At 68.4% G+C, this 110,956-nt stretch carries 108 protein-coding genes (2 of these 108 cut by a window edge); 49 read left to right on the top strand and 59 right to left on the bottom strand.

The annotated features are described in order from the left end of the window. From I8J34_RS02705 to I8J34_RS02685, 5 genes are all read right to left on the bottom strand, one after another. Nucleotides 1–179, bottom strand: the start of a protein-coding gene (locus tag I8J34_RS02705) for an Lrp/AsnC family transcriptional regulator (protein WP_214359830.1). 280 nt of this gene lie to the left of the window's left edge; only the first 179 of its 459 coding nucleotides appear in the window; the start codon lies at nt 177–179; its stop codon lies off the left edge, out of view. A 137-nt stretch (nt 180–316) separates the two neighbouring features. Further along, entirely contained in the window at nt 317–1,504 is a 1,188-nt protein-coding gene (locus tag I8J34_RS02700; protein WP_214359829.1) for a multidrug effflux MFS transporter, read from the bottom strand. 66 nt (nt 1,505–1,570) lie between these two features. Further along, nucleotides 1,571–3,076, bottom strand: coding sequence for a YifB family Mg chelatase-like AAA ATPase (locus I8J34_RS02695; RefSeq protein WP_214359828.1), 1,506 nt, complete (start codon nt 3,074–3,076; stop codon nt 1,571–1,573). A 56-nt stretch (nt 3,077–3,132) separates the two neighbouring features. After that, a complete protein-coding gene (gene dusA / locus I8J34_RS02690) occupies nt 3,133–4,167 on the bottom strand; it encodes a tRNA dihydrouridine(20/20a) synthase DusA (RefSeq protein ID WP_230411678.1) in 1,035 nt (344 codons plus the stop codon). 5 nt (nt 4,168–4,172) lie between these two features. Continuing rightward, nucleotides 4,173–5,105, bottom strand: a complete 933-nt coding sequence (locus tag I8J34_RS02685; RefSeq protein WP_214359827.1) for a LysR family transcriptional regulator — start codon at nt 5,103–5,105, stop codon at nt 4,173–4,175. Between the two features lie 121 nt (nt 5,106–5,226). Between I8J34_RS02685 and I8J34_RS02680 the strand changes: the two genes are divergently transcribed. The 4 genes from I8J34_RS02680 to I8J34_RS02665 are packed head-to-tail and all read left to right on the top strand — an operon-like array spanning nt 5,227 to nt 7,803. Next, a complete protein-coding gene (locus tag I8J34_RS02680; RefSeq protein ID WP_214359826.1) occupies nt 5,227–6,030 on the top strand; it encodes a DODA-type extradiol aromatic ring-opening family dioxygenase in 804 nt (267 codons plus the stop codon). A gap of 16 nt (nt 6,031–6,046) precedes the next feature. Further along, complete coding sequence (locus I8J34_RS02675) at nt 6,047–6,586, top strand: cytochrome b (protein WP_214359825.1); 540 nt, start codon at nt 6,047–6,049, stop codon at nt 6,584–6,586. A 26-nt stretch (nt 6,587–6,612) separates the two neighbouring features. Then, a complete protein-coding gene (locus I8J34_RS02670) occupies nt 6,613–7,191 on the top strand; it encodes a YceI family protein (protein ID WP_214359824.1) in 579 nt (192 codons plus the stop codon). A gap of 42 nt (nt 7,192–7,233) precedes the next feature. Further along, nucleotides 7,234–7,803 carry a YceI family protein gene (locus I8J34_RS02665; RefSeq protein WP_214359823.1) on the top strand — a complete coding sequence of 190 codons (570 nt, stop codon included), beginning with the start codon at nt 7,234–7,236 and terminating at the stop codon, nt 7,801–7,803. A gap of 68 nt (nt 7,804–7,871) precedes the next feature. Here the strand turns inward: I8J34_RS02665 and I8J34_RS02660 are convergent, their stop codons facing one another. Beyond that, nucleotides 7,872–8,135, bottom strand: coding sequence for an accessory factor UbiK family protein (locus tag I8J34_RS02660; RefSeq protein WP_214359822.1), 264 nt, complete (start codon nt 8,133–8,135; stop codon nt 7,872–7,874). A 272-nt stretch (nt 8,136–8,407) separates the two neighbouring features. On the opposite strand from I8J34_RS02660, the gene I8J34_RS02655 reads away from it, so the two are divergent. From I8J34_RS02655 to I8J34_RS02645, 3 genes are read left to right on the top strand one after another with little or no spacing between them, the layout of a single operon-like run. Further along, nucleotides 8,408–9,082, top strand: a complete 675-nt coding sequence (locus I8J34_RS02655) for a TorF family putative porin (protein WP_214359821.1) — start codon at nt 8,408–8,410, stop codon at nt 9,080–9,082. A gap of 57 nt (nt 9,083–9,139) precedes the next feature. Then, nucleotides 9,140–9,478: a P-II family nitrogen regulator gene (locus tag I8J34_RS02650; protein ID WP_214359820.1), complete on the top strand. Its 339-nt coding sequence runs from the start codon at nt 9,140–9,142 to the stop codon at nt 9,476–9,478. A gap of 33 nt (nt 9,479–9,511) precedes the next feature. Beyond that, nucleotides 9,512–10,798 carry an ammonium transporter gene (locus I8J34_RS02645; protein ID WP_370661876.1) on the top strand — a complete coding sequence of 429 codons (1,287 nt, stop codon included), beginning with the start codon at nt 9,512–9,514 and terminating at the stop codon, nt 10,796–10,798. A gap of 95 nt (nt 10,799–10,893) precedes the next feature. Here I8J34_RS02645 and purU read toward each other — a convergent pair whose 3' ends face one another. Together purU and thrH are read right to left on the bottom strand one after the other, a co-directional pair. Next, nucleotides 10,894–11,769 carry a formyltetrahydrofolate deformylase gene (gene purU / locus I8J34_RS02640; protein ID WP_214359818.1) on the bottom strand — a complete coding sequence of 292 codons (876 nt, stop codon included), beginning with the start codon at nt 11,767–11,769 and terminating at the stop codon, nt 10,894–10,896. An 8-nt stretch (nt 11,770–11,777) separates the two neighbouring features. After that, nucleotides 11,778–12,392, bottom strand: a complete 615-nt coding sequence (thrH, locus tag I8J34_RS02635) for a bifunctional phosphoserine phosphatase/homoserine phosphotransferase ThrH (RefSeq protein WP_214359881.1) — start codon at nt 12,390–12,392, stop codon at nt 11,778–11,780. A gap of 185 nt (nt 12,393–12,577) precedes the next feature. Here thrH and I8J34_RS02630 point away from each other — a divergent pair, with 185 nt between their 5' ends. Beyond that, nucleotides 12,578–12,895 carry a hypothetical protein gene (locus I8J34_RS02630; RefSeq protein WP_214359817.1) on the top strand — a complete coding sequence of 106 codons (318 nt, stop codon included), beginning with the start codon at nt 12,578–12,580 and terminating at the stop codon, nt 12,893–12,895. 228 nt (nt 12,896–13,123) lie between these two features. Here the strand turns inward: I8J34_RS02630 and metW are convergent, their stop codons facing one another. The 11 genes from metW to gshA all read right to left on the bottom strand — a co-directional run bounded on the left by metW (nt 13,124) and on the right by gshA (nt 23,347). Further along, a complete protein-coding gene (metW, locus tag I8J34_RS02625) occupies nt 13,124–13,714 on the bottom strand; it encodes a methionine biosynthesis protein MetW (protein ID WP_214359816.1) in 591 nt (196 codons plus the stop codon). Next, nucleotides 13,707–14,846 carry a homoserine O-succinyltransferase MetX gene (gene metX, locus I8J34_RS02620; RefSeq protein WP_214359815.1) on the bottom strand — a complete coding sequence of 380 codons (1,140 nt, stop codon included), beginning with the start codon at nt 14,844–14,846 and terminating at the stop codon, nt 13,707–13,709. Before metX ends, metW begins: the two co-directional genes overlap by 8 nt. Nucleotides 14,847–15,007: 161 nt before the next feature. Beyond that, the gene (gene ptsP, locus I8J34_RS02615) at nt 15,008–16,741 is read right to left on the bottom strand and encodes a phosphoenolpyruvate--protein phosphotransferase (RefSeq protein WP_214359814.1); all 1,734 of its coding nucleotides are present in this window, start codon (nt 16,739–16,741) and stop codon (nt 15,008–15,010) included. Nucleotides 16,742–16,819: 78 nt separating this feature from the next. Further along, on the bottom strand, nt 16,820–17,089 hold the full coding sequence (locus I8J34_RS02610) for an HPr family phosphocarrier protein (protein WP_214359813.1): 270 nt from the start codon (nt 17,087–17,089) through the stop codon (nt 16,820–16,822). A 4-nt stretch (nt 17,090–17,093) separates the two neighbouring features. Then, entirely contained in the window at nt 17,094–17,507 is a 414-nt protein-coding gene (locus I8J34_RS02605) for a PTS sugar transporter subunit IIA (protein ID WP_214359812.1), read from the bottom strand. A gap of 61 nt (nt 17,508–17,568) precedes the next feature. Then, the gene (locus tag I8J34_RS02600; RefSeq protein ID WP_214359811.1) at nt 17,569–18,597 is read right to left on the bottom strand and encodes an FAD:protein FMN transferase; all 1,029 of its coding nucleotides are present in this window, start codon (nt 18,595–18,597) and stop codon (nt 17,569–17,571) included. 52 nt (nt 18,598–18,649) lie between these two features. Then, the gene (locus I8J34_RS02595) at nt 18,650–19,675 is read right to left on the bottom strand and encodes a M48 family metallopeptidase (protein ID WP_214359810.1); all 1,026 of its coding nucleotides are present in this window, start codon (nt 19,673–19,675) and stop codon (nt 18,650–18,652) included. 2 nt (nt 19,676–19,677) lie between these two features. Beyond that, entirely contained in the window at nt 19,678–20,772 is a 1,095-nt protein-coding gene (locus I8J34_RS02590) for a YjgN family protein (protein ID WP_214359809.1), read from the bottom strand. An 84-nt stretch (nt 20,773–20,856) separates the two neighbouring features. Further along, nucleotides 20,857–21,795, bottom strand: coding sequence for a glutathione synthase (gene gshB / locus I8J34_RS02585; protein ID WP_214359880.1), 939 nt, complete (start codon nt 21,793–21,795; stop codon nt 20,857–20,859). Then, nucleotides 21,795–22,052 carry a hypothetical protein gene (locus I8J34_RS02580; RefSeq protein ID WP_214359808.1) on the bottom strand — a complete coding sequence of 86 codons (258 nt, stop codon included), beginning with the start codon at nt 22,050–22,052 and terminating at the stop codon, nt 21,795–21,797. The genes gshB and I8J34_RS02580 overlap by 1 nt, the downstream gene beginning before the upstream one ends. Then, nucleotides 22,049–23,347, bottom strand: a complete 1,299-nt coding sequence (gene gshA, locus I8J34_RS02575; protein WP_214359807.1) for a glutamate--cysteine ligase — start codon at nt 23,345–23,347, stop codon at nt 22,049–22,051. The genes I8J34_RS02580 and gshA overlap by 4 nt, the downstream gene beginning before the upstream one ends. A gap of 230 nt (nt 23,348–23,577) precedes the next feature. Between gshA and I8J34_RS02570 the strand changes: the two genes are divergently transcribed. Beyond that, nucleotides 23,578–23,928 (top strand): DMT family protein, encoded by a 351-nt coding sequence (locus I8J34_RS02570; RefSeq protein ID WP_214359806.1) that lies wholly within the window; start codon nt 23,578–23,580, stop codon nt 23,926–23,928. Between the two features lie 12 nt (nt 23,929–23,940). On the opposite strand, the gene I8J34_RS02565 is transcribed toward I8J34_RS02570, so the two are convergent. The 3 genes from I8J34_RS02565 to I8J34_RS02555 are packed head-to-tail and all read right to left on the bottom strand — an operon-like array spanning nt 23,941 to nt 25,828. Further along, nucleotides 23,941–24,546 (bottom strand): 2-hydroxychromene-2-carboxylate isomerase, encoded by a 606-nt coding sequence (locus I8J34_RS02565; RefSeq protein WP_214359805.1) that lies wholly within the window; start codon nt 24,544–24,546, stop codon nt 23,941–23,943. Continuing rightward, nucleotides 24,543–25,430 (bottom strand): alpha/beta fold hydrolase, encoded by an 888-nt coding sequence (locus tag I8J34_RS02560; protein WP_214359804.1) that lies wholly within the window; start codon nt 25,428–25,430, stop codon nt 24,543–24,545. Before I8J34_RS02560 ends, I8J34_RS02565 begins: the two co-directional genes overlap by 4 nt. A gap of 47 nt (nt 25,431–25,477) precedes the next feature. Beyond that, entirely contained in the window at nt 25,478–25,828 is a 351-nt protein-coding gene (locus tag I8J34_RS02555) for a DUF2917 domain-containing protein (protein WP_214359803.1), read from the bottom strand. Between the two features lie 116 nt (nt 25,829–25,944). Between I8J34_RS02555 and I8J34_RS02550 the strand changes: the two genes are divergently transcribed. The 5 genes from I8J34_RS02550 to I8J34_RS02530 all read left to right on the top strand — a co-directional run bounded on the left by I8J34_RS02550 (nt 25,945) and on the right by I8J34_RS02530 (nt 30,267). Next, the gene (locus I8J34_RS02550) at nt 25,945–26,880 is read left to right on the top strand and encodes a LysR substrate-binding domain-containing protein (RefSeq protein ID WP_214359802.1); all 936 of its coding nucleotides are present in this window, start codon (nt 25,945–25,947) and stop codon (nt 26,878–26,880) included. After that, the gene (locus tag I8J34_RS02545) at nt 26,877–27,443 is read left to right on the top strand and encodes a DUF922 domain-containing protein (protein WP_214359801.1); all 567 of its coding nucleotides are present in this window, start codon (nt 26,877–26,879) and stop codon (nt 27,441–27,443) included. Before I8J34_RS02550 ends, I8J34_RS02545 begins: the two co-directional genes overlap by 4 nt. Nucleotides 27,444–27,463: 20 nt before the next feature. Further along, nucleotides 27,464–28,519 carry a PLP-dependent cysteine synthase family protein gene (locus tag I8J34_RS02540; RefSeq protein ID WP_214359800.1) on the top strand — a complete coding sequence of 352 codons (1,056 nt, stop codon included), beginning with the start codon at nt 27,464–27,466 and terminating at the stop codon, nt 28,517–28,519. Between the two features lie 72 nt (nt 28,520–28,591). Continuing rightward, nucleotides 28,592–29,098, top strand: coding sequence for a hypothetical protein (locus I8J34_RS02535; protein WP_214359799.1), 507 nt, complete (start codon nt 28,592–28,594; stop codon nt 29,096–29,098). A gap of 179 nt (nt 29,099–29,277) precedes the next feature. Then, complete coding sequence (locus I8J34_RS02530) at nt 29,278–30,267, top strand: hypothetical protein (protein WP_214359798.1); 990 nt, start codon at nt 29,278–29,280, stop codon at nt 30,265–30,267. 31 nt (nt 30,268–30,298) lie between these two features. On the opposite strand, the gene I8J34_RS02525 is transcribed toward I8J34_RS02530, so the two are convergent. Next, a complete protein-coding gene (locus tag I8J34_RS02525; RefSeq protein WP_214359797.1) occupies nt 30,299–30,661 on the bottom strand; it encodes a hypothetical protein in 363 nt (120 codons plus the stop codon). A 305-nt stretch (nt 30,662–30,966) separates the two neighbouring features. Here I8J34_RS02525 and argC point away from each other — a divergent pair, with 305 nt between their 5' ends. Next, nucleotides 30,967–31,926: an N-acetyl-gamma-glutamyl-phosphate reductase gene (gene argC / locus I8J34_RS02520; protein ID WP_214359796.1), complete on the top strand. Its 960-nt coding sequence runs from the start codon at nt 30,967–30,969 to the stop codon at nt 31,924–31,926. Nucleotides 31,927–32,066: 140 nt separating this feature from the next. Here the strand turns inward: argC and I8J34_RS02515 are convergent, their stop codons facing one another. From I8J34_RS02515 to I8J34_RS02505, 3 genes are all read right to left on the bottom strand, one after another. Beyond that, nucleotides 32,067–32,819, bottom strand: coding sequence for an isoaspartyl peptidase/L-asparaginase family protein (locus I8J34_RS02515; protein WP_214359795.1), 753 nt, complete (start codon nt 32,817–32,819; stop codon nt 32,067–32,069). Between the two features lie 199 nt (nt 32,820–33,018). Further along, nucleotides 33,019–33,261 carry an isoaspartyl peptidase/L-asparaginase gene (locus I8J34_RS02510; RefSeq protein WP_214359794.1) on the bottom strand — a complete coding sequence of 81 codons (243 nt, stop codon included), beginning with the start codon at nt 33,259–33,261 and terminating at the stop codon, nt 33,019–33,021. 12 nt (nt 33,262–33,273) lie between these two features. Next, entirely contained in the window at nt 33,274–33,951 is a 678-nt protein-coding gene (locus I8J34_RS02505; protein WP_214359793.1) for a CHRD domain-containing protein, read from the bottom strand. 169 nt (nt 33,952–34,120) lie between these two features. Between I8J34_RS02505 and I8J34_RS02500 the strand changes: the two genes are divergently transcribed. The 3 genes from I8J34_RS02500 to ggpS all read left to right on the top strand — a co-directional run bounded on the left by I8J34_RS02500 (nt 34,121) and on the right by ggpS (nt 38,920). Next, nucleotides 34,121–35,029 carry a DMT family transporter gene (locus I8J34_RS02500; protein ID WP_214359792.1) on the top strand — a complete coding sequence of 303 codons (909 nt, stop codon included), beginning with the start codon at nt 34,121–34,123 and terminating at the stop codon, nt 35,027–35,029. A 338-nt stretch (nt 35,030–35,367) separates the two neighbouring features. Then, nucleotides 35,368–36,624 carry an MFS transporter gene (locus I8J34_RS02495; RefSeq protein ID WP_214359791.1) on the top strand — a complete coding sequence of 419 codons (1,257 nt, stop codon included), beginning with the start codon at nt 35,368–35,370 and terminating at the stop codon, nt 36,622–36,624. A gap of 10 nt (nt 36,625–36,634) precedes the next feature. Then, complete coding sequence (ggpS, locus tag I8J34_RS02490) at nt 36,635–38,920, top strand: glucosylglycerol-phosphate synthase (RefSeq protein ID WP_214359790.1); 2,286 nt, start codon at nt 36,635–36,637, stop codon at nt 38,918–38,920. Here the strand turns inward: ggpS and I8J34_RS02485 are convergent. After that, complete coding sequence (locus I8J34_RS02485; protein WP_214359789.1) at nt 38,917–39,237, bottom strand: YciI family protein; 321 nt, start codon at nt 39,235–39,237, stop codon at nt 38,917–38,919. The two genes, ggpS and I8J34_RS02485, sit on opposite strands and share 4 nt — an antisense overlap. Before the next feature lie 23 nt (nt 39,238–39,260). Next, a complete protein-coding gene (locus tag I8J34_RS02480; protein WP_214359788.1) occupies nt 39,261–39,560 on the bottom strand; it encodes a cupin domain-containing protein in 300 nt (99 codons plus the stop codon). A gap of 41 nt (nt 39,561–39,601) precedes the next feature. Here I8J34_RS02480 and I8J34_RS02475 point away from each other — a divergent pair, with 41 nt between their 5' ends. Next, nucleotides 39,602–39,931: a ferrochelatase gene (locus I8J34_RS02475; RefSeq protein WP_214359787.1), complete on the top strand. Its 330-nt coding sequence runs from the start codon at nt 39,602–39,604 to the stop codon at nt 39,929–39,931. On the opposite strand, the gene I8J34_RS02470 is transcribed toward I8J34_RS02475, so the two are convergent. Then, a complete protein-coding gene (locus tag I8J34_RS02470; RefSeq protein ID WP_214359786.1) occupies nt 39,928–40,080 on the bottom strand; it encodes a hypothetical protein in 153 nt (50 codons plus the stop codon). The genes I8J34_RS02475 and I8J34_RS02470 overlap by 4 nt on opposite strands. A gap of 159 nt (nt 40,081–40,239) precedes the next feature. On the opposite strand from I8J34_RS02470, the gene I8J34_RS02465 reads away from it, so the two are divergent. Next, on the top strand, nt 40,240–41,256 hold the full coding sequence (locus I8J34_RS02465; protein WP_230411676.1) for a M14 family zinc carboxypeptidase: 1,017 nt from the start codon (nt 40,240–40,242) through the stop codon (nt 41,254–41,256). Nucleotides 41,257–41,260: 4 nt separating this feature from the next. Beyond that, a complete protein-coding gene (locus tag I8J34_RS02460; protein ID WP_214359784.1) occupies nt 41,261–42,058 on the top strand; it encodes an alpha/beta fold hydrolase in 798 nt (265 codons plus the stop codon). Nucleotides 42,059–42,142: 84 nt separating this feature from the next. Here I8J34_RS02460 and I8J34_RS02455 read toward each other — a convergent pair whose 3' ends face one another. After that, nucleotides 42,143–42,565 (bottom strand): organic hydroperoxide resistance protein, encoded by a 423-nt coding sequence (locus I8J34_RS02455; protein WP_214359783.1) that lies wholly within the window; start codon nt 42,563–42,565, stop codon nt 42,143–42,145. A 137-nt stretch (nt 42,566–42,702) separates the two neighbouring features. Further along, a complete protein-coding gene (locus I8J34_RS02450) occupies nt 42,703–43,167 on the bottom strand; it encodes a MarR family winged helix-turn-helix transcriptional regulator (protein WP_214359782.1) in 465 nt (154 codons plus the stop codon). Nucleotides 43,168–43,360: 193 nt separating this feature from the next. Between I8J34_RS02450 and I8J34_RS02445 the strand changes: the two genes are divergently transcribed. Together I8J34_RS02445 and I8J34_RS02440 are read left to right on the top strand one after the other, a co-directional pair. Continuing rightward, on the top strand, nt 43,361–43,780 hold the full coding sequence (locus I8J34_RS02445) for a hypothetical protein (protein ID WP_214359781.1): 420 nt from the start codon (nt 43,361–43,363) through the stop codon (nt 43,778–43,780). Nucleotides 43,781–43,853: 73 nt separating this feature from the next. Next, nucleotides 43,854–44,627: a DUF2189 domain-containing protein gene (locus tag I8J34_RS02440; RefSeq protein ID WP_214359780.1), complete on the top strand. Its 774-nt coding sequence runs from the start codon at nt 43,854–43,856 to the stop codon at nt 44,625–44,627. Nucleotides 44,628–44,639: 12 nt separating this feature from the next. Here the strand turns inward: I8J34_RS02440 and I8J34_RS02435 are convergent, their stop codons facing one another. From I8J34_RS02435 to I8J34_RS02425, 3 genes are all read right to left on the bottom strand, one after another. Further along, on the bottom strand, nt 44,640–45,719 hold the full coding sequence (locus I8J34_RS02435; RefSeq protein WP_214359779.1) for a C45 family autoproteolytic acyltransferase/hydrolase: 1,080 nt from the start codon (nt 45,717–45,719) through the stop codon (nt 44,640–44,642). A gap of 55 nt (nt 45,720–45,774) precedes the next feature. After that, entirely contained in the window at nt 45,775–47,148 is a 1,374-nt protein-coding gene (gene gabT / locus I8J34_RS02430) for a 4-aminobutyrate--2-oxoglutarate transaminase (RefSeq protein ID WP_214359778.1), read from the bottom strand. A 138-nt stretch (nt 47,149–47,286) separates the two neighbouring features. After that, nucleotides 47,287–48,534, bottom strand: a complete 1,248-nt coding sequence (locus I8J34_RS02425; protein ID WP_214359777.1) for a GGDEF domain-containing protein — start codon at nt 48,532–48,534, stop codon at nt 47,287–47,289. A gap of 256 nt (nt 48,535–48,790) precedes the next feature. On the opposite strand from I8J34_RS02425, the gene I8J34_RS02420 reads away from it, so the two are divergent. From I8J34_RS02420 to I8J34_RS02380, 9 genes are all read left to right on the top strand, one after another. Next, the gene (locus I8J34_RS02420; RefSeq protein ID WP_214359776.1) at nt 48,791–49,351 is read left to right on the top strand and encodes an isochorismatase family protein; all 561 of its coding nucleotides are present in this window, start codon (nt 48,791–48,793) and stop codon (nt 49,349–49,351) included. A gap of 3 nt (nt 49,352–49,354) precedes the next feature. Beyond that, entirely contained in the window at nt 49,355–49,969 is a 615-nt protein-coding gene (locus I8J34_RS02415; RefSeq protein ID WP_214359775.1) for a DJ-1/PfpI family protein, read from the top strand. Then, the gene (locus tag I8J34_RS02410; RefSeq protein ID WP_214359774.1) at nt 49,969–50,298 is read left to right on the top strand and encodes a cupin domain-containing protein; all 330 of its coding nucleotides are present in this window, start codon (nt 49,969–49,971) and stop codon (nt 50,296–50,298) included. Before I8J34_RS02415 ends, I8J34_RS02410 begins: the two co-directional genes overlap by 1 nt. Nucleotides 50,299–50,302: 4 nt before the next feature. Beyond that, entirely contained in the window at nt 50,303–50,920 is a 618-nt protein-coding gene (locus I8J34_RS02405; RefSeq protein ID WP_214359773.1) for a LysE family translocator, read from the top strand. A gap of 8 nt (nt 50,921–50,928) precedes the next feature. Then, entirely contained in the window at nt 50,929–51,819 is an 891-nt protein-coding gene (locus I8J34_RS02400; RefSeq protein WP_214359772.1) for an EamA family transporter, read from the top strand. After that, the gene (locus I8J34_RS02395) at nt 51,816–52,766 is read left to right on the top strand and encodes a GlxA family transcriptional regulator (RefSeq protein ID WP_214359771.1); all 951 of its coding nucleotides are present in this window, start codon (nt 51,816–51,818) and stop codon (nt 52,764–52,766) included. Before I8J34_RS02400 ends, I8J34_RS02395 begins: the two co-directional genes overlap by 4 nt. A gap of 66 nt (nt 52,767–52,832) precedes the next feature. Further along, the gene (locus I8J34_RS02390) at nt 52,833–53,870 is read left to right on the top strand and encodes an inorganic phosphate transporter (RefSeq protein ID WP_214359770.1); all 1,038 of its coding nucleotides are present in this window, start codon (nt 52,833–52,835) and stop codon (nt 53,868–53,870) included. A 9-nt stretch (nt 53,871–53,879) separates the two neighbouring features. Continuing rightward, nucleotides 53,880–54,539, top strand: a complete 660-nt coding sequence (locus I8J34_RS02385; RefSeq protein ID WP_214359769.1) for a DUF47 domain-containing protein — start codon at nt 53,880–53,882, stop codon at nt 54,537–54,539. A 77-nt stretch (nt 54,540–54,616) separates the two neighbouring features. Beyond that, a complete protein-coding gene (locus I8J34_RS02380; protein WP_214359768.1) occupies nt 54,617–57,349 on the top strand; it encodes a PAS domain-containing protein in 2,733 nt (910 codons plus the stop codon). Nucleotides 57,350–57,400: 51 nt separating this feature from the next. On the opposite strand, the gene proX is transcribed toward I8J34_RS02380, so the two are convergent. From proX to I8J34_RS02350, 6 genes are all read right to left on the bottom strand, one after another. After that, nucleotides 57,401–58,414: a glycine betaine/L-proline ABC transporter substrate-binding protein ProX gene (gene proX / locus I8J34_RS02375; RefSeq protein ID WP_230411675.1), complete on the bottom strand. Its 1,014-nt coding sequence runs from the start codon at nt 58,412–58,414 to the stop codon at nt 57,401–57,403. Between the two features lie 31 nt (nt 58,415–58,445). Then, complete coding sequence (gene proW, locus I8J34_RS02370; RefSeq protein WP_214359767.1) at nt 58,446–59,561, bottom strand: glycine betaine/L-proline ABC transporter permease ProW; 1,116 nt, start codon at nt 59,559–59,561, stop codon at nt 58,446–58,448. Then, a complete protein-coding gene (gene proV, locus I8J34_RS02365; protein WP_214359766.1) occupies nt 59,558–60,766 on the bottom strand; it encodes a glycine betaine/L-proline ABC transporter ATP-binding protein ProV in 1,209 nt (402 codons plus the stop codon). The genes proW and proV overlap by 4 nt, the downstream gene beginning before the upstream one ends. A 200-nt stretch (nt 60,767–60,966) precedes the next feature. Then, complete coding sequence (locus I8J34_RS02360; RefSeq protein ID WP_230411674.1) at nt 60,967–61,548, bottom strand: 1-acyl-sn-glycerol-3-phosphate acyltransferase; 582 nt, start codon at nt 61,546–61,548, stop codon at nt 60,967–60,969. A gap of 167 nt (nt 61,549–61,715) precedes the next feature. Next, entirely contained in the window at nt 61,716–62,960 is a 1,245-nt protein-coding gene (locus tag I8J34_RS02355; protein WP_214359765.1) for an MFS transporter, read from the bottom strand. Nucleotides 62,961–63,083: 123 nt separating this feature from the next. Then, the gene (locus I8J34_RS02350) at nt 63,084–64,706 is read right to left on the bottom strand and encodes an ABC-F family ATPase (RefSeq protein WP_214359764.1); all 1,623 of its coding nucleotides are present in this window, start codon (nt 64,704–64,706) and stop codon (nt 63,084–63,086) included. A gap of 216 nt (nt 64,707–64,922) precedes the next feature. Between I8J34_RS02350 and nosD the strand changes: the two genes are divergently transcribed. Beyond that, the gene (nosD, locus tag I8J34_RS02345) at nt 64,923–66,206 is read left to right on the top strand and encodes a nitrous oxide reductase family maturation protein NosD (protein WP_214359763.1); all 1,284 of its coding nucleotides are present in this window, start codon (nt 64,923–64,925) and stop codon (nt 66,204–66,206) included. A gap of 6 nt (nt 66,207–66,212) precedes the next feature. Here the strand turns inward: nosD and I8J34_RS02340 are convergent, their stop codons facing one another. Beyond that, complete coding sequence (locus I8J34_RS02340; protein WP_214359762.1) at nt 66,213–66,605, bottom strand: hypothetical protein; 393 nt, start codon at nt 66,603–66,605, stop codon at nt 66,213–66,215. Between the two features lie 65 nt (nt 66,606–66,670). On the opposite strand from I8J34_RS02340, the gene I8J34_RS02335 reads away from it, so the two are divergent. Further along, a complete protein-coding gene (locus I8J34_RS02335; RefSeq protein ID WP_214359761.1) occupies nt 66,671–68,608 on the top strand; it encodes an ATP-binding cassette domain-containing protein in 1,938 nt (645 codons plus the stop codon). Between the two features lie 9 nt (nt 68,609–68,617). On the opposite strand, the gene I8J34_RS02330 is transcribed toward I8J34_RS02335, so the two are convergent. Continuing rightward, nucleotides 68,618–71,545 carry a PAS domain-containing protein gene (locus I8J34_RS02330; protein ID WP_214359760.1) on the bottom strand — a complete coding sequence of 976 codons (2,928 nt, stop codon included), beginning with the start codon at nt 71,543–71,545 and terminating at the stop codon, nt 68,618–68,620. A 161-nt stretch (nt 71,546–71,706) separates the two neighbouring features. Between I8J34_RS02330 and ilvA the strand changes: the two genes are divergently transcribed. Continuing rightward, a complete protein-coding gene (ilvA, locus tag I8J34_RS02325; protein ID WP_214359759.1) occupies nt 71,707–72,945 on the top strand; it encodes a threonine ammonia-lyase in 1,239 nt (412 codons plus the stop codon). Between the two features lie 28 nt (nt 72,946–72,973). On the opposite strand, the gene I8J34_RS02320 is transcribed toward ilvA, so the two are convergent. Further along, the gene (locus I8J34_RS02320) at nt 72,974–73,330 is read right to left on the bottom strand and encodes a hypothetical protein (protein ID WP_214359758.1); all 357 of its coding nucleotides are present in this window, start codon (nt 73,328–73,330) and stop codon (nt 72,974–72,976) included. Continuing rightward, a complete protein-coding gene (locus tag I8J34_RS02315; protein ID WP_214359757.1) occupies nt 73,327–73,767 on the bottom strand; it encodes an acyl-CoA thioesterase in 441 nt (146 codons plus the stop codon). Before I8J34_RS02315 ends, I8J34_RS02320 begins: the two co-directional genes overlap by 4 nt. A 113-nt stretch (nt 73,768–73,880) precedes the next feature. Here I8J34_RS02315 and I8J34_RS02310 point away from each other — a divergent pair, with 113 nt between their 5' ends. Further along, a complete protein-coding gene (locus I8J34_RS02310) occupies nt 73,881–74,333 on the top strand; it encodes a PACE efflux transporter (RefSeq protein ID WP_214359756.1) in 453 nt (150 codons plus the stop codon). Then, nucleotides 74,330–75,346 carry a UDP-N-acetylmuramate dehydrogenase gene (gene murB / locus I8J34_RS02305; protein WP_214359755.1) on the top strand — a complete coding sequence of 339 codons (1,017 nt, stop codon included), beginning with the start codon at nt 74,330–74,332 and terminating at the stop codon, nt 75,344–75,346. The genes I8J34_RS02310 and murB overlap by 4 nt, the downstream gene beginning before the upstream one ends. A 48-nt stretch (nt 75,347–75,394) precedes the next feature. On the opposite strand, the gene I8J34_RS02300 is transcribed toward murB, so the two are convergent. Further along, entirely contained in the window at nt 75,395–76,099 is a 705-nt protein-coding gene (locus I8J34_RS02300; protein WP_230411673.1) for a pirin family protein, read from the bottom strand. 218 nt (nt 76,100–76,317) lie between these two features. Here I8J34_RS02300 and I8J34_RS02295 point away from each other — a divergent pair, with 218 nt between their 5' ends. Continuing rightward, nucleotides 76,318–77,445, top strand: coding sequence for an aminotransferase class V-fold PLP-dependent enzyme (locus tag I8J34_RS02295; RefSeq protein ID WP_214359754.1), 1,128 nt, complete (start codon nt 76,318–76,320; stop codon nt 77,443–77,445). Between the two features lie 52 nt (nt 77,446–77,497). Here the strand turns inward: I8J34_RS02295 and I8J34_RS02290 are convergent, their stop codons facing one another. Both I8J34_RS02290 and I8J34_RS02285 read right to left on the bottom strand, forming a co-directional pair. Next, a complete protein-coding gene (locus I8J34_RS02290; RefSeq protein WP_214359753.1) occupies nt 77,498–79,381 on the bottom strand; it encodes a J domain-containing protein in 1,884 nt (627 codons plus the stop codon). 7 nt (nt 79,382–79,388) lie between these two features. After that, nucleotides 79,389–81,089, bottom strand: a complete 1,701-nt coding sequence (locus I8J34_RS02285; protein ID WP_214359752.1) for a molecular chaperone HscC — start codon at nt 81,087–81,089, stop codon at nt 79,389–79,391. A gap of 235 nt (nt 81,090–81,324) precedes the next feature. Between I8J34_RS02285 and I8J34_RS02280 the strand changes: the two genes are divergently transcribed. Both I8J34_RS02280 and I8J34_RS02275 read left to right on the top strand, forming a co-directional pair. Next, complete coding sequence (locus I8J34_RS02280; RefSeq protein WP_214359751.1) at nt 81,325–83,235, top strand: bifunctional metallophosphatase/5'-nucleotidase; 1,911 nt, start codon at nt 81,325–81,327, stop codon at nt 83,233–83,235. A 29-nt stretch (nt 83,236–83,264) separates the two neighbouring features. Then, on the top strand, nt 83,265–84,095 hold the full coding sequence (locus tag I8J34_RS02275) for an FxDxF family PEP-CTERM protein (protein ID WP_214359750.1): 831 nt from the start codon (nt 83,265–83,267) through the stop codon (nt 84,093–84,095). Between the two features lie 72 nt (nt 84,096–84,167). Here I8J34_RS02275 and hppD read toward each other — a convergent pair whose 3' ends face one another. From hppD to I8J34_RS02260, 3 genes are all read right to left on the bottom strand, one after another. After that, nucleotides 84,168–85,244, bottom strand: a complete 1,077-nt coding sequence (gene hppD / locus I8J34_RS02270; RefSeq protein WP_214359749.1) for a 4-hydroxyphenylpyruvate dioxygenase — start codon at nt 85,242–85,244, stop codon at nt 84,168–84,170. Nucleotides 85,245–85,302: 58 nt separating this feature from the next. Continuing rightward, complete coding sequence (locus I8J34_RS02265) at nt 85,303–85,551, bottom strand: hypothetical protein (RefSeq protein WP_214359748.1); 249 nt, start codon at nt 85,549–85,551, stop codon at nt 85,303–85,305. Nucleotides 85,552–85,718: 167 nt separating this feature from the next. Then, nucleotides 85,719–86,132, bottom strand: a complete 414-nt coding sequence (locus tag I8J34_RS02260) for a MarR family winged helix-turn-helix transcriptional regulator (protein ID WP_214359747.1) — start codon at nt 86,130–86,132, stop codon at nt 85,719–85,721. A 94-nt stretch (nt 86,133–86,226) separates the two neighbouring features. On the opposite strand from I8J34_RS02260, the gene I8J34_RS02255 reads away from it, so the two are divergent. From I8J34_RS02255 to I8J34_RS02245, 3 genes are all read left to right on the top strand, one after another. Continuing rightward, the gene (locus I8J34_RS02255; protein ID WP_214359746.1) at nt 86,227–86,976 is read left to right on the top strand and encodes a siderophore-interacting protein; all 750 of its coding nucleotides are present in this window, start codon (nt 86,227–86,229) and stop codon (nt 86,974–86,976) included. A 143-nt stretch (nt 86,977–87,119) separates the two neighbouring features. Continuing rightward, nucleotides 87,120–87,590: a DM13 domain-containing protein gene (locus tag I8J34_RS02250; RefSeq protein ID WP_214359745.1), complete on the top strand. Its 471-nt coding sequence runs from the start codon at nt 87,120–87,122 to the stop codon at nt 87,588–87,590. Between the two features lie 5 nt (nt 87,591–87,595). Then, entirely contained in the window at nt 87,596–87,916 is a 321-nt protein-coding gene (locus I8J34_RS02245; protein ID WP_214359744.1) for a hypothetical protein, read from the top strand. A gap of 106 nt (nt 87,917–88,022) precedes the next feature. On the opposite strand, the gene I8J34_RS02240 is transcribed toward I8J34_RS02245, so the two are convergent. Further along, complete coding sequence (locus I8J34_RS02240) at nt 88,023–88,310, bottom strand: hypothetical protein (protein ID WP_214359743.1); 288 nt, start codon at nt 88,308–88,310, stop codon at nt 88,023–88,025. 423 nt (nt 88,311–88,733) lie between these two features. On the opposite strand from I8J34_RS02240, the gene I8J34_RS02235 reads away from it, so the two are divergent. The 6 genes from I8J34_RS02235 to I8J34_RS02210 all read left to right on the top strand — a co-directional run bounded on the left by I8J34_RS02235 (nt 88,734) and on the right by I8J34_RS02210 (nt 99,273). Further along, nucleotides 88,734–90,890, top strand: coding sequence for a hydantoinase/oxoprolinase family protein (locus tag I8J34_RS02235; RefSeq protein ID WP_214359742.1), 2,157 nt, complete (start codon nt 88,734–88,736; stop codon nt 90,888–90,890). 10 nt (nt 90,891–90,900) lie between these two features. After that, nucleotides 90,901–93,225, top strand: a complete 2,325-nt coding sequence (locus I8J34_RS02230) for a hydantoinase B/oxoprolinase family protein (RefSeq protein ID WP_214359741.1) — start codon at nt 90,901–90,903, stop codon at nt 93,223–93,225. A 65-nt stretch (nt 93,226–93,290) separates the two neighbouring features. Next, nucleotides 93,291–93,797 (top strand): acetone carboxylase subunit gamma, encoded by a 507-nt coding sequence (locus I8J34_RS02225; RefSeq protein ID WP_214359740.1) that lies wholly within the window; start codon nt 93,291–93,293, stop codon nt 93,795–93,797. A 106-nt stretch (nt 93,798–93,903) separates the two neighbouring features. After that, nucleotides 93,904–94,941, top strand: coding sequence for a zinc-dependent alcohol dehydrogenase family protein (locus I8J34_RS02220; protein ID WP_214359739.1), 1,038 nt, complete (start codon nt 93,904–93,906; stop codon nt 94,939–94,941). Between the two features lie 30 nt (nt 94,942–94,971). Continuing rightward, complete coding sequence (locus tag I8J34_RS02215; RefSeq protein ID WP_214359738.1) at nt 94,972–96,951, top strand: AMP-binding protein; 1,980 nt, start codon at nt 94,972–94,974, stop codon at nt 96,949–96,951. A gap of 330 nt (nt 96,952–97,281) precedes the next feature. Next, a complete protein-coding gene (locus I8J34_RS02210; protein ID WP_214359737.1) occupies nt 97,282–99,273 on the top strand; it encodes a sigma-54-dependent Fis family transcriptional regulator in 1,992 nt (663 codons plus the stop codon). 10 nt (nt 99,274–99,283) lie between these two features. On the opposite strand, the gene I8J34_RS25075 is transcribed toward I8J34_RS02210, so the two are convergent. From I8J34_RS25075 to dnaN, 8 genes are all read right to left on the bottom strand, one after another. After that, nucleotides 99,284–99,406, bottom strand: a complete 123-nt coding sequence (locus I8J34_RS25075) for a VOC family protein (RefSeq protein ID WP_353525650.1) — start codon at nt 99,404–99,406, stop codon at nt 99,284–99,286. A gap of 6 nt (nt 99,407–99,412) precedes the next feature. Further along, nucleotides 99,413–102,694: a type I restriction endonuclease subunit R gene (locus tag I8J34_RS02205; protein WP_230411672.1), complete on the bottom strand. Its 3,282-nt coding sequence runs from the start codon at nt 102,692–102,694 to the stop codon at nt 99,413–99,415. Further along, nucleotides 102,649–103,320 carry a transposase gene (locus tag I8J34_RS02200; protein WP_214359736.1) on the bottom strand — a complete coding sequence of 224 codons (672 nt, stop codon included), beginning with the start codon at nt 103,318–103,320 and terminating at the stop codon, nt 102,649–102,651. Before I8J34_RS02200 ends, I8J34_RS02205 begins: the two co-directional genes overlap by 46 nt. Beyond that, a complete protein-coding gene (locus I8J34_RS02195; RefSeq protein ID WP_214359735.1) occupies nt 103,317–104,309 on the bottom strand; it encodes a virulence RhuM family protein/type II toxin-antitoxin system death-on-curing family toxin in 993 nt (330 codons plus the stop codon). Before I8J34_RS02195 ends, I8J34_RS02200 begins: the two co-directional genes overlap by 4 nt. 35 nt (nt 104,310–104,344) lie before the next feature. Further along, nucleotides 104,345–105,658, bottom strand: coding sequence for a restriction endonuclease subunit S (locus I8J34_RS02190; protein WP_214359734.1), 1,314 nt, complete (start codon nt 105,656–105,658; stop codon nt 104,345–104,347). Beyond that, nucleotides 105,648–107,249: a class I SAM-dependent DNA methyltransferase gene (locus I8J34_RS02185; RefSeq protein WP_214359733.1), complete on the bottom strand. Its 1,602-nt coding sequence runs from the start codon at nt 107,247–107,249 to the stop codon at nt 105,648–105,650. The genes I8J34_RS02190 and I8J34_RS02185 overlap by 11 nt, the downstream gene beginning before the upstream one ends. A 338-nt stretch (nt 107,250–107,587) precedes the next feature. Then, nucleotides 107,588–110,071, bottom strand: a complete 2,484-nt coding sequence (gene gyrB / locus I8J34_RS02180; protein ID WP_214359732.1) for a DNA topoisomerase (ATP-hydrolyzing) subunit B — start codon at nt 110,069–110,071, stop codon at nt 107,588–107,590. 158 nt (nt 110,072–110,229) lie between these two features. Beyond that, nucleotides 110,230–110,956 carry the 3' portion of a DNA polymerase III subunit beta gene (gene dnaN / locus I8J34_RS02175; RefSeq protein WP_214359731.1) on the bottom strand. 380 nt of this gene lie beyond the right edge of the window, so the window shows 727 of its 1,107 coding nt (coding positions 381–1,107); its start codon lies beyond the right edge, outside the window; its stop codon occupies nt 110,230–110,232.

Raw genomic sequence — 110,956 nt, 5'->3', positions numbered from 1 at the left:
TTCTTGCGATCGAGCAGGGCGACATACGAGCGAATCAGGCCGCCCTCTTCCAGCTCGCGCACCCGGCGCCAGCACGGCGACACGGACAGGCCGACCCGGTCAGCCAGCTCCTGGTTGCTGATGCGGGAGTTCTTCTGCAGTTCGGCAAGAATCTGGCGCTGGATACGATCGATCTTCATGCGAGCATCGGTGTGGCTTGGCCATAAAATTGGAAAGACATTTCTTCACACAGGCTGTGCGAGAAAATTTTTCCCGATTCTAGGCGAAGCGCGGCCACAAGGGAATGCGGTGCATCGCTGTCTCCGCCGGGCCGGGCTCAGTGCGCCGCCGCCCCCCGCAGCACGGCGGCGGCGGCCAGGGCGCCCAGCGAGAGATAGGCCGCCATGCCCAGGCTGAGCGTCTGCACGCTGCCCCACAGCAAGGGCGCGGTCAGTGCGGCGGTGACCGCATTGAGCGCCATCTGCATGAAACTCTGGCAACTTGAGGCCAGCCCCCGCCGCAGCGGAAACAGCTCCAGCGCCATCAGGGTCAGGGCCGGCATGGTCAGCGACATGCCCAGGGTATACAGCGCCAGCGGCGCCACGGAGTGCGGCAGCCCCGGCGCCATGAGGGCCGAGATCAGCAGGTTGGCCAGCGCGGCCACGCCCATCACCGCATAGCCGACGGCCACGCTGCGGTGCGGCGACCAGTGCCCGGCGACCCGACCGGACAGCCAGGAGCCTGCCAGCAAGCCACCCATGGCCGGCACGAACAGCCAGGCAAAGGCTTGTGGCGAGCGGCCGAGATGGTCGACCAGGAAGGTGGGCGCCGACAGCACATAAACGAAGAAGCCGTTGAAGTTGAGCGCTTGCGCACCGGTCAGCAGCAGGAAGGCGGGCTTGCGCAGCACCGCGCCGTAGGCCCGGGCCAGCGGCAGCGGGTGCAGGGGCTGGCGCTTTTCCGGCGGCAGCGTCTCGGGCAACACCTGGCGGCAGACCACGGTCACCACCCCGCCGTAGAGGGCCAGGAAGGCGAAGATGGCGCGCCAGTCGGCGAACAGCAGGATCCAGCCGCCGATCACCGGCGCCACCGCCGGCGCCAGGGCGAACATCATCACCACTTGGGACATCATGCGCTGAGCATCGGGGCCGTCGAGCACGTCGCGCACGATGGCGCGGCCGATCACCATGCCCGCCCCCCCGCTCACCCCCTGCAAGGCCCGCCCGATCCACACCCACTCGATGCTCGGCGCCAGCGCACACACCACCGAGGCCAGGGTGAACAAACCCATCGCCACCACCAGCACCCGGCGCCGGCCAAAGCCGTCGGACAGCGCGCCATGCCACAGCACCATCACGGCGAAGGTCAGCATGTACACCGTCAGCGATTGCTGGACGGCGTAGCGCGAGGTGCCCAGATCGGCCTCCATGGCGTGGAAGGCCGGCAGGTAGGTGTCGATCGAAAACGGGCCGATCGCCGCCAGCGATGCCAGGATGATGGCCAGGCGGGTGTACGTAGGATGCATGCGGGGTCGCTGAAAAAGTGGGCGACCGGCACCTGCGGCGCGGTCGCGAACGCCCCAGTGTACTGGTTATCGCGCGGCGCCGCCGAGCCCGCGGCGGTATTGAATGGCCTCGGCCACATGCGCGGCGGCCACGCCCTCGGCCCCGGCCAGATCGGCGACGGTGCGCGCCACGCGCAGGATGCGGTCATGGCTGCGCGCCGACAGGCCGAGCGATTCGATCGCGCGCGCCAGCATCTGCCGGCCGCGCGCATCGGGCTGGCAATGGCGCACCACCCCGGCCGCATCGAGGGCAGCATTGTCGCGCCCCTGTCGGCTCTGTTGACGCTGCCGGGCCGCCTGCACCCGGCCGCGCACCGCGGCGCTGTCCTCGCCCGGCGTGGTGGTCTGCAGCGCGTCGGCGCTCAGGGCGGCCACTTCGAGGGTTAGGTCGATACGATCGAGCAAGGGGCCGGAGAGCTTGCCGCGGTAGCGCGACACCTGGTCGGGCGTACAGCGGCAGCGGCCGCGGGCATCGCCCAGATAGCCGCAGGGGCACGGATTCATCGCCGCGACGAGCTGGAAGCGCGCCGGGAAGCGGGCGCGGCGGCGGGCCCGGGCCACGTCGACATGACCGCTTTCGAGCGGCTCGCGCAGCGCTTCGAGCACGCGGCGGTCGAATTCGGGCAGCTCGTCGAGGAACAACACGCCGTGGTGGGCCAGGCTGATTTCACCCGGTCCGGGGATCGCTCCGCCACCGACGATGGCCGGGGCCGAGGCGGAGTGGTGCGGCGCGCGGAAGGCGCGGCGCCCCCAGTCGGCCGGGTTGAAGCAACCGGCCAGCGACTGCACCGCGGCGGCCTCGAGCGCGGCCGCTTCCTCGAGTGGCGGCAGGATGCCGGCCAGACGCTGGGCCAGCATCGATTTGCCGGTGCCCGGCGGGCCGAACATCAGCAGCGAGTGGTTGCCGGCGGCGGCCACTTCCAGGGCGCGGCGCGCCTCGTGCTGGCCTTTGACGTCGGCCAGATCGGGCAGCGGTGCCCGCTCGGTCGGGGTCGGGGCGGCCACCGTGTCGGGCAGCAAGGCCTGGCCGTTGAGGTGGGCGCAGACGGCGAGCAGGCTGTCGGCCGGCCGGATCTGCGCATCGCGCACGCGGGCCGCCTCCTGGGCATTGGCGGCCGGCAGGATCAGGCAGCGGCCGGCGGCGCGGGTCTGCAGCGCCATGGCCAGCGCCCCGCGGATCGGCCGCAGTTCGCCGGACAGCGACAGCTCGCCGGCAAACTCATAGCCGGCCAGCACCTCGGCCTTGAGTTGGCCCGAGGCGGCGAGGATGCCGACGGCGATCGGCAGGTCGAAACGACCGCCTTCCTTGGGCAGGTCGGCCGGGGCGAGGTTGACGGTGATGCGCCGCTGCGGAAATTCGAAGTTGCCGGTCTGCAGCGCGGCGCGTACCCGCTCGCGCGCTTCGCGCACTTCGGTGTCGGGCAGGCCGACCAGGTTGAAGGCCGGCAGACCGTTGGCGAGATGGACTTCGACGACGACCGGCGGGGCGTCCATGCCATCGAGGGCACGGGTATGAACGAGGGCGAGTGACATGGGGCCCGAGTGTAGCGGGCCAACGATGCGATTGGAATATGCCGCAGCGCTGCCGTTCAGGCGGCGCGGCGCAGCTCCACGGCCTTGGCCGCATCGATCAGCAGGCGCGGGTCGTTGGCGCGCAGCAGCGCCGGGTCGGAGAGCATGCGCCGCCACTGACGCGCGCCGGGCATGCCGTGATAGAGGCCGAGAATGTGACGGGTCATGGTCTTGAGCGGCACGCCCTCGGCAATCTGCGCAGCGACGAAATCGACCATCGCCTCGACCACCTCGCGCCGCGTCGGCAGGGCATGGGTGTCGCCCCAGCCGCGCGCGTCGGCCTCGGCCAGCAGCCAGGGGTTGTGATAGGCCTCGCGGCCGACCATCACGCCGTCCACCGCCGGCCACTGCGCGGCAATCGCGTCCCAGTCGGTGAAACCGCCGTTGATGAGGATCTCCAGCGCCGGGAAATCGCGCTTGAGCTGGTGCACATAGTCGTACTTGAGCGGCGGGATCTCGCGGTTTTCCTTGGGCGAGAGGCCTTTGAGAATGGCATTGCGGGCATGCACGATGAACACCGTGCAGCCGCTGGCGGCGTGCACCTGGCCGACGAAGTCGCGCAGGTAGGCGTAGTCCGCGATGCTGTCGATGCCGATGCGATGCTTGACCGTAACGGCGCGGTCGGTGACGTCCTGCATGGCCTTGAGGCAATCGGCCACCAGTTGCGGCTCGGCCATCAGGCAGGCGCCGAAGGCGCCGGACTGCACCCGCTCGGAGGGGCAGCCGACATTCAGGTTGATCTCGTCGTAGCCCCACTCGGTGGCCAGCCGCGCGCAGCGCGCCAGGTCGGCCGGATCGCTGCCGCCCAGTTGCAGGGCCAGCGGGTGTTCGCAGTCGTCGAAGCGCAGGAAGCGGGCCGCGTCGCCATGGATCAGCGCGCCGGTGGTCACCATCTCGGTGTACAGCCAGGTGTGGCGCGAGATCTGCCGCGCGAAATAGCGGTAGAAGCGATCGGTCCAGTCGAGCATGGGCGCGACGGCCAGACGGCGCGGAGGCAGGGCGGCGGGTGACGACGACACGGACATGGACGGGGCGGCGGTGCGGGGCGCCAATTCTATCACCGGCCCTGCGCCGGCACGCCGCCTCCGGTCGGTCGGTGCCAGGGCGGCTCGGCGAAGGCCTCGACCAGGAAATCGACCAGCACCCGCACTTTGACCGACAAGTGGCGGCGCGAGGGATAGACCACATAGACGCCGATCTCGGGCAGGCGGCAGTCGGGCAGCACCTCGACCAGACGCCCCGCGGCCAGGTCGTCGCCGACCAGGAAGTCGGGCTGCAGCACGATGCCCTGGTGCGCCAGCGCCACCGCCCGACAGGTGTCGCCGTTGTTGGTGCGCATGCGCGGCCGGGTCTGCACCTCCTGCGGGCCGTCGGGGGTCTCGAAGCGCCAGGTGTCGCCGACCGACGAGTAGCTATAGGCGATCACCGAATGCTCGGCCAATTCGGCCACCTGCCGCGGCGTGCCGTGCCTCACCAGATACTCGGGGGTGGCGGTGGCGATGACACGCGTCGCCGCCAGGCGCCGGTACACCAAGGTGGAATCCTGCATGCGGCTGATGCGGATCACCGCGTCGTAGCCCTCCTCGACCACGTCGATGAGGCGGTCGGCCAGATCCACCTCCAGCGACACATCCGGATAGCGCGCCATGAACGGCCCCCACAGCGGCGCCAGGTGCAGCACGCCGAAGGACAGCGGCGCATTGATGCGCAGCGCACCGACCGGGTGGCCGGTGACTTCGCCCACCGCGCTCTCGGCCTCTTCGAGCTCGTCGAGGATCTGCTTGCAGCGCCCGTAATAGGCGCGACCGGCCTCGGTGATCGACAGGCGGCGCGTGGTGCGCTGGAGCAGGCGCGCGCCGAGGCGGGCTTCGAGGTCGATCACGCTGCGCGACACCGCGGCTTTCGACAGGCGCAACTGTTCAGCCGCAGCGACAAAGCTGCCGGCTTCGACCACGGCGACGAAGCAACTCATTTCACGGAATCGATCCATGGGCACATTGTCTTTCAGTCATTGACAATCAATCAAGCGAAGCGCGGTTTATCTGAACCAACAAGATAAATACTATGAACCCATCACCGTCGTCCCAAGCACGGCGCCTCTGGAGTGTTGTATGTCCCTGCCCACCCTGTTCATCTCGCACGGCTCGCCGTTTTTCGCGCTGCGACCCGGCCGGCTCGGCCCGGCGCTGGCCAGGCTCGGCCAGACGCTCCCGCGGCCGCGGGCGGTGGTGGTGGTGTCGCCACACTGGATGCGCCCGACGCTGGAAGTGTCGACGGCCGCCAGTGGCGAGACGATGCACGACTTCGGTGGCTTTCCGCGCGTCCTGTATGCGCTCGACTACCCGGCACCGGGCGCCCCCGCCGTGGCCGAGACGGTGGTCACCGAGCTGGCCCGGCACGGCTTGAGCGCGCAGGTGAACGAGGCCCGCGCCCGCGACCATGGCGCCTGGGTGCCGTTGATGCATCTCTATCCGGCCGCCGACGTGCCGGTGATCCAGGTCTCGCAGCCCTCGGCCCCCTCGCCCCTGGCCTTGCTGGAACTGGGCCAGGCGCTGGCACCGCTGCGCGAGACCGGTGTGCTGCTGATCGGCTCGGGCAGCCTCACCCACAATCTGGGCGACCGGGGCAGAGACAGCCAGGTCGCGCCCTATGTCGTCGCGTTCGCCGACTGGGTGTGGGATCGCCTCCAGGCGGGCGACCTCGACGCCCTGCTCGACTACCGTCGCCAGGCCCCGGAAGCGGTGCGCGCGCACCCGACCGACGAACACTTCCTGCCCTTGTTCTTTGCCCTCGGCGCAGCCGGCTGCGACTGGTTCAGGGTGCGCCGGCTCGACGGCGGCATCACCGACGGCGCATTGAGCATGGACAGCTTCCTCTTCGCCGACCCCGCCGCCGAGCGCGCGCAGGCGGCCTGACTTTCGCGGAGCCATCATGAATCCACGCTACACCTCGACCGCCATCGCCCTGCACTGGCTCATCGCCCTGGGCATCCTGGCCGCCTTCAGCCTCGGGCTGTACATGACCGAACTGAACCTCTCGCCGACCAAGCTCAAGCTGTATTCCTGGCACAAATGGGCCGGTGTGAGCCTGTTCGTGTTGATTCTCGTGCGCCTCGGCTGGCGCCTGACCCACCCCGCCCCGGCCCTGCCCGACAGCATGCCGACCCTCCTGCGCCTGGCGGCCAACGTGTCGCACTGGCTGCTGTATGCGCTGATGCTGGCGATTCCGCTGTCCGGCTGGCTGATGAGTTCGGCCAAGGGCTTCCAGACCGTGTGGTTCGGCGTGCTGCCGCTGCCCGACCTGCTGGCCAAGGACGCCGCGCTGGGCGATCAGCTCAAGGAAGTCCACGAATTTTTGAACTACACCCTGCTCGCGCTGGTCGTTCTGCACACGGCCGCAGCACTCAAACATCATTTCATCGACCGCGACACCGTGCTCAGCCGCATGTTGCCGCGGTTCCAGAAGTCCTGATCCGGTATCCCCGAAGGAGTCTGTCAATGCATCGTCCCCCCCTCACCCGCCTGGCCCTCGCCGGTGCGCTGGCTTTCGGCACCGCCGGCGGCGCCTGGGCCGTCGAATACGGCACGCTGGACAGTGCGGCCAGCACCGTCGGCTTCCGCTTCAGCCAGATGGGCGTCACGCTGGACGGCCAGTTCAAGCGCTTCTCGGGCCAGCTGCGCTTCGACCCGGCCAAACCGGAGGCGGCCTCGACCACCGTCGAAGTCCCGCTCTCCGGCATCGACACCGGCACGGCCGAGGGCAATGACGAAGCCAAGGCCAAGACCTGGTTCGACACCGCCGCGCATCCGGTGGCCCGCTTCGTCTCCAGCGGTGTGAAGCCGCTCGGCGCCAACCGCTACGAAGTCGCCGGCGAACTGACGATCAAAGGCAATCGCCGCGCCGTGAGCTTCCCGGTGACCTACACGCCGGGCCCGTCGGCAGCCAGCTTCGATGGCTCGCTGACGCTCAACCGTACCGATTTCGGCATCGGCGAAGGCGAATGGTCGAGTGCCGAAATCGTCGCGCACAAGGTCGAAGTCGTGTTCCACCTCGTCGCCAAACCCTTGGCGCCCTGATCCGTTCCCCCAACCCCTCGCAACATTCCCAAGGAGCTTTCCATGAAAAAAACCTTCCTCACCGCCCTGCTGGCCGCTGTCGTCGCCGCCCCCGCCTTCGCCGCGCCGGCGGTCTACACGGTGGACGACAAGCACACCTTCCCGCGTTTCTCATACAGCCACTTCGGTTTCTCGACGCAGCTGTCGCGTTTCAACAAGACCACCGGCACCGTGACCCTGGATGCCGCCAACCGCACCGGCGAGGTGGACGTGACCATCGACACCACCTCGGTCGATACCGGCTCCGAGCTGTTCGACGGCCACATCCAGGGCGCCGACTTCCTGGACACCGCCAATCACCCGACCGCCACCTTCAAGTCCACCAAGGTGACCTTCAACGGTGACATGCCGGCCACCATCGAGGGCAACCTGACGCTCAAGGGCATCACCCGCCCGGTGACCCTGACGGTCACCTCGTTCAAGGCCATGCCGCATCCGATGGTCAAGAAGCCGGCCCTCGGCGCCAACGCCACCACCGTCATCAAGCGCAGCGACTTCAACGCCGGCAAGTACGCCCCGAACGTGGGTGACGAGGTGACCCTCGACATCGCCATCGAAGCCATCCAGATGTAAGGCTGCCGAGCGCGACCAAAACAGAACGGCCCGCAATGCGGGCCGTTCTGTTTTGGTGCGGCGTGTGTTCAGCCGGCCGTGGGGCCCGCCTTGCGGGCCGCCAGCTCCGCTTCGAGCGCCGCGACCCGCGCTTCGAGCACGGCCAGCTGGGCCGCGGTGCGTTCGAGCAAGGCGCACTGCACGTCGAACTCCTCGCGCGTCACCAGGTCCAGGCGGGCAAAGGCACTGGCGGCCAGGGCGCGGACGTTCTTCTCGATGTCCTTGACCGGGGAGTTCGCGGCGGCCTCGGCAAACTTGCCGGCGAGTTGGTCGAGCAGCTGGGGAGGGTTCATGGTGGCATCCTGGTGTCAAAGGCGAAAACAGGGCCTATTGTCGCGCGAATCCCGCCACGATGCCTACCGGTCGCGGTGCTTCGTGCGCAGCACGCACCGGACGGGGCTGCGCGCACCATGTTGGTGCATCAAATTGGTGCATCGGATTTTATCGGTGCGCTGCACCGCAGCATTTTCCCGCCGGCGCCGATAACAGACTGATTATTCGTTACAAAAAAACTGGCACAGTTCCTGCCAGTGGGACTCCACTCAACCGACCGGAGTCCCCGACCATGCTTAAACGTACTTTGTGTGCTGCCACTGTTGTGGCGTGTTTGTCCGGCGCTGCCTTCGCCGAAGACAGCCCGATCTCAGCCAACGTCGGGTTCGTCTCCGACTACCAGTACCGCGGCTACTCCCAGACGAGCGAGAACATGGCGCTGCAGGGCGGCTTCGACTATGCGCACGACAGCGGCTTCTATGTCGGCGTGTGGGGCTCGAGCATCGACTGGCTCGACAAGGGCGGCCTGGAGGTCGACGTCTATGGTGGCTTCGCGAACACCATCGGCGATTTCGGCTACGACGTCGGCGTGCTGCAGTACTTCTATCCGGGTGGCGAGATCGGTGGCGAAAGCGCCGACACCACCGAAGCCTATGTCGGTGTGAGCTGGAAGTTCCTGTCGTTCAAGTACTCCTATGCCTTCACCGATCTGTTCGGCGCCGCGGATTCGGACGGCAGCGAGTACTACGACCTGTCTGCCAGCCACGAGGTCGGTGGCGGCTTCACCCTTGGCGCCCATGTGGGTCGCCAGAAAATCGTCGGCGGCACCAGCTACAACGACTGGAAAGTCGGCGTAAGCAAAGACTACGCCGGCTTCACCTTCGGTCTGGACTATGTCGACACCGATGTGGACAACGACGACAACGCAGATGCCCGCGTGATCGTGTCGGTCTCCAAGTCCTTCTAACCCTTCGGCGCGCCGGGCTTCGGCCCGGCCCGCTGGATCCACACCAGGGAAACTGTCATGAAATATCTGATCGCCATCATCAAGCCCTTCAAGCTGGACGAAGTGCGCGAAGCCCTTTCCGCCATCGGCGTGCAGGGCATCACCGTCACCGAGGTCAAAGGTTTCGGCCGCCAGAAAGGTCACACCGAGCTGTATCGCGGTGCCGAGTACGTGGTCGACTTCCTGCCCAAGGTGAAGATCGAGGCGGCCATCCCCGCCACCCTGCTCGACCAGGCCATCGAAGCCATCGAAAAAGCCGGTAACACCGGCAAGATCGGCGACGGCAAGATTTTTGTCTTCGACCTCGCCCAGGCCATCCGCATCCGTACCGGCGAAACCGGTACCGACGCCCTGTAAGGAGACTCGCACATGAAAGCCATCCTATCGCTCATGCTGGCCGCCCTGGTCGGCCTGGCAGCCCCCGCCCACGCTCAGGACGCCGCCGTGGTCGTTGAAAAGGGCGACGTCGCCTGGCTGATGACCGCCACCCTGCTGGTGACCTTCATGGCCGTGCCCGGCCTGGCCTTGTTCTACGGCGGCATGGTGCGCGCCAAGAACATGCTCTCCGTGTTGATGCAGGTGATGGTGGTGTTCTGCCTCGGCATCGTGCTGTGGGCCCTCTACGGCTACAGCATGGCCTTCACCGAAGCCAGCCCCTTCGTCGGCGGTTTCAGCAAGGTCTTCCTGTCGGGCGTGACGGTCGACTCGCTGGCCGACACCTTCACCGAAACCGTCAAGCTGCCGGAGCTGGTGTTCGTCGCCTTCCAGGCCACCTTCGCCGGCATCACCTGCGCGCTGGTGGTGGGCTCCTTCGCCGAGCGCATCAAGTTCTCCGCCGTGCTGCTGTTCACGGTGATCTGGTTCACCTTCAGCTACCTGCCGATCTGCCACATGGTGTGGGGCCCGGGCGGCTACCTGCTGGGCGACGGCGCGCTGGACTTCGCCGGCGGCACCGTGGTGCACATCAACGCCGGTGTGGCCGGTCTGGTGGGTGCCTACCTGGTGGGCAAGCGCATCGGCTACGGCCGTGAAGCCATGGCTCCGCATTCGCTGGCGATGACCATGATCGGCGCCTCGATGTTGTGGGTGGGCTGGTTCGGCTTCAACGCCGGTTCCAACCTGGAAGCCACCTCGGGCGCGGCCCTGGCCTTCATCAACACGCTGGCCGCCACCGCTGCCGCCACCCTGTCCTGGATCGCCGGCGAAGCCGTGTTCAAGGGCAAGCCCTCGATGCTCGGTGCTGCTTCCGGTGCCGTCGCCGGCCTGGTGGCGATCACCCCGGCTTGCGGTTCGGTCGGCCCGATGGGCGCCATCGTCATCGGCCTGCTGGCTGGCGTGATCTGCCTGTGGGGCGTCAATGGCCTCAAGCGCATGCTCGGCGCCGACGACTCGCTCGACGTGTTCGGCGTGCATGGCGTGGGCGGCATCCTGGGTGCCATCCTGACCGGCGTGTTCACCGCGCCGTCGCTGGGCGGCACGGGTGCCGAGGACTTCTCGATCGCCAGCCAGACCTGGATCCAGACCTACAGCGTGCTGATCACCATCGGCTGGTCCGGTGTGGTGTCGCTGGTCGCCTTCAAGATCGTCGATGTGCTGGTCGGTCTGCGGGTGCCGGAAGAAGAAGAGCGCGAAGGTCTCGACATCGCCGCCCACGGCGAATCGGCCTACAAGTTCTGATCGTCTGAACGACCGGCGCCACCGCGGCGCCGGGCAACAAAAAACCGGCAGCCCTTCGGGGTCTGCCGGTTTTCTTTTGGGCGCCGCCGCAGCGTTTAGCGGAACACCACCGTCTTGTGGCCGTGCATCAGCACCCGGTCTTCGAGGTGGTAGCGCAGGCCGCGCGCCAGCACGGTCTTCTCGATGTCCCGACCGTAGCGGACCATGTCCTCGACCGCGTCGGAGTGATCGATGCGGATCACGTCCTGCTCGATGATCGGGCCCTGGTCGAGATCAGCGGTCACGTAGTGGCAGGTGGCGCCGATCAGCTTGACGCCTTTGTCGTAGGCCTGGTGATAGGGCTTGGCGCCGACGAAGCTGGGCAGGAAGCTGTGGTGGATGTTGATGATCCGCCCCGGGTAGGCGGCACACAGCTCGGGCGAGAGGACCTGCATGTAGCGCGCCAGCACCATGGTGTCGCCATGCACCTCCTCGAACAGGCGCTGCACCTCGGCATAGGCCGCGGCCTTGTTGTCGGGCGTGACCGGCACATGGTGGAAGCGGATGCCGTGCCACTCGACGAAGCCGCGCAGGTGGTCGTGGTTGGAGATGACGCAGGGGATCTCGACATCCAGCTCCTGGCTCTGCCAGCGCGCCAGCAGGTCGTAGAGGCAATGCTCCTGGCGCGACACCAGCAGCACCAGGCGCTTCTTGACCGCCGAGTCGGTGATCTTCCAGTTCATCTCCAGCTCGTCGGCGAGCGGCGCGAAGCGCTCGCGGAACTCGCTGAGCATGAAGGGCAGCGAGTCGGCGCGGATCTCGATGCGCATGAAGTAGCGCCCCACGGCCTCGCCGGCGCGTGGTGGCTCGGCATGCAGCGCGGTTTCGAGGATCCAGCCCTGGTGCTCGGCAATGAAGCTCGACACGCGAGCGACGATGCCGACACGGTCGGGGCAGGAGGCGGAGAGGGTGTAGAAGCGTTCTCGGTGCATACGGCGGATCAGCTGCCGATGCGCGCGCTGGCGTCGAGGATCTCGCGCATCAGCGCATCATAGTCACGCACCACCGGGTACTGCGGGAACTCGCGGATCACGTTGTCCGGCGGGCAGAACAGGATGCCGGCGTCGGCCTCGCCGAGCATGGTGGTGTCGTTGTACGAGTCACCGGCGGCGATGGTCTTGAAGTTCAGTTCCTTGAAGCGGCGCACCGCCTCCTGCTTCTGGTTGGGCATGCGCAGGTGGTAGTTCACCAGGAAGCCGCTGACGTCGGCTTCGAGCCGATGGCAGAACAACGTCGGCCGGCCGAGCTGGTCCATCATCGGCTTGGCGAATTCGTAGAAGGTATCGGACAGGATCACCACCTGGAAGCGGTCGCGCAGCGCGTCGAGGAAGGCCTCGGCGCCGGGCAGCGGCCCCATGTCGGCGATCACCGCCTGGATGTCGGGCAACCCGAGCTTGTGCTCGCGCAGGATATCGAGCCGGTAGCGCATCAACACGTCGTAGTCCGGCTCGTCGCGAGTGGTGCGACGCAGGGCATCGATACCGGTACGGGCGGCGAACTCGACCCAGATTTCGGGAATCAGCACACCTTCGAGGTCAAGACAGACGATCTGCACGGTCAAACCCTTGTCGTTGGTCGGGAACCGGCGCATTTTAGCAGGCCGACCCTGCGCCAAGTGTGGTGTTTTTCCCCGCCCCGACCGGGTCGTCGGCATACGGCATCGTACGGTCGCTTGATCCGGCCGGGGCGAGCGGCCACAATGCAGACAACCTAGAACAAAACACTCAGAGGAGAACCGCCATGTCACAGCAAGTGCTCGTCTCGTTCGGCCCGTCGCAGGAGTACGAATTCGTCGTCCATGACTCCGATCTGGAGGGGATGGACAAGAGCGCCGCGCGCGCCTGGTTCGCGCAGGAGTTCGAAGACCTGGAGTGCACGCCGAGCAACCCGATGGGCAAGGTGCTGGTGCTGGACATGATCCTCAACGTGGCCAAGTACGGCGGCGAGGCCCGCTTCAAACAAGGCGGCGACTGGGCCAAGCGGTTTGCCGCGGCCACCGCCGTGGCGCTGGGCCGCCCGGTGATGAAGGTGGACGTCAAGGCCTTCGCCGTCGGCTGAACCCGTCCGCCAGAAGCAAAAGGCCCGCGCGATGCGCGGGCCTTTTTATTGTGGCCGTCGCCGGCCTCAGAGCCTGAGCGTTTTACGGGCGAGCCCGAGCGGCGCCCCAGAGACGGCCTGATCCAGGCGCAAAGCACAGCCATAGCTCGGGCGATGGCGAGCATTTGCAACGACGAGCAGGGCGTCTCTGGGGGGACGAGCGGGCATGAACGAAAGACGCTCAGGCGCTCAGTGGTCGCGACCGAGCCGGAACAGCCCGACGCTGGCCAGGAAGTTGGGCTCTTCCTTGACCCGCTCGCCCTCGTCGAAACCGATCGCATCGCGGATCACGATGCCGTTCATCTCGCACAGGCTCTCGAAATCGGCGATGGTGAAGAAGCGCACGTTGGGCGTGTTGTACCACTGGTAGGGCAGGTTCTCGGAGACCGGCATGTGGCCGTTGAGAATCGCCTGGCGGTGGCGCCAGTAGGCGAAGTTGGGGAAGCTCACCACCGCCTCGTGGCCGACCCGCAGCATCTCGGTGAGGATGCCGACGGTGTTGTGGATGGCCTGCAGCGAGAAGCTCATCACCACATGGTCGAAGAAGCCGTCTTCGAAGCCGGCCAGGCCGCGTTCGAGGTCGATCTGCAGCACGTTGATGCCGTTGCGGATGCAGGCGCGCACATTCTCCGGATCGGCCTCCACGCCATAGCCCAGCACGCCGCGGGTGTCCTGCAGATGGCGCAGCAGGCTGCCGTCGCCGCAGCCCAGGTCGAGCACCGTCTCGCCCTCGCCGATCCATTCGGCGATGGCCTGGAAGTCGTAGCGCAGTTCAGTCATGGCCGCTCACCTCGATGCGGTCGAAATAGGCCGACAGCACGCCGTGGTAGATGGCGTCGCTGAGCAGGAAGGAGTCGTGGCCGGCAGCCGAGTCGATCTCGGCATAGCTGACGTTGCGCCGGTTGTGCAGCAGCGCCTCGACGATCTCGTGGCTGCGCTCGGGCGGGAAGCGCCAGTCGGTGGAGAAAGACACCACCAGGAAATTTGCCTGCGCCCGCGACAGCGCCGCGGGCAGGTTGCCGCCATGCTCGAAGGCGGGGTCGAAGTAGTCGAGCGCCTTGGTGGTCAGCAGATAGGTGTTGGCGTCGAAGTAGCCGGCGAACTTCTTGCCCTGGTAGCGCAGGTAGGACTCGATCTCGAACTCGGCGTCGTAGCTGAACACCTGCTTGCCGTGGCGCAGGCTGCGGCCGAATTTCTCGGCCATGGCGTCGTCCGACAGATAGGTGATGTGTCCGACCATGCGCGCCAGACGCAGGCCGCGCTCGGGCACCACGCCATGGGCGATGTAGTCGCCGCCATGAAATTCCGGATCGGTGAGAATCGCCTGGCGCGCCACCTCGTTGAAGGCGATGTTCTCGGCCGACAGTCGCGGCGCGGCGGCGATCACCGCGGCATGCGCCACGCGGTCCGGGTACTGCAGCGTCCACGACAGCGCCTGCATGCCACCGAGCGAGCCGCCGACCACCGCGGCGAAGCGTTTGATGCCCAGCGCATCGGCGAGGCGCGCCTGCGAGGTGACCCAGTCTTCCACCGTCACGAAGGGAAAAGCCGCGCCCCAGGGCTGGCCGGTGGCCGGGTTGATCGAAGTCGGGCCGGTGCTGCCGTAGCAGCCACCCAGGTTGTTGACGCCGATGACGAAGAACTTGCGCGTGTCGAGCGGCTTGCCGGGGCCGACCAGGTTGTCCCACCAGCCGGCCCGCTCCGGCGCATCGGCATAGTAGCCGGCCACATGATGGGAGCCGGACAGGGCATGGCACACCAGCACCGCGTTGGAGCGGTCGGCATTGAGCGTGCCATAGGTTTCATAGACCAGTTCGTATTCGTCGAGACAACCGCCGCTCTTGAGCGGCAGCGGCTCGGTGAAGCGCTGGGTGCGCGGTGTGACGACACCGACGGATTGAGGCTGCGTCATGGTGATCCCGAAAGCAAAAAACCCGGTCGGCCGTGAGGCGCAAACCGGGTTGCCCTCGCTTTAGCCGAACTTATTGAGCGCCCGCAAGCTGATTGTCAAATCGGCGCTATGAGCCCGAAAGTTAGCGTCCCGTCCGGCAAAAGTCAAACCATCGGGTCATGTCAGCCGTACAGACGCTCGACCGCTTCGTGCACCCGCTCCTGCTCGTCCATCTTGAGGATGCGCTGCACCTTGGGGGCCAGATCCACCAGGTCGGCGCGCAGGATTTCCTGCTTGACGCTGAGCATCTGGGTCGACTGCATCGAGAACTGGCGCAGCCCCATGCCCAGCAGCAGCCGGGTGTAGGCCGTGTCGCCGGCCATCTCGCCGCACACCGACACCGGCAGGCCGTAGCGCACGCCGGTCTGGATGGTGCCGGCGATCAGCTTGAGCACCGCCGGATGGAGCGGGTCATAGAGGTGCGCCACCGCCTCGTCGGTGCGGTCGATGGCCAGGGTGTACTGGATCAGGTCATTGGTGCCGATCGACAGGAACTGCAGCCGGCGCACGAACATGCCCAGCGCCAGCGCCGCCGCCGGCACCTCGACCATGCCGCCGACCTCGACACGCGGATCGAACTTCTGCTTGCGCTCGGTCAGCTGCGCCTTGGCCTGGGCGATGAGCGCCAGCGCGTGGTCCATTTCGTGGGCATGGGCCAGCATCGGCAGCAGGATCTTGAGCTTGCCGTAGTGCGAGGCGCGCAGCAGCGCGCGCAACTGGGTGAGGAAGACCTTGGGCTCGGACAGCGAGTAGCGGATCGCGCGCATGCCCAGCGCCGGGTTGGCCTCGGTGCTACGCTTGCCGATGCTGTCGAGTGCCTTGTCGGCGCCGACATCGAGGGTGCGGATGGTCACCGGCGCATCGTCCATCTTCTTGAGCACCCGGCGATAGGCCTCGAACTGCTCGTCCTCGTCGGGCAGGCCGTCGCGGCTGAGAAACAGGAACTCGGTGCGGAACAGGCCGATGCCGTCGGCCCCCACCGCCCTCGCAGCAATGGCGTCCTTGGGCAGCTCGATGTTGGCCAGCAGCTTGACCTCCTCGCCGTCGAGCGTGGTGGCGCGGGTGTCCTTGAGGCGCTGCAGCCGCGATTGCGCCAGCGCCAGCTCGGACTGGCGCAGCGTGTACTCCTCGACGATGTGCTCGTCGGGCTCGATGATCACCACGCCGCGCGTGCCGTCGATGATGATCAGCTCGTTGTCGTGCACCAGATGGCGCACGTTGTGCAGCGCCACCACGGCCGGAATGGCCTGGCTGCGGGCGACGATGGCGGTGTGGCTGGTGGGCCCGCCCACATCGGTGACGAAGCCGGCGATGTCATGGTCGCGAAAGCCGATGGTGTCGGCCGGCGACAGGTCGTGTGCCACCACGATGGTGCCCAGATCGCTCTTGCGCCGCTTGGGCAGGCGCCCGGGATGGCCGAGCAGCACCTTGACCACCCGCTCGACCACCTGGATCACGTCGGCCTTGCGCTCGCGCAGATAGGCATCCTCGATCTGGTCGAACTGTTCGATCAGCAGCTCCATCTGCTGCACCAACGCCCATTCGGCGTTGCAGCGCCGCGCCTCGATCAACGCACGGGCCGCGTCGATCAGCATCGGATCGTCGAGAAACATCAGGTGCAGATCGACCAGCGCGCCGACCTCGCCATGCCCCTGCTGCTGATCGGCGGTGGCTTTCAGCTCACCCAGTTCGCTGCGCACCGTGTCGACGGCCGCATCCAGACGCGCCACTTCGGCGGCCTGCCGGCGCGGCGGCACCTGGTAGTGGTTGACCTCCAGCAGGGCGTGGGAAACCAGATGGACATGGCCGATGGCGATGCCCTGGGACACCGCGAGGCCGTGCAGGGTAAAAGGCATACTCCCCCTTTCGGGCGGGCCACCGTGGGCCCTTGCGCCCGTTCGACCGGCAGCCCGCGCATGGGCCGCCGCATCGTGTTATTCGTCTTCGCCGAAGCGGTCCTTGATCAGATCGAGCAGCGCCTGCATGGCCTCGTCGGCCTGCTCGCCCTCGGTGTCGATGGTGATGGTCGCGCCGCGGGCGGCCGCCAGCATCATCACGCCCATGATGCTTTTGGCGTTGACGCGGCGGCCGTTGCGTTCCAGCGATACCTCGCAGGGGAAACTGCTGGCGGTCTGCGTCAGCTTGGCCGAGGCACGGGCGTGCAGGCCCAGCCGGTTAATGATTTCGACATCGGTTCGGGGCATCGCGTTATCTTTTCTCTGTGTTCTCGGGCCGGATCGGTTTCATCTGGAGCACACCGTCGCAGGCGCCGGCCACGGCCCGCTTGACCACGACATCGAGCGGGTACTCCCGATAGTTCAAGACGCGCAGCAGCATCGGCAGATTGACCCCGGCGACGGCCTCGACATGCCCCGGGCGCAGCAGCGACAGGGTCAGGTTGGCCGGCGTGGCGCCGTACAGGTCGGTGAGGATCAACACGCCCTCGCCCTGGTCCAGCTGCTGGAGCATCTCCTGCGCCACCGGCAACAGGTCGCGCGGGTCGTCCTGCGCCGTCACGCCGATCTGCAGCAGCAGCGGCGGCTGCCGGTTGAGCACATGACAGGCGCACTGGATCATGGCGTCACCAAGATTCGCGTGCGTGATGAGGAGCAATCCGATCATGTGCAACCCACGGCCGGGGGACAGGCCATTGTAGCCGAGCCCCGAGCATGGCGGGCAGGGCTCAGTCCACCACCCGGTCGATCTCGATGCCGCCGAGCGGCTTCATGCGGGCGCGCAAGTCGCGGGTCACCGCGATGCGCCCGTCGGCATCGACCCGCAGCGCCATCTCCACCCCGTAGCGCTGCGCCATTTCGCGCCAGCCATCGCCGGCCAGGAAGACCGGCTTGCTGGCCACGTCGGACAGCACCCCGGCGCCTACGCGCGGCGGCACCAGCACCGTCACCGCCTGGGTGCCAGAGGCCGGCTCGCCGGTGCGCGGGTCGATCAGGTGGGAAAAGCGCCGGCCGTCGAGTTCGAAGTAACGCTGGTAGTCGCCCGAGGTGCCGATCGCCTCGCCGTCGTAGAGCGCCAGCACGGCGATCGGCTGCGGCGCGCGTGGATGCTGGATGCCGACCTGCCAGGGGTGGTCGCCCTTGCGCCCCAGCGCCATCACATTGCCGCCGATGTTGATCAGCGCGTTCTCGATGCCTTCGGCACGCAGGATCGCCGCCGCGCGGTCGAGCGCGTAGCCCTTGGCATAACCGCCCAGATCCAGCTGCACATCGGGGTTGTCGCTCCACACCTCGCCGCCGTCGATGTGCAGGTCGGCCATGCTGGGCGCGCTGTCCACCAGCGCGCGGAGGGCCGTCGGCGCCGGTTGCTGCGGGCTGAACTGGTCGCTGTGAAAGCCCCACAAGGCCACCAGCTTGCCCAGCGCCGGGTTGAACAACTGGTCGCCGATCGCCGCCAGCCGCTGGGCGTCAGCCAGCATCGTGGCCAGCTCGGCCGACACCGGGGCGCGCTCGCCGTTCGCCAGCGCCGCATTCAGGGCGGTCAGCTCGGACGGCGACCAGGCGTGGTAGGCGGTGTGCAGGCGGTCGAACTCGCGCAGCACGGCGCCCATCGCATGCTGCGCGGCCGCGTCGTCGTTCCCCCACACCAGCACTTCGACCCGGGTGCCGAAAACGAAGGCTTCTTGCTGGTGCACGCTGCTGCGGCTGCAGCCGGTCAGCGCCACGGCCAGGCAGAGCAGGAGAATCCTCAGGAACATCGTCGGGCCATGCAGTTGGCGAACAAGCCGGCGATTGTACCGGCGCTACCGCTCACTGTGTCGGGCGGTTCAGGCGCTCGATGCGCTCGGCGGTGGCCGGATGGCTGGACAGATAGTCGCTCAGGCCGCCACCTCTCCCGCCCGGCCGGTGTGCCTGCTCGAGGCGTTCGAGCATGTCGGCGAGCAGGGCCGGCGAGCGGCCGCTGCGGTGCAGCAGATCGGCGCCCCAGGCATCGGCCTCGCGTTCGAAATCGCGCGAATAAGCGGCGCTGGCGACCATCGTCGCGCCAACGGTCGCCAGCGAGCTGACATCGCCGGTCCATACCCCGATCACCGCGGCCAGCACCGAGGCCTGGATCAGATTGCGCAGCCCGTGGCGATGCGCCACATGGCCCAGCTCGTGCGCCACCACCGCGGCCACATGGGCATCGCTGGGCGCCAGCGCCACCAGCGCGTCGGTGACGACGATGTCGCCGCCGGGCAGCGCGAAGGCATTGGCGCCGAAAGCCGGCGCCTGGCGAAAATGCAGGCGCACCGGGTCGGTACTGCGGCGCGCGGCCAGCAGCGGAGCAACTTCGGCGTTCAGCGCGGCGATACGCGCCGGTGCCAGCGCCGTGGGTTCGAGCAGGCCGCCGTCGTCGAGGGTCTTGAGCAGCTGCGCGTCGAGGGTTTGCACCGCCGCCGTCGGCAGGGCATGGGCCACGCCCCGTGCCAGCAGCGGCAAACCCCAGCGGTAGCCGGCCGCGCCGACCGCCAGGATCAGCACGATGGCCACCAGCACGCGCAGGCCGCTGCCTTGCCAATGGGTGATGCTCCGCTCGCGGTGGTTGAGTGCGCGCAGGAAATCGCTCAGCGCCGGGCCGCAGGCCAGCTCGCAATGGCGCCCGCCGGGCAGGTCGACCCGGCGCGTGGCGTGCCCGAGCGGCTCATGCCAGGTCAGCGCCGCCGGGGCGAGGCGCTCGCGCCGGCCGCTGCCGTCCTCGAACAACAGATCGATGCCGCCGGCCACGGCGCACAGGCGCACCGCGTGCGGCCGGCTGGACTGGCCGTCGAAGAGGCGAGCATCGATCTGGGCCATGTTCAGAAGCCCAGGTCGACATCGAGCAAGTCGGCCGCCTCTTCGCCGATGACACGCGCCTCTTCTTCCTGTGCGGCGACGAAGTCGTCGAGCGGCGCAGCCGGCAACACGGCCAGGTGCTCGACCCGGTAGCGCCACAGGCGCACCGCCGCGAAGGGGCGGTAGAGACCGAGCGTCAACGCGGTCAGCAGCCAGTTGGTGAGTACGATGAACACATAGCGCCCGGGCGCCAGATCGGCGAGAAAGCCGTGCTCGCCCAGGTTGCTGTGGTTGAAGGTGAGGTTGGACAGGTGGGCACTGACATAGGGCGCGATCAGCGCCAGGCCGAGGTAGAACACCACCACCGCGGTGAAGATCGTCAGGCCGATGGCGGCGCCGCGGGAGGACGGGTCAAGCCCGCTCGCAGCGAAGAAATCGACCGAGCCGATCAGCAGCGCGGCGACCAGGCCGAGCAGCCCGAACACCGCAATCGACAGCAGCAGCACCCGGCCGAAGACGCGATACACCGCGCCGACTGGCAGGTCGATCTCGAACGGCGCCTGACCGAAGCGCAGGTGGTTCATCAGGTAGCGCCGTTGCTTGGCCAGGGCCACGGGCAACAACAGCCCGGCGGTGAGCACGCCGGCGATCGGCCACAGCACCCAGGCCTTGGCGGCGCCCCAGGCGAGGCCGTCGAAACCGAAGCGCAGGCCGCGCCAACTGGTGTTGTGGGCGCGAAAGCGCAGCGCGCGCGAGATCATCCACGGCAGCAGCACGGCGAAGACCAGCATCACCACGAGGTTGAGCAGCGGGTTGAACTCGACGGCGATGTTGGCCACCACGATGGCCGCCATCACCAGCAGGCGGCCCTTGAGGATCTTGACCGGGTCGGCATGGTAGTCGAAGGCCGAGCCGTCGAGCAGGGTGTTGCCGAGGAAGTAGCGCTCGCGCCGCACCTTGGCCCAGGCCGAGTAGATGCCCAGGGTGAGAATGCTCAGCAGCAGGTTGACGATCCAGATCTTGAAGTAGGCGCCGCCGCTGCCGCTGAACTCGAGGCGTAGCTCGTCGGGGTTGTCGGCCGGCGAGGCGAAGGCCGGTAGGGTCGCGGGTGCATTCATGCTTATCGCATCATTTCGAACAAGGGAGACGTGACAGTAGCATGCACGCCGGGCCCGGCACAGCCCAGCATGTCACACCGGCGCTCAGGCGGCCGCTTCGAGCGTCTCGATGACCCGGGTGGCGACGTCGAAGCCTTGCTGGTCGTGGATCTCGACCATGCAGGTGGGGCTGGTGACGTTCACTTCGGTGAGGTGGCCACCGATCACGTCGAGGCCGACGATCAGCAGCCCGCGCGCCCACAGCGTCGGTGCCAGCGCCTCGGCGATCTCGCGCTCGCGCTCGGTCAGCGGCATGGCCACGCCGCGCCCGCCGGCAGCCAGGTTGCCGCGTGTCTCGCCGGCCTTGGGGATGCGCGCCAGGCTGTAGGGCACCACCTCGCCGCCGATGATCAGCACGCGCTTGTCGCCCTCGGCGATCTGCGGCAGGTAGCGCTGCGCCATGATGGTGTGGCGGCCCAGCTCGGTGAGCGTCTCGATGATGGCGTTGCGGTTGGGGTCGTCGGCGCGCACGCGGAAGATGCCGGCCCCGCCCATGCCGTCGAGCGGCTTGAGGATGGTGTCGCCCATTTCATCAATGAAGGCGTTGAGATCGCCGGCATCGCGCGCGACCCAGGTCGGCGCGGTGAATTCGGCGAACTCGGTGATGGCCAGCTTTTCGGAGTGGTCGCGCACCGCGCGCGGATCGTTGTACACCCGCGCGCCGGCCTGCACCGCGCGTTCGAGCAGCCAGGTGGCGGTGAGGTATTCGAAGTCGAAGGGCGGGTCCTGGCGCATCAGCACGGCGTCGAACTCGGTCAGCGCCACGGTGGTGACCTCGCCCGGCACATACCAGGCGGCGTTGTCGGCAGTCGGCGTGAGGTGCTGCGCGCGCGCCATCACCCGGTCTTCGCGCCAGGACAGGTCGGGCCGCTGGATGCTGAACACCTGGTGCCCGCGCGCCGCGGCGGCGCGCATCATGGCGACGCTCGAATCCTTGTAGGCTTTGAGGTGTTCGATGGGGTCGAGGATGAAGGCCAGGCGCATCATGCGTTTCCGTCGTCGGGGGGGTCTTCGAAAAGCGGCGGGCGGACGGTGTGATACACCCGCCGCGCCACATACACACTGGCGGCCAGGATGATCAGCCCGACCGGCAACACCACGATGGCGCTGGCCACCGAGAGCATGTGCTGCTCGGTGGTGGCCGAGGTGATCGACAGCACGCCGATCAGCAGCACCACCCCGGTCACCGCCCCGCCGATCGCGGCGATCAGGCCGGCGACCGGTGCCGGGACACGCCTCATGCCGCGGCGACTTCCAGCACCGCCGGGGCGGTTTCCTCGATCTCGACCGCCGCCGCCAGCAGCGCCAGTCGCGCCACCACGCCATAGGCGTAGAAGCGGTTGGGCGGCGCGTCCGGCCCCTGCCGGGTGTCGGGCAGGGTGCAGCAGGTCTCGAAGGCCAGCGGCTTGAAGTGGGCGCCCGGCGCATTCAGGTTTTCGTTGCGGCCGCGCTCGGTGTGCACCCGGTAGAAGCCGCCCACCACGTAGTGATCCATCATGTACACCACCGGTTCGGCGACGGCGTCATCCACGGTCTCGAAGGTGTGCACGCCTTCCTGGATGATCACCTCGTGCACCTGCAGGCCTTCCTTGATGACACTCATCTTGTTGCGCTGCTTGCGGTTGAGGCCTTTCACCTCGGCCGCATCCTTGACCATCATGATGCCCATGCCGTAGGTGCCGGCGTCGGCCTTGACCACCACGAAGGGCTCGTCGGTGACGCCGTATTCCTGGTATTTGCTGCGGATGCGTGTCAGCAGCGAATCGACCTGAGCGGCCAGGCATTCCTCGCCGGTGCGCTCCTTGAAGTCGATCTGGCCGCACACGCCGAACTCGGGGTTGATGCGCCACGCGTCGATGCCGATGTGCGCGGCGAAGTCCTTGGCCACGCGGTCGTAGGCACGCGCATGGTTGGACTTGCGGCGGGTGTGCCAGCCGGCATGCAGCGGCGGGATCAGCCACTGGCCCTCCAGCCCCTGCAAGGGGGCCGGGATACCGGCCGACAGATCGTTGTTGAGCAGCACCGCGCAGGGGTCGAAGTTCTTCACGCCGAGGCGGGTGCCGCGCCGCTCGAGCGGCTCCAGCGTGAGCGTGGCGCCGTTGGCCAGCTCAAGCACGGTCGGCTCGGTGATCTCGGGCAGCAGGGAGCCGATGCGCACGTTGAGCCCGGTGAGGCGCAGGATGCTCACCAGCTTGGCCACGTTCTGCAGGTAGAACTGGTTGCGGGTGTGGTTCTCGGGGATCAAGAGCACGTTGCGCGCATCCGGGCAGATGCGCTCGATGGCTGCCTGCGCCGCCTGCACGCACAGCGGCAGGAACACGTCGTTGAGGTTGTTGAAGCCGCCGGGAAACAGGTTCAGATCCACCGGCGCCAGCTTGAAGCCGGAATTGCGCAGGTCGGTCGAGCCATAGAACAGCGGCGTGGTCTCCAGCCACTGGCTGCGGAACCACTGTTCGATCTTGGTCTGGTTGTCGAGAAACTGCCGCTCCAGTTCCAGCAGCGGGCCGGTGAGGGCGGTGGTCAGATGAGGGACCATACTGTTCTACTCCGTACGCCCGCGCGTGGCGGGCGGCTTCAAATGGGTTTTCGGCGCATCTTACACCCAAGGCCGAAGAGACCGCCGCGGGCACACCGAACCCACATTGGACGCCTCGACACCCCGCGCCCTGACACTGGCGCGTGGTGGCGCGCGACGTCCGCCACGGCCGCCCCGGTCAGGCGCATAATCGGCGCCCGCCCCCGGCATTCGCGCGATTTCGTGAGCTCATGAACCCCGTCGTCACCAGCATCGGTCTGCTCCTGTGCAGCAATGTCTTCATGACCTTCGCCTGGTATGCCCACCTCAAGGAACTCAACGGCAAGCCCTGGCTGATCGCGGCGCTGGTGAGCTGGGGCATCGCGCTGTTCGAATACCTGCTGCAGGTGCCCGCCAACCGGGCCGGCTACACGGTGATGAGCGTCGGTCAGCTGAAGATCGTCCAGGAGGTGATCACGCTGTCGGTGTTCGTGCCCTTTTCGGTGTTCTATCTCAAGGAGCCGCTCAAGCAGGACTACCTGTGGGCCGGCCTGTGCCTGCTGGGCGCGGTGTATTTCATGTTCCGCAGCAAGGGCGCCTGAACCCGGCATGGCTCACGCCGGGCGGCATGCCCAGGCCAGGGTGTCTTCGAGCCGGTCGTTGCCCCAGAACATCTCGCCGCCGACCAGGAAGGTGGGCGCGCCGAAGATGCCGAGCGCGGTGGCCTGTTCGGTCTGTCGCTGCAGCGCCTGCGCGTTGTCGTCGGCCTGCGCCTCGGCGATCAGGGTGTCGGCCGGCAGCGCGAGCGCGGTGAGGATGTCGGCGATCACCTCGGGCTGGCCGATGTCGCGGTCCTCGCCGAAGTTGGCCCGCATCGCGGCGCGGGCGAAGGCGGCGATCCACGGCTGGGTCTGGCCCAGGCAGGCGACCTGCGCTGCCAGCAGGGCGTTGCGCGGGAACTGGCTGGGCAGGCGGAAGGGGATGTCGTACTTGGCCGCCAGGCGCGCCATGTCGCGCCACATGTAGCGCCCCTTGGGCGGGTAGATGTTGAAGGGTGAGTCGTTCCAGCCCAGGCTGAGGAACACCGGGCCGAGCAGGAAGGGGCGCCACTGCAGCGGCACCCCGGCGGCGCGCGCGGCGGCCTCGACGCGCATCACCGCCAGGTAGGAATAGGAGCTGGCGAACTCGAACCAGACCTCGACGGGTTGCGGGCTGCTCATCGGCTGTCGGGCTCCTTGAAGAAGTCGCGCAGCGCGGCAATCACCTCGCCGGGCGCCTCCTCGGGCAGAAAGTGGCCGCTGTGCACGGCATGGCCGCGCACATCACGGGCGTATTCACGCCACACCGCCAGCACATCGTAGCTGCGCTGGACAAAGCCCTGGTCACCCCACAGCACCAGCAGCGGGCACGCGATGCGCCGCGCGCGGTCGGCCGCGTCATGCGCCAGATCGATGCCGGCGGCGGCACGGTAGTCCTCGCAGCTGGCATGGATGGTCTCGGGCCAGGCGAAGCAGCGCCGGTACTCGGCCAGTGCGGCCGCATCGAAGCGGGCGCCGGGCGCGGCCCAGCGGTGCAGCTTTTCGTGCAGGTAGTAGTCGGGATCGGCACCGATCATGCGTTCGGGCAGGCCGTCGGGCTGGATCAGGAAGAACCAGTGGTAGTAGCCGGTGGCGAAGGCCTGGTCGGTGTGGCCGAACATGTAGTGTGTCGGCGCGATGTCCATCACGCAGGCCCGGCGCACCGCCTGCGGGTGGTCGAGCGCCAGGCGATGGGTAACGCGCGCGCCGCGGTCATGGCCGGCCATGTCGAAGCGGGTGTGGCCCAGCGCCGCCATCAGCTCGACCATGTCCTGCGCCATCGCGCGCTTGGCATAGTTGGCATGATCGGGCCCGCCGGCCGGCTTGCTGCTGTCGCCATAGCCGCGCAGGTCGGGGCAGATCACGTGGAAGTCCGCCGCCAGCGCAGGCGCCACCGCATGCCACATCGCATGGGTTTGCGGGTAGCCGTGCAGCAGCAACAACGGCGGCCCTTCGCCGCCGTGTGTGAAATGGATGCGCGCCCCGGTGGTGTCCACGGTGCGCGCCTCGAATGCCGGTCCGAACATGCTTTGCCCTCCGTCCGGTTCAGTATGGCACAGGCCTGTGCGGCCGCTCAGCCATGACGCAGCTGCCGCCCGGGGCGACGCAGCGCGCAGCTGGCACGGCTGCTCCAGCGCGGATCGAACAACCCGGCCAGCCAGCGGCCGATCGACGCTCTGGCCGGTGCCGTCGCCCGACGGGTGATCAACACCTCGGCGCCGTCGCTGGCGGTCATCACCGTGGCGGTCGGCAGCTTGAGCACCACCGATTCGCCCGGCGCGAGCACCAGGTCGCGCGGATCGCCGTATTGGGTGATCCACACGCTGCCGCGGCGACTACGGATTTCGGCATGGGCCATCTGGGCCAGCACCAAGGTGGTGCGCGGCGTCAGCGTGATCGATTCGGATGCGATTATGTCAGCCATGATGAGGTCCTCCTGAACCCCCGGCCGTCTCCATCGACGGCGGGTTGATCGAAGTATCGTCAGCGTCTAGGCTGTCGACAAACGGTCAATTTGCATTGCATGGATGCAAAAATCGCATGGATAGTCCGCTGCTCCGCCTGCCCCCGCTCGATCCGCTGCGCGCCTTCGTGGCGGCCGCGCGGCATTTGTCCTTCACCCTGGCGGGCGAGGAGCTGTGCCTGAGCCAGTCGGCCATCTCGCGCCAGGTGCAGACCCTGGAGCAGGCCCTCGGCGTCAAGCTCTTCGTACGCGCCACGCGCAGCCTGAGCCTGACCGAGGCCGGCACCCGCCTGGCCGCCGCCGCCGAGGGCTGGCTCAACGAATACGGCCGGCTGGCCGCGCGCCTCAAGATGCCGGTGCGCCCGACCGTGACCATCACCGCCAGCGTCGGCATCTCGGCGCTGTGGCTGGTGCCGCAGCTGCGCGACTTCCAGTCCGCCCACCCCGAGATCGATGTGCGCATCTCCACCACCAACCGCATCATCGACCTGGCGCATGACGACATCGACCTGGCTCTGCGCTATTGCCCCGACCGCGACGCGCCCGAGGGCAGCTGGCGCCTGTTCGGCGACACCCTGCTGCCGGTGGCCCATCCGTCGGTCGGCAGCGACTTGGTGCTCGACGCCAGCACCCTGCCCGAGCAGGTGCTGCTCGACTTCGACGGCGCCGGCAACGGCTGGCTGAGCTGGACGCCCTGGCTCGCCGCCGAGGGGCTGGCCGATGTGCAGCCGCGCAGCTGCCTGCGCTTCAGCCACTACGACCAGCTCATCCAGGCCGCGCTGGCCGGTCAGGGCCTGGCCATCGGCCGGCTCGAGATGATGGCGCCGCTGCTGCGCGAAGGCCGGCTGGTGCCGGTCGGCATCAACCACCGCGCCATCACCGGGCGCGGCATCTGGCTGGTGCCGGCGCCGGGGCCGATGCGCCCCGAGGTCGAGGTGTTCGCGCAGTGGGTGCGCGCCGCCGCGGCGCGTAGCACCGTCACCGACACCCTGCCCGAGGCGCGCCGGGCGTGAGCGCACGCAGCATCGCAGCCATGCTGGGCCTGATGCTTGCCCTGCCGGCCGGCGCCCAGGCGACGGTGCGCATCACGCAGCTGAGCTATCCGGTCGACCTGGCCGACACGCCGGACCTGCGCCGTGCATTGTCCGCGGCCTCGACGGTGCGCGAAGGCGGCCGGACCTTCCACAGCGATACCCGCTGGACCGTGCGCTGGCACACCTTCTGGCGCAGCGCGGGCGGCCAGTGCGCCATGCAGCGGGTGAGCACCGAGGTCGACATCGCCTACACCTTTCCGCAGGCCACCCGCCTGCCGCGCCGGGCCGAGCTGCGCCAGCGCTATGCCGACTACCTGACCGCCCTGCAAGTGCATGAACAAGGCCATGCCGATCTGGCCGTGCAGGCCGCCGAACGGATCGAAGCGGCCCTGATGGCCGTCCCGCCCCAGCCGGACTGCGACACGCTGTCCGAGACCGCCAACCGGCGCGGCCATGCGATCCTCGACCACACCCGCGCCCGCGAGCGCACCTACGACGCCACCACCGGCCACGGCCGGACCCAGGGCGCCCATCTCGACTGACCCACCCACAAGGTATGCCCATGACTGCCTGGATCCATGACGCCCTGCGCAAGATCGACGCCGACTACCACCGCTCGGCCGACACCCACCTGATCCCGCTGGCGCTGCCGGCCATCGCCCCCATCCAGCTCTATCTCAAGGACGAATCGACCCATCCCACCGGCAGCCTCAAGCACCGCCTGGCGCGCTCGCTGTTTCTCTACGGCCTGTGCAACGGCTGGATCCGCGAGGGCACCCCCATCGTCGAGGCCTCCTCGGGCAGCACCGCGGTGTCCGAAGCTTATTTCGCGCGCCTGCTCGGCCTGCCCTTCATCGCGGTGATGCCGGCCACCACCTCGCAGAAAAAGATCGACCAGATCAGCTTCTACGGCGGCCAGTGCCACCTGGTCACGACCCGCGACATCTACGCCGAAGCGGCGCAGCTGGCGGCGGCCAAGGGCGGGCACTACATGGACCAGTTCACCTATGCCGAGCGCGTCACCGACTGGCGCGGCAACAACAACATCGCCGAATCGATCTTTGCCCAGATGGCCGCCGAGCCCGACCCGATTCCGCGCTGGGTCGTGGTCAGCGCCGGCACCGGCGGCACCTCGGCCACCATCGGCCGCTTCCTGCGCTACAAGCGCTTCGCCACCGGGCTGTGCGTGGCCGACCCCGAAAACTCGGTGTTCTACGACCACTTCCTCGACCCGGCCACCTCGCCCACGCTCGATGCCAGCTCGCGCATCGAAGGCATCGGCCGGCCGCGGGTCGAGCCCTCCTTCATCCCCTCGGTGATCGACCTGATGATCAAGGTGCCCGACGCCGCCAGCCTGGCCGCCATCCACCTGCTCGAGACCCTGCTCCAGCGCAAGGCCGGCGGATCGACCGGCACCAACCTGTATGCCGCCTTCCAGTTGTGCGCGCGCATGAAGGCCAAGGGCCAGACCGGCAGCGTCGTCACCATGCTGTGCGATGGCGGCGAACGCTACCTCGACACCTACTACAACCCCGAGTGGATCGCCCGCCAGGGGCTGGACCTGGCGCCCTGGCGGGCTCGGCTCGAGCACTTCATGGCCACCGGCGAGCTGACCTGACGGCCACCGCCCGCCCCCAAGGAAGGCAAGCCACCGCTAAAATCCCGATTCCACCGGCCGTAGATTGCTGTCATGCCCCTTCGCCGCCACCACCCCGACGCCCCGCGCATCCGCCTCATCCTGACCCTGCTCGCCGCGCTGGGCCTGGGCGGTTGCGCCTCGATCCAGAACGCGGTGGACACCGTCAAGGCCAAGCTGCCGGCGCCCGCAGCACCGGCCGCGGAGGTCGATGCGGACACCCCCGACACACCGCGCACCGAACCGGCGCGACCGGCGCCGAAGCCCGTCCGCAAGGCGGTCGCCCCGCCGCCGGCCCCCAGCGCCCCGCCACCGGCACCTGCGCCCGCACCGGCCGCGCCGGTCGCCAAGATCGCAGGCCCAGCCTGGCTGGCCCAATGCGCTGCAGTGCAGGTCGCCGGCGGTGTCGCCCGCTGCGATGCCGACCGCCTGCTGGCCCGCCCCTCGGCCACCGTGCAAGTCTTCACCCGCGACCCGGCGCTGGCCGTCAAGAGCGCGGACGGCGACATCACCCTGCGCCCCGGCCTGCCGCACCGCTACCGCCTCTTCGTGCTGCCCTGAGCCACCGTGCCCGGCGGGGTCGCATCACCGCCCGACCGCGGCCGTGAGCTTGCGACCGTGCCGCGCGGGGACTACACCAAAAGAAACCGGTGCGCGTCGCGCACCGAAGCCCGGCCGGAATCCGTCGCAGCGCTGTGCGCCGGGACGGCGTTTTCCGCGCCGCTCACCCGGGAGCCGTCATGACCCATCGCCGGGGCTCGCGTCACCGCGCCAAGTGGATGTTGCTGGTGCTGGCGGCGTCGATGCCGATGCCGAAGTTCGCCCACGCCGGATTCGATCCGCTCGATCCGCTGGGCACCCTGCGCAAGAACGCCCACACGGTGTCGATCGACGTGGCGCCGGGCGATTGGGGGCAGGTCGACCGGCGCGACCTGCAGCGGGTGCTCGAATCGGTGGCGCACGAATTCCTCGACCGCAGCGTCGGCCTGCGCCAGGACCTGTCGGTGCGCGTCATTCCGCGCAGCGGCGCGCCCCGCGTGCTCTACGATCGCGGCCTCCACGGCGAGTACCGGATCCAGCTCACCGCGCGTGACGAGCGATGGTTTCAGTACGCCTACCAGTTCGCGCACGAACTCTGCCATGTCGCATCGAACTTCGATCGCGGCATGCGCGTCGGCGCCGACGGCGCACATGCCCACCAGTGGTTTGAAGAAGCCCTGTGCGAGACCGCCGCGCTCTACACCCTGAAACGGCTCGCCGCGACCTGGGAAACCTCGCCGCCCACCCGCAACTGGGTCGGCTACGGCGCCACCTTTGCCGCCTACGCCGACGCCCTGGCGCGCGAGCCGCACCGCCAGCTGACCCACCGCTCGCTGCGCGACTGGTATGCCGAGCATGCCGCGTCGCTGCGCGACGATCCCTACCTCCGGCAGAAGAACGAGGTCGTGGCCAGCCAGTTGCTCCCGCTGTTCGAACAACATCCCGACTACTGGCAGGCCATCGCCTACCTCAATCCGGTCACGGCCGGCGCCACGACCTCCTTCGCCGACTACCTCGCCGCCTGGTACGAGGCAGCGCCGGACAAAGCCTTCCCCGCCGAAGTCATGGCCCGTTTCGGCCTCGACCCGGCGCACCGGGCGGCGGACGCGGCGAACGCCCGAATCGCGCAGCGCCGGGCCGCCGACTCGCCGGCCGAAGGCTCCGGCGTGCTCGGCCCGGACGGGGACTGAGCGGCAGCGCCCAGACGGCGCAGCGCCTGCCTCAGAATGCGTCGTATTGCTGCTTCTCGCGGATCACCCGGTTCACCGAATCCACATAGCCGTTCATCCACCGTGAGCCGGTGTCGGGCGCCCTGAAGCCGGCCACATAGCCGTTGAAGCCATCGAGCGGGCCACTGGGTCCGGCGGCGCCGTAGGCCTCGGTGTCCTGCATGTAGGCAATTTCCTGGTTGAGGACTTCGACGTAGTAATCGAACCAGCCCGAGCCGGTATCGCGGGATTCCATGGTGCCGAGCATCTCGTTGAAAGCCTCGTCGGAGCCGGCCGCCTGCGCGCCCACAGGCAACAGCAGCGCGGCGCATAGCGCGGCGGGCGCCAGCGCGAATGGGATCTTCCGAATCGTCATGACAGTCTCCTCGCCGGGCCGGGGGGCCGAGTCCGACGCACAGACGGCGCGTCGCTCATGCTCGGACGCAGGCGTGACGATCGACGCGTGGCGTGATTGGCACAGCGCACACTCGCCCGCCTTTGTGGGGGCCCGACACTTCGGTATAGGCCCAGTGCCGGCCGCTGCATAGCGGCCACGGGACGAATGGTGGCGGGCAACACCGCGCAGCGCATGCCGGGCGGGTCGCGGGGCGATCGCGCGGCGTCACAGCGCCAAAGCAGACTAAAATACGGCTTACGACAGGTCCACTTACGGAATACACCATGACCTACAAAGTCTTCATCGACGGCCGTCACGGCACGACCGGACTCAAGATCGACGAACGCCTCGCCCTGCGCGACGACGTCGAGATCCTCACCATCCCCGATGCCCAGCGCAAGGACGCCAGCGTCAAGGCCGAGTACATCAACACCGCCGACGTGGTCTTCCTGTGCCTGCCCGACGCCGCCTCGAAAGAATCGGTGTCGCTGCTCGCACCGGGCAACACCCGCACCCGCTTCCTCGACGCCAGCACCGCCCACCGCACGAACCCCGACTGGGTCTACGGCCTGCCCGAACTCAACCCCGGCCATCGCGAGCGCGTGCGCACCGCGCAGAAAGTGGCCGTGCCGGGCTGCCATGCCAGCGGCTTCATCATGCTCATGCACCCGCTGGTCGCCGCCGGCATCGTGCCCGCCGACTACCCGGCCACCACCTACTCGATCACCGGCTACAGCGGCGGCGGCAAGGAAATGATCGCCAGCTACGAAGACGCCGGCGAGCTGGGCGACGCCATGAAGAGCCCGCGCTTCTACGCACTCGGCCTGGCGCACAAGCACCTGCCCGAGATGCAGGCACTCACCGGCCTGGCCGCCAAACCGCTGTTCACCCCCATCGTCGGCAACTTCGCACAGGGCATGGTGGTGGCCGTGCCGCTGCTGCCGCGCCTGCTCACCAAGCCGGTGGCCGCCGCCGACCTGCAGCATTTCTTCGCCGAGTACTACGCGGGCGAGACCTTCATCAAGGTCATGCCGGCCGACGCCACGCCGCTGCTCGACAACGGCTTTTTGCCGGCCACCGCCTGCAACGACACCAACCGCGCCGAGATCTTCGTCTTCGGCCATGGCGAGCAGATCCTGCTGGCGGCGCGCTTCGACAACCTCGGCAAGGGCGCCTCGGGCGCCGCCATCCAGTGCATGAACCTGATGCTCGGGGTGGACGAGGCGACCGGTCTGGCGGTGTAAGCCGCATACCGCCCCCCGACGAACCCGGCCTGCGCGCCGGGTTCTTTTTTGCCCGGGCCAAGGCTGCCGAGACGGCCACGCGCCGGCGGGCGCACGGCAAGATTGTGCAAAAGGCGTTGCCGAGCGATGCCCGGCCGGGTTCAGCCCATGCGCCCCTGCTGCGCCGACTCGTCGCCGTAGATGGCGCTGAACACCGCGCCCTCGCCCTGGCACCAGGCGCGGTACATGCCGTCGGTGTTGAAATCGAGCACCAGCTGGCCGAGCCGGTCGACGGCGATCATGCCGCCCGCGCCACCGGCCGGTTTGAGCTCGTCGAACAGCACGTGGTGCACGCAGTCGGCCAACGGCGGCTGCAGGTAGCGGTAGCGGGCGCACACCGCATGGGCCGCGGCATGGCGAATGAAAACCTCACCATGGCCGGTTGCCGACACCGCGCAGCTGCGGTCGTCGGCATAGGTGCCGGCACCGATCAAGGGCGAGTCACCGACGCGGCCGATGGCCTTGAGGGTGAGCCCCCCAGTCGAGGTGGCCGCGGCCAGATGGCCGGCGCTGTCGATGGCCACGGCGCCGACGGTGCCGAACTTGAAGTCGTCGGCGCCGGGCGCCAGGCCGCCACCGCGGGCCTGCTCGAATTGTTGGCGCCGCAGCGGCGTGTCGAACCACGCATTGTCCACCTGCGGCAGGCCCTGCTCGCGCGCAAAGCGGTCGGCCCCGCGGCCGGCCAGCAGGACATGCGGCGAATGCGTCATGACGGCACGCGCCACCGTGACCGGATTCGGGCTGTGCCGCAGGCCGGCCACCGCCCCGGCCCGCAGCGTGGCGCCGTCCATGATGGCGGCGTCGAGCTCATGGCCGCCGTCGGCGTCGAACACCGCCCCCTTGCCGGCGTTCAACCTAGAAACCGTAGTTGGACGCGCCCGAGTGTGCGTCTGGTGGGCTGTCTGGCAAGGCGCGACGACGCACAGCCTGCACGCTGTAAGGAGGAGCAACGCGGCCAGGCGGCCCACTAGACGTGCAATCGGGTGCGTAGCGCTGTTACCCACCGGGTGATCGGCCGCGAAGCCGAAAAGGTCCGCATGTTCAATACCTTGCTCATGCGCACAAGCGGTCAACTGCGGTTTCTAGGTTCAACCAGACGCAATCCTCCAGCACGCGCACCGCCGCCTCGACCGCGTCGAGGCTGTCGCCCCCCTGCCACAGGAGGCGCGCGCCGGCGCGGGCCGCGGCCTGCAGCGCGGCATGGATCTCGTCTTCCTGGGCAGCCGTCAGCAGGCCGCGCGTGAGTGTGCCGGCACCGCCGTGGATTGCGATGGCGCAGGGGGCTGGCGGGCGCATCCGGCCGCGTGGTCAGCGCCGGGCGGCGGTGGCGGCGGCCAGGCGGCGCGTCACCCAGCGATGGCCATGCGCGCGCGTCAGCCCGAAGGCCAGCAGGGCCACGGCCACCAGCGCCAGCGCGCCCGGCTCCGGCACGGCCAGCAGGTTGCCGCGGATCTCGCCGCCGGCAAACGTGGTGGTGTGGATGTTGACGTAGACCTGCCCGGCGGCCAGCGCAGCGCCCAGGGCCGAGGCGGCATCCGTGGCGTTTCCGCCGGCGCTGGCGAGAAAAGCCGCCGCGTAGATGCTCGAATCGGTGAGATCGAACAGCCGGTTGTAGGTCGCCGCCGTCACGCCGCTGACAAAGCCGGTGAGCCCGACCGCCACGCCGGCATTGACGCCGGGGCCGGCGCAGCAATGCAGATGGGCGACCACGGTGGAGCCGGTCAGATCGGCGAAATTAAGGTCCACCGACAGGGTATTGGCGGCGGCATCGAAGCCGACGCTGAGCGTGCCGGTGGCCGGCGACAGGTTGGCCGGGACCTCGTTGGCGCCGCTCAGGCTGGTCGAATACATCACCGGGTCGGCCCAGGCCGTGCTGACGCACAACCCCAAGAGCCACATCAGTTGCCGGGCAAAGCGCTTCATCGCGGCCACCTCGTCGACATCCGCCGCCTGCGGCGCAGGCGGGTCTCGTGCACAGGCAAGCATATGCGGCGCCAGATAGCGCATCGTATTGATTTATTGACGTTTCATGCGCGGCATCTGGCCCGCCGGGCTGGCCACTGTAAAGCCCTTCGACACGCGCCCTGCCGCAGCGTCAACTTGCGCGCCGACCCGGCCTCCGATTGAATCCTCCCTCCGCTCCGGACCGGACACCATGACCCATACCCATCTCGACCCCCGCGCCGCCCTGCTGATGGTGTTTCTGTGCGCCATCTGGGGCCTGCAGCAGGTGGCCATCAAGCTTGCCGCGCCGGACATGGCGCCGCTGCTGCAGTCGGCGCTGCGCTCGCTCGGGGCGATGGGGCTGGTGTGGCTGTGGGCGCGGCACCGGCGTGTCGACCTGCGCCTGGACGACGGCACATTGGCGCCGGGGCTGCTGGCCGGCCTGCTGTTTGCCGGCGAATTCGCGCTGCTGTACTGGGGGCTGCAGTTCACCTCCGCCTCGCGCGCCGTGATCTTCGTCTACACCGCGCCATTCATGGTGTCGCTGGGGGTGGTGTGGCGCCTGCCGGGCGAACACATGCAGCCGATCCAGTGGGCAGGGCTGGCGCTGGCCTTCGCCGGAGTGGTGGCCTTGTTCGGCGAGGGCCTGCTCAAGCCCGCCGGCACCGCCTGGATCGGCGACATGATGATGCTCGGCGCGGCAGTGATGTGGGCCGCCACCACGCTGACCGTCAAGTTTTCGCGCCTGGCCGCCGCCGCGCCGGAGAAGACCTTGCTCTACCAGATCGCCGTCTCGGCGCTGGTGTTGTCCCTGGTTGCCGTCCTGATGGGCGAGACGCGTGTCGGTGCGATCACGCCGACACTGGTCGGCAGCCTCGCCTTCCAGATCGTGGTGGTCGCCGCCTTCAGCTATGCCTGCTGGTTCTGGCTCGTCCGCCACTACCCGGCCACGCGGCTGTCGGCTTTCTCTTTTCTCACGCCGGTCATGGGCGTGCTCGCCGGCGTGATCCTCCTCGACGAGCCGCTCACCCCGGCGGTGATGGGCGCCATGGCGACGGTCGGTACCGGCATCTTCCTGGCCAACCGGCCGCCACGCGACCTGAAGCGCCGCGCCCGATAGCGCCCCAGGTGCCGAGGGCCTGCGTTTTGCGCGGCCTCGACACCGCGTCGACCCGTCCTGTCCTCACCTGGCGGCGCCCGGCCGGCCGTTCGGCCGCTCGGGTTGTGCATTGCATCAATGTCGGTAAAATGTTTGTACGATAATAATTTGCGTTCCAGTGCCTGCCGGTGACCCCGGCACCCCGATTCGACCGGAACGGAACGCGCGCCCGCCCCCGACCCTCGGGGGCCTTGATGGGTCGGCACCGCAGGTGCCGGACCGTGCCGCAAGCCCTTGCGTGCCCTTCGGTCGATTCACGGCGGTAGATTCCCGCCGGCCGGCGCTGGCGTACCGACGCCATGTTTCCAGTTGTCGCGCGGATTTTTGCGCTGCTCTCGGGCACCGTGCTCTTGCTGCTCGGTGTCGGACTGCTCAATACCCTCCTCGTGCTGCGCGGCGCGCACGAGGGCTTTTCCGACGGCGTGCTCGGCCTGATGGGCTCGAGCTACTTCGTCGGCTTCCTGCTCGGCACGCTGCTCGGCCCGGGGCTGATCCGGCGCATGGGGCATATCCGCGCCTTCGCCTTCTTCACCGCGGCCGTCACGGTCAGCGTGCTGGCACACCTGATATGGATCGACCCCATCGCCTGGATCGTGCTGCGGGTGATCGCCGGCGCGGCGGTGGTGGGCTTGTACATCGTCATCGAAAGCTGGCTGAGCACCCATGCCGGCGCGGCCCTGCGCGGCCGGGTGTTCGCCGTCTACATGGTGTGCAACCTGGGCGCGCTGGCCGCCGCACAGCAGTTGCTGGCCATCGATTCGCCGGCCGGCTACCTGCTGTTCGCGATTTCGGCGGCCTTCGTGTGCCTGGCGGCGATGCCGGTGTCGGCCACCCGGCTGACGCCGCCGACACCAGCGGACGGCACACGCATGGCCTTGCGTGGCTGCTTTCGCACGGCGCCGGTGGCGGTGCTGGCCGGCGTGCTGTCGGGCCTGGCGATGGGCGCCTTCTGGAGCCTGGGCGCCGTCTGGGTGGGCCGGCTCGGCGCCGACGCGACGGTGGCTGCCGATTTCATGACCGCCACCATCCTCGGCGGGGTGGCACTGCAATGGCCAATCGGCCATTTCTCCGACGGCAACGACCGGCGGCGCACGCTGATGGTGGTGGCCCTGCTCACCGCCCTGGCGGCGCTGGCGCTGCTCGTGGCCGGTGCGCGCTACTGGCCGCTGATGGGCGCGGCCTTCGCCTTCGGCGGCGTGGCCTTTTCGCTCTACCCGATCGCGGTGGCCCACCTGGTGGACCACCTGCATACGGACGAGATTCTCGGCGGCAATGCCGCCTTGCTGCTGTTTCACGGGGCAGGGGCCGCCATCGGCCCGATGCTGGCCGGCGCCGCCATGGCCCGGTTCGGGCCGGCAGCCCTGCCCCTCCACTTCATGCTGATGACGCTGCTGCTCTCGGCCCTCGCCTTCTGGCACACCCGCCGTCGCGACGACGTGATCGTCGATGCCCCGGCCATCTTCGTCCCGATGGTGCGCACCTCGCCGGGGGCGATGGACATGATGTCGGCCGAACAGGCCGCCCACGCACCCACACCCCATCCCCACACCTCATAAGGACAATCCCATGATTCTCGCCACCGATCTCGACGGCACCTTTCTGGGCGGCAACCCGGACAACCGCAGCCGCCTCTACCAACTGATCGCCGCCCACCCCGAAATCACGCTGGTGTTCGTCACCGGGCGCGGGCTGGAGGTGGTGATGCCGCTGCTCGACGACCCGACCATTCCGCAGCCGGACTTCGTCATCTGCGACGTCGGCGCCACCGTGGTCGAAGGCACCGATCTGCGGCCGGTCGAGCCCATCCAGTCGTCGATCGACGCGCTCTGGCCGGGCGAGCATGTGGTGCGCGACCGCATCGGCGACATCCCCGGCATCCATCGCCAGACCGTGCCGCAGCAGCGCCGCTGCTCTTACTTCTGCGATGCCGACGCGGTCACCTCCGACCTGGTGGCGCGGGTCGAGTCGCTCGGCTGCGACCTGCTGTTCTCGGCCGACAAGTATCTCGACGTGCTGCCGCGCGGCATCAACAAGGGCAGCACCCTGACCCGTCTGGTCGACCTGCTCGAGGTGCCGCATGACGAGGTGCTGGTGGCCGGCGACACGCTCAACGACCTGTCGATGTTCGAAGCGGGGTTCTTCGGCGTGGCGGTGGGCGAGTCGGAGCATGGGCTGATCCAGGCCACGCGCGATCGCTCCAAGGTGCTGCATGCCAAGTACACCGGCTGCGGCGGCATTCTCGAAGCACTGTCGCACTTCGGCTTTCTCGGCCCGGGCGCGGTCGATGCCGAGGTGGCGGCGATGGCCAAGCCCGGCCGCTCCGAGCTGGTCATGGTGTATCACCGCCTGCCCTATGAAGAGAGCTGGGAGGACGGTGAGCTGGTGCGCCGCCGACCGACCTCGCCCAACGGCATCATGCCCACGCTGATGTCCTTCTTCAAAGGCGGGCAGCGCGGCGCCTGGGTCGCCTGGGCGATTCATGACCCCGAGAACGGCCGCCCCTTCGAGACCCACACGGTGGTCGACCGCAAGGCCTATCCCGGCCTGGTGGCGGCCCGCGTGGCGCTGACCAAGAACGATGTGGACGTGTTCTACAAGCGCTTCTCCAAGGAAGCCTTCTGGCCGACCCTGCACACCTTCTGGGAACGCGCCGAGTTCCGCGAGGACGACTGGGAGGTCTATCTCAAGGTCAACCGCCTGTTTGCCGAGCGCACCGCCGCCGAGGCCGCCGAGGGCGCGCTGGTATGGCTGCATGACTACAACCTGTGGATGGTGCCGGGCTTCCTGCGCGAGTTGCGCCCGGATCTGCGCATCGCCTTCTTCCATCACACCTACTTCCCGTCCGCCGACGTGTTCAACGTGCTGCCGTGGCGGCGCGAGATCATCGGCAGCCTGATGCAGTGCGACTACATCGGCTTCCACATCCCGCGCCAGGTGGAGAACTTCCTCGATGCCGCGCAGGGCGTGGCCCCGGTCAAGGTGCTCAAGCGCCAGGCCAGCGCACCGCGCTTTCGCACCTATGGCTGCGCGGTGGGGGTGGAAGACTACGCCACCGAGATCGAAGTACACCACCGCCGCATCGGCCTCGGCGCCCATCCGGTCGGGCTCGACGTGGGCCGCATCGAAAAGATCCTCGCCGAGAAAGCGACCCACGAGCGCATGGCCCGGCTGCGCGAGGAACTGGCCGGCAAGCGCATGGTGCTGTCGGTCGAGCGGCTCGACTACACCAAGGGCACGCTGCAGAAGCTCGAAGCCTTCGAACGCCTGCTCGACAACCATCCGGAATTCCACGGCAAGGTCACGCTGGTCACGGTGTGCGTGCCGGCAGCGCGCGAGATGACCATCTACCGCGACCTGCAGTCGCAGATCGAGCAGGCCGTCGGGCGCATCAACGGGCGCTTCTCCACCGTGGGCTGGACGCCGCTGCAGTTCTTCTTCCGCCCGCTGCCCTTCGACGAGGTGGTGAGCTACTACGCCATGGCCGACGTGATGTGGATCACCCCGCTGCGTGACGGCCTCAACCTGGTGGCCAAGGAATATGTGGCCACCCAGGGCCTGACCCAGGGCCATGGCGTGCTGGTGCTGTCCGAGTTCGCCGGCGTCGCCGCCGAGCTGCACGGCACCTTGCTCACCAACCCGCACGATCCGTCCGACATGGAAGAGAAGATCTACCTCGGCCTGACCATCGGCGGCACCGCCGCCGACCCGCGCGGCCCGATCCGCGAGCAGTTCGGCATCGTCTGCCACAACACGGTGCAGCACTGGGGCGAAGCCTTCATCGAGGCCGTCGATGGCATGACGCGCGAGGCCGCGGAGGCGGCACCGACCGGCGCCTTGAGCGCGGTGGACTAGGGCCGCCCGGCCACCGGCGCCGCCTGCGGTGCCACCTCGGCCAGATCCGCCTCGGCGCGCAGGCTCGGCGCCCAGGCGATGATCTCGCTGGTGGCCACGCCGGCCTGGTGGAAGGGGTCCTCGGCCACCCAGGCCTCGACCGTGGCGCGGTCGTCGGCCTGCGCCAGAATGACCCCGCCGCTGCGCGGCTCGCGCCGTCCGGAGAGCAGGAAATGGCCGGCACGGTAGTGGCGTTCAAGGTAGGCGCGGTGCGCCCCCAGGTGGGCGTCCACCTCGGTCAGCGGCACGCGGTACGAGAGCAGGATCAGATACAGCATGGCAAATCTCCGGTGATGCGTTTTCAGCGACGCAACTGCAGCGCGCCCACACGGTAGCGCACATGGGCGAACGGGTGGTGCGCGCTCAGATGCGGGCTGCGCAGCCAGGTGCCGACCGGGGAGCGGCCATGCTCGTCGGTGAATTCGCCATGCAGCACGAAGACCTCCTCCCCGCCCCAGTGCCGGTGCGGCACGAAGCGTTCGCCGGCTGACCACACCAGGCAGCGTCGCGACCTGAAACTTGTGCGCCCGCCCGAGCTCGAACCCAGGGAGAACGCACCCTCGGCAGACCGGGCGCCATGCCGGTCGAGGGGCGCGTGCATCGGGTGGCCGCGGCCACCGTTTGCCGATCGGGGAGGCCCGCATGGCAGCGACGGCGATCGATCCTCAACATGACGAGCCCGTGCCGCACCGCTGGCATGTGCTGCAGGTTCTGCGCGCGATGCGGCACGGTCATCCCTTCATCCGGCTGTGGGACACCGCCTTTTCGATGCATCTCGAGGGCGTTCCGCTGGCGGTGCATTACTTCGATTTTCTTGAACGCAACGGCTACATCGTTCCCGTCGCGCAGCGCGGTCTGCAAGCGTGCTACTACACGCTCAGCGCCAAGGGCGTCGCGCTGCATGACGAAGGCGAGCGCTGGTGGCGCTCGCTGCGCTGGCGGCAGAAGACCTGGGTGATGTGGCGCGGCTAGGCGCGGGCCGGGTGGAGCGCGCTCCCGTCCGGCAGCGGCGGGTCGCCGGCGACTGGCGGGGCGAGCTCGTCGAAGCAGCAGGCGCAGAACCCACCGTAGTCGAAGAGCTCGTCGATGATTCGCTGCAGGCGCACGCCGATCCAACGCATGATCTGTCTCCCGCGGCATGAATGTCCGCTTGGTGGGCCCCAGCCTAGCAAGACCGGATGACAGCCACGTTGCACTGCACTCTCCGAGCGGCCGGTGCCGCACGCGCGGGCCGCCGAGCGCTGGACTATGCTCAAAGCGTTCAACACCGACACGCCGCCGTGAAGCCGCCCACACTGCCGGAACTGGTCCAACTGGAACGCCTCCTCGAGGCGCGCTCGCCCCATGTCGACGCCCGCGTGGCGGCCGAGGTGCGCCTGCCGGGCGGGCAGACCTTTCCGCTATACGTGATCGCGCTGGGCAATCCGGCGCCCGAGACGCCGGCCATCGGCTTCTTCGGCGGGGTTCACGGTCTCGAACGGATCGGCGCCGACGTGGTGATCGCCTTCCTCCACCATCTGGTGATGCGCCTGTCGTGGGACGCCATGCTGCACCGCCAGCTCGAACACCTGCGCCTGGTCTTCATGCCGGTGGTCAATCCGGGTGGCATGTGGCAGGGCACGCGCGCCAATCCGCGCGGTGTGGACCTGATGCGCAATGCCCCGGTCGACGCCGTGGAGGCGGTGGCACCGCTGGTCGGCGGCCAGCGGGTGAGCGCCCGCCTGCCCTGGTACCGCGGCGTGGCGCAGGCGGCCATGGAGCTGGAAAGCCGGGCAGTGTGCGACCTCGCCGCCGCCGAGCTGCTGGCCCGCCCCTTCAGCCTCGCGCTCGACTGCCATTCCGGCTTCGGCGCCCGCGACCGCATCTGGTTTCCCTATGCCCATACGCGCGCGCCCTTCGCCCACCTGGCCGAGATGCACGCGCTCCAGGAGGTGTTCACCGGTTGCCACCATCACCACCCCTATCTGTTCGAGCCGCAGAGCCGCCAATACCTCGCCCATGGCGATCTGTGGGACTTCCTGCACCTGCGGGCATGCGCCACGCCCGAGCGCGTCTTCCTGCCGCTGACGCTGGAGATGGGCTCCTGGCTGTGGGTCAAGAAAAACCCGCGCCAGCTGTTCTCGCGCGACGGCCTGTTCAACCCGCTGATCGCGCACCGCCAGCAGCGGGTGCTGCGCCGCCACCTGCCGCTGCTCGATTTCCTGTGCCGTGCCACCTGCAGCTACGCCGGCTGGCTGCCGCGTGACGGGGCCCGGGTGGCGCACCATGCGCGTGCGCTCGACGCCTGGTACCGGTGAGCCGATGACGACCTGGATCCTGCTGCGCGGGCTCACGCGGGAGAGCGGCCACTGGGGCGATTTCCCCGAGCACCTGCGCAACGCCCTGCCCGAGGCGCGAGTCGTCACCCTCGACCTGCCCGGCAACGGCGACCTGTTTCAGGAGCCCAGCCCCTGCCGTGTCGAGGCCATGGCCGCGCATGGCATCGCGACGGCGCGCCGCCGCGGCCTGGCCCCGCCCTACACGCTGCTGGCGATGTCGCTGGGCGCCATGGTGGCCGTCGCCTGGGCGGCCGCGCGACCGCAGGAGGTGGACCGCTGCGTGCTCATCAGCACCAGCCTGCGCCCGTTCAGCCCCTTTTACCGCCGGCTGCGCCCGGGCAGCTACCTGCCCTTGCTGCAGCTGATTGCCGGCACCGACGCCCGGCGGCGCGAGCGCACCGTGCTGCGCCTCACCAGCCGTTTGCATATCGACGACCCCGCCGTGGTCGACGCGTGGACGGCGCTGCGCGAAGCGCATCCCGTCTCGGCACGCAACGCCTTGTGCCAGCTGCTCGCCGCCGCCCGCTACCGCGCCCCGGCCGCCAGGCCCACCGCCACCTTGCTGCTCGCCGGCGCCGGCGACGCCCTGGTGCACCCGGGCTGCTCGCAGGCACTGGCCGCGGCTTGGCAGTGCCCGCTGCGCGAGCATCCGCGCGCCGGCCACGATCTGCCGCTCGACGACGCCCCCTGGGTGGCCGAGCAGGTGCGCCATTGGCTGGCCGGCGACGCCGCACCGGGTGCCGGAGCGGTGGCGCCGCAGCGGACGGGCGCCAAGGCGTGAGTGCTGCTCGGTCTCATCTTCGCACCCCGAACGGCAACGGGGCCGCACGATGGCGGCCCCGTTGCCGTTGGCGTCACGACGGCGTCAGACCAGCGTCAGCGTCACATTGATGTTGCCACGGGTCGCGTTGGAGTAGGGGCAGACGATATGGGCCTTGTCGACCAGGTCGCGCAGGGTGTCCTTGTCCATGCCGGGCGCGGAAATGCGCAGTTCGACCTCAATACCGAAACCGGTCGGGATGGGGCCGATGCCGACGATGCCTTCGATGCCCAGGTCGCTGGGCAGGGCAATCTTTTCCTTGCCGGCCACGAATTTCATCGCACCCATGAAGCAGGCCGAGTAGCCGGCGGCAAAGAGCTGCTCCGGGTTGGTGCCGTCGCCGCCGGCACCGCCGAGTTCCTTCGGCGTGGTCAGCTTGACGTCGAGGACGCCATCGGAACTGACGGCGCGGCCGTCACGACCGCCGGTGGCTTTGGCATGGGCTTGGTAGAGGGCTTTTTCTAGCATGGGGCTTCTCCTGTTGGGATGCGACGGTAGGGCATAGGGCGCTTCGGGTGTCGCGGCGCCGAAGCGATAGCGTACGATTTCATCGTGTGCGATTTATTAGACAGAGAAAGAGAACCTCCCGGTCGTGCCGCACACGGTCAAACCGCTTGGGAAAGGTTTTGGCGCAGCGTGTCCAGCTCGCCCTTGAGCGCCACGAGACGCGCTGGCGTACAGCCGGTGGCGCACAGCATGGTGGCGGGAATGCCCTCCGCCTGGCGCTTGAGGTCCTTACCGGCAGCGCTCAGGGTGACCACCACCTGACGCTCGTCGGTGACGGCGCGGGTGCGCTGCACCAGGCCCGCGGCTTCCATGCGCTTGAGCAGCGGGGTGAGGGTGGCCGAGTCGAGCGACAGACGTTCGCCGATCTCGGAGACGTTGCGGCTGTCCTGCTCCCACAGCACCATCATCACCAGATATTGCGGGTAGGTGAGGCCCAGTGGCGCGAGCGTCTTGCGGTAGGCCTTGTTCATGGCCAGGCTGGCGGCATACAGGGCGAAGCACAGTTGGTCGTCGAGCCGCAGCGTGGGCGGATGGTCCGGTGCGGGTGGTGTCGTGGCGTCCATGCCCGGCAGTTTATATCGCGCACTATTTAATCGCAAGCGCAAATCGTCCGCTTTCCGCCGGCCAGGCGACCCCGCTCGGCGGAACCGGCCGGATTCCCGGAAAACCCGCTGGCGACATCGGCGCCCGCCACCCATGATGAAAGCGGGCGCCGTCCATGGCGGCCGGCCCGATCCCCCACCCGGAGACGACGCCATGAGTTCGCCACTGTTCGCACGCCTGATCCGCCCGGTCGGGCAATCCCGATCGGCGAAAACCGTCGAGGTCTTCGGCTGGATCCTGCTGGCCGAGGCGCCGCTGGTGCTGCTGGCGCCGCACTGGGTGGCCGAGGTGTTGCACTTGCCTGAGCTGGGTGTGCAGGCGGCGAACTACTTCCGCCTGGTGGGCCTGCTGATCGGCGGGCTGGGCATGTTGTATGTGGTGAGCGGCCGGCTCGATGCGCAGGGCTTCGTCTTCGCCTCGATGCTCGACCGCCCGCTGGTGCCCTTCATCATGGCGGCGCTATGGGCCTTCGGCCTCATCCCGGGGACGCTGGCACTGTTCTTCGCGGTGTCGGACAGCGTCAGCGTGTTGTGGACCTGGTCGGCCTGGCGCCGCGAACACCGCGGCCCCTGACGCGGGCGATGCGAACTGCCGACCAGCCCGCGAGTCTACGTTCTGCACGATTTTTTGAGCAAAGGAGGACGTCATGGACAAGCCGCTCGGTCATCTCGACCGCCATTTCGATCTGCCCCACGTGCGCCAAGTCGACACTGCCCGCCCCTGGCGATGGCTGAAACTCGGCTGGCAGGACCTCTCCGCCAGCCCCGGCGCCAGCCTGTTCTACGGTGCGTTCTACGCCCTGATGGGCTACCTGATCCTGGCCTACGCGGTCGACATGCCGTATCTGTTCACCGCGGCGATCTCGGGCTTCATGCTGATCGGGCCGGTGGCCGCCGCGGGCCTGTACGAGATTTCGCGCCGGCGGACCAAGGGCGAAGTCTGCGGTCTGTACGAATCGCTCGTCGGGCTGCGCCGCCATGGGGATTCGCTGTTCTACTTCGGCCTCTTTCTGGCCGTCACGCTGATCCTGTGGGAGCGCACCTCGGTCATCCTGTTCGCGCTGTTCTACAACGCCTCGGCACCGAGCGTGGGCAACCTGCTGGGCGACATCTTCCTGTCGGGCGAGCACCTGCAGTTCGTCGCGGCCTACCTGGTTCTGGGCGGCATTCTGGCCGCGGTGGTGTTTGCGCTGTCGGTGGTGTCGGTACCGATGCTGATGGACCGCGACACCGACATCGCCACCGCCATGATGACCAGCGCGCGGGCCGTCGCCCTCAATCCGGCGACGACGGCGCTGTGGGCGGCGATCCTGGTCGGCGCAATGGCGCTGGGCTTTGCCACGCTGATGGTGGGCATGGTGCTGCTGCTGCCGCTGATCGGCCATGCCTCGTGGCATGCCTACAAGGATCTGGTCGAGTAGCCGGCGCGGCGCCTAAACCGTGAAGCGTGCGTAGTCGTTCTCGGTCGGCAGGCCCTGCACCGCCCAGAACTGGCCGGTGGCCGGCTGCATGAGCGCGGCGCCGCAGGTTTCCATCTCCAGCGGCGGGGTGGCACGCACGCAGATGACCGGGTCGCGGGTCAGCGCCATCAGTGCCGGCGCGCTCAGCCCGCCGGCATCGAGCAGGGTCTGCGCACGGGCCAGCCGGGCCTCGCTGGAGGCCTGCGAGGCCGGCGCGCGCGGCCGGCAGCGACGCAGCGTCGCGGCATCGAGACAGTGGTTGCTATGCACCAGCGCGGCGCCGCCGCGGCGCGTGATGTGGCAGTGGCCGGGCATAGCTTCGATGTTGATGCCGGTGCCGTGGCGGTCGGCGAGCAGGAAGTTGTGCGCGCCCATCAGCGGCGCGTCGGTGATGCAGGCGAGCGCGGCCTCGATGTCGGTCTGCTGCAGCGCCTTGCGCACCACGAAGGGCCAGCTCACCCCGATCTGCCCCTCGGCGCCGAGCAGGTTGTTGATACCCACGGCGATGCCCGCCGCGTTCATGCCGATCATGCCGACGCAGCCGGTGAGGCTGAAGGCCATGAAGCGTGGCCCATCGTCGGGCCGGCCCTGCAGCAGCAGCACATAGGGGCGCGATCCGGCATGCATGTCCCAGGTCTGGCCCAGATAGCCGTGGCCGTCGACGCTGAGCGCATCGGGGATCAGGAAGGCGGTGCAGTCGTCCTCGACCTGCGCGGTGGCGCCGCCGGCCGCACCGCGGGCGTAGACCAGATCGATGAAATCGGTGAAGCCGTTGGTGATGATCAGCTCGGCCAGGCTCAGGCCGCTGGCCTCGGCCAGGCCTTCGAGCTCCAGCATCAACCCGGGCGCGTAGGCGGCGTGCGCGTCGAGGCAGGCCTCGGCCAGCGCCAGCACGGCGTCGCGCTCCATCGCATGGCCGGTCCAGACCGCGCTGCCGGCCAGCGCGACGCGTTCGGCGGTGTAGCGCCGGATCTCGTCGGCGAAGGCCGCGCCATGTACCCGGCCCATGTCGCGCGGCGTGCCGGTCAGCGAGAGGACACGCGGCTGGCTCATGGCACGACCCGCTTGTCGCAGCCGCGACATCTTTCGGGCAGCCGAGCGGGCGCGCTCATGTCGTTGCCACCTCACGCACGGCATCGCGCGTCGCCGCGATGGCGGCCGGCACGGCCTCGGCCAGCACCGCCATGGCTTCGTCGATCTGCGCATCGCTGAGGGTCAGCGGCGGCAGCAGGCGCAGGCAGTTGCCGTAGAGCCCGGCGCGCAGGGTGATCAGCCCGCGCTTGAGGGTCTCGGCGGTGAGCGCGTTGGTGAGCGCGGCGTCGGGCGTGCGGCTGGCTGCGTCCTCCACCAGGTCGAGGGTCAGCATCGGCCCCAGGCCGCGCACCTCGCCGATGGCTTCGGGATAGGCGGCCTGCAAGGCCTCCAGATGGGTGCGCAGGCGCTGGCCGACCACCTCGGCACGGGCCATGAAACCCGGCGCGGTGAGCTGGTCGAGCACCGTCAGCGCCGCCGCACAGGCCACCGGGTTGCCGCTGAAGGTGCCGCCCAGCCCGCCCGGATGCGGGGCGTCCATGATCTCGGCGCGGCCGGTGACGGCGGCCAGCGGCATGCCGGCGGCGATGGATTTGCCGCTCACCAGCAAGTCCGGCACCAGGCCGTAGTGCTCGACCGCGAACAGCCGCCCGGTGCGGCCCATGCCGGCCTGCACTTCGTCGGCCACATAGAGCATGCCGTGCTCGCGGCAGCGCGCCTGCAGGTGGGCGGCGAAGCGTGGCGGCAGCGGCAGGAAGCCGCCCTCGCCCTGCACCGTCTCGACCACCACGGCGGCCACCGCCTCGGGCGCCACCTGGGCGATCAGCGCATGGTCGAACTGGGCGATGCAGTGGTCGATGTAGGCGTCCTCGCTCATGCCGGCCGGCCGCCGGTAGGGGTTGGGGAAGGGCAGGCGGTAGATTTCGGAGGGGAAGGGGCCGAAGCCGGCCTTAAACAGCGCGTACTTGCTGGTCATGCCCATGGTCATGTTGGTGCGCCCGTGATAGGCGCCCTCGAAGACGATGAGCGCCTGCCGCCGGGTGTGGGCGCGGGCGATCTTGACCGCCGCCTCGACCGCCTCGGCACCGCTGTTGAGCAGGGTGGTCTTCTTGGCGAAATCGCCGGGGGTGAGGGCATTGAGCCGCTCGCACACCGCCACGTAGGGCTCGTAGGTGGCGACGATGCTGCACATGTGCAGCAGCTCGCCGGCCTGCGCGCGGATCGCCGCCACCACCGCGGGCGGGGTGTGGCCGACCGCCAGCGTGCCGATGCCGCCGGCAAAGTCGAGCAGGGTGTTGCCGTCCGCATCGGTCACCGTGGCGCCGTCGCCACGCACCACGGCGATGCCGGTGAGGCGCGGCGCACCGCGCGAGACGGCCGCGTCGCGGCGGGCCACGATGGCCCGGCTGGCGGGGCCCGGGATGTCGGTTTTCAGATCGATCGAGGCCATCGTTTTCCCCCAAAGTCCAGGCCGGCACGGGCGCCGGGCGACACGGCAGACACAGGCCGGGGCGTGCTCACGGTCGATCCGTCGGCCCCACTCGCCGGCCTTGCTGCCTTGTAGTAGGCGTCGGCCCGGGGGCCGGCGTCAAGGGCCTGCCGCCGGTCGTGCCACCGGATCGACGGGCAGCTCGCTCATCGGCTCGCGCCAGCGTTGGCCGGTCGGCAAGGAGACCTGGCCGTCGATTTCCACCCGATTGCGGCCGTTGCGCTTGGCGCGGTAGAGCGCCGCATCGGCACGGGCCACCAAGGTGGCCACGTCGTCGCTGTCGGTCAGGGTCGCCAGCCCGATGCTGACGGTGACCTCCACCGATTCGCGCGGATTCACGGCGACACGACTGGCCGCCACCGCGGCGCGCAGCCGCTCGGCGATGGCCGTCGCCTCTTCCAGGCTGGCGCCGTTCATGCCGACCATGAACTCTTCGCCGCCGACCCGACCGACGACATCGGATTCGCGCACCGCGGCCTCGCACCACTGGGCAAAGCTGTGCAGCACCGCGTCGCCAACCGGATGGCCGTAGGTGTCGTTGACCTGCTTGAAGTGATCCAGATCCACCGCCATCAGCGTCAGCGGGTAGCGGTTGCGGCTGGCCGAGGCGAGCATCACCCGCAGGCGCCGCTGAAAATCGCGGTGATTGCTGACGCCGGTCAGGCTATCGCGCGTGGCCAAGGTGTTGAGCCGCTCGCCGCTGCGCTCGGTGTCGAGCAGCACCACACCGACGCCGTTGACGAGCATGAGCAGGAACAACGCGAGGAAGGTCGCCACCTGGATGAAGTTGGCGTCGAACAGCGCAAAGCCCTGGCCGGGCCAGGCCGCCACCAACCCGCGCAGCATCACCACCCCTGCCAGCAACAGCGTGCAGCCGCCGACGACGAACTGCAACGGTGTGCGCTCGACCCGCTTCCACAACACGGCCCAGCCGGTCACGCCGAACAGGCCGGCCACCAGCAGGGAGGCCACCACCACCCGCTGAGCGGCATCGGCGTTCCCGAGGCCATTGAGCGGATAGCGCGCCAGCACGGCCGCCGCCACCAACACCACCAGCCAGCGCGGCGTGCGTCCGGTGGCGAAACGCCAGGCGGCCAGCGCTTCCAGCGCCACGCCGCCGAGCAGCAGGGTGTTGCCGACTTCGATGCTCCAGAAGGGCGGAATCTCGCCGCGCAGCCACAGCAGGCCCCAGGCCAGGCCCTGCAGCAGCTTGGACAGCGTCCACGTGCGCGTGACGCTGGAGCGGGCATCCGCCTGCACGAAGCGGAAACTCGCCAGCGCCAGGAAGAGCAACAAGTTGCCCAGCCCCAGCAGCAGGATCAAGGTCCGGATGTCCACCGATGGCATGCAGTCCGCCCGACATAGATCGAAAGTTATAAACAGTGTACGACGGTTGCATCAGCCGGTTGAAGCCTTGTGCGTCATTTGATGCGCGCCTGTGATGCCGGTCACGCCCCCGCCGCCGCGGCGGCGGCGCCAGCCGGATCCGGGCGCACGCCGGCATCGATGTCCACATATGTCCGCACCGGGTCCGCTTCTGCCATTACGCCGGTCATCGGCCGCGGTGCAGAATGTCTTCATCCCGACCCGCCGGAGCCCCGCCATGTCCCACCCCGCCCGCCGCAGCGCCCTGATCCTGATTGATATCCAGGACTCCTTCCGCCACATGCCCTTCTGGTCCGAGGCCGACCTGCCCGCCTTCCGCCAGGCCGTGCTCGCCCTCGACGCCGGCTGCCGCGCACGCGACATACCGGTGGTGCACATCTTCCATGTCGGCGCCGCCGGCCCCTTCACCGAGGCCTCGGGCCATGTCCACGCCATGGACTGGCTGCCCGGCGCGCCGGCCGCCACCTTCCACAAGCACACCCACAACGCCTTTACCGACACCGGGCTCGACCTGTGGCTGCGCCGGCGCGGCATCGACCACCTGATCATCGCCGGCATCCGCACCGAGCAATGCTGCGAGACCACCGCCCGGGTCGGTGCCGACATCGGCTACTCGGTCGATTTCGTCACCGAGGCCACGCTGACCTTCCCCATGACCCACGCCGGCAGCGGGCGCAGCTACTCGGCCGACGAGATCAAGGCCCACACCGAGCTGGTGCTGGCCGGGCGCTTTGCGCGCATCGTCAGCGCCACCGATGCGCTTGCCGCGCTGGAGTGAGCCATGCGCACCATCGGCCTCTACCTCTATGACGATGTCGAAGTCCTGGATTTCGCCGGCCCCTTCGAGGTGTTCTCCACCGCCAGCCGGGTCGCCCTGCGGCGCCGGCCCGACGCAGCGGCGCCCTTCCGGGTGGTGACGATCGCGCGCCACCGGGCACCGGTGCGCGCCCGCGCCGGCCTGCCGGTGCTGCCCGAGACCACGCTGGCCGATCACCCGCCGCTCGACGCGCTGATCGTGCCCGGCGGCGACGAGCGCGCCGAGCGCGGGCAGGCCGATCTGCGGCACTGGCTGCGCACGCAGGCCGCGCAGGTCGAGGTGCTGGCCTCGGTGTGCACCGGCGCCTTCCTGCTGGCCGGCGCCGGCCTGCTCGACGGGCGCACCGTCACCACGCACTGGGAAGACGTGGCCGAGCTGGCCGCGGCCTTTCCCGCCCTGACGGTGGCAGACACCGGCCGCTGGATCGACGACGGCAACATCGTGAGCTCGGCCGGCATTTCGGCCGGCATCGACATGAGCCTGCATCTGGTGGCCCGGTGGATGGGCACCGAACTGGCCATGGCGACCGCGCGACAGATGGACTATCACTGGCGGGACAGCCCAGCGGAGCCCTCGTGATGAACCGTCTGACCCTCGCCAACGCCGCCGCAGCCCTGGCTCACCAGCCGACCCCCTTCGTCGAACTGTTCCGCCATGGTTCGCTGCAGGTCGAGTTCTACCAGCCGGTCGGCGCCGACCACCAGCAGCCGCACCGCCGCGACGAGATTTACGTGGTAGCGCGGGGGAGCGGCATGTTCGTCAATGGCGACAGTCGCGCGCCCTTCGAGGCGGGCGAGGTGCTGTTCGTGCCGGCGGGCGTGCCCCATCGCTTCGAGGCGTTCAGCGACGATTTTGCCACCTGGGTGTTTTTCTACGGGCCGGAGGGCGGCGAGACCGCCACGGAGTGAGACCATGACCTTCGAAAGCGCACTGACCTTCTTTGTCGCCATCTTCATCTTCGCCATCACGCCGGGGCCGGGCATCTTCGCCCTGCTCGCCCGCGCGCTGGTCAGCGGCGCGCGCGACTGCATCGCGCTGGCGCTGGGCATGACGATCAGCGACATCCTCTACCTGATCTTCGCCTGCCTCGGCCTGGCGGCGATCGCCAAGAACTGGGGCGAGGTGTTCACCGTGATCCGCTTTGCCGGCGCGGCCTACCTGATCTACCTGGGCGTCACCATGTGGCGCACGCCGGTCGGCGACGGCTTCACGCCGCAGGTGGTCAAGCGCATGAGCCCGGCGGCGAGCTTCCTGCAGGGCTTTCTGATCTCGGCCTCGAACCCCAAGGTGATCCTGTTCTACATCGCCTTCCTGCCCACCTTCATGGACCTGACCGTGCTCAGCGTGCAGGACATCGCGCTGGCCGCGGTGCTCACGCTCGCCGCGCTGATGCTCGGCCTGATGCTGGTCGCCGGCATGGCCTCGCGGGCGCGGCGCTATTTCCGCTCGCCCGCCGCCATGCGCGGGCTGAACCGCAGCGCCGGTTCGATCATGGTCGGCGCCGGCGCCTTCCTCGCGGCCAAGTCATGACCGTGCGCATGACCCCCGCCGACATCGCCCTGGCGCTGCTGGTGGTGCTGGTGTGGGGCGTGAACTTCGTGGTCATCAAGGCCGGCGTGGCCGAGGTGCCGCCGCTCTTGCTCGGCGCGCTGCGCTTTCTGGCCGCGGCGCTGCCGGCGGTGTTCTTCTTCCGCGCGCCGCGGCTGCCGCTGCGCGTCTATCTGGCCTACGGCCTGACCATCGCCTTCGGCCAGTTCGCTTTCCTGTTCACCGCCATCCATGTCGGCATGCCCTCGGGGCTGGCCTCGCTGGTGCTGCAGTCGCAGGCCTTCTTCACCATGCTGTTTGCCGCCGTGTGGCTCAAGGAGAGCTGGCGCCCCAGCCAGCTGGCCGGGCTGGTGCTGGCGGCCGGCGGGCTGGGGCTGATCGGCACCGCCCACGGGGTGAGCATGCCGCTGGCCGGCTTCCTGCTCACCGTGGCGGCCGCCTGCAGCTGGGCGGCGGGCAACGTGGTCAGCCGCACCCTCAACCGCAACGGCCCGGTCAACCTGCTGGCCTTCGTGGTGTGGGCTAGTCTGGTGCCGCCGCTGCCCTTCCTGGCCATGTCGCTGCTGATCGAGGGGCCGGCCGCCATCGCCAGCGCGCTCGGCCACTTCAGCCTGCGCTCGGCCGGGGCGGTGATGTACCTGGGCTGGGGCGCGACGCTCCTCGGTTACGGCCTGTGGGCGCGGCTGATGTCGCGCTACCCGGCCAACCAGGTGGCGGCCTTTCCGCTGCTGGTGCCGTTGGTCGGGCTGAGCGCCGGCTGGCTGGTGTATGGCGAGGCGCTGCAGCCGGTGCATTGGGTCGGCGGCGCGCTGCTGATGCTGGGCCTTGGCGTGAACCTGTTCGGCACACGCCTGATGGCCCGCCTGCGGAGCGCTGCATGACGCTGGCGGTGATCTTCGTCGTCACCCCCAATGTCTTGCTGCTCGACTATGCCGGGCCGGCCGAGGCGATGCGCATGGCCACCGAGGCCGGCGCCGACCTGAGCATCACCACCTGCGCGCCAGTGCCGACGCTGGCCACCTCGATGGGCGTCTCGCTGTCGGGCCTGGCGCCGCTGCCCGAGCCGCTGCCGGACGATGCGCTGGTGATCGTTGCCGGCAACGCCCAGGAAGAACTCGACTACGCCCGCCCCGAGGCGCAGGCGGTGGTCGACTGGCTGGCCGCGCTACGCGGGCGCAATGTCCGCCTGGCCAGCATCTGCTCCGGCGCCTTGCTGCTGGCCCGCGCCGGCTGGCTCGACGGCCGTGCGTGCACCACCCACCACGGCGTGCTCGCGCTGTTGCGCCAGAGCGCACCGACCGCCCGCGTGATGGACGACCGTGTCTTCGTCGACGACGGCCAGGTGGTGACCAGCGCCGGCATCACCACCGGCATCGATCTGGCGCTGTACCTGATCGAGCATCGCTTCGGCCCCGAGCTGGCGGCGCGCGTGGCGCGGCGGCTGGTGATGTATGCCCGGCGCGGACCGAACGATCCGCAGCTGTCGCCCTGGCTGGCCCATCGCAACCATGTGCACCCGGCGGTGCACAAGGTGCAGGATGCCATCACCCGCGATCCGGCGCGCCGCTGGACGCTCGACGCGCTGGCCGCACTGGCGCATGTCGGCCCGCGCCACCTGACCCGCCTGTTCACCCGCCATGCCGGCATCGGCGTGGTGGCCTACCAGCAGGCGCTGCGCATCGCCCGCGCGCGCCAGCTGCTGGCCGACCCGACGCTGTCGATGGAGCGTGTCGCCGAGCAGTGCGGCTTTGCTTCGGCACGCGATTTCCGGCGGGTGTGGGCGCAGCATGTGGACGACGCACCGCGCGCCCACCGTCGCGCGCACTGAGCGCCTTTCACCCGGCTGGCGGCAGGGTTAGCATGCGGGAAACACCTCCCGACAAGGATCCGCCGCGTGGACGGCCTGCTTGCCCTGACCTTCATCGCCGTCGCCATCGTGCTGGTGTTCGACTACACCAATGGCTTCCATGACGCGGCCAACGTGGTGGCCACCGTGATCGCCTCGCGCGCCATGAAGCCGGGGCAGGCGGTGGTGGTGGTCGGTGTCTTCGAATTCCTCGGTCCGCTGCTCGGCGGCACGGCGGTGGCCAACACCATCGGCGGTTTCGTCGACCTGAGCGCGCTGGCCACCGGCCATGCCATCGCCGTGGTGCTGGCCGGCCTGCTCGGCGCGATTGCCTGGAACCTGCTGACCTGGTGGCGCGGCCTGCCGTCTTCGTCCTCACATGCGCTGGTCGGTGGGCTGATCGGCGCCACGGTGCTGGCCGCCGGTGCCGAGCATGTGGTGTGGGGCATGGATGCCTGGCGCAACGGCGGCCAGCTGACCGGCGTGCTCAAGGTGGTCGCCGCGCTGGTGCTCTCGCCGCTGATCGGCCTGGTCGCCGGCTACGCCATCCACCGCTTCGCCCGCCTGCTGCTGCGCGCCGCGCATCCGCGCATCAACACCCGCCTGCGCCGCCTGCAGTTCCTCACCACCGCCGCGCTGGCCTTCGCCCACGGCGCCAACGACGCGCAGAAGAGCATGGGCATCATCACCCTGCTGCTGGTGCTGGGCGGCCATCTGGCGGACTTTGCCGTGCCCTTCTGGGTGATGCTGGCCTGCGCCACGGCGCTCACGCTGGGCATCCTCACCGGCGGCTGGCGCATCGTGCGTACGCTCGGTTTTTCCGTCTACAGGGTGCGCCCGCTCCATGCCTTCGATTCGCAGCTGACCTCGGCCTCGGTGATCTTCACCGCCGCGCTGATCGGCGCGCCGGTGTCGACCAGCCATGTGGTGGCCAGCTCGATCATGGGCATCGGCGCGGCCGAGCGGCCCAAGGCGGTGCGCTGGGGCAAGGCGCGCGAGATCGGCCAGACCTGGCTGCTGACTCTGCCCGCCGCGGCCGCCGCCGGCGCGCTGGCCCTGCTGGCGATGTTCCCCTTCTTGTCCTGAGCCTTGACCATGGATGCCGTCCCGCCCCGCCGCTTTTTACCCGACGCCTTGTTCCGCCGCATCCTCGACCGCCTGATCCCCAAGGCGCCGGATTTCTACGCCCTGCTGCACGAGCAGGCGATCCATGTGCAGCACACCACGCATCTGCTGGTGCGCTTCATGAAGTGCGGCGACGAGGCGCTGGCCACCGAGATCCGGCGCGACGAGCACACCGCCGACACCCTCAAGATCCGCAACCTGCACACCCTCAACGAGGCCTTTTCGACCCCCTGCGACCGCGAGGACATCTACCGCGCCATCATGACCCTCGACGACGTGGTCAATTACTGCAAGACCACGGTCAGCGAGATGCATGTGCTGGGCGTCGCGCCCGACGTCTTCATGCACGACATGGCGGTGCAGATCGACGCTGGCGCCAAGGCGCTGATCGAAGGCTACGGCAAGCTGGCCCTGGCGCCCGCCACGGCCGAGATCGACGCCGATGCCGGGCGCAAGGCCGAGCGCCGGGTCGAGAAGCGCTACCGCAAGGCGCTCGCGGCGCTGTTCGTCGGCGACGACTACCTCAACATGTTCAAGCGCCGCGAGATCTACCGGCACCTGTCCAACGCCGCCGACCGCATGGCCGCCTGCGCCAACACCCTGCACGATATCGTTGTAAAGATCACCTGAGCGCGTTCGTTAATCCTGAAGAGCCCCCGCACCCGATCATGGCCGGGGGCACACGATCGAACCCAACGGAAGGGCCGATGACAACGGATGACGACCTGTCGGTACTGAACGAAGCCGGCATCGGCCTGTGGACCTACGACTGCCTTGCCGACCGCTTCAGCTGGAGCGCCTTCGTCGCCACCATGCTGAACACCCCGCCCGACGCCCTGCCGGCCGATGGCCCCGCATGGCTGGCCGCGCTGCACCCGGACGACCGCGCCGCGGCGGCACGCATCACCCTGGCGGCCTACCGCCAGGATGCCCCGATGGAGCTCACCTGCCGCGTGCGCCACGGCGACGGCCACTGGTGCTGGGTGCGCTATCGCGGCAGCGTCTCGGCCCGCGACGCCGCCGGCCGCGCGCAGCACACCCGCGGCGTGGTGATGGACGCCTCGGCCGCGCAGCAGACGCAGGACGCCTTGCAGCGCGAGCGCAGCCACCTGCGCACCCTGCTCGACTCCCTGCCCGACCCGGTATGGCTGAAGGACCCCGACGGCGTCTATCTGAGCGCCAACCGCCGCTTCTCCGACCTGTTCGGCGCGCCGGAAGCCGACATCGTCGGCAAGACCGACTACGACTTCGTCGACCGCGAACAGGCCGATTTCTTCCGCGCCCATGATCGCGCCGCAATGGCCGCCGGCATCCCGCGCACCAACCAGGAATGGGTCACCTTCGCCGCGGACGGTCGCCGCGCACTGCTCAACACCGTCAAGACGCCGATGCATGCCGAGGACGGCCATCTGATCGGCGTGCTCGGCATCGCCCGCGACATCACCGCCGAGCACACCGCCCGGCAGGCGCAGGAAAAACTGCAGGAGCAGTTCGCCGTCGCCTTTCGCGCCAGCCCACTGGCGATCTCGATCTCCGACGTCGCCACCGGCCGCTACCTGGACGCCAACGAGCGCTTCCGCAGCGTTTTCGGCTACGCCCCCAACGCGATCAAGGGACGCACCTCGCTGGAAATCGGCCTGTGGCCCGACCGGGCCGAACGCGACGCCTGGACACGCGTGCTGCTGGCCGGCAGCGGCCGCGTGCTCGACTACCGCACCACGCTGCTCACCCGCCGCGGCGAGGCGCGCCGCTGCAGCCTGTCGGCCGAGATCATCCAGCTCGACGGCCAGCCGCAGATCCTGGCCTACATCACCGACGTGACCGACGCCGAACAGGCCGCCGCCGAACTGGCCCGGCGCGACCGCTACCAGCGCGCCCTGCTCGACAACTTCCCCTTCCTGGTGTGGCTGAAGGACGCCGACAGCCGCTTCCTGGCGGTCAACGAGCCCTTCGCCCGCGCCTGCGGTGCGTCCTCGGCCAATGCGCTGGCCGGCAAGACCGATCTGGACGTATGGCCGCGCGATCTGGCCGAGCACTACCGGGCCGAAGACCGGGCGGTGCTGGCCAGCGGGCAGGGTCACAGCAACGAGGAACTCATCGAGCTCGACGGCGAGCAACGCTGGTACGAAACCTACAAGTCGCCGATCACCGTCGATGGCACGATCATCGGCACGGTCGGCTTCGCCCGCGACATCACCGACAGGCGTCAGGCCGCCGACGAGCTGGCGCGCCACCGCCACCACCTCGAAGAGCTGGTGGCCGAGCGCACCGCCGACCTGGAGGCGGCCAGCCGGGCCAAGAGCACCTTCCTGGCCAACATGAGCCACGAAATCCGCACGCCGCTCAACGCCATCATCGGCCTCACCCAGCTGATGCAGCGCAATAGCCCGCTGCCGGAGGACGCCGAACGCCTGAGCAAGGTGGTGACCGCCGGCCGGCATCTGCTGGCCATCATCAACGACCTGCTCGACATCTCGAAGATCGAGGCCGACCGGCTGCCGCTCGACATCGCCCCCTTCGACCTGGCGCCGGTGGTGGGCGACGCGCTCGACCTGATCGGGCATGACGCGCGCGCCAAGGGCCTGACGGTGCACGGCGAGATCGACCCGCGCATTCCCGCCCGCCTTGCCGGCGACGCCATGCGCGTCGGCCAGATTCTGTTCAACTTCGTCGGCAATGCGGTGAAATTCACCGAGCACGGCCGGATCGATCTGCGGGTGAGCCTGCTCGAGCAGGACGCCGACCGCGTCACCCTGCGCTTCGAAGTCACCGATACCGGCATCGGCATCGACCCCGCCGTCCAGCCGCGCCTGTTCCACGCCTTCGAACAGGGCGACCCGAGCACCACGCGACGCTACGGCGGCACCGGCCTGGGGCTGGCGATCAGCCGCCGGCTGGCCGAGCTGATGGGCGGCAGCGTCGGCGTGCGCAGCACGCCGGGCCAGGGCAGCACCTTCTGGTTCACCGCCGCCTTCGGCCTCTCGACCGCGGCAGCGCGCACCCGCGCCGCCGGCGACGGCAGCGACGCGGCGATCCTCGCCCGCGACTTCGGCCAGGCGCGCCTGCTGCTGGTCGAAGACAACGAGGTGAACCAATATGTGGCGCAGGAGCTGCTGGCCGACGCCGGTCTGACGGCCGAGGTGGCCGGCGACGGTCGGCAAGCCGTGGCGATGTTCGCCCAGCAGGCCTACGACCTGGTGCTGATGGACATGCAGATGCCGGTGATGGACGGCCTGGCGGCCACCCGCGCCATCCGCGCCCTGGCCGGCGGTGCCGAGGTACCGATCCTCGCCATGACCGCCAATGCCTATCCCGAAGACCGTCAGCGCTGCACCGCGGCGGGCATGGACGACTACCTCGGCAAGCCCTTCGAACCCGAGCAGCTGTATGCCGTGCTGCGCCGCTGGCTGGACCCGGCGCGGCGTCCGGCGCGCCCATGAAAAACGGCCGCCCGTGAGGCGGCCGTTCGCTGCAGCGGAAACGCCGGGGGCTTACTTCGCCGCGGCGCGCGCTGCCGCCAGCCAGGCGTCGTAAGTGGCGCGGTGGCCCTTGATCCAGGCGGCCACATGGCGGGCGATGTCGGCCGGCTTGTTCTCGCCGTCACGCATGCGCAGGTTCTGCGCCGAGATGTCGTTGGCCGACAGCTTCATCTCCGCGAACAGCTTGCCCGCCGACGGGTGGGCTTCGACGAAGGCGCGGTTGGCGACGATGCGCTGGCTGTTGGCCTGGAAGCCGTAGTTGGAGCCGTCGGGCAGCGCGGTATCGACATCCTTGCGCTCACCGGGCAGCGAGGAGAAGGGCACCTGCAGCCATACCACATCCTTGCCCGGCACCAGCACGCCGCTCACCCAGTAGGGCGTCCAGGTGTAGTAGAAGATCGGCTGGCCTTGCTTGTAGCGGGCGATGGTGTCGGCAATGATCGCCGCGTAGGCGCCCTGCTTGTGGGTGATGGTGTCGCGCAGGCCGTAGGCGTCGAGATGGTGCTCGATCACCTTCTCGCAGCCCCAGCCCGGGTTGCAGCCGGCCAGGTCGGCCTTGCCGTCGCCGTCGGCGTCGAAGAGCTTGGCCAGCTTCGGATCCTTGAGCTGGTCTATCGACTTGATGCCGTACTTCTCGGCGGTCTTCTTGTCGATCAGGTAGCCCTGCAGGGCGCCGGGCGAGTACACGCCCTGGCGGAACAGCTTCTCGTCGCCGCCGGCCCGTTCGTAGAAATCCACATGCAGCGGATCCCAGTGATCGGCCATGAAGGTGGCATCGCCGTTGGCCAGCGCCACATGGCCGGCAGCGTATTCGATCTCCTTGATCGGCTGGACGGTGTAGCCCAGGTCCTTGAGGCCCTGCATCACCAGTTCGGTCTGGAAGGTCTCCTCGGCGATGGAGCTTTTCAGCGGCTGCACCGTGACGCCCTTGCCGGGCATCTCGGCGGCGAAGGCGCCGAGCGAGAAGGCGGCGGTCAGCGCCAGGGCGGCGCCGCGCAGGTATCGGGGAAGGTCGGTCATTCGCATGGTTTGGGTTCTCCTTGTTCGTGGAATGTCGTCAGGCAGCGGAAGATCTGCCCAGCAGGCGCCGCAGGGCGCCCACCGGTCCGCTCTCGTACCAGCGACCGGGTCGGGCCTTGCCGCCGGCCATGGATTGGGTGATGCGGTCGAGCATGATCGCCAGGATCACGATGCCCAGGCCGCCGACGGTGGCCAGGCCCATGTCGAGCCGGCCGATGCCGCGCAACACCATCTGGCCGAGGCCGCCGACGGCGATCATCGAGGCGATGACCACCATCGACAGGCTGAGCATCAGCGTCTGGTTGATGCCGGCCATGATGGTCGGCATGGCCAGCGGCAGCTGCACCCGGCTGAGCAGTTGCCAGGGCGAGGCGCCGAAGGCGCGCGAGGCTTCGATGAGGTCGGGCCGCACCTGGCGGATGCCGAGGTTGGTGAGGCGGATCAGCGGCGGCAGGGCGAAGACGATGGTCACCACCACGCCGGGCACGTTGCCGATGCCGAAGAGCATCACCACCGGCACCAGATAAACGAAGGCCGGGGTGGTCTGCATGGCGTCGAGCAGCGGCCTCACCGAGCCTTCGATGCGGTCGTTGCGCGCCATCACGATGCCCAGCGGCAGGCCGATGGCCAGGCAGAAGAACACCGAGGTGAGCACCAGCGACAGCGTCACCATGGCTTCGTCCCAGGCGCCGATCAGGCCGATGCCGATCAGCGACAGCACCGCGCCGATGGCCAGACGCCGGCCGCTGACCTGCCAGGCGATGAGGCCGAAGAGCACGATCATCAGGAAAGCCGGCACCGCCAGCAGCGCGTGCTCGATGCCGGTGAGCGTGGCGTCGATGGGCAGGCGCACCGCCTGGAAGAAGGGGCGGAAGTGCTCGACCACCCAGTCCAGCCCGTGGTCGACCCAGGTGTCGAGCGGCACCACCGCGTCGCTGAAGGGGTGCACCCAGTCGAAGGGGGTGTCGACCGGCGCCTCGGGCGGCGCGCCCAGCCAGTCGCCGCCGGCAGGGGCTGCGGGTGCGTCGGGGGCCGCCGGGGCGGCACCGCCCCAGGGATTGGCGGCGGCGTCGGGCGCTGCCGCAGCGGCGGCAGGGGTGGCGTCGGGCGCGGGCGCGGCGGCCCAGGGATTGCTCGTGGTCTGCTCGCTCATGCCGCGTCCTCCGAATGCTGTAGATGCAGGAATTCGAGCATCGTGTTGCGGGTGATGGCCCCGCGGTAGCGGCCGTTTTCGTCCACCACCGGCAAGCCGTAGGGATGCTGGGTGAGCGGCTCGTAGAGCGCGCTGATCGGCGTGTCGGGGGTGAGCATCAACGGCTCGGGCAGGAAGGCGTCACGCAGCTTGGCGTCGGCGCCCGCCTTGGCGGCCTGCTGCAGGCTGTCGAGCGAGACCACGCCCATCAGCTTCTGGTCGGGGCTGACCACGTAGCCGAACTCGCGATCATGCGCACGCAGGCGTTCGATGGCGCTGCGCACGCCCATGCCCTGGTGCTCGATGATGTTGACCTGTGTCTTGCGCGCCAGGTCGGCGGCCGACAGGATGGTGGTGGCGTCCACGCCCTTGAAGAAGGATTTGACGTAGGCGTTGGCCGGATTGCGCAGGATCTCTTCGGCCGTGCCCACCTGCACCACCACGCCGCCTTCCATGATGGCGATGCGGTCGCCGATGCGGATCGCCTCGTCGAGGTCATGCGAGATGAAGATGATGGTGCGCTGGTGCGCCGCCTGCAGCTTGACCAGCTCGTCCTGCATCTCGGTGCGGATCAGCGGGTCGAGCGCCGAGAAGGCCTCGTCCATGAGCAGCACCTGCGGGTCGTTGGCCAGTGCCCGGGCCAGGCCCACGCGCTGCTGCATGCCGCCCGAGAGCTCGTCCGGATAGCTGTTGGCCCAGGCCTCCAGGCCGACCTGCTCGAGCGCCGCCATGGCCCGGGCGCGACGCTCGGCCTCGGGCATGCCGGCCAGCTCCAGGCCGAAGGCGGTGTTGTCCACCACGCTCATGTGCGGCATCAGCGCGAAGGACTGGAACACCATGCTGACTTCGCTGCGGCGCAGCTCGCGCAGCTCGATGTCGTTCATCTTGGCAATGTCGCGGCCGTTGATCAGCACCTGGCCGGCGGTTGGCTCGATCAGCCGGTTGAGCAGGCGCACCAGGGTCGATTTGCCCGAGCCCGACAAGCCCATGATGACGAAGATTTCGCCCTCGTTGACACTGAAGCTGGCGTCGATGACGCCGAGGGTCTGCCCGGTGCGGGCGAAGATGGTGGCCTTGTCCTGCCCCTCTTCGACGAGTTTCATCGCCTCGTGGGGGCGGTCTCCGAAGACCTTGTAGAGGTTCTTGACGACGAGTTTTTCCGACATGCGTCCTTGGAACAATCCGCGTGTCGGACGATGGGCCGCGCATGGCCGAAGATGACGGAATGACTACCCGACGCTGGGGATCGATACCCTCGACAATGCGGCCGGGCCGCCCGACATGGGAGATTGATGGGGAAATGAATGACGGGCTATTTTAGCACACGATAGTTTTGTACAAAACAATCGTGTGCCGGTGCCGGGCGTCAGCGAATGGCGATGCGTCCGGCCTTGGCCGGGTCCCGGGCCATGGCGGCGTCGTAGTGGCGGCCGATCGCCTGCAGATCGGCCTCGATGTCGTCGCTGGTCTCGACATAGCCCGAGATGCCCACGCAGCGGCGCGACCAGTCGATGTAGCCGAGCGCGATCGGCACCCCGGCCGCACGGGCAATGCGATGAAAGCCGCTCTTCCACCCCGGCACATAGCCGCGCGTGCCTTCCGGGGCGATCACGATCAAGGCATGCTCGGCCGCACGGCAGAAGGCCGCGGTGTCGTCGATGAAGGCGCCGGGGCGTGCCCGGTCGATGGGAATGCCGCCCAGCCGGCGAAACAAGCCGCCGAAGGGCGCGCGGAAGATGGTGTGCTTGCCGATCCAGCGAAACGGCCAGCCGCAGGCGAAGCGCCCGAGCAGGCCGAGGATGAAATCCCAGTTGGAGGTGTGCGGATAGACCACCACGACCATCTTCGGCCCGGGCGGCGGCGCCATGTCGACACGCCAGCCGAGGCATTTGAGCAGGAACGCGGCCCAGCGCCGCGGCGATACCGGAAAGGGAAGCGGTGACGTCAAGACCAGGCCCGGAGTCTGAAAGACGGGGCATTGTGGCGCAAAAAGGCGGGCATTTCCCGACGCACCGCATCATCGGCACCCGCCGGCCATGCCATCGGCGTGGGAGCGCATCGCCGCCACGACGGCGGCATCATCGCGCCGTCATGACGGTGATGCTTCAGCGGCGCTCAGTCGGCGGCCGCACTCGACGAATCGGGGGTGCGCGGATCCATTTCCATGGCCATCGCCGAGGTGCGGTTCACCGGCAGGAACGCGGTCCGGTCGGCTTCGGGCACCGGCGCATCGCGTCGGATGCACCACAGCGTGAACAGCGCCAGCACCACCAACATGCCCACCAGCACCAGCGGAAAGCTGCGCGCGCCGAGCGCCGACATCACGCCACCGGCCGCCACCGGACCGATCACCGCGCCGGCACCATGCAGCACCAGCAAGGCCTTGGTGGCCTCCAGCGCTTCGGAGGAATGGAAACGGTCATGGGTCTGCGCCACCGCCAGGCTGTAGAGGGTGAAGGCGAAGCCGCCGAAGAAGCCGGCGCAGGCCACCAGGGCCAGGGTCGAGGTCTGGCCGACGATGAACATGCCGAGCGCGCTGAGCGCCGCCAGCAGGCACACGCCGGTGAGCACCACGCGGCGGTCGCGCCGCTCGGCGGCATAGCCGACCGGCCACTGCATGAAGGCGCCGCCGAAGATCGCCGCGGCGGTGAAAATCGCCACATGGAAGTCGTCCAGCTGCTGTGCCGCGGCAAAGGGCGCCGACAGCCCCCAGAAGGCCCCCGACACCAGGCCCGACACCAGCCCGCCCATGAAGCCCACCGGCGACACCCGATAGAGCCGGACCAAGGGCAGGCTGGGCGTCTGGATCGGTGTCGGCTGGTCGACCGGTGTCAGGGCGATGGGGATCAGGCCGATGCAGTAGAAGATCGCCACCAGCGCGAAGGAGCCCATGTGCTCGGCGCCATAGATGGCGATCATGAACTGGCCCAGGCCAAGTGCGACGAAGCTGACCATCATGTAGGCGGCGAAGATCTTGCCGCGCTTGTCATGCATCTGCTCGTTGAGCCAGCTCTCGATGACCATGTAGATGGCCACCATGGCCACACCGTGAGCCACGCGCAGCGCCCACCATACCCAGGGATCGACAACCATGCCGTAGAGCAGCGACACGGCGGCCGACAGCGCGGCCATGGCGGTGAAGGCGCGGATATGTCCGATGCGGCGGATCAAGGGCGGGCAGACGAAGGCGCCGACGATGTAGCCGCCGAAAAAGCCCGACATGATCAGGCCGATGGTCAGGCCGGAAAAGCCTTCGACGCTGGCGCGCAGGCCGAGCAGGGTACCGACCAGGCCGGAGCCGGCCAATAGAATGGCCATGCCCAGCAACAGGCTGGAGACGGGGAGAATCACACTGATCATGACGATGTTCTCAGGTTCCGCAGCGTCGACAGGGTCTCACGGATGGCGAGCCTGCCCCGATGCGGGAACCGGCGCCTCGGGTGACGCGGCGCCGGCGGGTAATACGGAAATGGCGGTGTTCGTTTATTCGATGCCCTGGCTGGCGAGGTATTCCTCGTAGGTGCCGCGGTAGTCGATGATGTCGCCGTCCGGGCGCATGTCGATGATGCGCGTGGCCAGCGAGGAGACGAACTCGCGGTCATGCGAGATGAACAGGAAGGTGCCGGTGTACTTCTCCAGCCCGGAGTTGAGCGATTCGATCGATTCCATGTCGAGGTGGTTGGTCGGCTCGTCCATCAGCAGCACGTTCTTGCTCTGCAGCATCAGCTTGCCGAACAGCATGCGGCCCTGTTCGCCGCCGGAGATCACGCGCACCGGCTTCTTCACCTCGTCGCCCGAGAACAGCAACCGGCCGAGGGTGCCGCGGATCAGGGTCTCCATGTCCTCGCCCTCGAAACCGCCGTCGCGCACATGCTCGGAGATCCAGTCGGTCAGCGACACGTCGGAATCGAACTCGGCCGAGTGGTCCTGCGCGTAGTAGCCCAGCTTGGCCTTCTCGGCCCACTTGATGTGGCCCTTCTGCGGCGTCAGTTCGCCCATCAGCAGGCGCATCAGGGTGGTCTTGCCGACGCCGTTCTCGCCGATGATACCGACCTTGTCGCCGGCATCGATGGCGATCGAGAACTTGTCGATCAGCGGCTTCTCCATGCCCTCGTAGGCGAAGGACAGGTTTTCCACCTCCACCGCCTGGCGGTGCAGCTTGTCCTTGGCATCGACCTCGAAGCGGATCCACGGGTATTGGCGGCTGGAGGGTTTCACATCCTCGGGCTTGAGCTTGTCGATCAGCTTCATGCGGCTGGTCGCCTGCTTGGCCTTGGACTTGTTGGCCGAGAAGCGGCGCACGAACTGCTGCAGCTCGGCGATCTTGTCCTTGGCGCGGGCATTGGCCTGGGCCTGGCGCTGACGGGCCAGGGTGGACGCTTCCATGTAGTCGTCGTAGGTGCCCGGGTAGACCTTGATGGTGCCGTAGTCGAGGTCGGCCATGTGGGTGCACACCTGGTTCAGGAAGTGCCGGTCGTGCGAGATGATGACCATGGTCGAATCGCGCTGGTTGAGCGTGTCTTCGAGCCAGCGGATGGTGTTGATGTCGAGGTTGTTGGTCGGTTCATCCAGCAGCAGGATCTCGGGGTTGGCGAACAGCGCCTGACACAGCAGCACACGCAGTTTCCAGCCCGGCGCCACCTGGCTCATCGGGCCGTTGTGCTGTTCGGTGGGAATGCCCACGCCCAGCAGCAGCTCGCCGGCACGCGCCTCGGCGGTGTAGCCGTCGTATTCGGCAAACACGCCTTCGAGCTCGGCGGCGCGCATGTAGTCGTCTTCGGTCGCTTCGGGGTTGGCGTAGATCGCGTCCTTCTCGCTCATGCAGGCCCACATCTCGGTGTGGCCCATCATCACCACGTCCAGCACCCGCTGGTCTTCATAGCCGAACTGATCCTGGCGCAGGTAGGCCATGCGCTCGTTGGCTTCCTTGGTGACGTTGCCGGCCGAGGGCTCCAGCTCGCCGCACAGGATCTTCATGAACGTGGACTTGCCCGCCCCGTTGGCGCCGATCAGGCCGTAGCGGTTGCCGTCGCCGAACTTGACGGAGACGTTGTCGAACAGGGGCTTGGCCCCGAACTGCATGGTGATGTTGTTGGCGATGAGCACTGCGCGAATCCCGAATCCGTAAAAAGCAAAGCGCCGGCAACGGGCCGACGCACAAACGGGCGGAATTCTATCAGAAATTCAATGACATGAACCCGCTTAGCGACGGCCGGGGGCGATCCGCGCACGACCGGCAGCGCCGCCCTTTTTCTTGATCTTGGTCGCAGCCGCCGTTCGGTTGCGGTCGTAGCATCGCGGGTTCATCATCGCGCCTTGCCCATGCCCGCCTTCCTGCGCTCCGCCCTCTTCGCCGTGCTGCTCGCGCTGCTGCCGTCCATCGGCCGGCCGGCGACCCCGCTGCAGCCCTTGATCGACGCCGCGCTGGCCGGCACCGGCATCCTGCGCCTGGCACCGGGCACCTACGCCGGCCCGGTGCGCATCGACGGCCGGCTGATCCTCGACGGCGGCGGACAGGCCGTCATCGAGGGCGACCATCGCAGCTCGGTCATCACCCTCAAGGCCAGCGGCTCGGTGCTGCGCGGCCTGATCGTGCGCGGCAGCGGCGACTCGCACGACCAGATCCACTCCGGCATCTATGTCGAGGGCCACGACAACCGCATCGAAGACAACCGGCTCGACGACGTGCTGTTCGGCATCGTCCTGCAAAAGGCCAACCGCAACCTGGTGCGCGGCAACCAGGTGCGCTCACGCGGCGAGGACACCGCCGACCGCGGCGACGGCCTGCGCCTGTGGTACGCCATGGACAACCGCATCGAAGACAATGTCTTCGAGCACATGCGCGACCTGACCATCACCAACTCGCCGCGCAACCGCATCATCGGCAACACCATCCGCGACAGCCGGCGCGCCATGAACTTCCTGTTCTCGACCCGCAGCCTGGTCGAGGCCAATCTGGCCACCGGCAACGCCACCGGCATCGTGGTGATCAACTCCAACGGCTTCATCCTGCGCAACAACCGCGTGATGCATGCCATGCATGTGTCGGGCGCCGGCATCGCCATCAAGGAGAGCACCGCGGTGCTGGTCGAGGGCAACGAGCTGATCCACTGCGCGGTGGGACTGATGGCCGATTCGTCCTCCGACCCGCTCAGCCGGCTGGTGCTGTCGAACAACCGCCTCGCCCACAACGTCACCGCCATCAACTTTTACGGCGAGCGGGGCGGGCGCATCCTCATCGACAACCGCTTCGAGCACAACCTGTGGCAGGTCACCGCCACCAACGCCGGCCAGCTCGATGCCGAGTACTGGCATGGCAACTACTGGGACGACTACCAGGGCTTCGATCTCGACCAGGACGGCATCGGCGACCAGCCGCACGAACTCTACGTGTTCGCCGACCGCATCTGGATGGAAACGCCCGAGGCGAGCTTCTTTCGCAACTCACCGCTGATGGAGATGGTGGATTTTCTCGAGCGCCTGGCGCCCTTCAGCAATCCGGCGCTGGTGCTGCGCGACCGCGCGCCGGTGATGCATGCCAGCCGCTGGGCGCCGGCCGTGTCCTTCAACCGGCCGGCCGGGCAGATCGGCGCGCCGGCCGACTGAATCCGCTCAGGGTTTGGCCGGCGCCGGCAGCAGCGGCACCGGCATCGGACGGGCGCGGCGTTCTTCGGCCTCCTTGAGGCGCGCCTCCATGGCCTTGATGCGTTCGCCGCGGTCGATACGGTTGGCCCGCGCCTCAAGCTTGCGCGCCGCCTGCAGCTGCACGGTGCGCGCCTCGCGTGCATCATCGAGGCAGGCATTGACCCGGAAGCGGTCATAGCAGGCCGCCTCGGTGTGCTTGAACTCGCGCTCGGCCGCCTTGCGGATCGCCGTGGCCTGCGCGCGCAGGCTGTCGCTGCCTTCGCCATCGTCCACCGCCTCGGCATCCAGCGCCAGCACCCCACCGGCCAGCGACATCAGACAAGCGAACAGCAGCACGGACGGGCGAAGCGGGCGGATCATGGCGTATGGGCGGGCAGGTAGCGAACGAGCCCGTACAATACCGGTTTTTCGCCCCGATTGCCCACGTGATCCAGTTCCGCCAGCTGCGCCTCAACCGGGGCGCCAAAGTCCTCGTCGAAGGCGCCACCGTTCAGCTCCATCCGGGCTGGAAGGTCGGCCTCACCGGCGCCAACGGCTGCGGCAAATCCAGCCTCTTCGCGCTGCTGCGCGGCCAGCTCCACCCCGACCAGGGCGACTGCGAGATCCCGCCCGGCTGGGTGATCGCCCATGTGGCGCAAGAGACCCCAGCGCTGGCACGCAGCGCGCTCGACTACGCCCTCGACGGCGACATCGAGCTACGCCGTGTCGAGGCCGAGCTGGCCGCGGCCGAAGCGGCGCACGAGGGCGAGCGCATCGGCCTGCTACATGGCCGGCTGCAGGAGATCGACGGCTACAGCGCCGCGGCCCGCGCCGCCACACTGCTCGACGGCCTGGGCTTTGCGCGCACCGACCTGGCGCGCCCGGTGTCCGACTTCTCCGGTGGCTGGCGCATGCGCCTCAACCTGGCGCAGGCGCTGATGTGCCGCTCCGACCTGTTGCTGCTCGACGAGCCCACCAACCACCTCGACCTCGACGCCGTGATCTGGCTCGAGCAATGGCTGCGCGACTACCGCGGCACGCTGCTGCTCATCTCCCACGACCGAGTCTTCCTCGACGCCGTGGTCGGCCATATCGCCCACATCGAGCAGCAACAGCTCACGCTCTACAGCGGCGGCTACAGCGAGTTCGAGCGCCAGCGCGCCGAGCGCCTGGCCCAGCAGCAGGCGTTGTTTGAAAAGCAGCAGCGCGAGCGCGCCCATCTGCACAAGTTCGTCGACCGCTTCCGCGCCAAGGCCACCAAGGCGCGCCAGGCGCAAAGCCGCATCAAGGCACTGGAGCGCATGGAGCTGGTCTCGGCCGCGCATGTGGACACCCCCTTCCACTTCGGCTTCCGCCCCGCACCACCGGCGCCCGACCCGCTGCTCGATGTCGAGGACGGCGCGGTCGGCTATGGCGGCACACCGGTACTCGGCGCGCTGAATCTCACCCTGCGCCCCGGCGAGCGCATCGGCCTGCTCGGGCGCAACGGCGCCGGCAAGTCCACCCTCATCAAGCTGCTCGCCGGCCAGCTCGCCCTGCAGGCCGGCCGGCGCACCGACGGCAAGGGCCTGGCCATCGGCTACTTCGCCCAGCACCAGCTCGACACCCTGCGCCTGGACGAATCGCCGCTGCAGCACATGACCCGCCTCGACCCCGCCGCGCGCGAGCAGGATCTGCGCAACTACCTGGGCGGCTTCGACTTCCGCGGCGAGCGCGACGGCGTGGCCAGCGGCGCCAGCGTCACCAGCGCCTGCGGGCCCTTCTCGGGCGGCGAGAAGTCGCGCCTGGCGCTGGCCTTGCTGATCTGGCGCCAGCCCAACCTGCTGCTGCTCGACGAGCCGACCAACCATCTCGACCTGGAAATGCGCCATGCCCTCACCCTGGCGCTGCAGGACTTCGACGGCGGCATGGTGCTGGTCTCGCACGACCGCGCCCTGCTGGCCGCCACCTGCGACCGCTTCGTGCTGGTCGACGGCGGCCGGCTGCAGCCCTTCGATGGCGACCTGGACGACTACCGCGACTGGCTGGCCGCCCAGCGTGCCGCCGAGCAGGCCGCGCTGGCCTGCCCCGACCAGGCCGCCGACAAGGCGGCGCGCAAGGCCGAGCGCGTGCAGTCGGCCGAAGCGCGCAAGGCCCGTCTCGCCGCGCGCCGGCCACTGGTCAAGGAAGCCGAGCAGCTCGAACGCCGGCTCGCCGGCTGGCAGAACGAAAAGTCGCAGCTCGACACACGGCTGACCGACCCCGGCCTCTACACCGGGCAGGACACCGCGCTGCTGCAGGACCTGCTCAAGCGCCAGGCGCGCCTCACGGACGACATCGAGGCCGCCGAGCTGCGCTGGCTGGAAGTGCACGAAGCGCTCGACGCCCTCGGCGAGGACGACTGAGCGCCCCGGTCACAGCGTGTCGGTACCGGCGTCGAGCAGATTGGGCGGGATGCGCACCGCCTCCTGGCGCTCCGGCGCCACGCGCGGCAAGTACAGGGTGAAGCGCGCGCCTTCGCCGGGCGCGGTGTCCAGCGTGATCTGCCCGCCCAGCACCCCGGTGACGAAGTTGTAGGCGATGTATAGCCCCAGCCCGCTGCCGCCCTGGCCGAGGCGGGTGGTGAAGAAGGGGTCGAACACATGCGCAGCCACCTCCGGCCCCATGCCGCACCCGTCATCGGTGAACACCAGCTGCACCGTTTCCGGCGCCTCGACCGAGGCGACCAGCGCCATCCGCCCGTCGGTGGCATCCTCGGCAAAGGCATGCGTCAGCGCATTGGCGACGAAATTGGCCAGCACCTGTTCGAGCGGCCCCGGGTAGCTGTCCATGACGATGCCTTCGGGGATGTCGACCGTCAGCGCCTGCGGCAAGCGGGCCAGCTTGGGCTGGAAGGTGGACAGCGCCTCGTCGACGATCTCGCGCAAGTCGAAGCTGCGCCGCCGCTCGCTGGTCTGGTCCACCGCCACCTGCTTGAAGGTGTTGATCTGCCGCGCGGCGCGGTCGATGTTGCGCTGGAGCAGATCGGCGGCGGTATCGCAGGTGCCCATGAACTCGTCGAAGCGGCGCTGCGTGAGCGCCCCCCCGGCAGCGGCGCGCTGGCATTCGCGCACCTGATCCTGCAGCGCCGAGGCCACCGTCAAGGCATTGCCCAGCGGCGTGTTCAGCTCGTGCGCCACGCCGGCCACCACGGCGCCCAGCGAGGCCATCTTCTCCGACTGCACCAGCTGGCCCATGGCCTGTTCGAGCCGGTCCTTGGCCAGTTGCAACTCCTCGGTGCGCTGCCTCACGCGCTCTTCCAGATGGGTGTTGAGTGCGCGGATCTCGCCCTGGATGCGCTGCCGCTCGGTGACGTCGACCAGACTGCTGAGCAGCAAGCGCCGCTCGTCCAGCACCACCACCCGGCTGGAGATCTCGAAGGTCGCCGGCGAACCGTCGCCGCGGCGCAACCGGGCTTCGAACGCCTCGACCCGGCCGGCGGTGTGCATCACCGTGAGAAAACGCTGGCGCTCCGACACGTCGAACCACAGCCCCAGTTCGAGGGTGTCATGACCGACCGAGCGCGCCGCCGTATACAACAGCTCGCGCTCCCAGGCCGCATTGACGCGCAGGATCTTGCCGTCGGCCAGATCGAGCAAGGCCAGCACCACTGGGTTCTGGTCGAAGATGGTGGCGAACATTTCGCGCCCGGCGGCCAGTTCGGCCTGGGTCTCCTTGATCGCCGTGATGTCCCGCCCCTCGGGGATCAGCAGACTCACCTTGCCGGCATCGTCGAACACCGGCTTGATCGAGAAATCCACATAGTGGACACGGCCATCGGCCGCCGGGTGTTCGGTCTCGAAGCGCACGAAACGCCCCTCGGCGGCGCGCGCAATCGCCTCGGTCAGGCGCTCGCGGCTGCCTGCCACGCCTTTCCACCACGGGGTGTCGACGAAGGGCAGTCCGATCACCTCCTCGGCCCGGATGCCGGCGAAGTCGAGCGCGGTCTGATTGGCCTCCAGCAGGAGGCCCTCGGGCGAGAGCAGGCCGATGAACTGGAAGGTCTGGTTGAAGATGGCCTGGAACTTCTGCTCGCTTTCCGACAGCGCCCGCTCGGCGCGGCGCCGTTCGGTCACGTCCTGCGCCGTGCCGATCAGGCCGGTCGGCTGTCCCGCGGCGTTCCGTTCGACCCGCCCGAGCAGGTGCAGCTCGCGCCAGCCGCCGCCGGGACCCCGCACCTCGCACAACAACTCCAGCGCCGCGTCGTCGTGCAGCGCCGCGCGCAGCGCGCGGATCAGCCGCGGCCGGTCCTTGGCGCGCACCCGCCGCAGCCAGCCGCGCCAGCTCGGCCGCGAACCGCCGACGAAACGCGCCATCTCGGCCGACACCTCGACACCGCCGGCTCCGGCCGCCCAGTGCCAGCTGCCGATATGGGCAATGCGCTGCGCCTCCTCCAGCTCGATGCGCTGCGCTTCGACCAGGCGCTCGGTACGCCGGCGTTCGGTCACGTCCTGCAGGGTTTCGATGGCACCGATCACCCGGCCCTCGGCGTCATGCATCGGCGCGGCCAGAAAATATAGCCAGCGGTCCTGGCCACCGAGGTCCGGAAAAAAGCGCTCGGCCGCCAGCGCGCCGGGCACCGTGTCCACCGCCGCCACCGCCGTGCCGTATTGCGATGCCAGGTCCGACATCGGCCGCAGCCCGGCCACGTAGTGCGCCAGCACCGGGCGCTCCTCACCGTAGAACACCCGGCCCGGCGCGGTGCTGCCGATCATCTCGTCGGCCGAGTGGCCGAGCACCAGTTCGCAGCCGCGGTTCCAGGCCACCACTCGACCGTCCAGATCGATGGCGAACACCGGCACCGGGCTGCCGGCGAGGATCGCCGCCAGCCGCTGCTCACTGGCCTTCAGGGCGACTTCGGCCGCATGGCGTTGGGTGTCGTCACGCGACAGGCCGCGATAGCCGGTGAAGCGCCCCGCCGCATCGAACAGCGGGTAACCACTGACCACGATCCAGCGCTGGCCCCGGCCCGGCACCGGCACGCCGTATTCGAAACCGTAGAACGGCTCGTGCCGCTCGCAACAGGCCCGGTGCGCGGCCATCGCCTCGGGCGACACCTCCAGGTCGGGCAACTCCCAGCGGCATTTGCCGTAGAGCGCGTCGAACACCAGATGGTGGCGCTCCAGCATGTGACCCTCGAAATGCGTGAAGCGGAACTGTGCGTCCTGCTCCCACACCCAGTCGGAGGCAAAACGCGCCAGCGTGGCCTGGCGATCCAGCGCCGCGCGCAGCGCGCGCGCCCGCCATGCCGTCCCGGCCAGCGCCAGCAGCGCCACGACACTCACCCCCGCCAGCCACAACATGTCCGCTCTCCCGCGCGCGCACTCATCCGGTCAACGGCCAGACCCCGAGCGGCTTGGCCCCCTGTTGCATCGCAGCTTGCCAGTGGCATCGGCGCCCACCACAATCGACCCTGCCCGGCGCCCCGGCCACAAGCCCCCGCGCCCGATTCCGGAGATCCCGCATGCCTTCTACCGTGCCGCTCGACCTGAGCGCCCTGCGTGCTGCCCAGGCCCGCATTGCCGACGCCATCATTCGCACCGCCCAGTGGCAGAACGACCCCTTATCCGAAGCGGTCGGCGCGCCGCTGCAACTGAAACTCGAAAACCTGCAGCGTACCGGTTCCTTCAAGCTGCGGGGCGCCACGCACAAGATCGACCGCCTGCTGGCCGGCGAAGAGCGCCCGGCCGGCGTGATCGCCGCCTCGGCCGGCAACCATGCCCAGGGCGTGGCGCGTGCCGCCGCGCTGGCCGGCCTGCGCGCCGTGGTGGTGATGCCCACCACCGCACCGCTGACCAAGATCCAGGCCTGCCGCGCGCTCGGCGCCGAAGTGGTGCTGGAGGGCGACACCCTGGAGCAGGCTGCCGACGAGGCCCGCCGCCGTGCCACCGCCGAGCGTCTGGCCTTTCTCCATCCCTACGACGACTGGGACGTGATCGCCGGCCAGGCCAGCTGCGGGCTGGAGATGCTCGACGACGCGCCTGACATGACGGTGGCCGTGGTGCCGCTGGGCGGCGGCGGGCTGATCGCCGGCATCGCGCTGGCGCTCAAGCTGCAGCGGCCCGACATCCGCATCATCGGTGTGCAGACCGAGGCGGTCGCGCCCTATCGCAATTTCCTGGTCGACGGCACGCTCGAGGCGGTGCCGCCCGGCGCCCACACCATTGCCGACGGCATCAAGGTCAAGCGCCCCGGCGAGCGCAACCGGCAGGTCATCGCCCACTGGGTGGACGAGATCGTGACCGTGGACGACAACGCCATCGCCGAGGCCATCGTCACCCTGGTCGAGCGCACCCGCACCATGGGCGAGGGCGCCGGCGTGGTCGGTCTGGCGGCGCTGATGCAGGGCAAGATCCGCCTGAAGCCCGACGACCGCGCGGTGTGCGTGATCTCCGGCGGCAATGTGGACATGACCCTGGTCGGCCGCTCCATCGACTACGGCCTGGCCTCCAGCGGCCGGCTGATGAGCGTGGCGGTGACCATCTCCGACGCCCCCGGCCAGCTGCTGGCGATGATCCAGCGGGTCGCCGCACTGGGCATCAACATCCGCCATGTGGAACACCGCCGCGGCGAGCTGCATGTGCCGGTCGGCATGACCGAAGTGATCCTGCAGATGGAAACCCGCGACTTCGCGCACCAGCACGAACTGATCGCCGACCTCACCGAGCGTGGCCTGCAGGTGCGCAACCTGCTGCAGCTGTGACATCGCCGCGAGGCCGCGCGCGCGACGCTCAGCGGATCGGCACCGTCACCGGGGCGTCGCCCCAGCCATGCACCGAATCATGGGCCCGCACGCGCACCGTATCGACGCCGGCCGGAATCCGCACCCCGTCGAGCGAACGGGTGAAGGGCTGTTCGGTGTCATGCGGATGCAGCAGCACCCGCCGGCCGAGCACCGTGCCGTCGGGCGCCTGCACTTCCCAGGCATCGGCGTAGTGCTCCCAGCCCGCGTCGGCATGGCGCACCGTCACCGTGAAGCGGCACACGCGCGCCGTGTCGCAGTCGGCCACCGCGTCCACCACCTCGGCCTCGCCGGCCCAGGCGGTCGCGCAGACGCACAGCGCGAGGGCGGCCGGCCAGGCGGTCATCCGGCCGGTGCCTGCTCGGCAAAGCGCGCGGCGAAGGCCGGCGGCACGGTCGTGACCTTGCTGCGGGCGTAGTCGAAGAAGAGGATGCCGGTCTTGCCGCGCGCCACCTCGCGGCCACTGCCGGCCTCGGTCATCTGCCACATCAGGTCGCATCCATACTTGTTGAAATCACAGGCGGCCATGGCCACCCGCATCACTTCGCCGTGGTGCGCCTCCGAGCGGTACTGCAGCGCCGCGTCGGCGACGATGATGCCCACGCCCTCGACGTCCAGTTCGGTATAGCCCATCGATTTGAAAAAGCGCAGTCGCGCCTCGGACACCACCGTCAGCAACATGGCGTTGTCCAGATGGTTGCCGTAGTTGATGTGGCTCAGATACAGCGTGATGTCGGTGGAGAAGTCGAAGCGCTCGGGCAGGTCGATGTGAATGCGGGCCATGGTGCGGTCAGGACGGAAGCAGGGAGCCTCGATTGAACCACACATCCGCCACGCCGATTTGCATCCGGCGCCGCGCCTGACTATCGTCCCGGTTTTCACCACCGGTTGCCGACGTGTCGCACACGGCCCCACCCCTGCGCCGCTTCTGGGATCGCGCCCGCCAGATCGCCCTCTTCGAGGCCGGCGGGCTGCTGCTCATCACCCCGCCCTTCGCCTGGGCCAGCGGCGTGCCGCTCGCCGACTCGCTCGGCCTGCTGGCGCTGATCGCACTCATCGCCGCGCTGTGGAACGCCGCCTACAACATTGGCTTCGACAAGATCGAAGGGCGCCTCACCGGCCGCACCGCCGACCGCCGCCCGTGGCCGCTGCGGGTATTGCATGCCTTCGGCTTCGAGACCGGCCTGCTGATCATGACCCTGCCGGTGGTGATGGCCTGGACCGGCATGGACTGGCTCACCGCGCTGATCGCCGACCTGGCCCTGGCGGTGGCCTACACGGTGTACGCCTTCGTCTTCAATCTGGCCTACGATCGGCTCTTCCCGATCCGCGAGCGCGCCCCCGAATGAGCCCCGAACAGATCCGCGTCCCGCTCGACGACTGCAACACCTTCGGCCTGCCGGCCACCGCCGCGCGCTACCAGCGCATCGACGATGTCGGCAACCTCATCGCGCTGGCCCGCGCCGGCGCGCTGCGCGGCCCGCGCCTGGTGCTCGGCGGCGGCAGCAACCTGGTATTCACCGGCGATGTGGACGCCCTGGTGCTGCATGTGGCGCTGCGCGGCCGCGAACGCCTGACCGACGTAGACGACGCCTGGCGCGTAGCCGCCGCCGGTGGCGAGCCCTGGCATGACTTCGTGCGCTGGACGCTGGACCAAGAGCTGCCCGGGCTGGAGAACCTCTCGCTGATTCCCGGCACCGTCGGCGCCGCGCCGATCCAGAACATCGGCGCCTACGGCCTGGAGATGGCCGAACGCTTCGAGTCGCTCGACGCGGTGGATCTCGACACCGGCGATGTGCGCCAATTCACCGCCGCCGACTGCCGCTTCGGCTACCGCGATAGCGTGTTCAAGCAGGCCGAGGCTGGCCGCTGGCTGATCACCCGCGTGATCTTCCGCCTGCCGCGGCCCTGGCCGCCGCTCACCGGCTATGCCGACCTGCAGCGCCACCTGGCCGAGCAAGGCATCGCCACGCCCACCGCACGGCAGATCTCCGACGCGGTGATCGCCGTGCGCCAGGCCAAACTGCCCGACCCGGCCGTGCTCGGCAATGCCGGCAGCTTCTTCAAGAACCCCATCGTCAGCGCGCCCGAGGCCGAGCGCCTGCTCGCCGCCCACCCCGGCGCACCGCACTACCCGCAGGCCGACGGTCGCATCAAGCTGGCCGCCGGCTGGCTGATCGACCAGTGCGGCTGGAAGGGCCGCCGCCTCGGTCCGGTGGGTTGCCATGCGCGCCAAGCGCTGGTGATCGTCAATCATGGTGGCGCCACCGGCACGGATGTGAAGCGGCTGGCCGAGGCCGTTGCCGCCGATGTGCAGGCCCGTTTCGGCATCGCGCTCGAGGCCGAACCGAGCTTCGTGTAAGGCGGGCTTCAGCCCGCCAGGGTCGGCTGACGCCGACCCCAAGCCCCCTTACGGCGCCATGTCGAACACCAGCAGCTCGGCGCCGTCCCCGTCGCTCAGACGCAGCAGCGTCTCGCCGCTCAATGCCGCGCCATCGCCCTCGGCCAGCCGCTCGCCGTTGAGCGTCACCGACCCGCGCGCCACCTGCACCCAGCCGAGCCGGCCCGGTGCCGGCGTCAGTTCGGCGGTATCGGCGCCATCGAGCGTGGCGGCGTAGAGGTCGACATCCTGGCCGATGCGCACCGAGCCATCGCGTCCGTCGCCGCTGGCGATCAGGCGCAGGCCGTTCTTCACCGGCAAGACATCGATGCGCTGCTGGCCATAGCCCGGCGGCGTGCCGCGCTCGGCCGGCAGAACCCAGATCTGCAGCAGGCGCAGCGGCTCGCTGCTCGACGGGTTGAACTCGCTGTGGCGAATGCCGGTGCCGGCGCGCATGTACTGGATCTCGCCGGGGCGGATGGTCGAGCCGTTGCCCAGGCTGTCCTTGTGCGCCAGCGCGCCGTCGATGACATAGGTGAGGATCTCCATGTCGGCATGCGGATGCGTCGGGAAGCCGCCGCCGGGGGCGATGCGGTCGTCGTTGATCACCCGCAGCGGGCCGAAGCCCATGTGCGCCGGATCGTAGTACTCGCCAAAGGAAAAGGTATGGCGGGCGTTCAGCCAGCCGAAGCGGGCGTGGCCACGGTCGTCGGCCTTGCGGATCGTCATGCTCATGGCAGTTCTCCTGAAGCGGTTGCGATGCATGCATGATGGGGGCGATTAAACGCGAAGACAATCCGCAAGATTGGTGAATGACTGTTCACCATTTCGCAACAATTAGGCCATTCACGCCCCGTTGCCCGCTTGGAGTCACGACCCGAACAGTGGCATCCTCTGGATTTGCCGGTGGCCGCCGCGGCCACCCCGTCCCGAACATCCCACCGGAGCTCACCGTGCCAGGCCTGATACCCGAGATCGACCCCGAGGGGTTGCTGGAATACTCCGTGGTCTATACCGACCGCGCACTCAACCACATGTCCGCCCGCTTCCAGGGCGTGATGCGCGACATCTCGCGCGTGCTCAAGACCGTCTATAGCGCCGAAGCCGTCGCCATCGTCCCCGGCAGCGGCACCTTCGGCATGGAGGCCGTGGCCCGCCAGTTCGCCACCGGCAAGAAGTGCCTGGTGCTCCGCAACGGCTGGTTCAGCTACCGCTGGACGCAGATCTTCGAAATGGGCCACATCCCCGCATCGCACACCGTGCTCAAGGCCCTCCCGGTCGAGCCCGGCCCGCTGGCCGCCTTCGCCCCGGCCCCGATCGACGAAGTGGTCGCCACGATCCGCGCCGAAAAGCCGGCCGTGGTCTTCGCCCCGCACGTGGAAACCGCCTCCGGCATGATGCTGCCCAACGACTACCTGGGCGCCGTGGCCGACGCCGTGCACGAGGTCGGCGGCCTGTTCGTGCTCGACTGCATCGCCTCCGGCACGGTGTGGGTCAACATGGCCGCCACCGGCGTGGACGTGCTGATCAGCGCGCCGCAAAAAGGCTGGAGCGGCTCGCCCTGCTGCGCCATGGTGATGATGAACTCGCGCGCCCTCAGGGTGCTCGACACCACCATCAGCACCAGCTTCGCGGCCGACCTCAAGAAATGGCTGCAGATCATGCAGGCCTACGAGGGCGGCGGCCACGCCTACCACGCCACCATGCCCACCGACGCGCTCACCCGCATGCGCGACATCATGCTCGAGACCGAGGCCTACGGCTTCGACAAGGTGCGCGAGGAGCAACTCGAACTCGGCCGCCAGGCGCGCGCCCTGCTCGAATCGAAGGGTTTCAAGAGCGTCGCCGCACCGGGCTTCCAGGCGCCGGGCGTGGTCGTCAGCTACACCGACGACGCCGAGATCCACAACGGCAAGAAGTTCATCGCCGCCGGCCTGCAAAGCGCCGCCGGCGTGCCGCTGCAATGCGACGAGCCGGCCGACTACTGCAGCTTCCGCATCGGCCTGTTCGGGCTCGACAAGCTGCACAACGTCGAGCGCACCGTCGCACGGCTGGCCGAGGCGCTGGACACGATGGCCTGATCCGCCGCCCACGCCGCCACCGCCAGGCCCCGCGTGTCGGGGCCTGGCGCGTTTACCCCGGCAGCGCGAGCATGGGCCGGGCCAGCAGCCAGTCGGCCAGCTTGCCCAGGCGCGAGACGACGAACAGCACGCCGACCAGCCACAGCAAGGCCGCCCAGGCGGTCAGCGGCAGCCAGCCGGAGAAGAACAGCACGCCCGCGCCGAACAGCGCCAGATAGGCGCGCGGCCAGCCCGACAGCCGCGCATGGGCGAACAGCGCCACCGGGGCGCCGAGCGCGAACGCCGCCGCATAGAAGGCGGCCACGCCCTTGATGAACACCGCAAAAGCGATCCAGCCCCACACGTTCTTCGGCCGCATCAGCGAGAACGGCGACAGGTAGATGCGCTCGGCCAGCTCCGGCAGGCGCAGCGCCAGGTTGTTGGCCGCGACGATCCACGCGAAGCCCAGCGGCAAGGCCATCGCCCAGGCGAAGGGCACGCTTTGCGCCCGGGCGATGAAGGCGGCCACGATGAGGCCGGCCGGCAGCAGCAAGGGGCCCCAGGCCTCGCCCAGCGGCCACACCAGCGCCAGCAAGACCAGGATCAGCAGGCCCACCGTGACGGCCAGCGCCAGCTCGGGCAGCGGCCCGGTCAGGCCGGCGCTGAGGCAGACGTCGGCCGCGGCAAAGGCGGCGGCAGCCAGCGCGACCATCAGCCCGAACACCGTCCAGTAAAGCGATTTACGGTCGCGGACACGCGCCAGCCAGCCGCCCAGCCGACCGGGGCGCAGGCGCGCATGCAGCGCTTCCATCGCCGCGCCGGGCAGGCGCGAGAGCAGCGCGAAACCGGCCCCGCCAGCAGCCAGCAGCAGCGCCGGCAAGGCCCACACGGGGACCACCATCAACCGGCTGTCGGGCCCTTGCAGCAGCGACAGGCCGACCGCCAGCGCCAGCAGAGTCAGGACGAAACTGCGGTCGATGAGCCGCTTGATGCGGCGCCAAGCGATCGCGTCGGCATCGAGCAGGGCCTGGGCGGCAGGCGCACGCGCATCGTCGAACAGCGCCAGCGGGCTGAGCAGCACGCGCAGCCAGAAGCGGACCATGCGGCCGGTGTCATGGCAGCGGGCGGTCTGCAGCAGGTGGGCGTAGCGGGCGCGGACCACCTCGGCACGCGGCGGTGCGGGCACCGGGCGCGCCGCCTGGGCGGCCTCGATCCGCTCGTACAGCCGCAGCGCGGTACGCTCGCCGACGAGGCTTTCGAGGCGGAAGTCTTGCCCCCAGCCGAAGCGCTCGGCCAGCGTGCAGACAAGTTCCGGCGGCGCCTCCGCGTGGGCGAGGACGAACTCGGCCAGGCCGGCGTTGACGGCGTCCTGCTCGGCGAAGGGCAGGGCGTCGAGTTGGGCGCGAAGCTGCGGCATGGCGGCGCCCAGCTCGGCGGCGCCGTGCGTCTCGGCCCAGTCACGCAGGGTGTCGATCACCGCCTCGGCCGTGAGTTCGGGCAGGGTCGGCACGGCCGAGGGGCTGGCGCTGTCGGCCTCGTATTCGGTCACGCGATGGCGCCACCAGCGCGCCGAGACCAGGGGCTCGGCGTCGGCCAGCACCGACATCGCCGCCAGCGGCCGGGCGGCGTCGCGCCCCATCGTCGCGATGCCGGCCGGTACCCAGGCGGCGAGCGGATCGGCGCGCCACCAGCGCGGCGGCGGCTCGGCGACATCGGCGTCGGTCGGTGCCGGCACCTCGTCCGTCGGCGCCTCGTCGTCGGCCGGCTCGACGGCCTCCGGATGCGCCCGGCACCAGCGCGCATAGCCCTGCGCCCAGTCGTAGGCCTCGCGCAGGCGCTGGTAGGCCTCGGCGTCGTCGTCGGGGCGGGTGTGTTTGAGGCGGGCCGCATAGGCGCGCTTGATGGCGACCAGGTCGTCGGTGGGCGCCAGGCCGAGGCAGTGCCAGTAGGCGTTCACAGCAGCCTCAGAGCACGAAGCCGCGGTCGACGCTGTCGAGCGCTTCGGCAAAGTCCTTGCGCGCCTGGCGGATGCGCCGCTCGTCCTGCGAGTCGAGCAGCAGCTCGAAGCGGTTCAGCCATTCGGTGATCTGCTCGCGGGCATGGCCGAGGTGGTCTTCGTAGAGGCGCTTGGCGCGATTGACCAGGTAGAGGTTTTCCTGCTGGTCGCGCGGGTGGATCTTGAGCGCATCGAGCTTGGCCAGCGCAGCCTTGACCGCCTCGTCGCTCATCACGTTGCCGGACTGGCGGATCACCGTGCCGATCTTCTCACCGCTGATCTGGTCGGTGACTTCGATATCGAGCAGGCCGTTCACGTCGTAGGTGAAGCGCACGTCCACGTTCGCCTCGCCGGCCGGCAGCGGCTTGACCTTCATCTCCAACTCGCCGAGCTTGAGGTTGTCGGTGCCCACCGGCGATTCGCCCTGGCGAATGTCGAGCAGGATGGCGCTCTGCTGGTCGGTGACGGTGCAGTAGTTGCCGACGCGCGAGACGGGCACCGGGGTGTTGCGCTCGATCAGCGGCGAGAAGCGGTTGCCGATGCGCCGGCCGTCGACCTCCTGGCTGATCACGATGCCCAGCGAGAAGGGCATCACGTCGGTGAGCACCACTTCGTCGAGCGCGGCGTCACGGGCCTTGAGCGCGGCCTGGATGGCGGCGCCGCGGGCAATGGTTTCGTCGGGGTTGATGTGCCGCAGCGGCAGGCGGCCGAACAGCCGAGTCACCATCTGGCGCACCACCGGCATGCGGCTGGCGCCGCCGACCAGCACCACCTCGTCGAGCGCGGCGGCATCGATCTGCGCATCGCGCAGCGCCCGCTCGATGGGGTGGCGCAGGCGCTGCAGCAGCTCGGCGCAGGCGGTCTCGAAATCGCTGCGGGAGAAGGTGTGCTCGTGGGTCTGGCCGCCGTCGTTGAGGCGCATCAGCACCTGTTCGTGCTCGCCCAGGTCGCGTTTGGCCTGCTCGGCGATGCGCCACAGCACCTTGCTGTGCTCGATGCGCTGGCGGTCATGCTCGCTGAGCGCGGTGCAGCGCGCCAGGAACAGGCGGATCAGCGCCTGCACGAAATCTTCGCCGCCCAGGCGGGTGTCACCGGCGCTGGCGCGCACCTCGACCACGCCCTCGAAGTATTCGAGCACCGAGACATCGAAGGTGCCGCCGCCCAGGTCGAAGACCAGGAAGGTGCTCATCTCGCGGCGCTCGGCCAGGCCATAGGCCAGCCCGGCGGCGGTCGGCTCGTTGAGCAGGCGCTCGACCTTGAGCCCGGCCAGCTCGGCGGCGGTCTTGGTGGCCTTGCGCTGGGCTTCGTTGAAGTAGGCCGGCACGCTGATCACCGCCTCGCTCACCGGCGCGCCGAGAAAGGCTTCGGCGTCTTGCTTGAGCGCGCCGAGCACCAGCGCCGACAGCTCTTCGGCGCGGAACAGCTTGCGGCCGAGGCGGATCACCTTGTCCGAGCCCATCCAGCGCTTGAAGGCGGTGGCGGTGTGCTCCGGGTGGGTGCTCAGGCGCTCGCGTGCAGGCAGGCCCACCAGCACGTCGCCGTTGGGGTCCACGCTCACCGCCGAGGGCGTCAGCAGATGGCCCAGCGCGTTGGGGATCAGCGTCACCTCGCCATCGCGAAACACCCCGACCAGACTGTTGGTGGTCCCCAGATCGATCCCGATCAGCATTGCCTGTCGCCCCTCGCGCCCGGCCGGCCGGGCGCTAGCTGTTCATCATGAAGGCGAAAGTTTAGCCGCAGTGCGCGACGGAACCAACGGTGGCGGCAGCATCGGCGCGCCATCCGCCAAACGGACCAGTCCTGGCGCCCGAGACGGGCCATCGCCTGTCATCGACGGGGCTTAACGTAGGCACGCCGGACGCTTCCCCCTGCGCCCCCCAAACTCATTTGCCGAGGACCTCGCCATGCGCGTGAAACACCTGCTCGCCACCGCCGTCGCCGCCGCCTTCGTGCCGACGGCGGCCTTTGCTGCCACCTGCACCAGCCCCGACCCGGCCGCCAACGTCACCTTCGGCACCGTCGATAGCGGTGTGCCCAACCGCGCCCTCGCGGGCTGCACCCTCGACGACCGCTTCGACGATGAACAGGCCTGGGGCAATACCTCGAGCTTTCTCGCCCATGTGTCGCGGGTGAGCTTCGAGCTGATGCGCGAGCGCCAGATTTCGGCGCGCGAGCGCATCCAGTTGATCGCCGCCGCCAAGGCCTCGGACATCGGTCGCACGCTGACGGTCAAGCTGATCGGCTTCAACGACTTCCACGGCACCATCAAGGCCGGCGAGGGTTCGAGCAGCAACCCCGGCGTGGCCCGCTTCGCCACCCGCATCGATGCGCTGCGCGCGCAGAACCCGCTCAACGCGGTGGTCTCGGCCGGCGACATGATCGGCGCCAGCCCGCTGACCTCGGCGTTGTTCAAAGACGAGCCGACCATCGAGGCGATGAACCGCATCGGCATCGACTTCAACGCTGTCGGCAACCATGAGTTCGACGAAGGCAAGACCGAGCTCCACCGCATGCAGCATGGCGGCAACCACCCCAGCGACGCGTTCTCCGGCCTCGGCCTGCCGCAGGATGTGCGCGGCGACGGCCAGTTCGCCGGCGCGGCCTTCGGCTTTCTCGCCGCCAACGTGCACGACACCACCACCGGCCAGACCGTGCTGCCGGCCTATGGCGTGAAGGACTTCCTCGGCAACAAGGTGGCGTTCGTCGGCATGACGCTCAAGGGCACGCCGACCATCGTCTCGCCCGCCGGCGTGGCCGGGCTGCAGTTCGGCGACGAGGCCGACACGGTCAATGCGCTGGTGCCCCAGCTCAAGGCCAAGGGCATCGAGAGCATCGTGGTGCTGATCCATGAAGGCGGCTTCGCGGCCGGCGGCGACAACGGCTGCGACGGCGTCTCCGGGCCGATCGTCGATATCGTCAACCGGCTCGATGCGGCGGTCGACCTGGTCATCTCCGGCCACACCCACCGCGCCTACAACTGCCTCATCCCCAACAAAGCCGGCCAGCCGGTGCGCGTGACCTCCGCCGGTCAGTACGCCCGCATGCTGACCGACATCGACCTGACCATCGACACCCAAACGCGTGACGTCATCTCGGTGGCCGCCACCAACGTCGCCACCGGCACCGGCAACACCACCGCCGAAGCCCCCTACATGACCGACCTGGTCGCCCACTACGACGCGCTCTCCGCCGTACCCAAATCGCGCGTGATCGGCACCATCACCGAGGCCATCAGCCGCAGCCAGAATGCCGCCGGCGAGTCGGCGCTGGGCGACGTGATCGCCGACGCCCAGCTCGACGCCACCGACGACGCCGGCTTCGGCGAGGCCGTGGTGGCCTTCATGAACCCGGGCGGCATCCGCGCCGACCTGCCCTTCAACGCCCCCGACGGCAAGGTCACCTTCGGCGACGCCTTCACCGTGCAGCCCTTCGGCAACTCGCTGGTGACCATGACGCTCAACGGCGCGCAGCTCAAGACCCTGCTCGAAACCCAGTTCGCCGGCTGCAACGGCCAGAGCAGCACCCGCATGCTGCAAGTGTCCGCCGGCTTCGCCTATAGCTACTCGGCCGGCGCCACCTGCAACGCCCGCATCACGGCGATGACCCTCGGCGGCGTGCCGGTCGACCCGAGCGCCGCCTACCGCGTCACGGTCAACAGCTTCCTGGCCGACGGCGGCGACGCCTTCGCGGTGCTCACCGAAGGCACCAGCCGCCTCGGCGGCGCGGTGGACCTCGACGCCTTCGAAGCCTACCTGCAGGCCAACCCGGCCGGCGTCGCCCCGGGCCCGCAGAACCGCATCACCCGCCTGCCCTGAGCGTGACGGACACCCAAGGAGCCTGACCCATGTTCCACAAGACCCTGTTCATCGCCGCACTCGCCCTCGCGGCCACCGCCCCGGCCCAGGCCGCCCGCTGGTCGCTGGTCGATGCCGGCACCGGCTTCGGTTTCAGCAGCCTGAGCGCCAACATCGGCGGCGACATCGTCGCGGCCGATGGCTTCACCGACCTCGACGCCGGGCCCGGCTACGCCAGCCTCACCGGTGCCGACCTCGGCAGCCTCACGCTGCCCGGCGGCGCGGCCGACACCGGCTATGCCCACACGTTGCTCGTCGATACCCTGGGCGACAGCGCCACCACCGCGCTCTACCTCGGCACCGCCCACTCGCTGGGCTTTGCCGCCAGCGCCGACGGCACCGTGGGCGATTACTTCGCCACCCAGGACGTGGCCGTGTCCGGACTGCAGCTACGCATCGTGGGCGATGCCGGCGAGGCCGACGGCACACCGGTCAATGTCAGCCTCAGCGGCATGGCCGACGTGCTGCTCGACCGCGGCCTGAGCGCCGACCATCTGATCGGCCTCGATCTCGACATCCGCCAGGCCGGCCACCCCGACGCCCTGCTGTCGCTGTCGTGGTCGGGCGATGCCAGCGCGCCGGTGGGGCTCAGCTTTGCCTCGGCCGTCGGCCAGGTGCTCGACCTCACGCTGTCGCTGCATCTCGAAACCACCCAGACCGGCAGCGCCCAGGCCTACACCGCCGGCGAGCCGTGGCTGACCGGCGCCGCGGCGCAGTTCGACGGCCTGCTCACGGTCAGCGCCGTGCCGGAGCCCGAGTCCTACGCCATGCTGCTGGCCGGCCTCGGTCTGGTGGGGCTGATCGCCCGCCGTCGCCGCTGAAGCACGGCGGTCCACGCAAAACGGCCCGACCACCGGCACAACCGGTGTCCGGGCCGTCTGCTTTGGCTCGCCTTACTCGGCCTGCAACACCCCGCGACGCAGCTGGTCGCGCTCCATCGATTCGAACAGCGCCTTGAAGTTGCCCTCGCCGAAGCCGTCGTCGCCCTTGCGCTGGATGAACTCGAAGAACACCGGCCCGAGCAGGCACTCGGAGAAGATCTGCAGCAACAGGCGCGGCTGGCCGCCCTCGGTCGAGCCGTCGAGCAGGATGCCGCGGCTTTGCAGCGCCTCGGCCGACTCGCCGTGGCCCGGCACCCGCTCGTCGAGCATCTCGTAATAGGTGGCCGGCGGCGCCGTCATCAGCGGCACGCCGGCAGCGCGCAGGCGGTCCACCGTGGCCGGCAGGTCGTCCGACAGCAAGGCCACATGCTGGATGCCCTCGCCGTTGAACTTCATCAGGAACTCCTCGATCTGCCCGCTGCCCTTGGACGACTCCTCGTTGAGCGGGATGCGGATCTTGCCGTCCGGCGCGGTCATCGCCTTGGAGGTGAGGCCGGTGTACTCGCCCTTGATGTCGAAGTAGCGGATCTCGCGGAAGTTGAAGATGCGTTCGTAGAACGCCGCCCAGTGGTTCATGCGGCCGCGGTACACGTTGTGCGTGAGGTGGTCGACCAACTTCAGCCCGTGGCCCACCGGCCGGCGCTCGACGCCCTCGATGAAGTGGAAGTCGATGTCGTAGATCGAGGCGCCGTCTTCGAAGCGGTCGATCAGGTACAAGGGCGCGCCGCCGATGCCGCGGATCGCCGGCAGGCGCAGCTCCATCGGCCCGGTGGGGATGTCCACCGGCTGCGCGCCCAGTTCCATCGCGCGCGTGTAGGCGGCGTGCGCATCGCGCACCCGGAAGGCCAGCCCGCAGGCCGAGGGCCCATGCTCGGCGGCAAAGTACGAGGCCACGCTGCGCGGCTCGCTGTTGATGATGAAGTTGATCTCGCCCTGGCGGTAGAGCGCCACCTGCTTGGAGCGGTGGGTCGCCACCTTGGTGAAGCCCAGCTGCTCGAACAGCGGCTCGAGCACGTTCGGGGTGGGCGAGGCGAACTCGACGAACTCGAAGCCCATCAAGCCCATCGGATTGTCGAAAAGGTCAGCCATGTCAAAAACTCCTGATAGATCCGGGGACCGCGCATGCGGTGATAAGGGGTTGGATCGATCAGGCCGCCGGAGGTGCCCCCGGCAGGCCGCGCACGCTGCGCGCCAGGTGCTCGCCCCGGCACAAGGCGGTGCGCCGTTGCGAGGCGCCGGCCGAGCCACGCAGGCGGGCGGTGAGGGTCAGCACGCAGGACAGCAGGCGCGACGCACAGCAGCCGCAACGGCATTGACCGGGCCGGCAGACGCGCGAACGCGACACCGGCGCGCCGGCCGGTGGCGGGGTGGGCACTGCATGGGGCGCGATGGCCATGTCTCCTCCTGTGGGGTGTTCTGCTCTTGCGGCAGATGCTCACAGTGTATGGCGCACGCCACGCAATGTTCTGCCAATCTGGCGGGCAGAATACGGCGATCCGCGTCTCTGCGCCCGCCAGAGCACCCTCGGCACGCCATCCAATGGCGCAGGCGGGATACGCGGCGCTAACCGGCGTCGAGAAGATTGCGCCGCACGCGGTCGAGCAGGGCCAGCAGCCTGCGCGCCTCCGCATCGTCCAGCCCCGCCACGGCGCGCACCGCCAGCGCGTGGCTTTGCGCCTCCAGCAGCGCGTGAACCCGCGCGCCCGCGGCGGTCACCCGCACGCGGGAGGTGCGCCGATCCTTCGGGTCGGCCTCGGCCTCGAGCAGCGCCTTGGTGCGCAAACCGGCGATCAGACGGGCGATCTGGGCCTTGTCGCGCGAGGCATGGAGCACCAGGTCGCTCAGCGTCGCGCCCGGATGACGGGCGAAGTAGGCAAGCACCTTGAACTCCATGTGGGAGAGCTCATGCGGCGTCTCGCGCAAGACCCGGTACTGCATCGCGCGAAACAGGTGCATGACCTCATGGACGGCATCCATCACGTGATCGGGGGACGGTTCGACAGGAGAATTGGTTGACATTATCAATTACATCGCAGATATTGCTTGACATTATCAACAAAAAGGCCTTGCCATGCACCCCCAATCCCCATCGGCCTCGTCCGCGCCACCCCGACGCATCCAGCGCATCCGTCACGAACTGCGTTTCCGTGAGGTCGTCGTCGACCGCGTCGAACGACCGACCCCCGGCTTCGCCCGCGTGACCTTCTCGGGCACGTCGCTGGCGGACTTTCGCTCCGACGGCTTCGACGACCATGTGAAGTTCGTCTTTGACGACGAAGACGGCACCCGTGTGCGGCGCGACTACACCCCGCGCCACTACGATGCCGCGCGCGGCGAACTGACCCTCGAATTCGCCCTGCACGACGACGGCCCGGCCGGCCGCTGGGCCCGCCGCGCGCAGGCCGGCCAGACGGTGACCATCGCCGGTCCCAAGGGCTCGATGTGCGTGCCCACCGACTACGACTGGCACCTGCTGGTCGGCGACGCCAGCGCCCTGCCGGCCATCCACCGGCGCATCGAGGAGATGCCCGCGCACAGCCGGGTGCTCGCCGTGATCCAGGCCCCGACCGCCGACCGCCGCCACCTCCACAGCGCCGCTGCGCTGACGCTGCTATGGGTTGCCGACGCCGACGCCCTCATCGACGCCGTGCAAGCCCTCGCCCGGCCCGAAGGCGACGGCTTCGCCTGGGGCGCCGGCGAAGCGTCCGCCATGGCCCGGCTGCGCGACGTGCTCACCCGGCAATGGCAACTGCCGCGCGAAGCCATGCGGGTGTCGTCCTACTGGCGGATCGGCCAGGCCGACTTCAGCGAAAAGGCGTAGGGCCGCCGCGGCAGCCCCCGCGAAGGGCACACGATTTGATAAGCTCGGCAGCACTGCGCCCTGGCGCATGCCGACTCGACCGCCGGCCCGGGCCGGCGGCGTAACGACAGCACCGAACTCACCGGAATCGACGGGGGCTCCCCATGAAACGCCTGATCCTGCTCCTCGCCAGCCACGGCCTCGCCCTGTTCGCGGGCTTCGCCGCCGGCATCTATGTGCTGCCCATCCTCACCGCCCCCGACGCCCCCAGCGCCGAGCAGGCACGCCAGCGTGTCGGCAACGCCATGTTCACCGGCCGCTTCAGCCGCGACCTCAAGGACAGCGACGCCCTGCACTGGGGCGAGGGCACACTGCAGGTGAGCGCGCACGCCATCGCCCTGGAAGGCCGGGTCGCGCCGGGGCCCGACTACCGGCTCTACCTCTCGCCCACCTTCATCGAGACCGAAGCCGAGTTCAAGCGGCTCAAACCCACGCTGGTGCATGTCGGCCATGTGCGCACCTTCGACAACTTCGTGGTCGACGTGCCCCCCGACATCGACCCGGCGCAATACACCACCGCCATCGTCTGGTGCGAAACCTTCGGCCAGTTCATCACGGCGGCCAAGTACCGCTGACCGCCATGAAACTCAACCAGCTCCCCCTCGGCGCCCGCTTCGAATACCAGGGCAAGATCCTCACCAAGACCGGCCCCATGACCGGCGCCACCGAAAAAGGCGGCTCGGTGTTCATCCCCAAGTTCGCCGTGCTCAAAGCCGTCGACGGCGAAGCCCCGCCGCCGCCCAAGGCCGCGCGGTCGGTGGACGCCGATGCGGTGCTGGCCGCCTTCGAGGCCTATCACGGCACGGCGATGCGGCTGGTGGACGAGTCGGGACGGATGGCGCTGGCGGCGGCGCGGGCGCGGTTTCTGAGGGCGCTCGACCACGGCGACGGCAGCACCTGAGGCCGCTACCGGTCGGCAAACGGCGCACGCAAGGTCCGCCGATCGATCGCGCCGATCCCCCGCAAAGCACGACCTGGGCACGCCGCCTCGGGCGGCATGCCCAGAGTCAGAATTCTTTCTTCAGCGCCGCGTTCTCGCGTACGAACACCATGCCGAAGGCGCCGATGGACACCACCTTGTCGTTGACGGTGGTGTAGGAGCCGACGCCGAAGGCGTGGTACTCGGAGAAGAAGGCGGCGACGCGGCCGAGTTGCAGCAGCTTCGCCACCTCGCTGCGCGCGGCCAGCTCGTCGCGGATGGTGTCGCGATGCTTTTCCGGCGAGGGGTTGAGCAAAACGCCGGCGGCGGCGATGACGATCAGGATGGCGGCGAATTTGAGCAGTGAGCGGATCATGGTGGCGCGTCGTTCATCATGGGGCAGCCCGGATCTTCGCACAGGCGCCGCCGTTTCCGCATGCCGGCGCTTGCCTGTCGCCGGCCGCGGTGGCGGCCCCGCAACGACACCGTGCAATTCTCAACCCGCGCCCGTGCGTCTTGCATCCCGATACCGGTCATCGCCACAACGCCGGCCGCCCATGCCCGGCGCCCGCGCCATCGTACGTTCGATTTCCGTCCGTTCATCGTCTTTCTGATCGCCGCCGCGCGCCGCGGCATCGTGCTGCGCTGCAGTGGGTGCCAAGGCGCAGGCCGCCGTCAGCCGCGCCTGGGCGCCGATGCTGCGCGGCAGCATGCGCGCCCGGGCACAGCCATTGCGAAGGAGAAGTCGGTGCGGCGCCATCTGCGCACCGCCATCGAAAAAAACGGAATGGAGACAAACATGGAAGTCCAGACTGCATCTCGCGTGGAGGTGATGGGGATCGATGCCGGCGGCACGATGACCGATACCTTCTTCGTGCGCGAAGACGGCCGCTTCGTGGTCGGCAAGGCGCAAAGCAACCCGGCGGACGAATCGCTCGCCATCTTCAACTCGTCCGAGGACGCGCTGGCCCACTGGGCGCGCAACGTCGATCAGGTCTATCCGGAGTTGGTCACCTGCGTGTATTCGGGCACCGCCATGCTCAACCGGGTGGTGCAGCGCAAGGGCCTGGACGTGGGCCTGATCTGCAACAAGGGCTTCGAGCAGGTGCACTCGATGGGCCGGGCGATCCAGAGCTATCTCGGCTATGCCCTCGAAGACCGCATCCACCTCAACACCCACCGCTATGACGATCCGCTGGTGCCGCTGTCGCGCACCCGCGGCGTGACCGAGCGCACCGACGTGCAGGGCGAGGTGGTGATTCCGCTGCGCGAGCACGAGGTCCGCCAAGCCACGCGCGAGCTGGTGGAAGCCGGCGCCCAGGCGATCGTCATCTGCCTGCTGCAATCCCACAAGAACGAAGCGAGCGAGAAGCGCGCCCGCGATGTGTGCCGCGAAGAACTCAAGGCGCTGGGCGTGGACCTCCCGGTGTTCGCCTCGGTGGACTACTACCCCTCGCGCAAGGAGAGCCACCGCATGAACACCACGGTGCTCGAGGCCTATGCGGCCGAGCCCTCGCGCCAGACGCTCAAGAAGGTGAGCGACCGCTTCAAGAAACACGGCGCCAAGTTCGACCTGCGGGTCATGGCCACCCATGGCGGCACGATCTCGTGGAAGGCCAAGGAGCTGGCGCGCACCATCGTCTCAGGCCCCATCGGCGGGGTGATCGGCTCCAAGCTACTGGGCGAGACCCTGGGCTACGAGAACATCGCCTGCTCCGACATCGGCGGCACCTCCTTCGACATGGCGCTGATCACCAAGGGCAAGTTCTCGATCATGTCCGACCCGGATATGGCGCGCCTGGTGCTCTCCCTGCCGCTGGTGGCGATGGACTCGGTGGGTGCCGGCGCCGGCAGCTTCGTGCGCATCGACCCCTACAGCGGCGGCATCAAGCTGGGGCCGGATTCGGCCGGCTACCGGGTCGGCACCTGCTGGCCGGAGAGCGGGCTGGACACGGTGTCGGTGTCCGACTGCCATGTGGTGCTCGGCTACCTGAACCCGGACAACTTCCTCGGCGGCGCCATCACGCTGGACGTGGAGCGCGCCCGCCAACACATCAAGGCGCAGATCGCCGACCCGCTCGGCCTGTCGGTGGAAGATGCTGCCGCCGGCGTGATCGAGCTGCTCGACCTGCAGCTGCGTGACTACCTGCGCGCCAACATCAGCGCCAAGGGCTACAACGCGGCCGACTTCGTGTGCTTCTCCTACGGCGGCGCCGGCCCGGTGCACACCTACGGCTACACCGAGGGCGCCGGCTTCAAGGATGTGATCGTGCCGGCCTGGGCGGCGGGCTTCTCGGCCTTCGGCTGCGCCTGCGCCGACTTCGAATACCGCTACGACAAGAGCGTGGACGTGGCCGTGCCGCAGCATGGCAGCGACGACGAGAAAGTCGCCGCCAGCCAGACCATCCAGGCCGCCTGGGAGGAACTGGCGGCCAAGGTCATCGAGGAATTCGTCATCAACGGCTTCAAGCCCGAAGACGTGATCCTGCGCCCCGGTTACCGCATGCAGTACATGGGCCAACTCAACGACCTGGAGATCGACTCGCCGATCACCGGCGCGGCCACCGCCGCCGACTGGGACAAGATGGTCGAGGCCTACGAGGAGACCTACTCGCGCGTCTATGCCAGCTCGGCACGCTCGCCGGAGCTGGGCTTCTCGGTCACCGGCGCCATCATGCGCGGCCTGGTCACGGTGCAGAAGCCCTCCCTGCCCGAGGACGAGGAAGCCGGCCCGACCCCGCCGCCGGAAGCGCATCTGGGCACCCGCCCGTTCTACCGCAACAAGCAATGGGTCGATGCGGTGCTGTGGAAGATGGAAGCGCTCAAGCCCGGCAACGAGATCACCGGCCCGGCCATCATCGAATCCGACGCCACCACCTTCGTCGTGCCCAACGGTTTCGCCACCCGGCTCGACAAGCATCGCCTGTTCCACCTGCGCGAAATTCAAGGCAAGTGAGGAGACAACCATGAACATGATGACCCACAAGGAAACCGGCTTCGCCAACCTGCTTGGCACCGGCCAGACTCTGAAGCAATACCGGGACGCGATCCTCGAACGCACGAAGGAGAGCGGCCACTACAACGGGCTCGAGACGCTAGCGCTGCGCGAGGCCGACCCGATCCGCTACGAGAAGCTGTTTTCCAAGCTGCGCGGCGGCCTGGTGCATGCGCGCGAGACGGCCAAGAAGATCGCCGCCAGCCCGATCGTCGAGCAGGAGGGCGAGCTGTGCTTCACCCTCTACAACGCCGCCGGCGACTGCGTGCTCACCTCCACCGGCATCATCATCCATGTCGGCACCATGGGCGCCGCGATCAAGTACATGATCGAGAACAACTGGGAGGCCAACCCCGGCATCAACCCCGGTGACATGTTCACCAACAACGACTGCTCGATCGGCAATGTGCACCCCTGCGACATCGCCACCATCGTGCCGATCTTCGTCCAGGGCAAGCTGATCGGCTGGGTCGGCGGCGTCACCCATGTGATCGACACCGGCGCGGTGACCCCGGGCTCGATGTCCACCGGCCAGACCCAGCGCTTCGGCGACGGCTACATGATCACCTGCCGCAAGACCGGGGTGAACGACACGCCGCTGCGCGACTGGCTGCATGAGTCCCAGCGCTCGGTGCGCACGCCCAAGTACTGGATTCTCGACGAGAAGACCCGCATCGCCGGTTGCCACATGATCCGCGACCTGGTCGAGGAAGTGATCGAGGAGGAAGGCCTGGAGGCCTACGAGCAGTTCGCCTTCGAGGTCATCGAGGAAGGCCGGCGCGGCCTCTCGACGCGCCTCAAGGCCATGACCCTGCCGGGCAAATACCGCAAGGTGGCCTTCGTGGACGTGCCCTACGCCCACGAGGACGTGCAGACCTCCAACGCCTTCGCCAAGCTCGACACCATCATGCACGCCCCGGTGGAGATGGAGATCCGCAAGGACGGCACTTGGCGGCTCGATTTCGAGGGCGCCAGCCGCTGGGGCTGGCACAGCTACAACGCCCACCAGGTGGCCTTCACCAGCGGCATCTGGGTGATGATGACGCAGACCCTGGTGCCCACCCAGCGCATCAACGACGGCGCCTACTACGGCACCGAGTTCCACATGCCCAAGGGCGGCTGGAACAACCCGGACGACCGCCGCACCGGCCACGCCTACGCCTGGCACTTCCTGGTCTCGGCGTGGACCACCATGTGGCGCGGCCTCTCGCAGGCCTACTTCAGCCGCGGCTACCTGGAAGAGGTCAACGCCGGCAACGCCAACACCTCCAACTGGCTGCAGGGCGGCGGCATCAACCAGGACGGCGAGATCCACGCGGTCAACTCCTTCGAAGCCTCCTCCTGCGGCACCGGCGCCTCGGCGATCAAGGACGGCCTCAACCATGCCGCCGCCATCTGGAACCCGGAAGGCGACATGGGCGACATCGAGATCTGGGAGATGGCCGAACCGCTGCTCTACCTCGGCCGCAACGCCAAGTGCAACTCCGGCGGCTACGGCAAGTATCGCGGCGGCTGCGGCTTCGAGACCCTGCGCATGGTGTGGAAGGCGCAGGACTGGACCATGTTCTTCATGGGCAACGGCTTCATGAACAGCGACTGGGGCCTGATGGGCGGCTACCCGTCGGCCACCGGCTACCGCTTCGAAGCCCACAAGACGGGTCTGGAGCAGCGCATCGTGGTCGGCGACAGCCTGCCGCTGGGCGCCGACGTGAATCCGGACGCGCCGGACTACGAGCGCCACATCGATGCCGGCGCCCGCGTCAAGCGCGACCACCAGTGCATGACCACCGAGGACTGCTACGAGAACTACGACCTGTACCTCAACTACCTGCGCGGCGGCCCCGGCTACGGCGACCCGCTCGACCGCGAACCCGAGGCCATCGCCCGCGACCTCAACAACGCCTGGCTGCTGCCGGAGTACGCGCAGAAGGTCTATGGCGCGGCCATCCGTCAGGACGCCAAGGGGGTGTGGAGCGTCGATGCCGAGGCCACAGCGAAGCGTCGCGCCGAGGTGCGCAAGGAGCGGCTCGCCCGCGCCGTGCCCACCCGCGAATGGATGCACGAGGAGCGCGAGCGGATCGTCACCAAGCATGCCAGCGCCCAGGTCAAGCACATGTTCGCCACCAGCTTCGGCCTGTCGGAGAAGTTCCTGAACCAGTTCAAGACCTTCTGGAACCTGCCCGCCGACTGGACCCTCACCGAGGACGAACTGGACGTGCCCTCCTACGGCAGCAAGTACCGCATGGACCTGGCCAAGATGCCCGACGTGCGCACCGTGACCCTGGTCGAGGAATGACCACCCACTGACCCCGATCGCCGCCGGCCCCGGCCGGCGGCCCGCAGAACATCAGGAGACACATCATGAGTCGCTATACCAAGGAACAGGTGGCCAAGCTGGCTGACGGCAAGCTCGACTGGGACACCACCATGCGCATGCTCGCCATGCCCAAGGACAACGAACGCTTCGCCCTCTATGTCGAGGCCCTGCAGAAGAAGGTGAGCTGGCGCGACAAAATTGTCCTGCCGCTCGGCCCGCACCTCTACATCGCCCAGAACGCCAAGAGCAAACAATGGGTGACCAAGTGCGACTGCGGCCACGAGTTCGGCGATTACCGCGAGAACTGGAAGCTCAACGCCGTGGTGTACGTGCGCGACACCGAAGAGGCGATGACCGAGGTCTATCCGAAGCTGATGGCCCCCGACACCGCCTGGCAGGTCTATCGCGAGTACTACTGCCCCAGCTGCGGAACCATGCACGACGTCGAAGCGCCGACGCCCTGGTACCCGGTGATCCACGACTTCGAGCCCGACATCGAAGCCTTCTACGAGGAGTGGGTCGGCCTGCCGGTGCCCGAAAAGGCCGCCTGACCGCACTTGCATCGCCACGCCCCGCCGGTCGGGGCGTGCGCATCACCCGTTCTCTCCCGCCGGCGCGGCGCAACCGGGCCGCGTCGGCTTCGTTTTTGGAGTCCCCATGAAAGCGCTCGTCTATCAAGAGCCCGGCAAGATGGCCTGGCAGGACAAGGCCAAACCCGTCATCGACAAACCGACGGATGCCATCGTCCGCATCACCCGCACCACCATCTGCGGCACCGATCTGCACATCCTCAAGGGCGATGTGCCCACCGTCACGCCGGGGCGCACCCTCGGCCACGAGGGCGTGGGCATCGTCGAATCGGTGGGCGAGGGCGTGAGCCGTTTCAAGCCCGGCGACCATGTCCTCATCTCCTGCATCAGCGCCTGCGGTCGCTGCCTCAACTGCAAGCGCCAGCTCTATGCGCATTGCGAAGACGGCGGCTGGATCCTCGGCCACCTCATCGACGGCACCCAGGCCGAGTATGTGCGCATCCCCCATGCCGACAACAGCCTGCATCCGATCCCCGACGGGGCCGACGAGGAAGCGCTGGTGATGCTCAGCGACATCCTGCCCACGGGCCTGGAGATCGGCGTGCTCAACGGCCAGGTCAAGCCCGGCGACACCGTGGTCATCGTCGGCGCCGGCCCGGTCGGCATGGCCGCGCTGCTCACCGCGCAGTTCTACTCGCCGGCCCGGCTGGTGATGGTCGACATGGACACCAATCGCCTCGACACCGCCCGCCAGCTCGGCGCCACCCACACCTTCAACGCCGCCGAGGGCGACATCGCCGACCGCCTCATGGCGCTCACCGACGGGCGCGGCGCCGACGTGGCGATCGAGGCGGTGGGCATTCCCGCCACCTTCGACCTGTGCCAAGAGATCGTCGCCGCCGGCGGCCACATCGCCAACGTCGGCGTGCATGGCACCCCCGTGAGCCTGCATCTGGACAAGCTCTGGATCCGCAACATCACCCTCACCACCGGCCTGGTCAGCACCCACACCACGCCGATGCTGCTGCAAACGGTGCAGGCCGGCACGCTGTCGCCCGGTTCGCTGGTGACCCACCGCTTCGCCCTCGACGACATCGAGGCGGCCTATCGCGTGTTCGGCAACGCCGCACGCGAAAAGGCAATGAAAGTGATCCTCGAAGCCTGAGCGGCATTGACGATGGAGGAGCTCGCCCCCATGACGACTTATCTGGCGCACGGCACGCGCTTCGAAGACACCGCGCTGTGCCGATTCCTGCACGACTACGGCCATGCCGACCTGGGCGCCCTGCACCTGTGCGCCCGCGAAGAACCGACCCGCTTCTGGGCAGAAGTCGAAGACGCCGTCGGACTCACCTGGCACCGGCGCTACCACACCGTGTGCGACCGGTCCCACGGGCCCGAGTGGCCGCGCTGGTTCGTCGGCGGCGAGCTCGACCTGTTCGAGAACCTCGTCGGCCGCCGCGCCCGGGCCACCCCCGACCAGCCCGCGCTGATCTGGGAGGGCGACGACGGCGACCTGCGCCGCTTCACCTGGCGCGAGCTGGACGATGCGGCCCGGCGCCTCACCACCGCGCTGGCGCGGCTGGGCGTGTGCCCGGGCGAGCGCATCGCCATGTACCTGCCCATGGTGCCAGAGACCGCGGTGGTGTTCCTCGCCGCCGCCCGCCTCGGCGCCATCGTGCTGCCCCTGTTTTCCGGCTACGGCGCCGACGCCGTGGCCAGCCGCCTGATCGACAGCGAAGCGATGGTGATGGTCTGCGCCGACGGCTACCTGCGCCGCGGCAAGCGGGTGGACATGCTCGGCGAGGCCCGCACCGCCGCCGCAGCCGCCCCGGCCCTGGCCCATCTGCTGGTGGTGCCGCGCCTGGGCACGCCCTGGGCGCCGCAGGCGAGCGGGCAGTGGCGTGAGTGGGACTACCGCAGCCTGGTGGCGGCCAGCGATCCGGACACCGGCCCGGCCATCCACGGCACCTCGACGCCGCTGATGATTCTCTACACCTCGGGCACCACCGGCCGCCCCAAGGGCGTGGTCCACACCCATGCCGGCTTCCCGCTCAAGGCGGCGCAGGATCTGCTCATGGCCTTCGATCTCAAGCCCGGCGACCGCCTCGCCTGGATCACCGACATGGGCTGGATGATGGGCCCCTGGCTGGTCTTCGGCGGCCTGCTGCGCGGCGCCACGCTGGTGTTCTTCGAAGGCACGCCCGACCACCCTACGCCGAACCGCATCTGGCAACTGGTGGCCCGCCACCGCCTCACTCACCTGGGCCTGTCGCCCACCCTCGCACGTCTGCTCATGGCCGCCGGCGACGCCGGTCTGCCGCAACCGGGCCAGCTCGACAGCCTGCGGGTGTTCGGGTCCACCGGCGAGCCCTGGAACGACGCGCCCTGGCACTGGCTGTTCGACGCCGTGGGCCAGGGCCGCTGCCCGATCATCAACTATTCCGGCGGCACCGAGATCGGCGGCGGCATCCTCGCCTGCTTTGCCGGCCTGCCGCAGAAGCCCTGCGCCTTCGCCGGCCCGATCCCCGGCATGCAGGCCGATGTGGTCGACATCGACGGCGCCTCGCTGCTCGACCAAGGCACCGGCGAGGAGATCGGCGAGCTGGTACTGCGCGCCCCTTGGCCCGGCATGGCCCACGGCTTCTGGCATGACGCGGCGCGTTACCTGGACACCTACTGGTCGCGCTTCCCCGACCTGTGGGTGCACGGCGACTGGGCACGGGTGGACGCCGACGGCCACTGGTTCATCCAGGGGCGCAGCGACGACACCCTCAAGATCGCCGGCAAGCGCGTCGGCCCGGCCGAGTACGAGTCCGCCCTGGTGGCCCATCCCATGGTGGCCGAAGCGGTGGCCATCGGCGTGCCGGACCCGGTCAAGGGCGAAGTGGCCACCTGCTTCGTCACCGTCGCCGGTGGGGCGGTCGCGGACGACTGGCCCGGGGTCGAGGCCGAGCTGATCCGCCATGTGGCGGCCCTGCTCGGCAAGCCGCTGGCGCCGGCGCGGGTGCACCGGGTGGCCGCGCTGCCGCGCACCCGCAACGGCAAGATCCTGCGGCGCGTGGTGCGGGCGGTGTGGCTCGACACCGACCCGGGCGACCTGAGCGCCCTCGAAAACCCGGCCGCGCTCGACGCCCTGGCCAATTGCCGCGCGGCCGGCGAAGCCATCGCCTGAGCGCCGAAGCGTTCGATTTCCGGCCGTTCGGACGACGAACGTTCGGAAATCGAACGCTGTCAGCGCTGCTTCGCGTCGGCGACGAGGCACCCCACCGGCGGGCAATCGCCCGCCCACGCGCGCATTCTCCCGCCACACGGCAGGTGGCACCAAGCTTGCTCGTGGATTAGCACCAGCGGTCGCCCGGAGGTGACACCCGGCCCGCTTGAGCTAAGCTGACAGCACGGACGCAACACACCAAGCCAGCACGACGGAGGAGACGCCGCGACGATCTCCACCTGCCAGACGAGCAGCCGGGCGCTGACTTGCAACGAGGAGGAGATCGAACGGATGGCGGAGACAGCCGACGGGCAACGTTTCTCGGAGCCCGGCAACGACGCCGCGGTGATGGCCGCGTGGGAGCACTTTCTGGACGGCAGCGGCCGACCGGCCGACGCGCTGCGCAGCCTGGTGGAAGGCTCATGGCGGCGCTGTCGCGAACACAACGTAGACCCCGACAAGCGCAGCGCCCCGCCGCCGCTGACCGAATCCCGGCTCGAATCCCTGCGCCACACCCACACCGAACTGCTCGAAGCCAGCGCGCCGGTGATGGCCTGCGCGCGCGACTTCCTGGCCGAAACCGGCACCGTCATGGCGCTGGCCGACACGCGCTGCACCATCCTCAGCATGGAGGGCGACACCCGCACCGTGGGCGCGGCCGAAAACATCCACCTGCTGCCCGGCGTGTCCTGGAGCGAACGCATCTGCGGCACCAACGCCATCGGCACCGCCCTGGCGGTGGGCGAGCCGGTGCAGATCCACTCGGCGGAACACTACTGTGCCGGCATCAAGCGCTGGACCTGTTCGGCGATGGTGGTCCGCCACCCCATCGATGGCGAAATCCTCGGCGTGGTGGACGTCTCGGGCCTGTCCGAAACCTACAACCGCCAAAGCTTGGCGCTGGTGGTGACCACCGCCAACCGCATCGAAAGCCGGCTCACCATGCGCGAGACCGAGCTGCGCCTGCGCCTGCTCGAAGCCGCCCTGCCGCACTGGTCGTCCGGCACCGACAGCGTGGTGCTCTTCGACCGGCGCGGTTATCCGGTCAAGGCCAACGGCAATGCCCAGGCGGTGCTCACCGCGCTCGGCGCCGACCTCGACCTGAGCCGGCCACGTCGCATCCCCGCCCTCGCCCTGGAGGGCGACTTGTCGGACCTGCCGCCGTGGCTACGGCCCGAGTGGCTCGCCCCCGTCACCGACCGTGGCGCCCGCATCGGCACGCTGCTCGTCCTGCCACTGCCCGCACTCGGGCGCCTGCGCGACAAACCGGCGGAGGCGGTCGACAGCCTGCCGGCCGGCTTCGGCAACATCGTCACCGCCGACCGCGGCCTGCAAACCGCGGTGCGCAAGGCCGGCCAGCTGGCCCGCTCCAAGGTACCGGTGCTGCTGCTCGGCGAGACCGGCGTCGGCAAAGAGGAGTTCGCCCAGGGCATCCACCAAGCCAGCCCCTTCGGCGACGGCCCCTTCGTCGCGCTCAACTGCGGCGGGCTGTCACGCGAGCTGCTGGCCAGCGAGCTGTTCGGCTATGTGGACGGCGCCTTCACCGGCGCGCGGCGCGGCGGCGTGATCGGCAAGATCGAAGCGGCCAACGGCGGCACCTTGTTTCTCGACGAAATCGGCGAAATGCCCATGGACCTGCAACCCCACCTGTTGCGGGTGCTGGAGCAGGGCGAGATCTACCGCCTCGGCGAAAACGTGCCGCGCCAGACCAACTTCCGCCTGGTGGCCGCCACCCACCGCGACCTGCGCCAGGAGGTTGCCGACGGGCGCTTTCGCATGGACCTCTACTACCGGGTCGCGGTCACCTCGATCCGCATCCCCGCGCTGCGCGACCGCGTCGGCGACATCCCGCTGCTGCTGCGCCATTTCCTCGCCCACTTCGCCGAGCGCCACCACATGCCGATCCCCGCGGTCGACGACGCGGTCACCGCCCGGCTGGCCCGCTATGCCTGGCCGGGCAATGTGCGCGAGCTGCGCAACGTGGTCGAGAGCATGCTGCTGGTGAGCGACGGCGACCGCCTCGACATCGACATGCTGCCGCCTGAACTCGACGCGCTGGATCCCGAAACGGCACCGCCCCTGTCTGCCATCGCAAGCGGGCAGCGCATCAGCGATGTCGAGGCCGACCTCATCCGCCGCACCATCGCCGACACCGGCGGCAACCTCACCCGCGCCGCCCGGCAACTGGCCATCGCCAAGAGCACCCTCTACCAAAAGCTCAGGGACTACGGCCTCTACGACGAAGTCATGCAGCAACGCAGCCAGCGGCTGGGCATGCGCTGACGATCGGGCCTCATGCCATCTGCTGGATCCGGATCATGTTGCCGGCCGGATCGCGCACTCCGTAGGGCTGGTCGGTCGGCTCCTGGACGATCTCCGCATCCAGCGCCTGCAGGCGCTGGAAGGTGGCGTCCAGATCTGCTCAGTGGCTACCTACACGCCATGACGCCGAAAGGACCTCCGCCTGTTGAAGTACTGTCTGCACGGCCGCGTCCTGCAGGTCGGGCGGATAGCCATACTTGCGCAGTATCCGCTTGACCAACACCCGCAGGCGGGCACGGGCCGATTCACGATGCGCCCAATCGACGGCAATGTTCTCCCGCAGGCTGACCAGCAGTTCATGCGCGATCACGCGCAGATTGTCGTCCCCCATCACCTGCACGGCAGATTCGTTTTCCGCCAGTGCGTCATAGAAGGCGATCTCCTCGTCGGACAGGCCCTGTTCCTCGCCACGGTTTCGTGCCGCGCGGATGTCCTGGGCGAGTTTGATCAACTCCTGCAGCACCTCGGCCGTGGTGATGGCATTGGCGTGATAGCGCGCGATGGCATCCTCCAGCCGTTCGGTAAAGGCACGAGTCTCGACCACGTTAGTGCGGGTGCGCGAGCGGATGCTGTCGTTCAGTAGCTTGCGCAGTGCTTCCAGCCCAAGGTTCTTTTTCTCCATCTGCTGCACTTCGAGCAGGAACTCATCCGACAGGATGGAGATGTCCGGGCTCTGGATGCCGGCGGCGGCCAGGATGTCGACAATCTCGGTCGAGACCACAGCCCGGCTGACGATCTGAGCGATGGCAAGCTCCCGATCCTGGCGGGCAGCGCCGACACCCCCCGCCGTCTTGACCAGTGCCGCGCGAATCGCCTGAAAGAAGCCGACCTCCTCGCGGATGCCCCGCGCTTCATCCGAACTCGCAGCCAGCGCAAAGGCTTTCGACAAGGCCAGCACGCCATCGGCAAAGCGCCGCTGCGCCTGCTTCTTGGCGTCTGGCGTCGTTTCCGCCGCGGCCCATTGTTGCTGCTTGTCGAGAATCCATTCGATGGCGCCCGCCATCATGGCCAGTCGGTCGCCCGGTGTGCCGCCAAGGCCGGTGCGGTAGTCGAAGCCGTGGAACATGTCGCGCACGATCTCGACCTTTTCCAGCAGCACCGCCACCGCCTCGGCTTCGTCGATGCCGGTCTTGTCCTGGTCGGGCTTGGCGTACTGAGCGAGTGCGGACTTGAGGTTCTGGGCGACGCCGATGTAGTCCACGATCAGGCCGGCCGGCTTGTCGCGGAACACGCGGTTCACCCGGGCGATGGCCTGCATCAGGCCGTGGCCGCGCATCGGCTTGTCGATGTACATGGTGTGCATGCTCGGCGCGTCGAAGCCGGTCAGCCACATGTCGCGCACGAGCACCAGACGCAGCGGGTCCTGCGGATCGCGAGCCCGCTTGGCCAGCAGATCACGCCGCGCCTTGCTGCCGATGTGCTGCTGCCACGCGAGCGGGTCGGAGGCCGCGCCGGTCATCACGATCTTGATGCTGCCGGCGGTGTCGTCCTTGCTGTGCCAGTCGGGCCGCAGCTTGATGATTTCGTCGTAGAGCGCCACGCAGATGCGACGGCTCATGCACACCACCATCGCCTTGCCATGGAGCGCCGCCACGCGGTCCTCGAAATGCGCCACCAGATCCGCCGCCACTAGTGCGAGGCGCTTTTCGCTGCCCACCAGCGACTCCACCGTGCTCCATTTCTGCTTGGTGCGCTCGGCGCTGGCCTCAATCTCATCCTCCAGCAGCGCCTCGATCTCGGCATCGATGCGCGGCTTCTCGTCTTCATCCAGCTCGATGCGCGCCAGCCGCGATTCGTAGTAGATGGGCACCGTGGCGCCGTCTTCCACGGCGCGGCTGATGTCGTAGATGTCGATGTAGTGGCCGAACACCGCCGGGGTGTTCACGTCGGTGGCCTCGATGGGCGTGCCGGTAAAGCCGATGAACGAGGCATTGGGCAGCGCGTCGCGCAGGTACTTGGCAAAGCCGTAGGCGATCTCGCCGGTCTTGCTCGCCACTTTGGCCTTGAAGCCGTACTGGCTGCGGTGCGCTTCATCCGCGATCACCACCACGTTGGCGCGGTCGGTCAGCGCCGTAGGGGCAACCCCTGTGGTTGCCCCATCATGGGCAGGCACAAGGCCTGCCCCTACGGGGGCGAATTTCTGCAAGGTGGTGAAGATCACGCCGCCGGAGGCGCGGTTGAGCAGGGTCCGCAGGTGTTCGCGATCCTGCGCCTGCACCGGCGTCTGTCGCAGCAGGTCGCGGCACATGGCAAAGGTCGCGAACAGCTGATCGTCCAGATCGTTGCGGTCGGTCAGCACCACCAGCGTGGGGTTGGCCATGCGTGGCTCGAACACCAGCAGGCCCGCATAGAAGGCCATCAGCAAACTCTTGCCGGAGCCCTGGGTGTGCCAGATCACCCCCGCCTTGTGGTCGCCCGCGGGTTGGTCCTTGACGCTGGGCAGCCCATACACGGCCGGCTCTTCGGCCACGGCATGCTGGCTGGCGCGCAGCGTCGAGATCACCGCTTTCTTCACGGCATGAAACTGGTGGTAGCCGGCGATGATCTTGACCAGTCCGCCACCGGTTTCGCCAAACACGGTGAAATGGCGCAGCAGATCCAGAAAGCGCCCCGGCTCGAAAACGCCTTCGATCAGCGTTGCCATCTCCGGCGCGCCCTTGGGCTCGATGCGCGCCCCGTCGGTGGTGCGCCAGGGCATGAAGCGCTCCAGATCCGCCGACAGCGAGCCCGCTCGTGCCGACAGGCCGTCCGAGGTCACCAGCAGCGCATTGCTGCGGAACAACGCCGGGATCTGCTGCTTGTAGGTCTGCAACTGGTTGAAGGCACCGGCCAGCGTGGCACTCTCGCCTCCCGGCGCCTTGAGCTCGATCACCGCCAGCGGCAGGCCATTGACGAACAGCACCACATCCGGCCGGCGCTTGGCCTGGGCGGCCACTACGGTGAACTGCTGCACCGCCAGCCAGTCGTTCTCACCCGGCCGTTCGAAATCGATCAACTGCAGCTTGCCGGCGGTCAGCACGCCATCCTCGCCGTAGTACTCCACGTCCGCGCCCTCGGCCAGCAGACGGTGGATGCGGCGGTTCTCCTCCAGTAGGTTCGGCAGTTCCGATTGGGTCAAACGGCGGATGGCATCGGTGCGCGCTTCCGCCGGCAGGCTCGGGTTCAGGCGGGCCACCGCCGCCTGCAGTCGGCCCGACAGCACCACCTCGTCATACGCGGCCCGCTCGGGGGCCGCGCCATCCGGGCCGATCAACTCGTCCGACGCCGTGGCGTAGCCCAGGTCGGCCAGTTGCGCCAGCAGCGCAGATTCGAGTTGGGCTTCGGAGAGAAAGGCCATCAGGTGCCCACCCATGTCGTAGGGGCAACCCTTGTGGTTGCCCACTCGTCGCCATCGCTGGCATCGCCAGAGGCAGGCACAAGGCCTGCCCCTACCACCACGTTCGTGGGATTTTCTCGATCCAGCGTCCACTGCAACGGGTTGTTCACGATGTATTCCCGAATACCCTGCAACGAGGCCTCGTCGCGAATGATGTGCTCGTAGTAATTGCGTTGCCAGAGACGACCACGAAATGACGCCCATGCCCTGTCTTTCACGCCACGGATATATTCAACCGTTACCCGTGATTTGAAGGCGCCTACGACATTCCCCAATACCGTAGGGGCACCCCTTGTGGGTGCCTTGCCACCATTCGGGGAATCATCACGGGCAGGCACAAGGCCTGCCCCTACGGGGGTGAAACCGGTCAATACGATGATGCCGTGAATGTGGTTTGGCATCACAACAAATGTATCGATATCCACATCGGGGACATGCGCCGGAATTTCCGTCCACACCCGGCGAATCATTTCCCCCGCCGGGTTCAACCGCATCTGCCCATCGACAATTTCCCCGAATAAACACGCCTGTTCCTGGGTGCAGATGGTCACGAAATAGGCCCCGGCCTGCGCGTAATCGTAGCCTTGCAGTCGCAAACTGCGACGGTGTTGGCGATCAGCGCCGGATGTCATGCGCCGGCCTCGTTCAACAACACGAAATGCTCCACCAGCTTCACCATCAATTCCTTCTGCTCAGGCAGGCTTTCGGCCACCAGCAGCGCCAGCGCCACCAGGGTGTTGTCGTTGATCAGGCGCGCCACCGGGCGGGCCAGCAGATGCTGGTTCAGGCGCAGGTACCACAGAAACAGGAACGCGCCGGTGCGCTTGTTACCGTCGGCCAGCGGATGGTTCTTGATCACGAAATACAGCAGATGCGCCGCCCGGCTCGCCACGTTGGGGTAGAACAGTTCCTCGCCAAAGCCCTGCTCGATGGTGGCGATGCTCGAGGCCAGCCCGTCGCCGCGCAACTGCCCGAACAGCTCGGTCGCTTCGCCCTTGGCGATCAGCTCCGCCTTGAGCTGGGCGATGGCGGCCAGCACCTCGTCCAGCGACAGCGCGCGCATCTCCCGCTGGGTGGCGCGCTGCCCGGTCAGGCTCTGCTCGTCATAGCCTTGCAGCAGGCTCCAACTGCGGGCGTAGTCGCCGATCACCTGCAACACCGCCCGCCCCTCGTCATTGACCAACTGCCGGCTGTCCAGCGTGCGTGCCAGCAGGCTCACCGCCTGCTCGAACTCGATGCCACGCGCCTGCAGGCGACGCTCGTTGAGGGTGTAGCCCTCGACCAGATGCTGGCGCAGCACGCCGGTCGCCCGGATGCGGAACTGCGTCGCCCGCGCCGAACTCACGCGATACCCCACCGAGATGATGGCATCCAGGTTGTAGTGCTTGAGCCGCCGCTTGACCTGCCGGGTCCCTTCTTGCCGAACTGCTAAGAAATCCTTAGCTGTTGCCGCTTCGTCCAACTCACCTTCGGCAAAGATCTTCTTCAGGTGCATCAACACGTTCTCGGGCGTGGTGCCGAACACCTCCGACATCTGGCGCTGGGTCAGCCAGACGGTGTCGCCCTGCAGCCGCACCTCCACCGGCTGATCGTCCGCCGCGAAGATCATGATGTCAGTCATGGCTCAAGCCTCGTGTCCGCCCGTGGGTGCCGGTGTCATGGGCTGACATGCTCGACGAATTTCTCGGCATCGGCAACCCACAGCTCGCCGGAGATGAGTTTGGGGAGCAGGGTGTCGCGCAGTTGGGCGAGGGCGTCAGACTCCGCAGCGTTCACCTTGATGCTTTCAAACATTGGCGCGATGAGCTTCGAGAACGCATGCCAGATTGCGTCATCTGATGGCGACGCCAGTTTGAACGCAGCGACGGAGTCGGCCTGCGCGCGCTGGCGGCCAGATGTGCCCGTCATGCTTCGGATCGCGTGGTCGCGAAACGCCGTGTCCCTTGCGAGAAGGTAGGTGTACTCGGCCGGCACCGGCGTCCTCGATCGCATCACAATGAATTCTGTCGAGCCCCATCCGACGGCATCGTCAGGCAAACACTGCACGAATGCTGTCTTGCCGTTTTCCAGACAGGGCGTAATCCGTGCCATCAAGGTATCGCCATTGCGAAACCGCATTCCACTACCGAACGACCGCGTTATCGGCGGTCTGGAGCTGCTCCCGGTCGTCGGCAGAGACGCCATGTCGAGGTACGGTGCGTGCGTCCCTTTGCGCAGTGGTTCGCTTGGATTGAACTCGATCAACTCGCTCGCCGGCACCATTTCCCACCCCTCCGGCTTCCCCGCCTCATCAAGCCGTTCAGGAAAAAGCCGCCAGAGCTCGGCGGGCAGGTACGGTTCGTGGCCTGCCATCTTGGCGCGGACGGGGCCGAAATCGATGAACCAGTCCTGGAACAGGGCGCGGGCCATGGCCTCCAGGGTCTGGTTGCGGCGGCGGTTGAGTTCGATCTTGTCGTCCAGCGTGCCGAGGATGTGAGCGATGGCGCGTTGTTCTTCGGGCGGAGGCAGCAAGAACTCAAACCCTTTGATCTGATTCCCACTGATATGCGGTACCGCGGTGCCCGTCTGGATTGCGAGAATGTGGGTAGTAAACGCCGGACTTCCGATCACATACTTCAAGAACCTGGAGTCCAACCCATTTATTCCGCGGAACCGCGCGACACGTTGAACAAGGAATGCAGGTAAATCGACTTCCCTGACGGCTGCGTATTTCAATCCTGCTTCGATCCAAGGCCGGTCCATGGCGAGAACGACATCGCCCTCTCGCAGCGAGTACCGTGCAAGTTCCTCTGTGTCGACTTCTGGCCAGCGCTTTACTCCATCCCACCGAAGGACGCCTTGGGCGATGTTGTCGCCCCGCAGCAAACGAGGAGCAGAAAAGTCATCAACATAGCGATCACTCTTGAATGGAAAGCCGGTCAAGAGGTCAGTAACTTCACCGAGTGTCGCTGCAACCCACTCACCCCCCATACCCAAGCTCCCGCAGATTCGCCTCGATCGCCGCGTCCAGCCGCGCCGCTTCCTGCTGCTGATCCCGCCACTGCGCGCTGAGCCGGGCCATCTTCTCGGCGAAGGGTTCGCCGTCGTCCTCGGCGGCTTCGGCGCCCACGTAGCGGCCGGGGGTGAGCACATGGCCGTGCTGGCGAATTTCCTCCAGCGTGGCGGACTTGCAGAAACCGGGCTCGTCGGCGTAGGGGCGACCCTCGTGGTCGCCCGATTCCCGGGCAGGCACAAGGCCTGCCCCTACGGTTTCGCCGCGCCAGGCGTGGTAGGTGTCGGCAATCTTCTGGATGTCGGCGTCGGTCAGCTCGCGCCGCGTGCGGTCCACCAGCGTGCCCAGCTTGCGGGCGTCGATGAACAGGACCTCGCCGCGGCGGTCGCGCAACGGGCGGGCACCAGGCCCGCCCCTACGATCACGGGCGAGGAACCACAGGCAGGCGGGGATCTGGGTGGAGTAGAAGAGCTGGCCGGGCAGGGCGACCATGCAGTCCACCGCGTCGGCCTCGACCATGGCCTTGCGGATCTCGCCTTCGCCGCTCTGGTTGGAGCTCATGGAGCCGTTGGCGAGCACCACGCCGGCGGTGCCGAAGGGTGCCAAGTGCCAGTGGATGTGCTGCAGCCAGGCGGTGTTGGCGTTGCCCACCGGCGGCACGCCGAAGGTCCAGCGCGGGTCGTCGCGCAGGCGGTCGCCGCCCCAGTCGGAGATGTTGAAGGGCGGGTTGGCGAGGATGTGGTCGAAGCGCAGGTCGCGCAGTTCGTCCTTGTGGAAGCTGCCTTCGTTGTTCCAGCGGATGTCGCTGTCGATACCGCGCACGGCGAGGTTCATCTTGGCCAGGCGCCAGGTGGTGTAGTTGCTCTCCTGGCCGTAGATGGCGATGTCGCCGATGCGCCCGCCGTGTTCGAGCACGAACTTTTCGGATTGCACGAACATGCCGCCCGAGCCGCAGCAGGGGTCGTAGACCCGGCCCCTGTAGGGTTCGAGCATCTGCACCAGCACCTGCACCACCGAGCGCGGGGTGTAGAACTCGCCGCCGCGCTTGCCTTCGGCCCCGGCGAACTGGCTGAGGAAGTATTCATAGACGCGGCCGAGCACGTCCTTTGACTTGCCGCCGCCCTTGCCCAGGGCGATGCCGGAGATGAGGTCGATCAGCTCGCCGAGCATGACCTTGTTGAGCGCCGGGCGGGCGTAGTCCTTGGGCAGCACGCCCTTGAGGGAGTCGTTGTCCTTCTCGATGGCGCGCATGGCCTCGTCGATGAGGGTGCCGATCTCGGGGCGCTTCGCGGCGGCCTTGAGGTGCGACCAGCGCGCGTCCTTGGGCACCCAGAAGATGTTGTCGGCGAGGTATTCGTCCTTGTCTTCGGCCGCCCGGGGGTCTTCGGCCAGCAGTTCGGCGTGGCGGGCTTCGAAGGCGTCGGAGATGTATTTGAGAAAGATCAGGCCGAGGGCGACGTGCTTGTAGTCGGAGGGCTCCATGTTGCCGCGCAGTTTGTCGGCGGTTTTGAACAATTCGGCTTCGAAGCCGAGATCGCCCCCTGGGGTGTTTCCATTCGCTTTCGCCATCGTGTTCCTTTGCTGATCGGGCTCACCGTCTCACGCGGCTGACGTCGCACGGCACCAGGCCCGGTGAAGTGACCGGATCGTATCATCCGGGCAGGTACCCGGCGCGCTCGATAGGCGTGGGGGCTGAGTTTGGTAGAACCGAGTGTCGGCTACCTGCAGACCGCGAGCTACCGGTCGGGACAGCGAGGGCGGATGACGGCAAAGGCCGGATTTCTGCCAACAACAGAGACAGAAACGCCAAAGCTCCCGAGGGAGCTTTGGCGTTTCTTCTCATCATCTGTGACAACAACATCTCACCTATTCGGCACAGATCTCATCTTTGGTGGCACCCGACAAAATCACACATCGATATTCCGCGCATACAGCGCGTTGTTTTCGATGAACTGGCGGCGAGGTTCGACCTGGTCGCCCATGAGGGTGGTAAAGATTTCGTCGGCGGCGATGGCGTCTTCGATCTGCACCTTGAGCAGGCGGCGCACCGTCGGGTCCATGGTGGTTTCCCACAGCTGCTCGGGGTTCATTTCGCCGAGGCCTTTGTAGCGCTGCTTGCCGAGGTTGCGTTCGACTTCGGAGAGCAGCCAGCGGATGGCGTTGCCGAAGCTGGTGGCGGGTTGTTGTTTGTCGCCGCGCTGGATGACAGCGCCAACGGTGATGAGGCCGGCGATGGCTTCGGCGGCGGTGCGGATCTGGGCGTAGTCGCCGGAGACGAGGAAGTCTTCTTCGAGCGTGGCGTGCTTGAGGTTGCCGTGGTACATGCGCTCAATGGCGAGGCGCCAGGCTTCGGTCTCTTCGTTGAATTCGGCGCGCACGGTGACGTTGCCCGCGAGGTGCGGGGCGAGGGCGGTGGCGCTGGCGCGGGCGGCGGTTTCGTCTTCGAGGCTGACGGCGACGTTGCGTTCGAGCATGGCGTGCAGCACGTCGGGCTCGATGTAGCCGGCGAGGCGGTTGATGACGGCTTCGGCGAGCAGGTAGTTGCGCGCCAGTTCGGCCAGGGCGTTGCCGGTGATCGGGTCGGCGCCTTCGGCCGGGATGAGCGCGGCGCCGTCGAGGGCGAGCTTGAGCAGGTGGGCGTTGAGCTCGGTATCGTCCTTGATGTAGCGCTCGGACTTGCCGTGCTTGATCTTGTAGAGCGGCGGCTGGGCGATGTAGATGTGGCCGCGCTCGACCAGCTCGGGCATCTGGCGGTAGAAGAAGGTGAGCAGCAGGGTGCGGATGTGGGCGCCGTCGACGTCGGCGTCGGTCATGATGATGATGCGGTGGTAGCGCAGCTTCTCGGGCTTGAACTCTTCCTTGCCGATGCCGGTGCCGAGCGCGGTGATGAGCGTGGCGATCTGTTCGGAGGAGATGAGCTTGTCGAAGCGGGCCTTTTCGACGTTGAGCACCTTGCCGCGCAGCGGCAGGATGGCCTGGAATTTACGGTCGCGGCCCTGCTTGGCGGAGCCGCCGGCGGAGTCACCCTCGACGATGTAGATCTCGCACTTGGCGGGGTCTTTTTCCTGGCAATCGGCGAGCTTGCCGGGCATGCCGACGCCGTCGAGCAGGCCTTTGCGGCGGGTCATTTCGCGGGCCTTGCGGGCGGCGTCACGGGCACGGGCGGCTTCGACGATCTTGCCGCAGATGGTTTTGGCGTCGATGGGGTTTTCGAGCAGGTAGTCGGCGAGCTTGGCGGCCACCACTTCTTCGACCGCCGGGCGCGCTTCGGAGGAGACCAGCTTCATCTTGGTCTGCGAGGCGAACTTGGGGTCGGGCATCTTGACCGACAGCACGCAGGCGAGGCCCTCGCGCATGTCGTCGCCGGAGATGACGACCTTGGCCTTCTTGGCGATCTCGTTTTCTTCGATGTACTTGTTGATGACGCGGGTCATGGCCGCGCGCAGGCCGGTGAGGTGGGTGCCGCCGTCGGACTGCGGGATGTTGTTGGTGAAGCACAGCACCTGTTCGGCGTAGCTGTCGTTCCACTGCATGGCGACTTCGACCGACACTTCGATGTCGTGGTCGGTGCCGTTGGAGGTCTTGGCCGTGCCTTCGGAGTAGAACACCGTGGGGTGCAGGACGGTCTTGGAGCGGTTGATGTAGTCGACGAAGCCGCGCACGCCGCCGGCGAAGGCGAAATCTTCTTCTTTGTTGGCGCGCTGGTCGATGAGGCGGATGCGCACGCCGTTGTTGAGGAAGGACAGCTCGCGCAGGCGCTTGGCGAGGATTTCGTAGTGGAATTCGACGGCGCCGAAGATTTCTTCGTCGGCCAGAAAGTGCAGCTCGGTGCCGCTCTTGGTGGATTCGCCGATGACCTTGAGCGGCGACACTTCAATGCCATTGACCACTTCGACGATGCGGTCGGCGGCCTTGCCGCGCTGGAATTCCATGAAGTGCTTTTTGCCGTCGCGGCGGATGGTCAGGCGCAGCCACTTGGACAGCGCATTGACGCAGGAGACGCCGACGCCGTGCAGACCGCCGGACACCTTGTAGCTGTTCTGGTTGAACTTGCCGCCGGCGTGCAGCACGCACATGACGATTTCAGCCGCCGAGCGCTTGGGCTCGTGCTTGTCGTCGAGCTTGACGCCGACCGGGATGCCGCGGCCGTTGTCGGTGACGGAGATGGAGTTGTCGGTGTGGATGGTGACGAGGATGTCGTCGCAGTAGCCGGCCAGGGCTTCGTCGATGGCGTTGTCGACCACCTCGAACACCATGTGGTGCAGGCCGGTGCCGTCGGAGGTGTCGCCGATGTACATGCCGGGGCGCTTGCGCACCGCCTCCAGACCTTCGAGCTGCTGGATGCTGGATTCGTCGTAGCCGCCCTGCGGCGTGTTCTGCGATTCGGACATAGGATTCTCTTCACTCCGGGGCACCGCGGGCGCCCCTCAATACATATCAGACTGCTAGGTGCGCCCGAGGGGGCGCGAGGCCATCGGGCGGGGCCGGCGGCCCCGCAATGGCGAACAGACCGACCGGCGCGCGGCGGGTGCCGACGCGCCGGCGATCGTCAGATCCGCATCGGCATCACGACGTATTTGAAGGCGTCGTTGCCGGGCAGGGTGATCAGGGCGCTGGAGTTGCCGTCGTTGAGGCGCACCAGCACGTCGTCGGTCGACACGTTGTTGAGCACGTCGAGCAGGTAGGTGACGTTGAAGCCGATGTCGAGGCCGTCGCCGTCATAGTCGATCTCGAGCTCTTCCTGGGCCTCTTCCTGCTCGGCGTTGGAGCTGACGATCTTGAGGCTGCCCGGCGACAGGACAATGCGCACGCCGCGGAACTTCTCGTTGGTGAGAATGGCCACGCGCGACAGGGCGGCATGCAGCGGCTGGCGGGCCAGGCGCAGTTCCTTGGGGTGGTTTTGCGGGATCACGCGCTCGTAGTCGGGGAACTTGCCGTCGACCAGCTTGGAGATGAGCTCGATGTCGCCGAAGCGGAAGACGATCTGGTTGCCGGCGATGATGACTTCCAGCGGCTCGTCGGAGTCGGCCAGCTGGCGCGCCAGCTCGAGCACGGTCTTGCGCGGCAGGATGACGTCGGTGCGCGGGAAGTTGCCGTCGATCTCGCTCTCGATGTAGGCCAGGCGGTGGCCGTCGGTGGCGACCATGCGCAGGGTGCTGCCGTCGACCATGGTGAGCAGGCCGTTGAGGTAGTAGCGGATGTCCTGCTGGGCCATGGCGTACTGCACCAGCGCCAGCTGCTTCTTGAAGGCGCGCTGCGGGATGCTGAAGCGCACG

Source organism: Denitromonas iodatirespirans, from assembly GCF_018524365.1.
Lineage (GTDB): Bacteria > Pseudomonadota > Gammaproteobacteria > Burkholderiales > Rhodocyclaceae > Nitrogeniibacter > Nitrogeniibacter iodatirespirans.
Note: the sequence above shows the minus strand (reverse complement) of the source record. Positions and strands in the feature narration are given on the sequence as shown.

Excerpts from the sequence above, each read along its gene's own strand:
- I8J34_RS02700 (WP_214359829.1), bottom strand. The coding sequence starts at position 1,504 with ATGCATCCTACGTACACCCGCCTGGCCATCATCCTGGCATCGCTGGCG.
- I8J34_RS02695 (WP_214359828.1), bottom strand. The coding sequence starts at position 3,076 with ATGTCACTCGCCCTCGTTCATACCCGTGCCCTCGATGGCATGGACGCC.
- I8J34_RS02685 (WP_214359827.1), bottom strand. The coding sequence starts at position 5,105 with ATGGATCGATTCCGTGAAATGAGTTGCTTCGTCGCCGTGGTCGAAGCC.
- I8J34_RS02680 (WP_214359826.1), top strand. The coding sequence starts at position 5,227 with ATGTCCCTGCCCACCCTGTTCATCTCGCACGGCTCGCCGTTTTTCGCG.
- I8J34_RS02675 (WP_214359825.1), top strand. The coding sequence starts at position 6,047 with ATGAATCCACGCTACACCTCGACCGCCATCGCCCTGCACTGGCTCATC.
- I8J34_RS02670 (WP_214359824.1), top strand. The coding sequence starts at position 6,613 with ATGCATCGTCCCCCCCTCACCCGCCTGGCCCTCGCCGGTGCGCTGGCT.
- I8J34_RS02665 (WP_214359823.1), top strand. The coding sequence starts at position 7,234 with ATGAAAAAAACCTTCCTCACCGCCCTGCTGGCCGCTGTCGTCGCCGCC.
- I8J34_RS02660 (WP_214359822.1), bottom strand. The coding sequence starts at position 8,135 with ATGAACCCTCCCCAGCTGCTCGACCAACTCGCCGGCAAGTTTGCCGAG.
- I8J34_RS02655 (WP_214359821.1), top strand. The coding sequence starts at position 8,408 with ATGCTTAAACGTACTTTGTGTGCTGCCACTGTTGTGGCGTGTTTGTCC.
- I8J34_RS02650 (WP_214359820.1), top strand. The coding sequence starts at position 9,140 with ATGAAATATCTGATCGCCATCATCAAGCCCTTCAAGCTGGACGAAGTG.
- I8J34_RS02645 (WP_370661876.1), top strand. The coding sequence starts at position 9,512 with ATGCTGGCCGCCCTGGTCGGCCTGGCAGCCCCCGCCCACGCTCAGGAC.
- purU (WP_214359818.1), bottom strand. The coding sequence starts at position 11,769 with ATGCACCGAGAACGCTTCTACACCCTCTCCGCCTCCTGCCCCGACCGT.
- I8J34_RS02630 (WP_214359817.1), top strand. The coding sequence starts at position 12,578 with ATGTCACAGCAAGTGCTCGTCTCGTTCGGCCCGTCGCAGGAGTACGAA.
- metW (WP_214359816.1), bottom strand. The coding sequence starts at position 13,714 with ATGACTGAACTGCGCTACGACTTCCAGGCCATCGCCGAATGGATCGGC.
- metX (WP_214359815.1), bottom strand. The coding sequence starts at position 14,846 with ATGACGCAGCCTCAATCCGTCGGTGTCGTCACACCGCGCACCCAGCGC.
- ptsP (WP_214359814.1), bottom strand. The coding sequence starts at position 16,741 with ATGCCTTTTACCCTGCACGGCCTCGCGGTGTCCCAGGGCATCGCCATC.
- I8J34_RS02610 (WP_214359813.1), bottom strand. The coding sequence starts at position 17,089 with ATGCCCCGAACCGATGTCGAAATCATTAACCGGCTGGGCCTGCACGCC.
- I8J34_RS02605 (WP_214359812.1), bottom strand. The coding sequence starts at position 17,507 with ATGATCGGATTGCTCCTCATCACGCACGCGAATCTTGGTGACGCCATG.
- I8J34_RS02600 (WP_214359811.1), bottom strand. The coding sequence starts at position 18,597 with ATGTTCCTGAGGATTCTCCTGCTCTGCCTGGCCGTGGCGCTGACCGGC.
- I8J34_RS02595 (WP_214359810.1), bottom strand. The coding sequence starts at position 19,675 with ATGGCCCAGATCGATGCTCGCCTCTTCGACGGCCAGTCCAGCCGGCCG.
- I8J34_RS02590 (WP_214359809.1), bottom strand. The coding sequence starts at position 20,772 with ATGAATGCACCCGCGACCCTACCGGCCTTCGCCTCGCCGGCCGACAAC.
- gshB (WP_214359880.1), bottom strand. The coding sequence starts at position 21,795 with ATGCGCCTGGCCTTCATCCTCGACCCCATCGAACACCTCAAAGCCTAC.
- I8J34_RS02580 (WP_214359808.1), bottom strand. The coding sequence starts at position 22,052 with ATGAGGCGTGTCCCGGCACCGGTCGCCGGCCTGATCGCCGCGATCGGC.
- gshA (WP_214359807.1), bottom strand. The coding sequence starts at position 23,347 with ATGGTCCCTCATCTGACCACCGCCCTCACCGGCCCGCTGCTGGAACTG.
- I8J34_RS02570 (WP_214359806.1), top strand. The coding sequence starts at position 23,578 with ATGAACCCCGTCGTCACCAGCATCGGTCTGCTCCTGTGCAGCAATGTC.
- I8J34_RS02565 (WP_214359805.1), bottom strand. The coding sequence starts at position 24,546 with ATGAGCAGCCCGCAACCCGTCGAGGTCTGGTTCGAGTTCGCCAGCTCC.
- I8J34_RS02560 (WP_214359804.1), bottom strand. The coding sequence starts at position 25,430 with ATGTTCGGACCGGCATTCGAGGCGCGCACCGTGGACACCACCGGGGCG.
- I8J34_RS02555 (WP_214359803.1), bottom strand. The coding sequence starts at position 25,828 with ATGGCTGACATAATCGCATCCGAATCGATCACGCTGACGCCGCGCACC.
- I8J34_RS02550 (WP_214359802.1), top strand. The coding sequence starts at position 25,945 with ATGGATAGTCCGCTGCTCCGCCTGCCCCCGCTCGATCCGCTGCGCGCC.
- I8J34_RS02540 (WP_214359800.1), top strand. The coding sequence starts at position 27,464 with ATGACTGCCTGGATCCATGACGCCCTGCGCAAGATCGACGCCGACTAC.
- I8J34_RS02535 (WP_214359799.1), top strand. The coding sequence starts at position 28,592 with ATGCCCCTTCGCCGCCACCACCCCGACGCCCCGCGCATCCGCCTCATC.
- I8J34_RS02530 (WP_214359798.1), top strand. The coding sequence starts at position 29,278 with ATGACCCATCGCCGGGGCTCGCGTCACCGCGCCAAGTGGATGTTGCTG.
- I8J34_RS02525 (WP_214359797.1), bottom strand. The coding sequence starts at position 30,661 with ATGACGATTCGGAAGATCCCATTCGCGCTGGCGCCCGCCGCGCTATGC.
- argC (WP_214359796.1), top strand. The coding sequence starts at position 30,967 with ATGACCTACAAAGTCTTCATCGACGGCCGTCACGGCACGACCGGACTC.
- I8J34_RS02510 (WP_214359794.1), bottom strand. The coding sequence starts at position 33,261 with ATGCGCCCGCCAGCCCCCTGCGCCATCGCAATCCACGGCGGTGCCGGC.
- I8J34_RS02505 (WP_214359793.1), bottom strand. The coding sequence starts at position 33,951 with ATGCTTGCCTGTGCACGAGACCCGCCTGCGCCGCAGGCGGCGGATGTC.
- I8J34_RS02500 (WP_214359792.1), top strand. The coding sequence starts at position 34,121 with ATGACCCATACCCATCTCGACCCCCGCGCCGCCCTGCTGATGGTGTTT.
- I8J34_RS02495 (WP_214359791.1), top strand. The coding sequence starts at position 35,368 with ATGTTTCCAGTTGTCGCGCGGATTTTTGCGCTGCTCTCGGGCACCGTG.
- ggpS (WP_214359790.1), top strand. The coding sequence starts at position 36,635 with ATGATTCTCGCCACCGATCTCGACGGCACCTTTCTGGGCGGCAACCCG.
- I8J34_RS02485 (WP_214359789.1), bottom strand. The coding sequence starts at position 39,237 with ATGCTGTATCTGATCCTGCTCTCGTACCGCGTGCCGCTGACCGAGGTG.
- I8J34_RS02480 (WP_214359788.1), bottom strand. The coding sequence starts at position 39,560 with ATGCACGCGCCCCTCGACCGGCATGGCGCCCGGTCTGCCGAGGGTGCG.
- I8J34_RS02475 (WP_214359787.1), top strand. The coding sequence starts at position 39,602 with ATGGCAGCGACGGCGATCGATCCTCAACATGACGAGCCCGTGCCGCAC.
- I8J34_RS02470 (WP_214359786.1), bottom strand. The coding sequence starts at position 40,080 with ATGCGTTGGATCGGCGTGCGCCTGCAGCGAATCATCGACGAGCTCTTC.
- I8J34_RS02460 (WP_214359784.1), top strand. The coding sequence starts at position 41,261 with ATGACGACCTGGATCCTGCTGCGCGGGCTCACGCGGGAGAGCGGCCAC.
- I8J34_RS02455 (WP_214359783.1), bottom strand. The coding sequence starts at position 42,565 with ATGCTAGAAAAAGCCCTCTACCAAGCCCATGCCAAAGCCACCGGCGGT.
- I8J34_RS02450 (WP_214359782.1), bottom strand. The coding sequence starts at position 43,167 with ATGGACGCCACGACACCACCCGCACCGGACCATCCGCCCACGCTGCGG.
- I8J34_RS02445 (WP_214359781.1), top strand. The coding sequence starts at position 43,361 with ATGAGTTCGCCACTGTTCGCACGCCTGATCCGCCCGGTCGGGCAATCC.
- I8J34_RS02440 (WP_214359780.1), top strand. The coding sequence starts at position 43,854 with ATGGACAAGCCGCTCGGTCATCTCGACCGCCATTTCGATCTGCCCCAC.
- I8J34_RS02435 (WP_214359779.1), bottom strand. The coding sequence starts at position 45,719 with ATGAGCCAGCCGCGTGTCCTCTCGCTGACCGGCACGCCGCGCGACATG.
- gabT (WP_214359778.1), bottom strand. The coding sequence starts at position 47,148 with ATGGCCTCGATCGATCTGAAAACCGACATCCCGGGCCCCGCCAGCCGG.
- I8J34_RS02425 (WP_214359777.1), bottom strand. The coding sequence starts at position 48,534 with ATGCCATCGGTGGACATCCGGACCTTGATCCTGCTGCTGGGGCTGGGC.
- I8J34_RS02420 (WP_214359776.1), top strand. The coding sequence starts at position 48,791 with ATGTCCCACCCCGCCCGCCGCAGCGCCCTGATCCTGATTGATATCCAG.
- I8J34_RS02415 (WP_214359775.1), top strand. The coding sequence starts at position 49,355 with ATGCGCACCATCGGCCTCTACCTCTATGACGATGTCGAAGTCCTGGAT.
- I8J34_RS02410 (WP_214359774.1), top strand. The coding sequence starts at position 49,969 with ATGAACCGTCTGACCCTCGCCAACGCCGCCGCAGCCCTGGCTCACCAG.
- I8J34_RS02405 (WP_214359773.1), top strand. The coding sequence starts at position 50,303 with ATGACCTTCGAAAGCGCACTGACCTTCTTTGTCGCCATCTTCATCTTC.
- I8J34_RS02400 (WP_214359772.1), top strand. The coding sequence starts at position 50,929 with ATGACCCCCGCCGACATCGCCCTGGCGCTGCTGGTGGTGCTGGTGTGG.
- I8J34_RS02395 (WP_214359771.1), top strand. The coding sequence starts at position 51,816 with ATGACGCTGGCGGTGATCTTCGTCGTCACCCCCAATGTCTTGCTGCTC.
- I8J34_RS02385 (WP_214359769.1), top strand. The coding sequence starts at position 53,880 with ATGGATGCCGTCCCGCCCCGCCGCTTTTTACCCGACGCCTTGTTCCGC.
- I8J34_RS02380 (WP_214359768.1), top strand. The coding sequence starts at position 54,617 with ATGACAACGGATGACGACCTGTCGGTACTGAACGAAGCCGGCATCGGC.
- proX (WP_230411675.1), bottom strand. The coding sequence starts at position 58,414 with ATGCGAATGACCGACCTTCCCCGATACCTGCGCGGCGCCGCCCTGGCG.
- proW (WP_214359767.1), bottom strand. The coding sequence starts at position 59,561 with ATGAGCGAGCAGACCACGAGCAATCCCTGGGCCGCCGCGCCCGCGCCC.
- proV (WP_214359766.1), bottom strand. The coding sequence starts at position 60,766 with ATGTCGGAAAAACTCGTCGTCAAGAACCTCTACAAGGTCTTCGGAGAC.
- I8J34_RS02355 (WP_214359765.1), bottom strand. The coding sequence starts at position 62,960 with ATGATCAGTGTGATTCTCCCCGTCTCCAGCCTGTTGCTGGGCATGGCC.
- nosD (WP_214359763.1), top strand. The coding sequence starts at position 64,923 with ATGCCCGCCTTCCTGCGCTCCGCCCTCTTCGCCGTGCTGCTCGCGCTG.
- I8J34_RS02340 (WP_214359762.1), bottom strand. The coding sequence starts at position 66,605 with ATGATCCGCCCGCTTCGCCCGTCCGTGCTGCTGTTCGCTTGTCTGATG.
- I8J34_RS02330 (WP_214359760.1), bottom strand. The coding sequence starts at position 71,545 with ATGTTGTGGCTGGCGGGGGTGAGTGTCGTGGCGCTGCTGGCGCTGGCC.
- ilvA (WP_214359759.1), top strand. The coding sequence starts at position 71,707 with ATGCCTTCTACCGTGCCGCTCGACCTGAGCGCCCTGCGTGCTGCCCAG.
- I8J34_RS02320 (WP_214359758.1), bottom strand. The coding sequence starts at position 73,330 with ATGACCGCCTGGCCGGCCGCCCTCGCGCTGTGCGTCTGCGCGACCGCC.
- I8J34_RS02315 (WP_214359757.1), bottom strand. The coding sequence starts at position 73,767 with ATGGCCCGCATTCACATCGACCTGCCCGAGCGCTTCGACTTCTCCACC.
- murB (WP_214359755.1), top strand. The coding sequence starts at position 74,330 with ATGAGCCCCGAACAGATCCGCGTCCCGCTCGACGACTGCAACACCTTC.
- I8J34_RS02300 (WP_230411673.1), bottom strand. The coding sequence starts at position 76,099 with ATGAGCATGACGATCCGCAAGGCCGACGACCGTGGCCACGCCCGCTTC.
- I8J34_RS02285 (WP_214359752.1), bottom strand. The coding sequence starts at position 81,089 with ATGCTGATCGGGATCGATCTGGGGACCACCAACAGTCTGGTCGGGGTG.
- I8J34_RS02280 (WP_214359751.1), top strand. The coding sequence starts at position 81,325 with ATGCGCGTGAAACACCTGCTCGCCACCGCCGTCGCCGCCGCCTTCGTG.
- I8J34_RS02275 (WP_214359750.1), top strand. The coding sequence starts at position 83,265 with ATGTTCCACAAGACCCTGTTCATCGCCGCACTCGCCCTCGCGGCCACC.
- hppD (WP_214359749.1), bottom strand. The coding sequence starts at position 85,244 with ATGGCTGACCTTTTCGACAATCCGATGGGCTTGATGGGCTTCGAGTTC.
- I8J34_RS02265 (WP_214359748.1), bottom strand. The coding sequence starts at position 85,551 with ATGGCCATCGCGCCCCATGCAGTGCCCACCCCGCCACCGGCCGGCGCG.
- I8J34_RS02260 (WP_214359747.1), bottom strand. The coding sequence starts at position 86,132 with ATGGATGCCGTCCATGAGGTCATGCACCTGTTTCGCGCGATGCAGTAC.
- I8J34_RS02255 (WP_214359746.1), top strand. The coding sequence starts at position 86,227 with ATGCACCCCCAATCCCCATCGGCCTCGTCCGCGCCACCCCGACGCATC.
- I8J34_RS02250 (WP_214359745.1), top strand. The coding sequence starts at position 87,120 with ATGAAACGCCTGATCCTGCTCCTCGCCAGCCACGGCCTCGCCCTGTTC.
- I8J34_RS02245 (WP_214359744.1), top strand. The coding sequence starts at position 87,596 with ATGAAACTCAACCAGCTCCCCCTCGGCGCCCGCTTCGAATACCAGGGC.
- I8J34_RS02240 (WP_214359743.1), bottom strand. The coding sequence starts at position 88,310 with ATGATCCGCTCACTGCTCAAATTCGCCGCCATCCTGATCGTCATCGCC.
- I8J34_RS02235 (WP_214359742.1), top strand. The coding sequence starts at position 88,734 with ATGGAAGTCCAGACTGCATCTCGCGTGGAGGTGATGGGGATCGATGCC.
- I8J34_RS02230 (WP_214359741.1), top strand. The coding sequence starts at position 90,901 with ATGAACATGATGACCCACAAGGAAACCGGCTTCGCCAACCTGCTTGGC.
- I8J34_RS02225 (WP_214359740.1), top strand. The coding sequence starts at position 93,291 with ATGAGTCGCTATACCAAGGAACAGGTGGCCAAGCTGGCTGACGGCAAG.
- I8J34_RS02220 (WP_214359739.1), top strand. The coding sequence starts at position 93,904 with ATGAAAGCGCTCGTCTATCAAGAGCCCGGCAAGATGGCCTGGCAGGAC.
- I8J34_RS02215 (WP_214359738.1), top strand. The coding sequence starts at position 94,972 with ATGACGACTTATCTGGCGCACGGCACGCGCTTCGAAGACACCGCGCTG.
- I8J34_RS02210 (WP_214359737.1), top strand. The coding sequence starts at position 97,282 with ATGGCGGAGACAGCCGACGGGCAACGTTTCTCGGAGCCCGGCAACGAC.
- I8J34_RS02200 (WP_214359736.1), bottom strand. The coding sequence starts at position 103,320 with ATGACATCCGGCGCTGATCGCCAACACCGTCGCAGTTTGCGACTGCAA.
- I8J34_RS02195 (WP_214359735.1), bottom strand. The coding sequence starts at position 104,309 with ATGACTGACATCATGATCTTCGCGGCGGACGATCAGCCGGTGGAGGTG.
- I8J34_RS02190 (WP_214359734.1), bottom strand. The coding sequence starts at position 105,658 with ATGGGGGGTGAGTGGGTTGCAGCGACACTCGGTGAAGTTACTGACCTC.
- I8J34_RS02185 (WP_214359733.1), bottom strand. The coding sequence starts at position 107,249 with ATGGCGAAAGCGAATGGAAACACCCCAGGGGGCGATCTCGGCTTCGAA.
- gyrB (WP_214359732.1), bottom strand. The coding sequence starts at position 110,071 with ATGTCCGAATCGCAGAACACGCCGCAGGGCGGCTACGACGAATCCAGC.